General features: G+C 74.2%; 105 protein-coding genes, 5 tRNA genes and 2 pseudogenes (2 of these 112 running past the window's edge). 48 read left to right on the forward strand and 64 right to left on the reverse strand.

Annotated elements, in window-relative coordinates:
- On the reverse strand, window positions 1-2,662 hold the 5' portion of the coding sequence (gene smc, locus ACWCOM_RS04640) for a chromosome segregation protein SMC (RefSeq protein ID WP_454547570.1). Its footprint begins 959 nt before the window's first position; only the first 2,662 of its 3,621 coding nucleotides appear in the window; the start codon lies at window positions 2,660-2,662; the stop codon falls past the left edge of the window.
- Window positions 2,663-2,917: 255 nt separating this feature from the next.
- Between smc and ACWCOM_RS04645 the strand changes: the two genes are divergently transcribed.
- The 3 genes from ACWCOM_RS04645 (at window position 2,918) to ACWCOM_RS04655 (ending at window position 7,973) form a co-directional block, all read left to right on the forward strand.
- A complete protein-coding gene (locus tag ACWCOM_RS04645) occupies window positions 2,918-3,943 on the forward strand; it encodes a 3-oxoacyl-ACP synthase III (protein WP_454547571.1) in 1,026 nt (341 codons plus the stop codon).
- A 140-nt stretch (window positions 3,944-4,083) separates the two neighbouring features.
- Window positions 4,084-6,780: an alpha/beta fold hydrolase gene (locus ACWCOM_RS04650; RefSeq protein ID WP_454547707.1), complete on the forward strand. Its 2,697-nt coding sequence runs from the start codon at window positions 4,084-4,086 to the stop codon at window positions 6,778-6,780.
- Entirely contained in the window at window positions 6,777-7,973 is a 1,197-nt protein-coding gene (locus ACWCOM_RS04655; RefSeq protein WP_454547572.1) for an NAD-dependent epimerase/dehydratase family protein, read from the forward strand. The genes ACWCOM_RS04650 and ACWCOM_RS04655 overlap by 4 nt, the downstream gene beginning before the upstream one ends.
- 82 nt (window positions 7,974-8,055) lie before the next feature.
- On the opposite strand, the gene mutM is transcribed toward ACWCOM_RS04655, so the two are convergent.
- From mutM to coaD, 5 genes are all read right to left on the reverse strand, one after another.
- Entirely contained in the window at window positions 8,056-8,997 is a 942-nt protein-coding gene (gene mutM / locus ACWCOM_RS04660; protein ID WP_454547573.1) for a bifunctional DNA-formamidopyrimidine glycosylase/DNA-(apurinic or apyrimidinic site) lyase, read from the reverse strand.
- 20 nt (window positions 8,998-9,017) lie between these two features.
- Window positions 9,018-9,716, reverse strand: coding sequence for a ribonuclease III (gene rnc / locus ACWCOM_RS04665; protein WP_454547574.1), 699 nt, complete (start codon window positions 9,714-9,716; stop codon window positions 9,018-9,020).
- 5 nt (window positions 9,717-9,721) lie between these two features.
- Window positions 9,722-9,925: a 50S ribosomal protein L32 gene (gene rpmF / locus ACWCOM_RS04670; protein ID WP_031282896.1), complete on the reverse strand. Its 204-nt coding sequence runs from the start codon at window positions 9,923-9,925 to the stop codon at window positions 9,722-9,724.
- 2 nt (window positions 9,926-9,927) lie between these two features.
- Window positions 9,928-10,440 carry a YceD family protein gene (locus ACWCOM_RS04675; protein ID WP_454547575.1) on the reverse strand — a complete coding sequence of 171 codons (513 nt, stop codon included), beginning with the start codon at window positions 10,438-10,440 and terminating at the stop codon, window positions 9,928-9,930.
- Window positions 10,441-10,610: 170 nt separating this feature from the next.
- A complete protein-coding gene (gene coaD, locus ACWCOM_RS04680; protein ID WP_454547576.1) occupies window positions 10,611-11,078 on the reverse strand; it encodes a pantetheine-phosphate adenylyltransferase in 468 nt (155 codons plus the stop codon).
- 46 nt (window positions 11,079-11,124) lie between these two features.
- Here coaD and ACWCOM_RS04685 point away from each other — a divergent pair, with 46 nt between their 5' ends.
- Both ACWCOM_RS04685 and ACWCOM_RS04690 read left to right on the forward strand, forming a co-directional pair.
- On the forward strand, window positions 11,125-12,345 hold the full coding sequence (locus ACWCOM_RS04685; RefSeq protein WP_454547577.1) for an aminotransferase class I/II-fold pyridoxal phosphate-dependent enzyme: 1,221 nt from the start codon (window positions 11,125-11,127) through the stop codon (window positions 12,343-12,345).
- 199 nt (window positions 12,346-12,544) lie between these two features.
- Window positions 12,545-12,790 carry a hypothetical protein gene (locus ACWCOM_RS04690; RefSeq protein WP_454547578.1) on the forward strand — a complete coding sequence of 82 codons (246 nt, stop codon included), beginning with the start codon at window positions 12,545-12,547 and terminating at the stop codon, window positions 12,788-12,790.
- Between the two features lie 101 nt (window positions 12,791-12,891).
- Here ACWCOM_RS04690 and ACWCOM_RS04695 read toward each other — a convergent pair whose 3' ends face one another.
- The 5 genes from ACWCOM_RS04695 to thiL all read right to left on the reverse strand — a co-directional run bounded on the left by ACWCOM_RS04695 (window position 12,892) and on the right by thiL (window position 19,303).
- A complete protein-coding gene (locus ACWCOM_RS04695) occupies window positions 12,892-14,214 on the reverse strand; it encodes a UDP-glucose dehydrogenase family protein (RefSeq protein ID WP_454547579.1) in 1,323 nt (440 codons plus the stop codon).
- A gap of 107 nt (window positions 14,215-14,321) precedes the next feature.
- A complete protein-coding gene (rsmD, locus tag ACWCOM_RS04700; protein ID WP_454547580.1) occupies window positions 14,322-14,921 on the reverse strand; it encodes a 16S rRNA (guanine(966)-N(2))-methyltransferase RsmD in 600 nt (199 codons plus the stop codon).
- 34 nt (window positions 14,922-14,955) lie between these two features.
- Window positions 14,956-17,256: an ATP-dependent DNA helicase RecG gene (locus tag ACWCOM_RS04705; protein WP_454547581.1), complete on the reverse strand. Its 2,301-nt coding sequence runs from the start codon at window positions 17,254-17,256 to the stop codon at window positions 14,956-14,958.
- A 12-nt stretch (window positions 17,257-17,268) separates the two neighbouring features.
- On the reverse strand, window positions 17,269-18,228 hold the full coding sequence (locus tag ACWCOM_RS04710; protein ID WP_454547582.1) for a DAK2 domain-containing protein: 960 nt from the start codon (window positions 18,226-18,228) through the stop codon (window positions 17,269-17,271).
- Window positions 18,218-19,303, reverse strand: a complete 1,086-nt coding sequence (gene thiL / locus ACWCOM_RS04715; protein ID WP_454547583.1) for a thiamine-phosphate kinase — start codon at window positions 19,301-19,303, stop codon at window positions 18,218-18,220. The genes ACWCOM_RS04710 and thiL overlap by 11 nt, the downstream gene beginning before the upstream one ends.
- Window positions 19,304-19,367: 64 nt before the next feature.
- On the opposite strand from thiL, the gene ACWCOM_RS04720 reads away from it, so the two are divergent.
- Together ACWCOM_RS04720 and ACWCOM_RS04725 are read left to right on the forward strand one after the other, a co-directional pair.
- On the forward strand, window positions 19,368-19,871 hold the full coding sequence (locus tag ACWCOM_RS04720) for a DUF3515 family protein (RefSeq protein WP_454547584.1): 504 nt from the start codon (window positions 19,368-19,370) through the stop codon (window positions 19,869-19,871).
- Window positions 19,872-20,364: 493 nt separating this feature from the next.
- A complete protein-coding gene (locus ACWCOM_RS04725) occupies window positions 20,365-20,670 on the forward strand; it encodes a DUF4193 domain-containing protein (protein ID WP_454547585.1) in 306 nt (101 codons plus the stop codon).
- 24 nt (window positions 20,671-20,694) lie between these two features.
- Here ACWCOM_RS04725 and ACWCOM_RS04730 read toward each other — a convergent pair whose 3' ends face one another.
- Window positions 20,695-21,975 (reverse strand): ABC transporter permease, encoded by a 1,281-nt coding sequence (locus tag ACWCOM_RS04730; RefSeq protein WP_454547586.1) that lies wholly within the window; start codon window positions 21,973-21,975, stop codon window positions 20,695-20,697.
- A 563-nt stretch (window positions 21,976-22,538) separates the two neighbouring features.
- On the opposite strand from ACWCOM_RS04730, the gene ACWCOM_RS04735 reads away from it, so the two are divergent.
- The gene (locus ACWCOM_RS04735) at window positions 22,539-23,222 is read left to right on the forward strand and encodes a hypothetical protein (RefSeq protein WP_454547587.1); all 684 of its coding nucleotides are present in this window, start codon (window positions 22,539-22,541) and stop codon (window positions 23,220-23,222) included.
- A gap of 120 nt (window positions 23,223-23,342) precedes the next feature.
- Window positions 23,343-23,951 (forward strand): class F sortase, encoded by a 609-nt coding sequence (locus tag ACWCOM_RS04740; RefSeq protein WP_454547588.1) that lies wholly within the window; start codon window positions 23,343-23,345, stop codon window positions 23,949-23,951.
- Between the two features lie 33 nt (window positions 23,952-23,984).
- Here the strand turns inward: ACWCOM_RS04740 and ACWCOM_RS04745 are convergent, their stop codons facing one another.
- The 6 genes from ACWCOM_RS04745 to leuC all read right to left on the reverse strand — a co-directional run bounded on the left by ACWCOM_RS04745 (window position 23,985) and on the right by leuC (window position 30,639).
- Window positions 23,985-25,103 (reverse strand): D-alanine--D-alanine ligase family protein, encoded by a 1,119-nt coding sequence (locus tag ACWCOM_RS04745; protein ID WP_454547589.1) that lies wholly within the window; start codon window positions 25,101-25,103, stop codon window positions 23,985-23,987.
- Window positions 25,100-26,158 carry an NAD(P)H-dependent glycerol-3-phosphate dehydrogenase gene (locus ACWCOM_RS04750; protein ID WP_454547708.1) on the reverse strand — a complete coding sequence of 353 codons (1,059 nt, stop codon included), beginning with the start codon at window positions 26,156-26,158 and terminating at the stop codon, window positions 25,100-25,102. Before ACWCOM_RS04750 ends, ACWCOM_RS04745 begins: the two co-directional genes overlap by 4 nt.
- Window positions 26,159-26,253: 95 nt before the next feature.
- Window positions 26,254-27,003, reverse strand: coding sequence for a lysophospholipid acyltransferase family protein (locus ACWCOM_RS04755; protein ID WP_454547590.1), 750 nt, complete (start codon window positions 27,001-27,003; stop codon window positions 26,254-26,256).
- 13 nt (window positions 27,004-27,016) lie between these two features.
- Entirely contained in the window at window positions 27,017-28,333 is a 1,317-nt protein-coding gene (murA, locus tag ACWCOM_RS04760) for a UDP-N-acetylglucosamine 1-carboxyvinyltransferase (RefSeq protein WP_454547591.1), read from the reverse strand.
- Window positions 28,334-28,503: 170 nt separating this feature from the next.
- On the reverse strand, window positions 28,504-29,103 hold the full coding sequence (leuD, locus tag ACWCOM_RS04765; protein ID WP_454547592.1) for a 3-isopropylmalate dehydratase small subunit: 600 nt from the start codon (window positions 29,101-29,103) through the stop codon (window positions 28,504-28,506).
- A gap of 33 nt (window positions 29,104-29,136) precedes the next feature.
- Window positions 29,137-30,639, reverse strand: coding sequence for a 3-isopropylmalate dehydratase large subunit (gene leuC / locus ACWCOM_RS04770; RefSeq protein WP_454547593.1), 1,503 nt, complete (start codon window positions 30,637-30,639; stop codon window positions 29,137-29,139).
- A gap of 115 nt (window positions 30,640-30,754) precedes the next feature.
- Between leuC and ACWCOM_RS04775 the strand changes: the two genes are divergently transcribed.
- The 3 genes from ACWCOM_RS04775 to ACWCOM_RS04785 all read left to right on the forward strand — a co-directional run bounded on the left by ACWCOM_RS04775 (window position 30,755) and on the right by ACWCOM_RS04785 (window position 34,293).
- Window positions 30,755-31,567, forward strand: coding sequence for an IclR family transcriptional regulator (locus ACWCOM_RS04775; protein WP_454547594.1), 813 nt, complete (start codon window positions 30,755-30,757; stop codon window positions 31,565-31,567).
- 106 nt (window positions 31,568-31,673) lie between these two features.
- On the forward strand, window positions 31,674-33,458 hold the full coding sequence (locus ACWCOM_RS04780; protein WP_454547595.1) for an FAD-dependent oxidoreductase: 1,785 nt from the start codon (window positions 31,674-31,676) through the stop codon (window positions 33,456-33,458).
- The gene (locus tag ACWCOM_RS04785) at window positions 33,442-34,293 is read left to right on the forward strand and encodes a hypothetical protein (protein WP_454547596.1); all 852 of its coding nucleotides are present in this window, start codon (window positions 33,442-33,444) and stop codon (window positions 34,291-34,293) included. The genes ACWCOM_RS04780 and ACWCOM_RS04785 overlap by 17 nt, the downstream gene beginning before the upstream one ends.
- Before the next feature lie 55 nt (window positions 34,294-34,348).
- Here the strand turns inward: ACWCOM_RS04785 and ACWCOM_RS04790 are convergent, their stop codons facing one another.
- Genes ACWCOM_RS04790 through ACWCOM_RS04800 form a run of 3 tightly spaced genes read right to left on the reverse strand, consistent with a single transcriptional unit; the run spans window position 34,349 to window position 38,768 of the window.
- The gene (locus ACWCOM_RS04790; RefSeq protein ID WP_454547597.1) at window positions 34,349-36,037 is read right to left on the reverse strand and encodes a dynamin family protein; all 1,689 of its coding nucleotides are present in this window, start codon (window positions 36,035-36,037) and stop codon (window positions 34,349-34,351) included.
- Entirely contained in the window at window positions 36,034-37,797 is a 1,764-nt protein-coding gene (locus tag ACWCOM_RS04795) for a dynamin family protein (RefSeq protein ID WP_454547598.1), read from the reverse strand. Before ACWCOM_RS04795 ends, ACWCOM_RS04790 begins: the two co-directional genes overlap by 4 nt.
- A gap of 50 nt (window positions 37,798-37,847) precedes the next feature.
- The gene (locus tag ACWCOM_RS04800; RefSeq protein ID WP_454547599.1) at window positions 37,848-38,768 is read right to left on the reverse strand and encodes an NADP-dependent oxidoreductase; all 921 of its coding nucleotides are present in this window, start codon (window positions 38,766-38,768) and stop codon (window positions 37,848-37,850) included.
- Window positions 38,769-39,155: 387 nt separating this feature from the next.
- Between ACWCOM_RS04800 and ACWCOM_RS04805 the strand changes: the two genes are divergently transcribed.
- A complete protein-coding gene (locus tag ACWCOM_RS04805; protein ID WP_454547600.1) occupies window positions 39,156-41,645 on the forward strand; it encodes a molybdopterin oxidoreductase family protein in 2,490 nt (829 codons plus the stop codon).
- The gene (locus ACWCOM_RS04810) at window positions 41,642-42,103 is read left to right on the forward strand and encodes a hypothetical protein (protein ID WP_454547601.1); all 462 of its coding nucleotides are present in this window, start codon (window positions 41,642-41,644) and stop codon (window positions 42,101-42,103) included. The genes ACWCOM_RS04805 and ACWCOM_RS04810 overlap by 4 nt, the downstream gene beginning before the upstream one ends.
- 28 nt (window positions 42,104-42,131) lie before the next feature.
- On the opposite strand, the gene ACWCOM_RS04815 is transcribed toward ACWCOM_RS04810, so the two are convergent.
- From ACWCOM_RS04815 to ACWCOM_RS04850, 8 genes are all read right to left on the reverse strand, one after another.
- Window positions 42,132-42,656 (reverse strand): HPP family protein, encoded by a 525-nt coding sequence (locus tag ACWCOM_RS04815; protein ID WP_454547602.1) that lies wholly within the window; start codon window positions 42,654-42,656, stop codon window positions 42,132-42,134.
- A 157-nt stretch (window positions 42,657-42,813) separates the two neighbouring features.
- On the reverse strand, window positions 42,814-43,221 hold the full coding sequence (locus tag ACWCOM_RS04820) for a four-helix bundle copper-binding protein (RefSeq protein WP_454547603.1): 408 nt from the start codon (window positions 43,219-43,221) through the stop codon (window positions 42,814-42,816).
- 212 nt (window positions 43,222-43,433) lie between these two features.
- Entirely contained in the window at window positions 43,434-43,628 is a 195-nt protein-coding gene (locus ACWCOM_RS04825; protein WP_454547604.1) for a DUF2795 domain-containing protein, read from the reverse strand.
- Window positions 43,629-43,761: 133 nt separating this feature from the next.
- Window positions 43,762-44,028, reverse strand: a complete 267-nt coding sequence (locus ACWCOM_RS04830; RefSeq protein WP_454547605.1) for a hypothetical protein — start codon at window positions 44,026-44,028, stop codon at window positions 43,762-43,764.
- 121 nt (window positions 44,029-44,149) lie between these two features.
- Window positions 44,150-44,854: an esterase/lipase family protein gene (locus ACWCOM_RS04835; protein ID WP_454547606.1), complete on the reverse strand. Its 705-nt coding sequence runs from the start codon at window positions 44,852-44,854 to the stop codon at window positions 44,150-44,152.
- A complete protein-coding gene (locus ACWCOM_RS04840; protein WP_454547607.1) occupies window positions 44,851-45,735 on the reverse strand; it encodes an alpha/beta fold hydrolase in 885 nt (294 codons plus the stop codon). The genes ACWCOM_RS04835 and ACWCOM_RS04840 overlap by 4 nt, the downstream gene beginning before the upstream one ends.
- Complete coding sequence (locus ACWCOM_RS04845) at window positions 45,732-45,884, reverse strand: hypothetical protein (protein WP_454547608.1); 153 nt, start codon at window positions 45,882-45,884, stop codon at window positions 45,732-45,734. Before ACWCOM_RS04845 ends, ACWCOM_RS04840 begins: the two co-directional genes overlap by 4 nt.
- A gap of 53 nt (window positions 45,885-45,937) precedes the next feature.
- Window positions 45,938-48,277, reverse strand: a complete 2,340-nt coding sequence (locus ACWCOM_RS04850) for a heavy metal translocating P-type ATPase (RefSeq protein ID WP_454547609.1) — start codon at window positions 48,275-48,277, stop codon at window positions 45,938-45,940.
- Between the two features lie 289 nt (window positions 48,278-48,566).
- Between ACWCOM_RS04850 and ACWCOM_RS04855 the strand changes: the two genes are divergently transcribed.
- From ACWCOM_RS04855 to ACWCOM_RS04865, 3 genes are all read left to right on the forward strand, one after another.
- Complete coding sequence (locus tag ACWCOM_RS04855; RefSeq protein WP_454547610.1) at window positions 48,567-48,959, forward strand: hypothetical protein; 393 nt, start codon at window positions 48,567-48,569, stop codon at window positions 48,957-48,959.
- A gap of 149 nt (window positions 48,960-49,108) precedes the next feature.
- The gene (locus tag ACWCOM_RS04860) at window positions 49,109-50,365 is read left to right on the forward strand and encodes a heparan-alpha-glucosaminide N-acetyltransferase domain-containing protein (RefSeq protein ID WP_454547611.1); all 1,257 of its coding nucleotides are present in this window, start codon (window positions 49,109-49,111) and stop codon (window positions 50,363-50,365) included.
- Window positions 50,366-50,528: 163 nt separating this feature from the next.
- Window positions 50,529-50,960 carry an OsmC family peroxiredoxin gene (locus tag ACWCOM_RS04865; RefSeq protein ID WP_454547612.1) on the forward strand — a complete coding sequence of 144 codons (432 nt, stop codon included), beginning with the start codon at window positions 50,529-50,531 and terminating at the stop codon, window positions 50,958-50,960.
- 181 nt (window positions 50,961-51,141) lie between these two features.
- Here ACWCOM_RS04865 and ACWCOM_RS04870 read toward each other — a convergent pair whose 3' ends face one another.
- From ACWCOM_RS04870 to metG, 10 genes are all read right to left on the reverse strand, one after another.
- Complete coding sequence (locus tag ACWCOM_RS04870) at window positions 51,142-51,480, reverse strand: hypothetical protein (RefSeq protein ID WP_454547613.1); 339 nt, start codon at window positions 51,478-51,480, stop codon at window positions 51,142-51,144.
- A 183-nt stretch (window positions 51,481-51,663) separates the two neighbouring features.
- A tRNA-Glu gene (locus ACWCOM_RS04875) sits at window positions 51,664-51,739 on the reverse strand.
- Between the two features lie 164 nt (window positions 51,740-51,903).
- Window positions 51,904-51,976: transfer RNA gene (locus ACWCOM_RS04880), tRNA-Glu, on the reverse strand.
- A gap of 21 nt (window positions 51,977-51,997) precedes the next feature.
- A tRNA-Gln gene (locus ACWCOM_RS04885) sits at window positions 51,998-52,069 on the reverse strand.
- Between the two features lie 89 nt (window positions 52,070-52,158).
- Window positions 52,159-52,707, reverse strand: a complete 549-nt coding sequence (locus ACWCOM_RS04890; protein WP_454547614.1) for a cupin domain-containing protein — start codon at window positions 52,705-52,707, stop codon at window positions 52,159-52,161.
- 31 nt (window positions 52,708-52,738) lie between these two features.
- Entirely contained in the window at window positions 52,739-54,250 is a 1,512-nt protein-coding gene (gene gltX, locus ACWCOM_RS04895) for a glutamate--tRNA ligase (RefSeq protein WP_454547615.1), read from the reverse strand.
- A gap of 49 nt (window positions 54,251-54,299) precedes the next feature.
- The gene (locus ACWCOM_RS04900; RefSeq protein ID WP_454547616.1) at window positions 54,300-55,073 is read right to left on the reverse strand and encodes a fumarylacetoacetate hydrolase family protein; all 774 of its coding nucleotides are present in this window, start codon (window positions 55,071-55,073) and stop codon (window positions 54,300-54,302) included.
- A 41-nt stretch (window positions 55,074-55,114) separates the two neighbouring features.
- Entirely contained in the window at window positions 55,115-56,224 is a 1,110-nt protein-coding gene (locus ACWCOM_RS04905) for a branched-chain amino acid aminotransferase (RefSeq protein ID WP_454547617.1), read from the reverse strand.
- 100 nt (window positions 56,225-56,324) lie between these two features.
- Complete coding sequence (locus tag ACWCOM_RS04910) at window positions 56,325-57,401, reverse strand: 3-isopropylmalate dehydrogenase (RefSeq protein WP_454547618.1); 1,077 nt, start codon at window positions 57,399-57,401, stop codon at window positions 56,325-56,327.
- Between the two features lie 77 nt (window positions 57,402-57,478).
- Window positions 57,479-59,041 carry a methionine--tRNA ligase gene (gene metG / locus ACWCOM_RS04915; RefSeq protein ID WP_454547619.1) on the reverse strand — a complete coding sequence of 521 codons (1,563 nt, stop codon included), beginning with the start codon at window positions 59,039-59,041 and terminating at the stop codon, window positions 57,479-57,481.
- A 95-nt stretch (window positions 59,042-59,136) separates the two neighbouring features.
- Between metG and ACWCOM_RS04920 the strand changes: the two genes are divergently transcribed.
- Complete coding sequence (locus ACWCOM_RS04920) at window positions 59,137-59,805, forward strand: AIM24 family protein (protein ID WP_454547620.1); 669 nt, start codon at window positions 59,137-59,139, stop codon at window positions 59,803-59,805.
- Between the two features lie 127 nt (window positions 59,806-59,932).
- Here the strand turns inward: ACWCOM_RS04920 and ilvC are convergent, their stop codons facing one another.
- The 3 genes from ilvC to ACWCOM_RS04935 form a co-directional block, all read right to left on the reverse strand.
- A complete protein-coding gene (ilvC, locus tag ACWCOM_RS04925) occupies window positions 59,933-60,958 on the reverse strand; it encodes a ketol-acid reductoisomerase (RefSeq protein WP_454547621.1) in 1,026 nt (341 codons plus the stop codon).
- 100 nt (window positions 60,959-61,058) lie between these two features.
- Window positions 61,059-61,568, reverse strand: coding sequence for an acetolactate synthase small subunit (gene ilvN / locus ACWCOM_RS04930; protein ID WP_454547622.1), 510 nt, complete (start codon window positions 61,566-61,568; stop codon window positions 61,059-61,061).
- A 2-nt stretch (window positions 61,569-61,570) separates the two neighbouring features.
- Window positions 61,571-63,463: an acetolactate synthase large subunit gene (locus ACWCOM_RS04935; protein WP_454547623.1), complete on the reverse strand. Its 1,893-nt coding sequence runs from the start codon at window positions 63,461-63,463 to the stop codon at window positions 61,571-61,573.
- A gap of 516 nt (window positions 63,464-63,979) precedes the next feature.
- On the opposite strand from ACWCOM_RS04935, the gene ACWCOM_RS04940 reads away from it, so the two are divergent.
- Window positions 63,980-64,055: transfer RNA gene (locus ACWCOM_RS04940), tRNA-Lys, on the forward strand.
- 93 nt (window positions 64,056-64,148) lie between these two features.
- Here ACWCOM_RS04940 and ACWCOM_RS04945 read toward each other — a convergent pair.
- The 3 genes from ACWCOM_RS04945 to ACWCOM_RS04955 are packed head-to-tail and all read right to left on the reverse strand — an operon-like array spanning window position 64,149 to window position 66,979.
- On the reverse strand, window positions 64,149-65,021 hold the full coding sequence (locus ACWCOM_RS04945) for a hypothetical protein (protein WP_454547624.1): 873 nt from the start codon (window positions 65,019-65,021) through the stop codon (window positions 64,149-64,151).
- Window positions 65,018-66,187, reverse strand: a complete 1,170-nt coding sequence (locus ACWCOM_RS04950; protein WP_454547625.1) for a tyrosine-type recombinase/integrase — start codon at window positions 66,185-66,187, stop codon at window positions 65,018-65,020. Before ACWCOM_RS04950 ends, ACWCOM_RS04945 begins: the two co-directional genes overlap by 4 nt.
- Window positions 66,188-66,199: 12 nt before the next feature.
- Window positions 66,200-66,979, reverse strand: a complete 780-nt coding sequence (locus tag ACWCOM_RS04955; RefSeq protein WP_454547626.1) for a DUF6214 family protein — start codon at window positions 66,977-66,979, stop codon at window positions 66,200-66,202.
- Between the two features lie 32 nt (window positions 66,980-67,011).
- Here ACWCOM_RS04955 and ACWCOM_RS04960 point away from each other — a divergent pair, with 32 nt between their 5' ends.
- From ACWCOM_RS04960 to ACWCOM_RS05025, 14 genes and pseudogenes are all read left to right on the forward strand, one after another.
- Window positions 67,012-67,257, forward strand: coding sequence for a helix-turn-helix transcriptional regulator (locus ACWCOM_RS04960; protein ID WP_454547627.1), 246 nt, complete (start codon window positions 67,012-67,014; stop codon window positions 67,255-67,257).
- A gap of 41 nt (window positions 67,258-67,298) precedes the next feature.
- Window positions 67,299-67,787: a hypothetical protein gene (locus ACWCOM_RS04965; protein ID WP_454547628.1), complete on the forward strand. Its 489-nt coding sequence runs from the start codon at window positions 67,299-67,301 to the stop codon at window positions 67,785-67,787.
- Window positions 67,784-67,990: a hypothetical protein gene (locus ACWCOM_RS04970; protein ID WP_454547629.1), complete on the forward strand. Its 207-nt coding sequence runs from the start codon at window positions 67,784-67,786 to the stop codon at window positions 67,988-67,990. Before ACWCOM_RS04965 ends, ACWCOM_RS04970 begins: the two co-directional genes overlap by 4 nt.
- Before the next feature lie 20 nt (window positions 67,991-68,010).
- Window positions 68,011-68,301 carry a hypothetical protein gene (locus ACWCOM_RS04975; RefSeq protein ID WP_454547630.1) on the forward strand — a complete coding sequence of 97 codons (291 nt, stop codon included), beginning with the start codon at window positions 68,011-68,013 and terminating at the stop codon, window positions 68,299-68,301.
- Window positions 68,302-68,429: 128 nt separating this feature from the next.
- Window positions 68,430-68,531, forward strand: a pseudogene (locus tag ACWCOM_RS04980) (helix-turn-helix domain-containing protein); the annotation flags it as partial.
- Between the two features lie 438 nt (window positions 68,532-68,969).
- Window positions 68,970-69,194, forward strand: a complete 225-nt coding sequence (locus ACWCOM_RS04985) for a hypothetical protein (RefSeq protein ID WP_454547709.1) — start codon at window positions 68,970-68,972, stop codon at window positions 69,192-69,194.
- 41 nt (window positions 69,195-69,235) lie between these two features.
- Window positions 69,236-69,829, forward strand: a complete 594-nt coding sequence (locus ACWCOM_RS04990) for a hypothetical protein (RefSeq protein ID WP_454547631.1) — start codon at window positions 69,236-69,238, stop codon at window positions 69,827-69,829.
- Window positions 69,826-70,146: a WhiB family transcriptional regulator gene (locus ACWCOM_RS04995; protein ID WP_454547632.1), complete on the forward strand. Its 321-nt coding sequence runs from the start codon at window positions 69,826-69,828 to the stop codon at window positions 70,144-70,146. Before ACWCOM_RS04990 ends, ACWCOM_RS04995 begins: the two co-directional genes overlap by 4 nt.
- Window positions 70,143-70,403 (forward strand): hypothetical protein, encoded by a 261-nt coding sequence (locus ACWCOM_RS05000; protein ID WP_454547633.1) that lies wholly within the window; start codon window positions 70,143-70,145, stop codon window positions 70,401-70,403. Before ACWCOM_RS04995 ends, ACWCOM_RS05000 begins: the two co-directional genes overlap by 4 nt.
- 82 nt (window positions 70,404-70,485) lie before the next feature.
- Complete coding sequence (locus tag ACWCOM_RS05005) at window positions 70,486-70,920, forward strand: helix-turn-helix domain-containing protein (protein ID WP_454547634.1); 435 nt, start codon at window positions 70,486-70,488, stop codon at window positions 70,918-70,920.
- Window positions 70,920-71,165 (forward strand): hypothetical protein, encoded by a 246-nt coding sequence (locus ACWCOM_RS05010; protein ID WP_454547635.1) that lies wholly within the window; start codon window positions 70,920-70,922, stop codon window positions 71,163-71,165. Before ACWCOM_RS05005 ends, ACWCOM_RS05010 begins: the two co-directional genes overlap by 1 nt.
- Before the next feature lies 1 nt (window position 71,166).
- Window positions 71,167-71,808, forward strand: coding sequence for a hypothetical protein (locus tag ACWCOM_RS05015; protein WP_454547636.1), 642 nt, complete (start codon window positions 71,167-71,169; stop codon window positions 71,806-71,808).
- 119 nt (window positions 71,809-71,927) lie between these two features.
- Window positions 71,928-74,513: a phage tail tape measure protein gene (locus ACWCOM_RS05020; RefSeq protein WP_454547637.1), complete on the forward strand. Its 2,586-nt coding sequence runs from the start codon at window positions 71,928-71,930 to the stop codon at window positions 74,511-74,513.
- Window positions 74,514-75,497: 984 nt separating this feature from the next.
- A pseudogene (locus ACWCOM_RS05025) lies at window positions 75,498-75,603 on the forward strand.
- 250 nt (window positions 75,604-75,853) lie between these two features.
- On the opposite strand, the gene ACWCOM_RS05030 reads toward ACWCOM_RS05025, so the two are convergent.
- Window positions 75,854-76,405 (reverse strand): MarR family winged helix-turn-helix transcriptional regulator, encoded by a 552-nt coding sequence (locus ACWCOM_RS05030; RefSeq protein ID WP_454547638.1) that lies wholly within the window; start codon window positions 76,403-76,405, stop codon window positions 75,854-75,856.
- Between the two features lie 217 nt (window positions 76,406-76,622).
- Between ACWCOM_RS05030 and bcp the strand changes: the two genes are divergently transcribed.
- The 6 genes from bcp to ACWCOM_RS05060 all read left to right on the forward strand — a co-directional run bounded on the left by bcp (window position 76,623) and on the right by ACWCOM_RS05060 (window position 84,505).
- Window positions 76,623-77,096, forward strand: coding sequence for a thioredoxin-dependent thiol peroxidase (gene bcp, locus ACWCOM_RS05035; protein WP_454547639.1), 474 nt, complete (start codon window positions 76,623-76,625; stop codon window positions 77,094-77,096).
- Window positions 77,097-77,131: 35 nt separating this feature from the next.
- Window positions 77,132-77,215: transfer RNA gene (locus ACWCOM_RS05040), tRNA-Leu, on the forward strand.
- 105 nt (window positions 77,216-77,320) lie between these two features.
- Window positions 77,321-78,919 (forward strand): ABC transporter substrate-binding protein, encoded by a 1,599-nt coding sequence (locus ACWCOM_RS05045; RefSeq protein ID WP_454547640.1) that lies wholly within the window; start codon window positions 77,321-77,323, stop codon window positions 78,917-78,919.
- A 118-nt stretch (window positions 78,920-79,037) separates the two neighbouring features.
- Window positions 79,038-80,522 carry a malate:quinone oxidoreductase gene (locus tag ACWCOM_RS05050; RefSeq protein WP_454547641.1) on the forward strand — a complete coding sequence of 495 codons (1,485 nt, stop codon included), beginning with the start codon at window positions 79,038-79,040 and terminating at the stop codon, window positions 80,520-80,522.
- 163 nt (window positions 80,523-80,685) lie between these two features.
- Window positions 80,686-83,829: an efflux RND transporter permease subunit gene (locus ACWCOM_RS05055; RefSeq protein WP_454547642.1), complete on the forward strand. Its 3,144-nt coding sequence runs from the start codon at window positions 80,686-80,688 to the stop codon at window positions 83,827-83,829.
- A gap of 241 nt (window positions 83,830-84,070) precedes the next feature.
- Window positions 84,071-84,505: a MarR family winged helix-turn-helix transcriptional regulator gene (locus tag ACWCOM_RS05060; RefSeq protein ID WP_454547643.1), complete on the forward strand. Its 435-nt coding sequence runs from the start codon at window positions 84,071-84,073 to the stop codon at window positions 84,503-84,505.
- Between the two features lie 14 nt (window positions 84,506-84,519).
- Here ACWCOM_RS05060 and ACWCOM_RS05065 read toward each other — a convergent pair whose 3' ends face one another.
- Entirely contained in the window at window positions 84,520-85,350 is an 831-nt protein-coding gene (locus ACWCOM_RS05065) for a transglutaminase-like domain-containing protein (RefSeq protein WP_454547644.1), read from the reverse strand.
- Window positions 85,351-85,522: 172 nt separating this feature from the next.
- Here ACWCOM_RS05065 and ACWCOM_RS05070 point away from each other — a divergent pair, with 172 nt between their 5' ends.
- The 3 genes from ACWCOM_RS05070 to ACWCOM_RS05080 all read left to right on the forward strand — a co-directional run bounded on the left by ACWCOM_RS05070 (window position 85,523) and on the right by ACWCOM_RS05080 (window position 88,744).
- Window positions 85,523-86,638 (forward strand): YihY/virulence factor BrkB family protein, encoded by a 1,116-nt coding sequence (locus ACWCOM_RS05070; protein WP_454547645.1) that lies wholly within the window; start codon window positions 85,523-85,525, stop codon window positions 86,636-86,638.
- Window positions 86,639-86,840: 202 nt separating this feature from the next.
- Window positions 86,841-87,962 (forward strand): S-(hydroxymethyl)mycothiol dehydrogenase, encoded by a 1,122-nt coding sequence (locus ACWCOM_RS05075; RefSeq protein ID WP_454547646.1) that lies wholly within the window; start codon window positions 86,841-86,843, stop codon window positions 87,960-87,962.
- The gene (locus ACWCOM_RS05080) at window positions 87,959-88,744 is read left to right on the forward strand and encodes an MBL fold metallo-hydrolase (protein ID WP_454547647.1); all 786 of its coding nucleotides are present in this window, start codon (window positions 87,959-87,961) and stop codon (window positions 88,742-88,744) included. The genes ACWCOM_RS05075 and ACWCOM_RS05080 overlap by 4 nt, the downstream gene beginning before the upstream one ends.
- A 42-nt stretch (window positions 88,745-88,786) precedes the next feature.
- Here the strand turns inward: ACWCOM_RS05080 and ACWCOM_RS05085 are convergent, their stop codons facing one another.
- The gene (locus ACWCOM_RS05085) at window positions 88,787-90,094 is read right to left on the reverse strand and encodes a hypothetical protein (RefSeq protein ID WP_454547648.1); all 1,308 of its coding nucleotides are present in this window, start codon (window positions 90,092-90,094) and stop codon (window positions 88,787-88,789) included.
- 157 nt (window positions 90,095-90,251) lie between these two features.
- A complete protein-coding gene (locus ACWCOM_RS05090; RefSeq protein WP_454547649.1) occupies window positions 90,252-91,313 on the reverse strand; it encodes an MIP/aquaporin family protein in 1,062 nt (353 codons plus the stop codon).
- Window positions 91,314-91,502: 189 nt separating this feature from the next.
- Here ACWCOM_RS05090 and ACWCOM_RS05095 point away from each other — a divergent pair, with 189 nt between their 5' ends.
- Window positions 91,503-92,609: an ADP-ribosylglycohydrolase family protein gene (locus ACWCOM_RS05095; protein WP_454547650.1), complete on the forward strand. Its 1,107-nt coding sequence runs from the start codon at window positions 91,503-91,505 to the stop codon at window positions 92,607-92,609.
- On the opposite strand, the gene ACWCOM_RS05100 is transcribed toward ACWCOM_RS05095, so the two are convergent.
- The 8 genes from ACWCOM_RS05100 to clpS form a co-directional block, all read right to left on the reverse strand.
- A complete protein-coding gene (locus ACWCOM_RS05100) occupies window positions 92,575-93,255 on the reverse strand; it encodes an exonuclease domain-containing protein (RefSeq protein ID WP_454547651.1) in 681 nt (226 codons plus the stop codon). The genes ACWCOM_RS05095 and ACWCOM_RS05100 overlap by 35 nt on opposite strands.
- A gap of 22 nt (window positions 93,256-93,277) precedes the next feature.
- Complete coding sequence (locus tag ACWCOM_RS05105) at window positions 93,278-94,144, reverse strand: phosphotransferase family protein (RefSeq protein ID WP_454547652.1); 867 nt, start codon at window positions 94,142-94,144, stop codon at window positions 93,278-93,280.
- Between the two features lie 23 nt (window positions 94,145-94,167).
- Window positions 94,168-94,818, reverse strand: coding sequence for an RdgB/HAM1 family non-canonical purine NTP pyrophosphatase (gene rdgB, locus ACWCOM_RS05110; protein WP_454547653.1), 651 nt, complete (start codon window positions 94,816-94,818; stop codon window positions 94,168-94,170).
- A complete protein-coding gene (gene rph / locus ACWCOM_RS05115) occupies window positions 94,811-95,596 on the reverse strand; it encodes a ribonuclease PH (RefSeq protein WP_454547654.1) in 786 nt (261 codons plus the stop codon). Before rph ends, rdgB begins: the two co-directional genes overlap by 8 nt.
- 56 nt (window positions 95,597-95,652) lie before the next feature.
- The gene (locus ACWCOM_RS05120; protein ID WP_454547655.1) at window positions 95,653-96,480 is read right to left on the reverse strand and encodes an MBL fold metallo-hydrolase; all 828 of its coding nucleotides are present in this window, start codon (window positions 96,478-96,480) and stop codon (window positions 95,653-95,655) included.
- A gap of 58 nt (window positions 96,481-96,538) precedes the next feature.
- The gene (gene murI, locus ACWCOM_RS05125; protein WP_454547656.1) at window positions 96,539-97,483 is read right to left on the reverse strand and encodes a glutamate racemase; all 945 of its coding nucleotides are present in this window, start codon (window positions 97,481-97,483) and stop codon (window positions 96,539-96,541) included.
- A gap of 128 nt (window positions 97,484-97,611) precedes the next feature.
- Window positions 97,612-98,172, reverse strand: coding sequence for a DUF2017 domain-containing protein (locus ACWCOM_RS05130; RefSeq protein ID WP_454547657.1), 561 nt, complete (start codon window positions 98,170-98,172; stop codon window positions 97,612-97,614).
- A complete protein-coding gene (gene clpS, locus ACWCOM_RS05135) occupies window positions 98,173-98,511 on the reverse strand; it encodes an ATP-dependent Clp protease adapter ClpS (protein WP_454547658.1) in 339 nt (112 codons plus the stop codon).
- 55 nt (window positions 98,512-98,566) lie between these two features.
- On the opposite strand from clpS, the gene ACWCOM_RS05140 reads away from it, so the two are divergent.
- Window positions 98,567-99,916: a nicotinate phosphoribosyltransferase gene (locus tag ACWCOM_RS05140; RefSeq protein ID WP_454547659.1), complete on the forward strand. Its 1,350-nt coding sequence runs from the start codon at window positions 98,567-98,569 to the stop codon at window positions 99,914-99,916.
- A gap of 76 nt (window positions 99,917-99,992) precedes the next feature.
- Entirely contained in the window at window positions 99,993-100,604 is a 612-nt protein-coding gene (locus tag ACWCOM_RS05145) for an isochorismatase family protein (protein WP_454547660.1), read from the forward strand.
- Window positions 100,605-100,676: 72 nt separating this feature from the next.
- Here the strand turns inward: ACWCOM_RS05145 and ACWCOM_RS05150 are convergent, their stop codons facing one another.
- The 5 genes from ACWCOM_RS05150 to ACWCOM_RS05170 all read right to left on the reverse strand — a co-directional run bounded on the left by ACWCOM_RS05150 (window position 100,677) and on the right by ACWCOM_RS05170 (window position 106,608).
- Complete coding sequence (locus tag ACWCOM_RS05150) at window positions 100,677-102,479, reverse strand: DEAD/DEAH box helicase (protein WP_454547661.1); 1,803 nt, start codon at window positions 102,477-102,479, stop codon at window positions 100,677-100,679.
- Between the two features lie 124 nt (window positions 102,480-102,603).
- Window positions 102,604-102,942 (reverse strand): DUF3039 domain-containing protein, encoded by a 339-nt coding sequence (locus tag ACWCOM_RS05155; RefSeq protein WP_454547662.1) that lies wholly within the window; start codon window positions 102,940-102,942, stop codon window positions 102,604-102,606.
- 51 nt (window positions 102,943-102,993) lie between these two features.
- On the reverse strand, window positions 102,994-104,646 hold the full coding sequence (locus tag ACWCOM_RS05160) for a hypothetical protein (protein ID WP_454547663.1): 1,653 nt from the start codon (window positions 104,644-104,646) through the stop codon (window positions 102,994-102,996).
- Window positions 104,628-105,479: an ABC transporter ATP-binding protein gene (locus tag ACWCOM_RS05165; RefSeq protein ID WP_454547664.1), complete on the reverse strand. Its 852-nt coding sequence runs from the start codon at window positions 105,477-105,479 to the stop codon at window positions 104,628-104,630. The genes ACWCOM_RS05160 and ACWCOM_RS05165 overlap by 19 nt, the downstream gene beginning before the upstream one ends.
- A gap of 172 nt (window positions 105,480-105,651) precedes the next feature.
- Window positions 105,652-106,608, reverse strand: a complete 957-nt coding sequence (locus ACWCOM_RS05170) for a tetratricopeptide repeat protein (RefSeq protein ID WP_454547665.1) — start codon at window positions 106,606-106,608, stop codon at window positions 105,652-105,654.
- Window positions 106,609-106,844: 236 nt separating this feature from the next.
- Between ACWCOM_RS05170 and ACWCOM_RS05175 the strand changes: the two genes are divergently transcribed.
- Window positions 106,845-108,074, forward strand: coding sequence for an AI-2E family transporter (locus tag ACWCOM_RS05175; protein WP_454547666.1), 1,230 nt, complete (start codon window positions 106,845-106,847; stop codon window positions 108,072-108,074).
- A 32-nt stretch (window positions 108,075-108,106) separates the two neighbouring features.
- Here the strand turns inward: ACWCOM_RS05175 and ACWCOM_RS05180 are convergent, their stop codons facing one another.
- Entirely contained in the window at window positions 108,107-108,445 is a 339-nt protein-coding gene (locus ACWCOM_RS05180; RefSeq protein WP_454547667.1) for an ATP/GTP-binding protein, read from the reverse strand.
- A gap of 63 nt (window positions 108,446-108,508) precedes the next feature.
- On the opposite strand from ACWCOM_RS05180, the gene nucS reads away from it, so the two are divergent.
- The gene (gene nucS, locus ACWCOM_RS05185) at window positions 108,509-109,204 is read left to right on the forward strand and encodes an endonuclease NucS (RefSeq protein WP_454547668.1); all 696 of its coding nucleotides are present in this window, start codon (window positions 108,509-108,511) and stop codon (window positions 109,202-109,204) included.
- Window positions 109,205-109,483: 279 nt separating this feature from the next.
- The gene (locus ACWCOM_RS05190; protein ID WP_058859157.1) at window positions 109,484-109,687 is read left to right on the forward strand and encodes a cold-shock protein; all 204 of its coding nucleotides are present in this window, start codon (window positions 109,484-109,486) and stop codon (window positions 109,685-109,687) included.
- Between the two features lie 78 nt (window positions 109,688-109,765).
- Here ACWCOM_RS05190 and murA (ACWCOM_RS05195) read toward each other — a convergent pair whose 3' ends face one another.
- Window positions 109,766-110,367: the 3' end of a UDP-N-acetylglucosamine 1-carboxyvinyltransferase gene (murA, locus tag ACWCOM_RS05195; protein WP_454547669.1), read on the reverse strand. Its footprint extends 676 nt past the window's final position; 602 of the gene's 1,278 nt are visible here — the last part of the coding sequence; the start codon falls outside the window, past its right edge; the stop codon is at window positions 109,766-109,768.

Raw genomic sequence — 110,367 nt, forward strand, 5'->3', positions numbered from 1 at the left:
CGCGCACGGCCTCCGCCCGGTCCCGGTCCGCGGCGGCGGCGGCCACGGACGCCTCGACGCGGGCCAGCAGCTGCTCGGCCGCGGCCAGCACGGCCTCGGCGTTGCGGGCCTGCAGCCGGCGGCGGTGCGCCCGGCGCTCGGCCTCCTCCCGGGCCCGGCGCTCGGTGGCGGCGGCCCGCTCCTGGGAGGCGGCCCGGTTGCCCAGCGCGCGGGCCTGCTCCTCGAGGGAGCGCAGGGCCAGCCGCCCCTCGGTCTCGGCGGCGCGGGCGGCGGCGGTGGCGCGGTGCAGCTCGTCGCGGCGGGCGGCGGCCTCCAGCTGGGCGTCCTCGGTGTCGTCCTCGCCGAGCTCCTCCGCCGCCTGCAGGCGGTCGGCGACCTCGTGCAGGCGCTGCTGCTGCGCGGCCAGGTGCCGGTCCGCGGCGGCGACCTGCTCCTCGAAGCGGCCGGTCTCCGCCGCGGCCGAGTCCAGCACGGCCCGGACCCGGGCCAGCTCGGAGGCGGCGAGCTCGGCGCCGCGCTCGGCCGCGCGCAGCGCCGCCGCGGCCTCCTGGGCCCGCCGGCGGCCGGCGTCGCGCTCCTCGCCCGCCGTCCGCGCCGCGGCGCGGGCACGGTCCAGGGCGGCGGCGAGCCGGGCCTGCTCCCGCTCGGCGCGCTCGGCCGCGGCGCGGGTCTCGAGCGTGCCGGCGGCCTCCGCGGCCCCGCCCCAGGCGGTGGTCGCGGTGAACACGTCGCCGTCGCGGCTCACCGCGGTCAGCCCGGGGCGGCCGGCCACCGCGCGGGCCGCCGTGGCCGCGTCCTCCGTGAGCACGGTGCCGGTCAGCAGGGCGCGGACCGCGGCCGCGCCGCGCGGGTCGTCGTCCGCCGTCCCGGCCCCGAGGACGGCGTCCGCGGGCCGGACCCCCGGCAGGGCGAGGACCTCCGGCGCGACGGGGGCCCCCGCCGGGACGGCGCCGTCGGCGACGAGCAGGTGGACCCGGCCCACCCCGTCGCCGCGCAGGCCCTCGAGGACCGCGACGGCGGCGCCGTGGGAGCGCACGGCGAGCGCCTCCGCGAACGGGCCCAGGGCGGCGGCCACGGCCCGCTCCCACCCGGGCTCGACGCCCACGAGGTCGGCGACGGCGCCCAGCACGGCGTCCGCGTGGCGCTCGCGGACCGCCGTCGAGCCGTCGGGCTGGCGCAGGGCGGCGCGCAGGGTCTCGGCGCGGGCCCGCTGGGCGTCGTGGGCGCGCAGCAGCTCCTGCGCCGCGGTCTCCGCCTCCCGGGCGGCCCCGCGGGCCGTCCCGGCCTCCGCGTCCGCCGCGTCGTGCTCGGCACGGGCACGGTCGGCGGCGGACGCGGCCTCGCGGGCGGCCAGGGCGAGGCTGTCGGCCTCCGCGGCGGCCCGGGCCCGGCGCTCCCCGGCCCCGGCGCGGGTGGTGTGCAGGCGGGCGAGCTCGTTCTCGGCCGCCTCCACCCGGGAGCGGGCGGCCGCCACGGCGCCCGTCAGCCGGGCCAGGCCCTCCCGCCGGTCGGCGGCCGCCCGCAGGAGCCCGGTGACCACGGCGTCCTGGGCCCGGGCGGCGGCCTCCGCGGCCTCCCGGTCCTCGATGGCCGCCGCGAGCCCGTCCGTGGCGTCCTCGACCTGCTCGAGCAGCCGCGCCTGGTCCTCCCGGGTGCGGGCGGCCTGGGCGGCGAGCCGGTCCGGGTCCCGGGCCGGCTCGGCGGGCTCGGCGGCCGGGCCCAGCAGCCGGCGCCGCTCGGCGGCCAGCGAGGCCAGCGACCGGTAGCGCTCCTGCACCGCGGTGAGCCGGTACCAGGTGTCCCGGGCCGCGTTGAGCGCGGGCGTCGCGCGCGCGGCGCGGGCCTCGGCGTCGGCCTGCCGGGCGCGCCCGGCGTCGAGGTCCTGCTCGGCCTGCGCGCGCTCGGCCCGCAGCCGGCGCTCCAGGTCCTCGTCCACCGCGAGCGTGGTGCGGGCCCGGACGAGGTCGTCGGCCAGCAGCCGGGACCGGGCGTCGCGGACGTCGTGCTGGATCCGCTGGGCGCGGCGGGCCACCCGGGCCTGCCGCCCCAGCGGCGTCAGCCGGCGGCGCAGCTCGGCGGTGAGGTCCTCGAGCCGGTCGAGGTTCGCCTGCATGGCCTCCAGCTTGCGCAGCGTGCGCTCCTTGCGGCGGCGGTGCTTGAGGATCCCGGAGGCCTCCTCGACGAAGCCGCGGCGCTCCTCGGGCGTGGCGTGCAGGATCCGGTCGAGCTGGCCCTGGCCCACGATGACGTGCATCTCGCGGCCGAGCCCGGAGTCCGAGAGCAGCTCCTGGATGTCGAGCAGCCGGCAGGACCGCCCGTTGATCGCGTACTCGGAGCCCCCCGAGCGGAAGAGCGTGCGCGAGATCGTGACCTCGGCGTACTCGATCGGCAGGGCGCCGTCGGCGTTGTCGATGGTCAGGGCCACGTGGGCGCGGCCCAGCGGGGCCCGCCCGGCCGTGCCCGCGAAGATGACGTCCTCCATCTTCCCGCCGCGCAGCGACTTGGCGCCCTGCTCCCCCATGACCCACGAGAGGGCGTCCACCACGTTGGACTTCCCCGAGCCGTTGGGCCCGACGACGGCGGTGACCCCGGGCTCGAACTCGAAGGTGGTGGCCGAGGCGAAGGACTTGAACCCCCGCACGGTCAGGGTCTTCAGGTGCACGGGCGGCCGGTCTCCTGGGCTGGGGGGCGGGGGTCGCCCCCACTGTACTCGGGCGCGTCCCGGCGCCGCGGCCCGGTGCGGGCCGGAGCCGGGCCGGACGCGAAGCTAAGCCTGCAGAGAAACGGCGGTCCTCGGCCAGCGCGCCGACGACCGGCCGGTAGACTGACCGCGACCAGCACGACCTGCCGACCCGTGACCGCGCCTGTCGGGCGCTGGAGCGGGGCGTCGGCGAGCCCCTAACGAAAGCCAGAGACCTTGACCGGTAATTCCTCGATCCGCCACCAGAACGCCGCACTCCTGGCCATCACCAAGGTCGAGGCCGACGAGGTGGTGCCCTCGTCCCACGCCGACGAGGTCCTGGAGGAGACGTTCGCGCGGCTGAAGATGCCGAAGGGACTGCTGCAGCGCCTCGCGGGCGTCAACGAGCGGCGCGTGTGGTCGCCGGGGCGGCACTTCACCGACGGCGCCGTGGAGGCGGGCGAGGCGGCGCTGGCCCGGGCGGGGGTCCGCCCCGAGCAGGTGGGGCTGCTGATCAACGCCTCGGTGACCCGCGACGGCTACGAGCCGGCGGTCTCGGTGTCCGTGCACCACCGGCTCGGGCTGGCGCCTTCGGCGCTAAACTTCGACGTCACCAACGCCTGCCTGGGCTTCGTCAACGGGCTCACCATCGCCTCCACGATGATCGACTCGGGCGCGATCGACTACGCCGTCGTCGTCGCCGGCGAGGACCCGACCCCGTGGCACCGCGAGACGTACGAGCGGCTGCAGGGCCCGGACGTGACCCGGGCGGACGTGGTGCGCGAGTTCGCCACGCTGACCCTCGGCTGCGGGGCCGCCGCCGCCGTGGTCGGCCCGGCCGACCGGCACCCGGAGGGCCACCGCATCGCGGGGTCCGTGACCCGCTCGGCGACCGAGCACCACGGGCTGTGCATCGGCGGCTTCGACGGCATGTACACCGACGCCACGGGCCTGCTCAAGCACGGCGTGGGGCTGCTCGCGGACGCCTGGCGCGACGCGCACCAGGACGGCTGGGAGTGGTCGGCGATGGACCGCTACATCGGCCACCAGGTCTCCATGTCCCACACCAACAAGCTGTTCCAGGACGTCGGGATCGACCCGGAGCGGTTCCCGCTGACCTTCCCCTTCTGGGGCAACGTCGCGGCCGCGGCCCTGCCCATGACCCTCGCCCTCGAGGCCGAGCGGCTCGAGCGCGAGGACCGGGTCCTGCTGCTGGGCGTGGGCTCCGGGCTCAACGCCACGTACATGGAGATCGACTGGTGATCCCCCGGCGCTGAGCGCCGCCCCACCGCACCCGCACGCCCGCACCCGCCCGCACCCGACGAGGAGCCCTCCCGCCCATGGCACGCAGACGACCGTCCACGACCCCCCAGCACGAAGGGCCGGACGCGGCGCGGCTGCCCATGACGGAGGTGCCGCTGCCCGGGGTCGACCCGGCCTGGTCCCGCACGGTCACCGTCGCCTCCACCGCGCCCGTGGAGCCCGTGCCCGGCCGCCGCCGCCGATGGCACCTCCTGGACAACGCGGCGTCCCTGGAGGCGGCCGGGCTGACCCCGCGCGGCACGGTGCTCGCCGTGCACGGCAACCCGACCTGGTCCTACCTGTGGCGCGACGTGCTGGCCGCCGGCCTCGACCCCGCCAACCCGTGGCGGGTCGTGGCCGTGGACCAGCTCGACATGGGCTTCTCCGAGCGCACCGGACTCGTCCGCCGCCTGGACGACAGGGTCCGCGACCTGGCCGACCTCACCGCCGAGCTGGGCCTCGACGAGGCCAGCACGCCCGTGGTGACGCTCGCCCACGACTGGGGCGGGCTGATCTCCTCCGGCTGGGCGCTGGAGCACCCGGACGTGCACCGCGGCGTGGTCCTCACCAACACCGCCGTCCACCACGACGGCGCCGAGGAGATCCCCGCCTCCCTGCGCCTGGCCCTGGCCCCGGCCGCCCACGGCCTGCTGACCGAGCGCACCACGGCCTTCCTGGACGTCGCGCTGGCGCTGGCGCAGCCGTCCCTGCCCGCGGACGTGCGGGCGGCCTACCGGGCCCCGTACGCCACGCGCGCCCGGCGCGAGGCGATCCGCCACTTCGTGGCCGACATCCCCGTGCCCGCCGACCACCCCTCCCACGCGCGCTTCGAGCAGATCGCCGCCGGCGTGGCCGGGATGGACGTCCCTGCCCTGCTCCTGTGGGGCATCGGGGACCCCGTGTTCCAGGAGCGCTACCTGCAGGACCTGATGCGGCGGCTGCCGCACGCCGACGTGCACCGCTACGAGGGCGCCCAGCACCTGCTGCCCGAGGCCCGGGACATCGCCGGCCCGGTGATGGCCTGGCTCGCCGACCGCTTCGGCCCCGGTCCCACCCGGCGGGAGCTGCACGTGCAGCGCCGCGCCACGGCGCGGGGCGCCCACGTGCCCTTCCACGCGGAGCTCGAGCAGCGCCGCACCGACCCGGGCCTCGCCGTGGTCGACATGGCCCCCGGCGCCGAGTCCGCGGGGCCGCGGGCGACGACGGCCCCGGTGCGGGCGAGCCTGAGCTGGGCGGAGCTGGCCGACCGGGTCGAGCGCCTCGCCGCCGGCCTGGCCGGCATCGGGGTGCGCCCCGGGGACCGGGTGAACCTCATGGTCCCGCCGGGCTCGGACCTCACCGCGCTGCTCTACGCGTGCCTGCGCGTCGGCGCCGTCGTCGTCGTGGCGGACACCGGGCTGGGCCCCAAGGGGCTGACCCGGGCGCTCAAGGGCGCCGCGCCGGACTGGCTGGTGGGCGTGCGCAGGGCCCTGACCGCCGGGCGGGCGCTGGGCTGGCCGGGCACCCGGATCTCCCTGGAGCGCCTCGACCCGGTCTCCCGGCGCGCCCTCGGCGTGGCCCACGACGTCCCCGGCCTGCTGGGCTCCGCCCCGCGGGCGGAGCTGCCCGCGCCGGATCCCGACGCGGACGCCGTGGTGCTGTTCACCTCCGGGTCCACCGGCCCGGCCAAGGGCGTGGTCTACACCCACCGCCAGCTCGGCGCGATGCGGGACGCCGTGCGCGACACCTACGGCCTCTCCGCCGGCACCGGCCTCGTGGCCGGCTTCGCGCCGTTCGCCCTGCTCGGCCCGGCCATGGGCACGACCTCGGTGACCCCGGACATGGACGTCACCGCCCCGAAGACCCTCACGGCGCGGGCCCTGGCCGACGCCGCCTCCGCGATCCGGGCGACCGCGGTGTTCCTGTCCCCGGCCGCCATCGCCAACGTCCTGGCCACCGCCCCCGAGCTCGACGAGGCCCGGTGCCTGGCCCTGGGCCGCGTGGAGCTGGTGCTCTCGGCCGGGGCGCCGCTGCCGGAGGCGCTGCTGGAGCGGTTCCAGGAGCTGGTGCCGGCCGCGACGCTGCACACGCCCTACGGCATGACGGAGGGGCTGCCCCTCACCGACGTCACGCTCGGCACGATCCGGCAGGCGCGCCGGGACGGCACCGCGGCGGGGGGCTCCCCCGTGGCCGGGGCCGGCAACGGGGTGTGCGTGGGCACCGCCGTGCACGGGGCCGAGCTCGGCGTCACCGCCCTCGGCCCGGACGGGGTGCCCGGCGACGAGATCACCACCGCGGCCGGGACCACCGGCGAGATCGTCGCCCGTGCCCCGCACGTGAAGGACCGCTACGACCGCCTGTGGGCCACGGAGCACGCGAGCACGCAGCTGCCCGGCTGGCACCGCACCGGGGACGTGGGGCACGTCGACGCCGCCGGCCGGCTGTGGGTGGAGGGCCGCCTGGCCCACGTGATCGTGACCGCCGACGGCGTGCGCACCCCGGTCGCCGCCGAGCACGCCGCCCAGACGGTGCCGGGCGTGGCCCGCGTCGCCGTGGTCGGCGTGGGCCCGGCCGGCGCCCAGGTGCCCGTGGCCGTCGCGGAGACCGTTCCGCCGGCCCCGCGCCCCGGGCCCGCCGATCCCCTGCTGACCGGCGCCGTGCGCGAGGCCGTGCGGGCGGCGACCGGCATGGACCTCGCGGCGGTCCTGGTGCTGCCCGAGCACCCCACCGACATCCGGCACAACTCCAAGATCGACCGAGCCCTGCTGGCCGGGTGGGCGGACGCCGCCCTGGCCGGAGGAAGGATCAGGAACCCGTGAACGGCAAGCACCGCAAGGACGGCCCGCACGACGCGAAGGTCCCCGCCTACGACGCCGCCGTGACGGAGGGCGCCCCGCCGGCCGGCACCGGCAGCCACGAGGTGGACCGCGGGCCCCGCGAGCTGGAGGGGCGCGGCCGCACGGTGCTCGTCACCGGCGCCTCCGGGATGCTCGGGGAGCACGTGGCCCGGCTGCTGCGCGGCCGGAACTGGACGGTGCGGCTGCTGCAGCGCCGGCACGCCGCCCTGGCCGAGCATCCCGGTGTGCAGGAGGTGCTGGGCTCCGTGACCGACCCCGACGCCGTGGCCCGCGCGCTGGAGGGCGTCGACGACGTCGTCCACCTCGCCGCGAAGGTCTCCTTCGCCGGGGACTGGGACGAGTTCGTGGCGACCAACGTCACGGGCACCCGCGTGCTGCTGGAGACCGCCCGGCGCGCGGGCGTGGACAACGTCGTGTTCGTCTCCTCCCCCTCGGTCGCCCACACGGGCGTGTCCATCGTGGGCGAGCCGGCCCGCCCGGCCGACCCCGTGCACGCCCGCGGCGACTACGCCCGGTCCAAGGCCGCCGCGGAGCTGCTCGCGCTGGAGGCGGACGGCCGGGGACTGCGGGTCACGGCCGTGCGCCCCCACATCGTGTGGGGCCCCGGGGACACCCAGCTGGTCGAGCGCGTGGTGGACCGCGCCGCCCGGGGCCGGATGCCGCTGCTGGACCACGGCGCGGCGCTGATCGACACCACGTACATCGACAACGCCGCCGAGGCGATCGTGCGGGCGCTGGAGCGGATCGAGTGGTCGCACGGGCAGGCGCTCGTGGTGACGAACGGCCAGCCGCGCACCGTGGGCGAGCTGATCTCCGGCTTCTGCCGGGCGGCGGGCGTGCAGCCGCCGACCCGCCGCGTCCCGGGCACGGTGGCCCGTGCCGCCGGCGCGCTCATCGAGCGGCTCTGGGCGCTGCGGCCGGGGGCCGACGAGCCGCCCATGACGGCGTTCCTGGCCGAGCAGCTGTCCACGGCGCACTGGTTCGACCAGCAGACCACCCGGGAGGTGCTCGACTGGACGCCGGCCGTGACGGTCGAGGAGGGCATGCGGCGGCTCACCGAGTACTACCGCACGCACCCGCTGGGCGCCCACGACGCCCCGCAGCCGGCCACCGGCTCCACCGCGGCCGACACCGCCCCGGCCGACACCCGCTGACCGGACGTCCGCCGGACCGACATCTGCCGGACCGGCATCCGCGGAACCGGCACCGCGGGTGCCGGCGCCCCGCCGCGGCCGGTCAGAACCGGGCGTTGCGGGGCGCGCGCTGGCAGACCGGGCAGCGGTAGGACGAGCGGTTCATGAACTGCTCGCGCACGATCAGCGCCGCCCGGCCCTCCTCCGCGCACCGGGAGCAGGGCCGGCCGGCGCGGCCGTAGGCGTGGAGGTCGCGGGCGAAGTAGCCCGACTCCCCGTTGACGTTGACGTACAGGGAGTCGAAGCTCGTCCCGCCGGCCGCGAGGGCCCGTTCCATCACCGCCCGGACCGCCTCGAGCACCCGGTGCGTCTCGGGGCGGCGGAGCGTGTCGGTGGGGCGGGCCCAGTGCAGGCGTGCCTGCCACAGCGCCTCGTCGGCGTAGATGTTGCCGATCCCGGAGACGAGGCCCTGGTCCAGCAGGGCCCGCTTGAGCCCGGTGCGCCGCCGGCGCAGCCGGTCGTGCAGGAGGTCGGTGTCGAAGGCCGGGTCCAGGGGGTCGCGGGCGATGTGGGCCGCGCGGGTGGGCACGGCCGGCAGGCCCGTGGCCGAGCGTCCGCCCGGGGCGCCGTCGCCGGTGGGCACGAGCGCGTCCAGGACCATGCCGCCGAAGATCCGCTGGTCCACGAAGCGCAGCTCGGCCGGGGTGCCGGGGCGCTCGGACAGGCGAAGCCGCACCTTGAGGTGCTTCTCCGCGGGCAGCCCGGCGTCCTTGACGAGCAGCTGCCCGCTCATCCCCAGGTGCACCAGCAGGGCCTCCTGGGGCGCGTCCCCGTCCGGCCCGGTCAGCGGCAGCCAGAGGAACTTGCCGCGGCGCACGGCGTCGCCGACCACCGCGCCCTCGAGCTCGCGGGCGAAGGCGACCGGGCCGGCCTCGTGCCGGCGCACCGAGCGCGGGTCGAGGACCTGCACGGACTCGATCCGGCGGCCCACGACCCAGCGCTCCACGCCGCGGCGGACGACCTCGACCTCGGGCAGCTCAGGCACGGGCGCCCCGCGTTCCCGACTCAGGCACCGCTGCGGGCCACCAGGGCCGCGTAGGCCTGCGCGGCGGCGGAGCGCTCGGCCTCCTTCTTGGTGGTGCCGGCGCCCGTGCCGTGGTCCTTGCCGCCGATGAGCAGGTGCGCCTCGTAGCGGCGGTCGTGGTCGGGTCCGGTGCCCTCCACGGCGTAGCGGACGGGGCCCAGCCCCCGGGCCGCGGCGAGCTCCTGGATCTCGGTCTTCCAGTCGCGCCCCTCGGTCATCACGAAGCCGTCCTCGAGCAGCGGCACGACCAGGCGCAGCACGAAGTCGCGGGCGGCCTCCAGCCCCGAGCACACGTAGACGGCGCCGATCAGCGCCTCCATGGTGTCGGCGAGGATCGAGGCCTTCTCGTGGCCGCGGGTCCGCACCTCGCCCTTGCCCAACCGGATGTGCGCGCCCACGTCGAGGGAGCGCGCGAGGTCGGCGAGGGTGCGGGTGCTCACCACGGCCGCGCGGATCTTCGCGAGGTTGCCCTCGGAGTCGTCGGGGTAGCGGTGGAAGATCTCGTCGGTGACCGCCAGGCCCAGCACGGAGTCCCCGAGGAACTCGAGCCGTTCGTTGTGGCCCTGTCCCTCGTGCTCATAGGCGTAGGAGCGGTGGGTCAGCGCAAGACGGAGCGTCTCGGCGTCGATGTCGACGCCGAGACGCTCCAGCAGGACCTGAGGGTCGGCGGTGGTGCTCACCGTGGTCAGGCGTCGGCCACCTTGCGGCCCTTGTACTCCAGGAACAGCGCGGTCCCCGCGGAGTCGGTCACGACCTTGGCCTGGTGCGGCAGGCTGTAGGTGACCTTGCCGTTCTCGACGGTCTTGACCAGCTTCGGCGCGGTCGCCTTCCACTGGGAACGGCGTGCACGGGTGTTGGCACGGGACATCTTCCGCTTGGGAACAGCCACGGCTATCTCTCTTCTCTCGTATCGGTCGTCTTCTCCGAGGTGTCCTGCTCGAGCAGGCCCGACAGGGCGCTCCAGCGAGGATCGAGCACCTCGTGGTGGTGTCCCGGGTCGTCCTCCAGGCGCGCGCCGCACTGGGCGCACAACCCCTGGCAGTCCTCCCGGCACACCGGTTGGAACGGCAGCTGAGTGATCACTGCGTCCCGAAGCATGGGTTCGAGGTCGATCGTCTCGTCCCGAACGTCATACATCTGGTCGTCCTCGACGTCCTCCCCACCGGTGGTGGCGGCGTCGAAGAGGTACAGCTCCTGCACGTCGACGTCCAGATCGTAGTCGATCGGGTCGAGGCAGCGGCTGCACTCGCCGTGGATGTCCACGGCGGCCGTGCCGGACACCAGGATCCCGTCGTGGACGGACTCCAGCCGGAGGTCCAGCTCGATGTCCGAGCCCTCCGGGGCGCCGATCAGTGCGTTGCCGAAGTCCTTCGGCGCGGGCACCGTCTTCTCCAGTCGTCGCATCGTCCCCGGGCGGTGCTCGAGGTCCCTGACATCGATGATGAGGGGCGAACTGTTCTCGCGACTGATGACGATCTCCTGGTGAAATTCTGGCCGACAGGCCATGGTAGCGTGCCCCGCCGCCGGTTCTCAAACGGGACGCGCCCCGCCGGTCCCGGAGGAGCGCGGCGGGCTCAGGCCTGCAGGGCGCGCAGCACGGGCGCGGGCACGAAGCCGGAGACGTCCCCGCCGAGGCCCTGGACCTCCTTGACGAGGGTCGAGGACAGGTGCAGGAACCGCGGGTCCCCCGGCAGGAACACCGTCTCGACCCGCGTGAGGTCGCGGTTCATCGTGGCCATCGGCACCTCGTACGCGTAGTCCTCCCCGGAGCGCAGCCCCTTGACCAGCGCCACCGCGCCCCGCTGCGCCGCGTAGTCCGCGAGCAGGCCCGCGCCCATGGGCTCGACGACGACGCCGGCGATCCCCGCGAGGCTCTCCTCCGCCAGCGCCAGCCGCTGCTCGGGACCGAAGCGGTGGCGCTTGTGCGGGTTCGTGGACACCGCGACCACCACCTCGTCGAAGAGCGCCGCGGCGCGCGCCACGACCTCCACGTGGCCGTTGTGGATGGGGTCGAAGGAGCCGGGGCAGATCGCTCGGTGCATGGGCCCCATCCTAGGCACCCTGCCCCGGGACCCTAGACTGGCGGCCATGGATGCCACCGCCGCCGCCCGCACGTCCCGCGCCCCCTGGGAGCGCATGGCCCACGGAGGGGGACTGCTGACCGGCGCCGGGGAGCTCACCGGGACGGTGTTCGAGGAGATGTCCCGGCTGGCCGCCCGCACGGGGGCGATCAACCTGGGCCAGGGCTTCCCGGACGTCGACGGGCCGCCGGAGATGCTCGACGCCGCCGCCGCCGCCCTGCGCGGCGGCGGCAACCAGTACTCCCCGGTGGCGGGGGTGCCGCAGCTGCGGGAGGCCGTCGCCGAGCACCAGCGCCGCTTCTACGGGCTCGAGCCGGACCCGGCCTCCGGCGTCGTCGTGACCGTCGGCGCCTCCGAGGGGCTGGCCGCGAGCCTGCTCGCGTTCCTGCGCCCCGGCGACGAGGTCGTCACCTTCGAGCCGCACTACGACCTCTACGGCGCGGTGGTGGAGTTCGCGGGCGCGCGGCTGGTCACGGTCCCGCTGGAGCCCCCGCGCTTCTCCCCCGACCTGGACCGGCTCGCCGCGGCCTTCGGGCCCCGCACCCGCATGGTGGTCCTCAACGACCCGCACAACCCCACGGGCACCGTGTTCGACGACGCCGCCCTGTCCCGGGTGGTCGAGCTGGCCCAGGAGCACGACTGCGTGGTGGTGACCGACGAGGTCTACGAGCACCTGCGCTACGGCGGCGCCCACCGCCCCCTGGCGGCCCTGCCGGGGGCCTTCGAGCGGACCCTCACCGTCTCCTCGGTGGGCAAGACGTTCTCCGCCACGGGCTGGCGCGTGGGCTGGGTGAGCGGGCCCGAGCACCTCGTCGGGGCGGTGCGGGCCACCAAGGCGTACTTCACGCACAGCGCGGCCACCCCCCTGCAGCTCGGGGCCGCGGCGGCCCTGCGCCTGCCGGACGCCTTCTACGCGGGTCTGGCCGAGGACTTCCGGCTCCGCCGCGACGTGCTCGTGCAGGGGCTGGCCGCCGCGGGCGCCGCACCCTGCGAGCCGCAGGGCACGTTCTTCGTCGTGGCCGACGTGGGCGTACTGTGCGAGCGCCACGGCGTCGGGGACGCCACCGCCCTGGCGCCCGTGCTGGCCGAGCGCTCCGGCGTGGTGGGCGTGCCGGTGCCGGCCCTCGCCTCGGCGGCGCACCGGGACCGGTACGCCGCCTGGATGCGCTTCTCCTTCGGCAAGCGCCGGGACGTCCTGGAGCAGGCGGCGCGGCGGCTGGCCGGCTGACCCGCGCGGCGCCCGTCACACACGGGCGGCACCCTTGGCGCGGCCGTGCCGGGTGGCTACCGTGGTGGGCACCCGCGAGCCCGGTGGAGCGGTCCGGGCCCGGGCCGGCGGCCCGCCGACGGCCGCCGTCGTCAGGGGGACCGGCACGCGCGGCCGCGGCGACCGGCCCTCCCCGCACAGTGTGTCCGAAGGGGGAACCATGCCATCAGGCCAGGGCAAGAACATCCGGCGCGTCACCAGCGTCGACGTGATCCGCAGCAGGCAGGGGGACGGCGACGCCGGCTCCTACACGTTCGAGCTGACCCTCGACGACGGGGTGGAGGAGTACCTGCTCGTCGTCCCCGAGAGCGAGGCCAGCACCGTGGCGCGGCTCATCCAGCACAGCAGCTCCATGCAGCTGGACAAGAACACGGACGACCTGATCTTCGAGAAGTACGGGGACTGAGTCCCGTCCGCGCCGACGGCCGCCGCTGCCCCGGCAGCGGCGGCCGTCGCCGCGGCGGGCGCCCCCGGTGCGCTCGGACCGGTGCGCTCGGACCGGTGCGCTCAGACCGTGGCCCGGCGGCCCAGCGCCCGGTAGGTGAAGCCGGCGGCGGACCAGCGCTCGGGGTCGAGCACGTTGCGCCCGTCCAGGATCTGCGGCACGGCCACGAGCGGGGCCAGCTGCTCCGGGGTCATCGCCTTGAACTCGGCCCACTCGGTCAGCAGCAGCACGACCTCCGCGCCGGTGACGGCGGCCTCGAGGGAGTCCACGTAGTCCAGGCGCGGATAGCGCTGGGCGGCGTTGGCGTTGGCCTCGGGGTCGTAGACGGCGACCTCGGCGCCGATCGAGTGCAGCCGGGCGGCGATGTCCAGGGCCGGGGAGTCGCGCACGTCGTCGGAGTCGGGCTTGAAGGCCGCCCCGAGCACGGCCACCTGCTTGCCCACCACGGAGCCGCCGAGCATCTGGGTGACGGTGTCCACGGTGTGCCCGCGGCGGCGGACGTTGATGTCGTCGACCTCCGCCAGGAAGCGCACCGACTGCTCCACGCCCAGCTCCGCGGCCCGCGCCCGCAGGGCCCGGATGTCCTTGGGCAGGCAGCCGCCGCCGAAGCCCACCCCGGCGTTGAGGAACTTCCGCCCGATCCGCTCGTCGAGCCCGATCGCGTCCGCGAGGGTGCGGATGTCCCCGCCGACCGCCTCGGTGAGCTCGGAGAGGGCGTTGATGAAGGAGATCTTGGTGGCCAGGAACGCGTTGGCGGCGACCTTCACCAGCTCCGCCGTCTCGAAGTCGGTGACGATCAGCGGCACGCCCGCCTCCAGCTGGCGGGCGTAGACCCGGCGCAGCACGGCCTCCGCGGCCGCGTCCTCCGCGCCCAGCACCATCCGGTCCGGGGTCAGGGTGTCCTCCACGGCGTAGCCCTCGCGCAGGAACTCCGGGTTCCAGACCAGGGACACGTCCACCCCGTCGCGGGCCGAGGCGCGGGCGAGGTCGGCCAGCCGCCGGGCCGAGCCGACGGGGACCGTGGACTTGCCCGCGATCACGCAGTCCTTCGTGGCGGCCGCGGCGATCGAGCCGACGGCGGCGTCCACGTAGCGCATGTCCGCCGCGAAGGACCCGGCGCGCTGGGGCGTGCCGACGCCCACGAAGTGCACGTCGCCGAAGGCCCCGGCCTCCTCGTAGCTGGTGGTGAAGCGCAGGCGCCCGGTGTCCACGTGCTTGCGCAGCAGCTCCCCCAGGCCTGGTTCGTGGAAGGGCAGCTCCCCGCGGGACAGGGCGTCGACCTTCGCGGGGTCCACGTCCACGCCCAGGACCTCGAAGCCCATCTCCGCCATCGACGCGGCGTGCGTGGCCCCCAGGTAGCCCGTGCCCAGAACCGTGATCTTCATGGACGTCCTCCGTCTCTCCCGGGCCGCCGGGCCCGTGCTCGTTGTTGCCTGTCGCATCGCTGCCTGTCGCATCTTGTCAGGGCCGGGGCGCGCAGCGGCGCACCCGCTCAGCGCGGCGCGCCGGGCGGCGGCGCGGATGTGAGCGCCGTCTCGGCGAACCACATGGTGGTCTCCCCGTGCCGGGCCTGCTCGAAGCGGCGCAGCCCGGACGGCCACTGCGGCTCGGGCGAGCGCGCGGAGCGCTCGACCACGACCACCCCGCCCTCGCCCAGCCGGCCCACCAGCGCCGCCAGCACGGCGGTCAGCTCGCGCTCCCCCAGCGGATAGGGCGGGTCGGCCAGCACCAGGTCCCAGGGGCCTTCCGCGGGATCGGCCAGGTAGGCGGCGACGGCGCTCTGGCGGACCGCGACCACGTCCTCGCGGCCCAGCGCCCGGTGCACCACCGCCGCGTTGCCCCGGCACACGCGCACGGCGGGCGGGTGGCGCTCCACCAGGGTGACCGCCGCCGCGCCCCGGCTCGCGGCCTCGCAGCCCAGCGCCCCGGACCCGGCGAACAGGTCCAGGACCCGGGCCTCGTGCAGCATGCCCCAGGCCTCGAGGCGGGCGAAGAGCGACTCCTTGACCCGGTCGGTCGTGGGGCGGGTGCCCTGGCCCGGCACGGAGCGCAGGCGCAGCCCCCCGGCGGCGCCGGCGATGATCCTGCTCATGGTCGGACTCCTCCCGTCCTCGGCCGCACCGGGCTCAGCCCCGGTCCAGGAACGCCTCGGCGTCCGGGTCGAGGTAGCGTTCGATGGCCTCGGCGAGCTCGGGGTGCCCGGCGAGCCCGGGGTCCTCGCCGAGGAGGGCGACGGCGTCCCGGCGGGCGCGCTCGATCAGCTCGGCGTCGTCGAGCGCACGCAGCAGCCGCAGCGTGGACCGCCCGCCGGACTGCGCCGCGCCCAGGATGTCCCCCTCGCGGCGCAGCTCCAGGTCGGCACGGGCCAGCGCGAAGCCGTCAGTGGAGCCGGCCACGACCTCGATGCGCTCCCGGGAGGGGTGCTCGGCCGGGCGCCGGGTGACCAGCAGGCAGGTCCCGGCGTGCCCGCCGCGCCCGATCCGGCCGCGCAGCTGGTGCAGCTGGGAGATGCCGAACCGGTCGGCGTCCACGATGATCATCAGCGTGGCGTTCGGGACGTCCACCCCGACCTCCACCACGGTGGTGCACACCAGCAGCTGCACCGCCCCGGAGGAGAAGTCCTCCATGAGCCGGGCCTTGCGCACGGGGTCGAGCCGGCCGTGCAGCACCTCGGCGCGCACGCCGGCCAGGACGGGCTGGCGGGCGATCAGCTCGGCCAGCCAGGCCACGGAGGCCATCGGCGCCTCGGCCTCCTCGTCCTCGGCGGCGGCGGCGCGGGCGGACTCGGCCAGGGAGCCGGCCGGCGGGGCCTCGTCGTCGTCCCCGATCTTGGGCGCGACCACGTAGACCTGCCGGCCCGCGTCGACCTCCTCGCGAGCGCGGCGCCACAGGCGCTGCTCCCAGGCGGGGTGCTCCAGGAGCCCCACCGTGTGGGTCGCGATGGGCTGCCGCCCGGCCGGCAGCTGGTCCAGCACGGAGACGTCGAGGTCGCCGAAGACGGTCATGGCCACGGTCCGCGGGATGGGGGTCGCGGTCATCACGAGCAGGTGCGGGGGGCGGCCGGCCTTGTCCCGCAGCCGGTCGCGCTGCTCCACGCCGAAGCGGTGCTGCTCGTCCACCACGACGAGCCCGAGGTCGGCGAACTGCACGACCTCGGAGAGCAGGGCGTGGGTGCCGATGACGATCCCGGCCTCCCCGGAGGCGATCTGCAGCAAGGCGCGCTTGCGCGCCGCCGCGCCCATGGACCCGGTGAGCAGCACGACCTGGGTGCCGTCGGGGTCCCCGCCCAGCTGCCCGCCCTGGGCGAGGGGGCCGAGGGAGCGCAGCACGGAGCCGTGGTGCTGCCCGGCGAGGACCTCGGTGGGCGCGAGGAGCGCGGCCTGGGCGCCCGAGTCGACGACCTGGAGCATCGCGCGCAGCGCCACGAGCGTCTTGCCGGCGCCCACGTCGCCCTGCAGCAGCCGGTTCATGGGGTGGGTCCCGGCGAGCTCCGCCGCGAGCTCCTCCCCCACGGCCCGCTGGCCGGCGGTGAGCTCGAAGGGCAGGGCCGCGTCGAACCTCGCCAGCAGGCCGCCGGGGGTGCCGGGGCGGGCGGTGGTCGGGTGGGCCGCGAGCTCGGCCCGGCGGCGGGCGAGCGCGCACTGGAGCAGGAAGGCCTCCTGGTAGCGGAAGCGGCGGCGGGCCTCGCCGTGGGCCCGCGTGTCCCGGGGCCGGTGCACCTGCCAGTACGCCTCCTCCAGGCCCATGAGCCGCTCCCGCTCGCGGATGTCCTCCGGCAGGGGGTCCGGGACCGCCGCGAAGTCGACGACCGGCAGCAGGGAGTGCACGGTGCGGGCGATCTTGTCCGTGGTCAGCTTGGCGGTGGCCGGGTAGATGGGGATGGGCCGCCCGGCCCGCTCCTCCGCGCTCTCCCCCGCCTCCGGGGCGTCCGGGTCGAGGATCGCGTAGTGCGGGTTGGTCATGGTCACGGCGCCGTTGTACAGCCCGACCTTCCCGGAGAACAGGGCGTGCGTGCCCGGGGGGAGGTCCCGGGCCGCGGTCCAGGCGTTGAAGAAGCTCAGCCGCATGGTCCGGCCCGGGGCGGGGTCCTCCCCGTCCTCGAACAGCAGCCGGGGGTCCGAGGAGACGCGGTCGGTGATCACCACGTCCGTGATCGACCCGCGGCGCGAGCGCATCTGGCGGGTGGAGGCGGAGACGACCTCGGCCACGATGGTGACCTGCTGGTCGATGCGCAGCTCCGAGAAGGGGGTGAGCTCGCCCCGGGGCATGTACCGGCGGGGGAAGTGGTCGAGCAGCTGCCCGATCGTGCTCACGGAGAGCTGGCGCGTCAGCTGGTCGGCGGTGGCGCGGCCCAGCAGGCGCGCGAGCGGCTGGTCGAGCTCGGGGACCGGGGCGGGGAACGCCCCGCCGGGACGGGAGCGGGCCATCTCAGGCGCGCCTCATCCGTCCGCCTCCGAGAGCGAGGTGACCGTGAGGTTGACGGCCTCGCCCCGGGCGCCGATCACCGCGAGCGCCTCTTCGGTGCGCCCGACGTGCACGTGCACGCGCCACCGGTAGCCGTCCCCGGTCTCGGAGACCGCGCTCATGATCACGCTGCTGCCCACCTCGCTGAGCTCGTGCCGCAGCTCCGCGGCGTCCAGCGGGGACAGCTCCACGGTGCACATGACCTCCACGCCGCCGTGCACGGCGTGCGGGGCGGCGTGGACGCCCGCGGCCCGGGCGGCGGCGTCGTCGATCAGCCGGTCGAGGGCGGCCTCGCGCCCGGCGTCGTCACCGCCCACCGTGCGGGCCAGCGCGTCGAGGATGACGAGCATGCCCAGCGCCCCGGCGTCCACCGTGCCGGTCTCGCGTAGGATCTCGAGCTGGTCGGGGGTGGCCAGGACGGCGGCGCGGGCGGCCTCGCTCACCCGGCCCAGGAAGTCCTTCAGCTGCTGGTTCGACCCGTCCCCCACGTCCTGCGGGACCGGGACGGCCGCGGCCGCCTCCAGCACCGAGAGCATGGTGCCGCCGACCGGGTCCGAGAGCACGCTCCAGGCCCGCACGTGGCCCGCGTGCAGGGCCACGCGCACGGACTCGGCGCTCATCCGGGTCTGCCCCTCGAGGGACTGGCCGACCGCCGTGAGGAACACGGAGAAGAGGGTGCCGGAGTTGCCGCGGGCCTCCTCCAGGGCGGCCTGCCCGGCCAGGGCGAGCAGCTCCCCCACGTCCCCGGTCTCCAGCACGCCGGCGGCCTCGGCCGCGGCGCGCACGGTGGCGGCCAGGTTGGTCCCGGTGTCCGAGTCGGCGACCGGGAAGACGTTGAGGGCGTTGAGCACGGGGCTGTGCCGCACGAGGTCGCGGTGGGCCAGGTCGAGCCACCGCCGCATCACGGCCGCGTTCGATCCGATCCTATGGTTCAAAGTGATCCCATCCTTCACCGACCGGGTGCCCGAGGGCGAGGAGCGGCGCTCGTCCGTCGAGCAGCACCCGGGGGCGGGTGCCGTCGTGCCCCGGGGGCGCGGGCGCACACGAGCCTATCGCACGGAAGTCCCCGGGCAGGGGGGCGCCCTGTGGAAAGACCGCCAGCAGCCCGTGGTCCTCCCCGCCGGTGAGGACCCAGTCGCGGGGGTCCGCCCCGAGCAGCCGGGCGGCCGGCTCGAGGGGTCCGGCGAGGGCGGCCACGGCCGCGCCGTCGAGGTCGACCACCACGGCGCTGGCGGCCGCGACCCGCCCGGCGTCACGGAGCAGGCCGTCGGAGAGGTCGATCATCGCCGTGGCGCCGGCGCGGGCGGCGGCCGGACCGGCGGGCACCGGGGCGCACGGGCGCAGCTGCGCCGCCGCGAGCTCGTCCAGGACCTCGTCCTGCCCGGGGCGGTACCGGGGGTCCTCCAGCAGGGCCACCCCGGCGGCCGCGCGGCCGGTCGTGCCCGCCAGGGCCAGCACCCCGCCCTCCCGGGCCCCGGCCCGGCGCACCGGCTCCCGGCCCTCGAGGTCGCCGGTCACGGTCGCCGTGACGGACAGCTCCCGCCCGGCCCCGAGGTCCCCGCCGACCACGGCGCAGCGCTGCGCCCCCATGGCCTCGCACCCGGCGGCGAGGCCGCGGGCGAAGTCCTCGGGCCAGGACACGGGGGTCTGCGGGGGCAGGGTGAGCGAGACGACGAGGGCCGAGGGCACGGCGCCCATCGCGGCCACGTCCGCGAGGTTCTGCGCGGCGCACTTGACCCCGGTGTCGTAGCCGCTGGTGCGCACGCCGCTGGGCCAGGCCAGGCGGAAGTCCTGGTCCTGGACCTGGGTGTCCGTGGTGATCACGTACCGGCCGTCCGGGGCAGCGACCACGGCGCAGTCGTCCCCGGGGCCGAGCAGCACCTGCGCGGCGGGCCGGGAGAGCAGCGGCAGCACCCGCGCCAGCAGCTCCGCCTCCGAGAGCTCCCCCACCGTCGGCTCCGGTGCGGCGGGCGCGAGGGGGGCAGGGGGGTCCGCTGGGGGTCGGCTCATGGCGCTCATCCTAACGAGGGGCCCGGACGCGGGACCGGCACCGGCCACGGATTACGCTGGGGGCATGCCCCAGCTCCCCCCGTCCCGTCCCGTCCGCGCCCTGCTGGCGGCGGGCGCCCTGGCCGCGGTCCTCACCGGCTGCACCCCGGCCGTGACCGTGGACCCCGCCGAGAACGCCGCCGACCCCGGGTGCGCCCCGGCGATGCTCGCCATGCCGGAGACCATCGGCGAGCACGCGCAGCGGGAGACCACCAGCCAGGCCACCACGGCCTACGGCGAGCCCACGGCGGTGGTCGTCCGCTGCGGGGTGACGCCCCCCGGCCCCACCACGGACCCGTGCTCCTCCGTGAACGACGTCGACTGGCTGATCCGTCAGGGCGCCGGGGACGGGGAGGACGCGGACGCGTGGACCGCCACCACGTACGGCCGGGACCCCGCGGTGGAGGTGGTCTTCGACGGCAGCGCCGTGGCCTCCTCCACGCTGCTCGTGGAGCTGGGCTCCGCGGTCGAGCAGATCCCCGCCGACCGCCGGTGCCTCGACCTCCAGGACGCCGCCGACGGCCTGTGACCCCGCCGGCACCCGGCGCGCCGGTCCCGGCGATGCGTGGCCCCGGCGGACGCCGGGGCCACGCGGCGGGGTGTGACGGGCGGGCCGGGGCGACGGTTCCCCCGGGTGGCCGGGCCCACGGTCGTGGGTGCCCCGGCACCGCCGGGAACCGTCCGCACGGACCGCAGCGCTGCCCGCCCGCGGGGAGGACGACCGGCTCCGGGGCGTGCTGACCGACCGCGACACCGTGGTGCGGTGCCCGGCGGTCGGCACCGGCCCCCGCGCGGTGCAGACCGGGCAGCCGGCCCGGGGGAAGCCGGTGACGATCGGCGCCGACGACAGCGGGGAGGCGGCCGTACCGGCCGCGCCGGGCGGTTTGCGCCCGGGGCCCCCGGGCGGGCTACCATCGGGGCCTTCCCCGGCACCGGCCGCGGCGGAGCGGGAATAGGCCCGTTCCCCGCCGGGTTGTGGCGTGGACACCCACCGACCCCACCACCCCAGGAGGAGATCCCCCGTGGCCACCGATTACGACGAGCCCCGCGTCAAGCCCGAGGACGAACCCGCCAACGAGTCGCTCGAGGTGATCCAGGCCCAGCGCAGCGCCACGAGCCAGAGCCCGGCGATCGACATCGACGACGCGGACACGGCGGAGGGCATCGACCTGCCCGGCGCGGACCTCTCCCAGGAGGAGCTGCTGATCCAGGTGGTGCCCGAGCAGGAGGACGAGTTCACCTGCATGTCCTGCTTCCTGGTCCGCCACCGCAGCCAGCTCGCCCGGGAGCAGGACGGCGCGAAGTACTGCCTGGAGTGCGAGAGCTGATCCCCCGGGGACGCCCGCTGCCGCTCACTCGTGGCGCAGGGACGCGATGGGGTCCTTGCGCGCGGCCCGCACGGCCGGGATCGTGCCGGCGAGGAACGCGATCCCCATGACGGACAGCACGATCAGCGCGACCCTCCCCGCCTCGAAGGCGAACAGGGACAGGCCGGGCAGCCCGGAGAGATAGCCCCCGGCCAGCGCGCCGCTCACGGCGGAGCCGCCGGCCACGCCCGCGGCGGCGCCGAGCACCGCGCCGAGGAGTCCGATGAGGACGGCCTCCAGGGAGAAGAGGCCGAAGACGGTGCGCCCGCTCATCCCCATGGCCTTCATCAGCCCGATCTCCCGGGTGCGCTCCTGGACCGACATCAGCAGTGTGTTGACGATCCCGAGCCCCGCGGCCAGCAGGGCGATCACGGCGCACGCGTTGAGGATCCACACGACGGCGTCGATGACCGTGCGGAACATCCCCAGCTGGTCCTCCACCGTCAGGCCCAGCATCTCCCGCTCCTCCAGCCGGGACTGGATCTCGGCGGCCCGCCCCATGTCCTCGACCGTGACCGTGGCCATCGCGAAGCTCTCGGGCACCTCCTGCGGCCCGCCGCCCACCTGGTACGCGTAGAGCCGCTCGTTGAACGAGTCGGAGGGGATCGGGTTCAGCGAGGTCCCCGCCAGGCTCGCCTGGGTCACCCCGGAGATGCGCGCCGGGAACGCCCCGTCCCGTCCCGCGAGGTCGGTCATGACCACGGTCACCTCGCCGCCGACCGCGTCCGCGGCGGAGGCGTAGCCGAGGTCGGCCACCCAGCTGTCCGGGACCGCCATCTCGTCGCGGCCCGCGGCCGGGGGCCCGCCGGCCACCATCTGCAGGCCCACGGCGTCGACCGGGATGCCCGGCGAGAGCTGGAAGCGGCTGCCGTCCGCCGCCTCCAGGTAGGTGGGCGAGACCGCGTACATCGGCTTGACCGACGCCACGCCGTCGAGCGCCTCGAGGAAGTCGACGTCCTCCCGGGCGAGCCCTTCGAAGGACACGCCGAAGCCCGTGCGGATCCGCGTGGTGTCCGGGTCGTACGCTCGCGGGCCGGCTCCGGCCGAGAGCTCGACGAGGGGCTGGGACTTCTGGACGTAGAGCGCGTCGGCGTCGCCGAACGCGGCCACGGTGTCGTCGATGTAGCGGTTCACGCCGGTGCCCATCCCGGAGGTCAGTGTCAGGGCGCAGGCGCCGATGAACACCGCGCCCACGGTCAGGGCGGTGCGGATCCTGGCGCGCCGCGTGTTGGCCGCCGCGGACCCGAGCAGGTCGGGCCACCTCACCGGGGGCCTCCCCCGCCGGAGGGCGCGCGGCCGTGCCCGCGCACCGGGCCTCCCGCCCCCGGCACTCCTGCGCTCATCGGCTGCCTCTCACTCGCGGACGTACCCGGACGGCCTCCGGGTGCGTCCGGCGGAGGGCGTGGGCGGCCCCCGTGGAGCTCATCATGTGCGTCCGCGAACGCCGGTGCGGAGCGGACACGCGTCCCCACTAGTGCGGGGTTGCATCGGAGGAAAGGCACGGAACCGGCCCCGGTGCCCCCGTAACCACGAGGGCGGCGAGACGCGGGCCGCGGCCCGGGCCCTGCCGCCTCATGCCGTCACGTAGCCGTTCGCCCTTGCTAACGATGTGCAGGAGTACATAGTTAAGGCACAGCGGTTCTTCGGTCGGGGGGTCCGGCGCCGTCGAACGGGCGGTCGTCCCGTCCGGGCCGAACGAGGAGCAGCACGACGGTTCCTGTCGTGTCCGCGCGGGGGTGCGGAGATGGCGTGGTCAGGGACTCGTGCTGCGCGCTGGCGGCCCCGGGGTGGGCCCGGGCCGACTACGGACTGTCAGGAGACGCATCGACATGATCGCTACGAGAAAACTGGTGGTCGCCGGGTCGTCGACGACCGTGCTGCTGGGGAGCCTGCTGCTCGGCGCCCCGTCGGCCGTCGCCGCCCCGGCGGACGCACCGGCCGCCGACGCCCCACCGGGCGTGGCCGAACCCGCGGCGCAGCAGGCCGTGGCGGCCGAGCTCCCGGCCGAGGCTCCCGCACCCGTCGACCCCGCACCCGTGGAGGCTCCGGCGGCCGCGGAGGCTCCGGCGGCGGTGGAGGCTCCGGCACCCGTGCAGGAGGCTCCGGCCGCGCCGGCGGCTCCCGTGGTGCAGGAGGCTCCCGTGGTGCAGGAGGCCGCACCGGTCGCACCGCCGGCCGCGGAGCCCGCGCCCGCGGAAGCCCCGGCCGCCGCCCCGGAGGCCCCGGCCGCGCCCGAGCCCGCGGTGCAGGAGGCCGCGCCCGTGGCACCGCCGGCCGCGGAGCCCGGACCCGCGGACGCCCCGGCCGCCGCCCCGGAGGCCGCGCCCGCAGCCGGAGCGGCCGCTCCCGGCGGGGTCGAGAACACCGGTCTGAACGTGGACACCTTCCTCACGGCGGCGCCCCTGGAGCAGCCGGCCGGTGCCGGCGTGCTGACCGCGCTGCTGGCGGCGGCGGTGGCCCTGCCCGGGGCGCTGGCGCTCCGGGCCCGCCGGGTCGGGCGCACCCGCGGCTGAGCCGGCCGCCCCACCGGCGCCGCTCGCCGGCGGCGCCGGTGCGGCGGCGGCCGGACCGATCCCCGCGCGAGGACGAGCTGTCCGGGCCACCGCGGCCCGGACCACGCAGAACAGGACAGCATGGGCACGAACACCCTGCCGGCGCCGCCGCGCCCGGCCACGACGTCCCGCACGGACCCGTGGGCGCGCCGGGCGGCCGTGGTGACGCTCTGCGCCGCCGTGCTCTGGGTGGCGCTGATGAACCAGTGGTTCCTCGCCCAGGAGCTCTTCGGCCACACCCCGCGCGCGGCGTCGCCGCTGCGCCTGAGCATCGACGCCGTGGGCTTCGAGGCGGACGTCCTGCCCTACAACCCCACGGAGGACCAGCTCGCGGAGGCCTCCCTGGTGCCCCCGCAGACCTACAGCGGCTACTGGCTCACCCCCTACGGGATGCCCGGTGCGGGCTCGCAGAACACCACCTACATCGCCGGGCACAGCTACGACCGGATCGCGCTGCCGTTCAACAAGCTCAGCGACCCGGCCCTGGTCGGGGAGACGCTCGAGGTGGAGACGGTCGACGGGCGGCTCGACTACGTGGTCGACTCCGTCACGACCTACGAGAAGGACACCCTCCGGGACAGCGACATCTGGCGGGTCGTGCCCCACCGCATCGTGCTGATCAGCTGCTACACGCGCGACGCGGTCGGCAAGAACGTGGTGGTGACCGCCTCCCCGGCCCCGGAGGACTAGGCCGGCCCCGGGGGGACGGCCGGGTCCGGGAGGTCAGCGCAGGCCGACCGGACGCTCCATGGCCAGGCCGAGCAGCTCGTCGATCAGCCGGGCGTAGTCCAGCCCGGACGCCGCCCACATCCGCGGGTACATGGAGATCGGGGTGAACCCGGGCATGGTGTTGACCTCGTTGATGACGACCCGGCCGTCCGGGGTGTAGAAGAAGTCGGCGCGGCACAGGCCCTCGCCGTCGAGCGCCTCGAAGGCGGTGACGGCCCCGGAGCGGATCGCGTCGGTCGCCTCCTGTGGCAGGTCCGCGGGGCAGCTGAGCCTCGCGGACGCCTGGGAGACGTACTTGGCCTCGAAGTCGTAGAAGGCGTGCTCGTCGACGATCTCGATCTCCCCGGGCATCGAGGTGCGGGCCGGGTCCGTGCCGCGGCCCTGGAGCACGGCGCACTCGATCTCCCGCCCCACGATGCCGGCCTCGACCACGAGCTTGCGGTCGTGCTCGCGGGCGGTCTCGATCGCCGCGTCCAGCTGCTCGGGCCGGTCCACCTTGGTGATCCCGAAGGAGGAGCCCGCCCGGGCCGGCTTCACGAACACGGGGAAGCCCAGCCCGGCGATCCGCTCCCGCACGCCGGCCGGGTCGAGGGCCCACTGGCGGTCGGTGACCACGGTGTAGGGGCCCACCTCCATGCCGGCCGCCTCGAAGGCCAGCTTCATGAAGTGCTTGTCCATGCCCACCGCGGAGGCGGTCACCCCGCAGCCGACGTAGCGCAGGTCCGCGAGCTCGAGGAGCCCCTGCAGGGTGCCGTCCTCGCCGAAGGGCCCGTGCAGCAGCGGCAGGACCACGTCGATGTGGCGGTCGCGGGTCACCGTCTCGCCGCCGGACCCGGCCTGCCGGACGATCAGCTCGTTCTCCCCGACCTTCAGCGGCAGGCTCACGAGGTCCTCGCCCACCGGCAGCTCGGCGATGGGGTTCTCGTCCAGCAGCCGCTCCAGCTCCTCCTGCGGGCAGAGGAACCACTCGCCGGAGGTGGCGATCCCCACCGTCACCACGTCCCACTTCTCCCGGTCGATGGCGCGCAGCACGCCGCGGGCGGTGATGAGGGAGATGGAGTGCTCGCTGGAGCGTCCGCCGAAGAGCACGGCGACGCAGGGGCGGGGGGTCATGGGGTGGTCCCTTCGGATTTGATCTCGCGGCCCAGCAGCAGCGGGGCCAAGTCGTCGACGGTGAGGTCCTCGCGCAGGATGGCCACGACGGCCTCGGTGATGGGCATGTCCACGCCGTGCCGGCGGGCGAGGGCCAGCACGGCCGGGGCGGACTTGATCCCCTCGGCCGTCTGGGTCATCTCCTCCTGCACCTCGGCGAGGGTGGCGCCGAGTCCCAGGAGCCGGCCTGCCGTGCGGTTGCGGGACAGCGGCGACGAGCAGGTCGCCACGAGGTCGCCCATCCCGGCCAGGCCGGAGAGCGTCTCGAGCCGGCCACCCAGGGCGAGGGCGAGGCGGGTGGTCTCGGCCAGCCCGCGGGTGATGATGGACGCCTTCGAGTTCTCCCCGAAGTGCCGGCCGTCGGCGATGCCCACGGACAGGGCGATGACGTTCTTGACCACCCCGCCGATCTCGGTGCCCACCACGTCGGTGTTGGTGTAGGGGCGGAAGTAGCGGGTCCGGCAGGCGTGCGCCACCCAGGTGGCCAGCTCCGTGGTGGGGGCCGCGACGACGGAGGCGGTGGGCTGCTCCTCGGCGATCTCCATGGCCAGGTTCGGCCCGGAGAGCACGCAGGTGCGCTCCCGCCAGTGCTCGGCGTCCCGGTCCGTGTCCCGCCCGAGCTCCTCGGCGACGACCTCGCTCATCCGCAGCCCGGAGTCCCGCTCGAGTCCCTTGGCCAGGGACAGCAGCACCGCCTCCGGGTCGAGGTGCGGGGCCGCGGCGGCCAGCTGCGCGCGCAGCGCCTGGGCGGGCACCGCGAGCACCACGAGGTCGGCCCCGTGCACGGCGGCGGCGAGGTCGCCGGTGGCCTCGAGCAGCCCGGGCAGCCGGATGCCGGGCACGTAGCGGTCGTTCACGCGGGTGCGGGCCACGTGGCCCATGGCGTCCGCGTCGCGCCCCCAGAGCACGACGGTGCGGGCCGGGGGCTCGTGCCGGGCGTGCGCGGCGGCCCGGGCGCTGTCGGCGAGGACCTTGGCGAAGGTGGTGCCCCAGGACCCGGCGCCGAGCACTGCGATCTTCCGGGGCCCCGCGGGGGTGCCGGGCCGGGCGGTGCCGGACGGGGCGGGACCGGGCCGGGGCGGGCCGGCCGGGGCCGGGCCGGTGGACGGGGTCACAGGCGGCCTCCTCGGCGGCGGTCCCAGAGGGCGGGCGGGGCCTCGGTCCCGCGCAGCGCCGCGAGCTCGCGGGTCACGGCCCGCATGATCGCGTCGGTGGCGTCCTCCAGCCGGGCGGCGTCCCGCCCCACGGGGTGCGTCAGGTCCGGGACGTCGTCGCGCCACGGGGTGAGGTCCACGGGCGGGCCGATCCGCACCCGCACGTGCTTGCGCGGGACCAGGCTGACGGGGCGCCGTCCCCCGGCGGGCGCCCCGCCGAGGATCTCCTGGTCGCCCCAGTGCGCCAGCGGGATCACCGGGACGCCGGTGGCCAGCGCCAGCCGGGCGGCGCCCGTGTGCCCGCTCATCGGCCACTCCTCGGGGTCGCGGGTGAGGGTCCCCTCGGGGTAGATCACCACCGCACCGCCGGAGTCCAGCTCCGCGCGGGCGGCCGTGAGCGCGGCCGCGGCGTCCGGGGTGCCGCGCAGGACGGGGACCTGCCCGGTGGCCCGCAGCGCCGGGCCGACCACGGGGGCACGGAACAGCGACTCCTTGGCGAGGAACCGGGGCATGATCCCGTTGTCGTAGAGCGTGATCGCCACCGTGAGCGGGTCGAGCTCGGTGAGGTGGTTGGGCACCACGATGAACCCGCCCTCGGCGGGCAGGTGCTCCGCCCCGGTCCAGCGCAGCCGCGCCACCAGCCGGTAGGCCGGCTTGACGATTCCCGCCAGCACCCGGAAGAGGCGGCGGTTCGAGGTGCGGCTCATCGACGGGCCCGGCTCACTCGCCGTCGAGCTCGAAGGACGCGCCGAGCCCCGACAGCTTGTCGGTGAAGTGCTCATAGCCGCGCTTGATGAGCTCGACGCCCGTCACGTGGGAGACCCCGTCGGCGGCCATCGCGGCGATCAGGTGGGAGAAGCCCCCGCGCAGGTCGGGGATGTTGATCTCGGCGGCCCGCAGCGGGGTGGGCCCGGAGATCACGGCCGAGTGGACGAAGTTGCGCTGCCCGAACCGGCACGGCACGGAGCCCAGGCACTCGCGGTGCAGCTGGATCGTGGCCCCCATCCGGTTGAGGGCGCCGGTGAAGCCGAATCGGTTCTCGTAGACGGTCTCGTGGACGATGGACACGCCCTTGGCCTGGGTGAGTGCGACCACGAGCGGCTGCTGCCAGTCGGTCATGAAGCCGGGGTGGACGTCGGTCTCCACGATGAGCGGGTTGAGGTCCCCGCCGGGGTGGTAGAAGCGGATCCCGTCCTCGGTGATGTCGAGGCCGCCGCCGATCTTGCGGAAGGTGTTGAGGAAGGTCATCATGTCGGCCTGCCGGGCCCCGGCCACGAAGATGTCGCCGCCGGTGGCGAGCGCGGCCGAACCCCAGGAGGCGGCCTCGATCCGGTCGGGCATGGCCCGGTGGCGGTAGCCGGTGAGCTCGGGGACGCCCTCGATCCGGATCACCCGGTCGGTCTGCACCGTGATGATGGCGCCCATCTTCTGCAGGATCGCGATGAGGTCCATGATCTCGGGCTCGGTCGCCGCGCCGCGCAGCTCGGTGTGGCCGTCGGCGCGGGTCGCGGTGAGCAGCACCTGCTCGGTGGCGCCGACCGAGGGGTAGGGCAGCTCGACCTTGGCGCCGCGCAGCCCGTGGGGGGCGCTCATCCGGATCCCCGACTCGAGCTTCTCGACCCGGGCCCCGAAGTGGCGCAGCACGTCGAGGTGGTAGTTGATGGGCCGGTCGCCGATCTTGCAGCCGCCGAGGTCGGGGATGAACGCCTCCCCGATGGCGTGCAGGAGGGGCCCGCACAGCAGGATCGGGATGCGGGAGTCCCCCGCGTGCGCGTCGATGTCCGCGTGCCGGGCCGTGGTGACGTTGGACGGGTCCAGCGAGAGCCGGCCGTCCTCGCGCCCCACCTCGACCCCGTGCAGGGACAGCAGGTTGGTGACGACCTGGACGTCCTTGATCTCCGGCACGTTCGCCAGGACGGACGGCGTGGACCCCAGGAGGGCGGCCACCATGGCCTTGGGGACGAGATTCTTGGCACCTCGCACGGTGACCTGGCCGGACAGGGGAACTCCGCCCGTGATGTGCAGTGCGCTGCTCATGAACTTCCGATCTGCAGTTGGCGGGCCACCCCCCGAGCGGGAGCGGCACCCGTACAGTGTAGGTTCCCCGGAGAGGCGCCTCGCGCAGGGAGGGGTCGTGCGTGTCCGGGACAGCGCGCGGCCCGGCGGGCCGTGGAGGGCTCCGCCGGGCCGGGAACGGGGCGCGGTCTCTAGGTGCGGGCGGGCAGCGTGGTGGGCTTGAACGCGGGCCGGCGGGCCTCGTAGGCGGTGATCGACTCCTCGTCCTGGAGGGTCAGCCCGATGTCGTCCAGACCCTCCATGAGCCGCCAGCGGGTGTAGTCGTCGATGACGAAGGGCACGGTGACGGTGTCGCAGGTCACGGTGCGGGCCTCGAGGTCGACCTCGATCGGGGTGCCGGGGCGCTCCTCGACCAGCTTCCACAGCAGCTCGACGTCGGACTGGTCGACCTGGGCCGCGAGCAGCCCCTGCTTGCCGGAGTTGCCGCGGAAGATGTCGGCGAAGCGCGAGGAGATCACGACCCGGAAGCCGTAGTCGCGCAGCGCCCACACGGCGTGCTCGCGCGAGGAGCCGGTGCCGAAGTCGGGGCCAGCCACCAGCACGGAGCCGTGCCGGTAGGGCTCCCGGTTGAGCACGAAGTCCTCGTTCTTCCGCCAGGCGGCGAACAGGGCGTCCTCGAAGCCGGTCTTGGTGATCCGCTTGAGGTAGACGGCGGGGATGATCTGGTCGGTGTCCACGTTGGACTGCTTCAGCGGGACGCCGACGCCCCGGTGCGTGCTGAACTTCTCCATGGGAGGGCCTTCCTGGGGGTGCGGGTCGGGGGCTCAGGCGCCGGCCGACGCGAGGTCGGTCGGGGCGGCGGCGGGCTCGAGGTCGGACGGGGAGGACAGGGTGCCGCGCACCGCGGTGGCCGCGGCCACGACGGGCGAGACGAGGTGGGTGCGCCCGCCCTTGCCCTGGCGGCCCTCGAAGTTGCGGTTCGACGTCGAGGCGCACCGCTCGCCCGGGGCCAGCTGGTCCGGGTTCATGCCCAGGCACATCGAGCAGCCGGCGAAGCGCCAGTCCGCGCCGAACTGCTTGAACACCTGGTCCAGTCCCTCGGCCTCGGCCTGCAGCCGCACCTTGGCGGAGCCGGGCACCACCATCATCCGCACGTTCCCGGCCTTGGTCCGGCCCTTGACGATCTCCGCGGCGGCCCGCAGGTCCTCGATGCGGGAGTTGGTGCAGGAGCCCAGGAACACCGTGTCCACCGGGATCTCCTTCATGGGCGTGCCGGCGCTCAGGCCCATGTACTCCAGCGCCCGGCGCGCGTTGGCCTTGTCGTTCTCGTCCCCGATGTCCTCGGGGTCGGGCACGGCCGCCGAGAGCGGGACGCCCTGGCCGGGGTTGGTGCCCCAGGTGACGAAGGGTTCGAGCTCGTCCGCGTCGAGGAACACCTCGGCGTCGAAGACGGCGTCCTCGTCGGTGCGCAGGGTGCGCCAGTACTCCACCGCGGCGTCCCAGTCCGCGCCGGCGGGGGCGTGCGGACGGCCCTGGACGTAGTCGAAGGTCGTCTCGTCCGGGGCGATCATCCCGGCGCGCGCCCCGGCCTCGATGGACATGTTGCAGATCGTCATCCGCGCCTCCATGGACAGGGAGCGGATCGCGGAGCCGCGGTACTCCAGCACGTAGCCCTGGCCGCCGCCGGTGCCGATCTTGGCGATGACGGCCAGGATGATGTCCTTGGCCGAGACCCCGGGGCGCAGGGTCCCCTCGACGGTGATCGCCATCGTCCGGAACGGCGCCAGCGGGAGGGTCTGGGTCGCCATCACGTGCTCGACCTCGGAGGTGCCGATGCCGAAGGCCAGCGCGCCGAACGCGCCGTGGGTGGAGGTGTGGGAGTCGCCGCAGACCACGGTCATCCCGGGCTGGGTGAGCCCCAGCTGGGGGCCCACCACGTGCACGATCCCCTGCTCGGCGTCGCCGAGCGGGTGAAGGCGCACGCCGAACTCGGCGCAGTTGGCGCGCAGCGTCTCGATCTGCTTGCGCGAGGTGTCGTCGGCGATGCGGGAGAAGATGTCCTGCGTCGGCGTGTTGTGGTCCTCGGTGGCGATCGTCAGCTCCGGGCGGCGCAGCGGCCGGCCCGCCAGGCGCAGCCCCTCGAAGGCCTGCGGGGAGGTCACCTCGTGCAGCAGGTGCAGGTCGATGTAGAGAAGGTCCGGCCGGCCGTCCTCGCCCTGGCGCACGAGGTGGTCCGCCCAGACCTTCTCGGCCAGGGTGCGCCCGCCCGCGCGCCCGGAGGCCGGGGCGGAGGTCGTGGAGGGGGTCGAGGACTGGTAGTCCGGCATGGCGGATCCTTCCGTGCTGCCTGTGCGGGGTCGTTCCTCCATGGTCGCGGGCGGGCTTCCGGGGTGGCCAGCTTTCCGGCTTGCTTCTCACATTGTGAGACGTCAGTATCAGAGCATGGACACATCTGGACACATGGACCCGTCCGGCGCCCCCCTGGGGAGCCCGCTGGGCGGGCAGGGCACGGGTGAGGCCCTGCCGCCGGGCTCGGCCGCCTCTCCCAGCGGGGTGGGCGTCGTGGACAAGGCGTCCATGATCCTCGACGCCCTCGAGGCCGGGCCGGCGACCCTCGCGCAGCTGGTGGGCGCCACCGGCCTGGCGCGGCCCACCGTGCACCGGCTCGCCGTGGCCCTGGCCCACCACCGGTTCGTGGGCCGGGACATCCAGGGCCGCTTCGTGCTCGGCTCCCGGCTCGTGGAGCTGGCCTCCGCCGCCGGCGAGGACCGGCTGATCGCCGCCGCCGGCCCCGTGCTCGTCAACCTGCGGGACGCGACCGGGGAGTCGGCGCAGATCTTCCGCCGGCAGGGCGACTGGCGCGTGTGCGTGGCCTCGGCCGAGCGGCCGATCGGGCTGCGGGACACGATCCCCGTCGGCACGCAGCTGTCGATGAAGGCCGGGTCGGCCGCCCAGGTGCTCGTCGCGTGGGAGGACCACGACCGGCTGCTCGAGGGCCTGCGCCACGCACGGTTCTCCGCCACGGTGCTCGCCGGGGTGCGCCGCCGCGGCTGGGCCCAGTCGCTGGGCGAGCGCGAGCCGGGCATCGCCTCCGTGTCCGCGCCCGTGCGGGGGCCCTCCGGCCGGGTGATCGCGGCGGTGTCGATCTCCGGGCCGATCGAGCGGCTCACCCGCCAGCCCGGACGCCTGCACGCGGAGGTCGTGGTGCAGGCCGCCCGCCAGCTCACGGAGGCCGTGCGGGCCGCCGCGCACTAGACCCGCCGGACGTCCCGCGGCCGTCCGGCGGATCCCTTGCCCGGGCTCCCCGGCGCGAGTAGCCTGAGCGCCATCCGGCCAGGGGACCCACCAGGAGGTGGCGGCCATGGACGACCAGGTCCCGGTCCTGCTGCTCTCGACCAGCGACCCGGTCTCCCGGGACGTCCTGGGAGACGAGCTGCGCCGGCGCTACGGCGCCGACTACGAGGTCGTGGTCTGCGCCGACCACGGCCGTGCCCGGGCGGTCCTCGGCGGGCTGCGGCGCCGGGGCCGGGCGGTGGCCCTCGTGGTGGGGTGCTACGGGCCGGCGGACCGCGGCGGGCTGGACCTCCTGCGGCGCGCCTACGCCGACCACCCCGCCGCCAAGCGGGCCGTCGCGGTGACCTGGGGGGACTTCGCCAGCGGCCCCACCGTGTTCCGGGCGATCGCCCAGGGCCACGCCGACCTGCTCGTCCTGCGCCCCGAGCGCCCGCGCGACGAGGAGTTCCACGGCGCGATCACCGACGCCCTCGACGACTGGCACCTCGCCCAGGGCGGCGGGTTCGAGGCGGTGCGGATGATCGGGGACCAGCGCGACGAGCGGACCCACTCGCTGCGCGACACCCTGGTGCGCAACCACATCCCGGTGGGCTTCCACCCGGTCGGCTCCCCGGCCGGGCAGCGGATGCTGGAGAGCCTGGGCCGGCACGACCCGGCGCTGCCGGTGCTGGTCCTGCAGTTCACCTCGCCGCCGACGGTCCTGGAGAACCCCGGGGACCCGGAGATCGTGGAGGCGTTCGGGCTGAACCGCCCGCCGCCGACGGACAAGGTCTTCGACGTCGTCGTCGTCGGCGCCGGTCCCGCCGGTCTTGCCGCGGCGGTCTACGCCTCCTCCGAGGGACTCTCCACCATGGTCGTGGAGCAGCAGGCCGTGGGCGGCCAGGCCGGCACCAGCTCGCTGATCCGCAACTACCCCGGCTTCTCCCGCGGGGTGAGCGGCGCCCACCTCGCCTTCCGCTCCTTCCAGCAGGCGTGGGTCTTCGGCACGGACTTCCTGTTCATGCGGCGGGTGGAGAGCCTGGGGACCGACGGGCCCGTGCACACGGTGACCACGTCCGACGGCGGCCTGGTGCGGGCCCGCTCGGTGGTGGTGGCCACCGGCGTGGACTACCGGCGCCTCGGCGTCCCGCAGCTCGAGGCCCTGGTGGGCCGGGGCGTCTTCTACGGCGCCGCCGTCTCCGAGGCGCCGTCGCTGACCGGGCAGCGCGCCTGCGTGGTGGGCGGCGGCAACTCGGCGGGACAGGCCGCCCTGCACGTCGCGAAATACGCCGAGCACGTGACGCTGCTGGTCCGGGGGCCCTCGCTCGCGGCCAGCATGTCCAGCTACCTCATCACCCAGCTCGAAGCGACCCGCAACGTGACGGTCCGCTACGGGACCTCGGTGGTGGGCGCGCGCGAGCGGGACGGCTGCCTCACCGCCGTCCAGGTCACCGCCACGGGCAGCCCCGCGGCCGGGGAGGACATCCCGGCGTCCGCGCTGTTCGTGCTCATCGGTTCGGTGCCGCGCACGTCCTGGCTGCCCGGCTCGGTGCAGCGCGACCGCGCCGGGTTCCTGCGCACGGGCGCCGCGGGAGCTCCCGGTGCCCCGGGGGACGACGTCCCGTCCCGGTCGCCGCTGCCCCTGGAGACCAGTCTTCCGGGCGTCTTCGCGATCGGCGACGTCCGGGCCGGCTCGATCAAGCGCGTGGCGACCGCCGTCGGGGACGGCGCCACCGTGGTCTCGCTCCTGCACGGCTACCTGGCGGGGCACCCGCCGGCCGCCCCGGCGCCGCCCCCGGCCTCCCCCGCCGCCCCGGCCCCGGCGCGCACGGCCGGCCCCGGGAGCCCGGTCGGCGATGCGCCCCGCGGTTGAGACGGCGCCGCTGCTCCCGGCGATGCGGCGGCTGCTCCAGGTCGCCGCCGTCCTCGTGTTCCTCGCCGGGCTGGTGCTGTTCGTCTTCCCGCGGCGCACGGCCGACTGGTTCGCCTGGACGATCGAGCCGCCGACGACCGCCGTCTTCCTCGGGGCGGCGTACTGGTCCAGCGCGCTCCTCGAGGTGGCCGGGGCCCGTTCCGCGCGCTGGGACCGGGCCAGGCTGGCCGTCTGGCCCGTGTTCGTCTTCACGGCGCTCACCCTGGCGGTCACCCTGCTCCACCTCGACCGCTTCCACCTGTCCCCGGAGCACCCGCCCCTGGCCCGCTTCGCCGCGGGGGCGTGGCTGGTGATCTACGCCGCCGTGCCCGTGGCCATGCTCGTCCTCGGCCGGCGGCAGCTCCGCTCCCGCGGGCCCGCCGCACCGCCCGCGGCGGAGCGCGCACCGCTGCCGGGCGGGCTGCGGCTGCTCCTGGCGGCGGTCGCGGCCGTGCTGCTGGGGGCCGGGCTCGCGCTCCTGGTGCTGCCCGCGGCGGCGACGGCGCTGTGGCCGTGGCCGCTGACCGCGCTCACGGCGAGAGCGGTCGGGGCGTGGCTCGTCGGGCTCGGCTGGGCCGCCGCCTACGCCCGGCGCAGCGGCGACGCCCGGACCGTCCGTCCCCTCGGGGTGGGGGCGCTGGCCTTCGCCCTCCTGCAGGCCGTCGCCCTGCTCCGGTACGGCGACGCCGTGACGTGGGCGGGCGGGCCCGGGATCGTCCTCGTCGCCGTCCTGCTCGCCATCGGCGCCGCGGGCGGCTGGATCCTCGCGCTGCGCCCGCCGGCCCGTCGCCGCTGAGGCCCGCCCCGGGTCCGCCGGCGCGCCGTGCCCGGCCCCCCGGGCGGACCCGGGGTCAGGCGCGCAGCGCGGCGAGCGCCTCGCGGAAGGCCGCATGGGCCTCCAGCTCGGCCCGCACCGGCTCGACGACGGTGCGCCGGCCCGCCCCCGCCACCGAGGCGCGCAGCTTCCGCCGGACCGTGCGCTCCCGCAGCCGGGCGCCGAAGCCGGCGAGGATCCGTCCGGTCAGGGCCAGGAACAGCCCGGTCACGACCCCGGCGAGCACGAGCAGGGTGGGCACGGGCAGCGGGAAGCCCTCGACGGTGGGAGGCGGGGGCACGGGGATCTGGAAGTACTCCAGCAGGAACAGTCCCAGCAGCCACAGGAGGCCGGCCACCACGGCCAGCATCGCCGTCCACTGCAGCACGTCGAAGAGGAGCCACCACCAGACGTTCTTCCGGGCCCGGAAGTCGGTGCCGGCGATGGCCTGGTCGATGGCGTCGGGCAGCCGGTCCTCGTGGGTGCGGGCGGCCTGGCGCACCGACCGGGTCCACGGCTCGGCGGCCCCGGCCGCGGCGTCGTGGGCGAAGCCGCGCACCGCGGAGTCGGCGGCCGCCCGCTGGGCGGCGCCCATGGGCGGCAGCGAGGTTCGGTTGACCTCGGGGTTCACGGTGTCCCCCCGGTCCAGGTTGAGCCGCCGCATCGGGTCCTTGCGGAACCGCAGCAGCCACCGGGTGGCGATCCACCCGGTGTGCCCCGCGGCGTGCAGGGCGTAGGACTTCCCGGCCGCCCGCGCGATGCCCGGGACGTTGGCGGCCTGGGCGAGGCCGTCGGTGAGCCGGTCCTCCGACTCCTGCGTGATCCCGGCGGGCTCGCCCTCGCCGGAGGCCAGCGCGAGCCGCTCGGCGGCGTCGGTGACGTCGGCGTCGAGGCGGGCCCCGGCCGCGGCCTTCGTGTCCGCCACCTGCCGGATCCGGGAGCGCAGGGCCTCGACGCCCTCCCCCGTCACCGCGGAGACGGCCACGGGCTTCGACAGCCCCGTGGTGGGCAGCCCGTCCTGGGCCACGAGCTCCGCGAGCGAGGACATCACGGCGGGGACCTCGGCGGCGGGCAGGCGGTCGACCTGGTTCATGACGACCATGGTCACGGCCCCGTGGCGGGCCAGCGGGGCGATGAACTCCTGGTGGATGATCGCGTCCGCGTACTTCTGCGGGTCCACGACCCACACCACCACGTCGACCATCCCGACCAGCCGCTGCACGATCGTGCGGTGGTGCAGGCTCACCGAGTCGAAGTCCGGGAGGTCCAGCAGGATGAGCCCGCCGGGGCCCTCCGGGGCGGCTCCGCCCGTGATCCGTTCCTTCACGCGGGTCCACCGCCCGGCGTCCGCCTGCTCCGCCGGCAGCGGGGTGTCCACGTGGTGGCGCTGGGAGACGTCGAGCCAGTCCAGCAGGGCCTGGCTGCCCGGTTCCCCCCACACCGCGGCCAGCGGCTCCGAGGTGGTGGGGCGGCGGGCCGCGGCACGGGCGATCTCCCGGCCCACCACGGCGTTGAAGAGGGTCGACTTCCCCGAGCCGGTGGCCCCGAAGAAGCCCACCACGGTGTGGTCGGCGGACAGCGAGCGGCGTTCAGCGGCGCGCGCCAGGACCGTGCGCGCCGCCGCGACGGCCTCCTCGTCGAGCCGTCCCTCGGCGAGGTCGGTGGCGTGGGCTAGCGCGGGCAGGCGCTCGGCGAGGGTCGGGGCGGGCCGGCGGGCGGGGCTCACGCGGTCTCCCCCAGCGTGCGGGCGGCGGCGCGGATGCGCTCGGCGGCGGCCTTCAGCTCCTGGGCCTCCGGGTGTCCGTCGAGGACGTCGAGGCGGCGCAGGAAGACGGAGGCCTGCTCGTCCAGCAGCGCGGAGATGCGCGCCTCGAGGTTCCGGCGGGCGTCGTCGGCCATCCGCCGCACGGCGTCCTCGCCGAACACGGCCTCGAGCAGCTTGGTGCCGACCACCCCGGAGCCGCCGGCGATGCCGACCTCCAGACCGGTCAGCCCGCCCGTCATCGAGAACACCCCGATCATCAGGATCACGGTCAGCGCGTTGACGCCGAGCGACATGGCCCGCGCCTTCGTGCGCTTGTCGGCGCCCTCCCGCTGGATCAGCTCCATGAGGTCGCCCTGCCAGGCCCGGACCTGCTCGGCCGTGCGCTCCCGGAAGTCGGGGGGCAGGGAGCCGAGGTCGGAGCCGCCGAGCAGGACGCGGCCGGCGGGCTCGTCCTGCCAGCGGCGCTCGGCGGTCTCGGAGGCGCGCGCCGCCTCCTCGACGATGACGGTCTGCAGTCCGGTCTCGATGGCCTCCTCGACCTGGACCTCCGGCGCCGGCTTGCCGCTGAAGAAGGCGGTGAGCCGGTCGCGGAGGCGTCCGATGCCGGCCTCGAGGTTGCGGAAGAACTCTCCCGTGCCCACGAAGTCCTGCCAGCGGGCGAGGACCTCGCCGCGCAGCAGGGTGCCGTCCCGGGTGGAGTCGATCACGGAGGCCAGCGCCTCGTCGAAGGCGCGGTCCACGTCCTGGCGCAGCTGCGCCCCGGCCCGCTGCTGGGAAAGCACGGCGTCCCCGGCGGCGTCGGTGCGCTCGGCGATGGAGCGCACCGCGCCGCCGAGGGTGCGCCGGGCGATCTCCGAGCGCGAGGCCGCGTCCCGGCCGAGCTCGGCGAGGAAGTCCACGACGGGGGCGACGACGTGGGGCGGGAGCATGCCGGTCTCGTTGAGCGGTGACTCCGGGACCGTGAACACCGGGGCGTCGCCGAGTCCCTGGTCGGCGAGCATCCGCCGGAGGTCCTCCTCGATCTCGGCCTCGAGCCCCAGCGGGACGCGGTCGAGGACCACGGCCACGGTGATGTCCCGCCCGGCGGCCTCCACCAGCAGCCGCCACGGCACGGCGTCCGCGTAGCGGTTGGCGGTGGTGACGAACAGCCAGAGGTCGGCGGCGGCCAGCAGCTGGCCGGCGAGCCGGCGGTTCTCGTCGGAGATCGAGTCGACGTCGGGGGCGTCGAGCAGGGCGACGCCCTCGGGGATGCGCGGCTCGGCCAGCAGCACGAGGGCCTGGCCGTCCGCGGTGCCGGGCAGCGCGGACGGGGAGGCGGTGTCCGCGGCGGTCGCGCCCGGCGGGGTGACCTTCCGGGCGTGGATCCGGCTCAGGTGCGGGAGCACCCGCTGGGTGGCGAAGGCCTCGGCGTCGCGGGGGTGGTGGACCAGGATCGGCTGGCGGGTGGTCGGGCGGATCGCCCCCGAACGGGTCACGGGGTGACCCACCACCGCGTTGACGAGGGTGGACTTCCCCGCGCCCGTGGACCCGCCGACCACCGCGAGCAGCGGGGCGTCGAGGGAGCGCACGCGCGGCAGGACGTAGTCGTCCAGCTGCGCGACGGCGCGGTCGATGTCCCCCCGCTCGTGCAGCACGTTCGTGGTGGACAGCGGCAGGCTCGACGCCGCGAGCAGCTCGCGCGCGTGCTCGAGGGCCCTGAGGGTCTCTGTCTGATCGCTCACCCGCTCATTGTGCCAGTCAGCCTGCTGTGCACCTACGGGGGCGGTCCGGCTCAGCCCATGCGCACGGCGATCTTGCCGCGGACGTGACCCTCCTGGCTCAGCCGGTAGGCCTCGACGGCCTCGGCGAGCGGCACGCTGCGGGCGAGCTCGATCCGCAGCGCGCCCCGGTCCACGAGCCGGCTCAGCTCCGTGAGGTCCTCGGCGGAGGGCCGCACCCACATCCACGTCCCGCCGTGGGCCTCCACGGCGTCGTCGGCCACGGAGGCGTGCCGCCCCCCGTCCCGGAGGACCGCGAGGGTCTGCTCGACCACCCCGCCCACGAGGTCGACGACCACGTCCACGCCCTCGGGCGCCAGCTCGCGGACCCGCTCGGGCAGCCCCTCCCCGTAGACCACGGGCTCGGCGCCCAGGGCGCGCAGGTAGTCGTGGTTGGCCTCCGAGGCGGTGCCGATGACCCGGGCGCCCCGCGCCACGGCGAGCTGCACCGCGTAGCCGCCCACGCCGCCGGAGGCGTTGTGCACGAGCACGGTCTGGCCCGCGGCCACCTCGAGGCGGCCGAGGACCTGGTAGGCCGTGAGCCCGGCCAGCGGCAGGGACGCCGCCCGGTCCCAGTCCACCGAGGCGGGCTTCGGCGCGAGCAGCCGGGCGGGCAGGGCGACGTACTCGGCCATCGTGCCGCCGTGCACCCAGTCCGTGCGCGCGTAGGAGATCACCTCGTCCCCGGGGGCCCACTCCGGCACGTCGATGCCGACCGACTCGACGACCCCGGACACGTCCCAGCCGGGCACCACCGGGAACTGGACCTCCATGAGGGGGTCGAGCCCACCGGACATGATCTTCCAGTCGACGGGGTTGATCGCGGCGCTGCGGACCCGCACGAGCACCCAGCCCGGGGGCACCTTGGGCTCGGGGAGGTCGGTGAGCTCGAGGACTTCGGGGCCGCCGTAGCGGGCGTACGTCAATGCCTTCATGCTCCGCGCAACCGGAGGCCGCAGGGGCCTATTCCCGGGACCGGCCGGCGCCCCGGCTCCCGCCCGTGGTCCACGGCGGCGGCGAAGACCTCCTCGGGTCCGGCCCGTGCCGACGAACTCCTCGCGCAGCTTCTGCCCCGGCCGGCCGGGGGCCGGCCCCGGGCACTCGGGCGCTCCACGGGCGAGGCGGACCCGGGGGGGCACACAGAGGCGCACCGGCCCGGGGTCTCCCCGCGGCGTCCCTGCGCCTGCATCACGGCCGCAGGGAAGGAGCGCCCCCGGGTTCCCCGAGGTCGTCAGCAGGATTACTGTCGGAAGAACGGACCGCGCGGCCACCTCGCTCGCACGGCGCCGCGCCGCCACCGCCACCTGAGGAACGGGATCAGCATGGTCGATCGCATCGCGCAGATCTGGGGGACGCGCACCCCCTTCGCCCGAGGCCAGCGGTGGCCCGTGCGGGTGGACCAGGTTCTGGCGGAGGGCCTGGACGAGCAGGACGTGGACCGGTGGGTGCAGTCGGCGTGCGTGCTGTGCAGCAACGGCTGCGCCGTCGACATCGCCGTCAAGGACGGGGCGATGGTCGGGGTGCGGGGCCGGGCGGTGGACATCGTCAACCACGGCCGGCTCGGGCCCAAGGGCTTGTTCGCCTCCTGGCAGGGGGTGGCCCACCGGGACCGCCTGACCCGTCCGCTGGTGCGCGAGAACGGGGAGCTCGTGGAGGCCGACTGGGACACCGCGATGGAGCGGATCGTGGAGCGCAGCAGGGCCTTGCTGGCCGACAAGGGCCCGCTGTCCCACGGGTTCTACACCTCCGGGCAGCTGTTCCTGGAGGAGTACTACGCCCTCGGGATCCTGGGCAAGGCCGGGATCGGCACCCCGCACATGGACGGCAACACCCGGCTGTGCACCGCCACGGCCGCGGCGGCCATGAAGGAGTCCTTCGGCGCCGACGGGCAGCCGGGCAGCTACGTCGACATCGACGAGTGCGACGCGATGTTCCTGTACGGGCACAACATGGCCGAGACCCAGACCGTGCTGTGGGCCCGGGTCCTGGACCGGCTCGCCGGCCCGGACAAACCCTTGGTGGTGTGCGTGGACCCACGGGAGACCGAGGTCGCCCGGCACGCCGACGTGCACTTGGCGGTGCGCCCGGGGACGAACCTTGCGCTGATGCACGGGCTGGTCCGCGAGATCATCGCCCAGGGGTGGATCGACAAGGACTGGATTGCCGCCCACACGCTGCGCGTCGAGGACCTGGCCGAGCAGATCGAGCCCTGGACCCCCGAGGCGGTGGCCGCCGAGTGCGGGGTGGCCGCCGGCGATGTGCGGGAGGCCGCCCGGATCTTCGGGACGTCTCAGCGGGTGCTGTCCACGGTGCTGCAGGGCTTCTACCAGTCCGCCCAGGCCACCGCCTCGGCCTGCCAGGTCAACAACCTCCACCTGCTGCGCGGGCTGCTCGGGAAGCCGGGGTGCGGGATCCTGCAGATGAACGGCCAGCCCACCGCCCAGAACAACCGGGAGTGCGGGGCCGACGGGGACCTGCCCGGGTTCCGCAACTGGGAGAACCCCGCCCACGTGCAGGAGCTGGCCGATCTGTGGGACGTGGACCCGCTGGTGATCCCGCACTGGGCCCCGCCCACTCACGCGATGCAGATCTTCCGCTACGTCGAGCAGGGCTCCGTCGAGTTCCTGTGGATCTCGGCGACCAACCCGGCGGTGTCGATGCCGCAGCTGCCGCGCATCCGGGACATCCTGGACCGGCAGGGACTGTTCCTCGTCGTCCAGGACCTCTACCTCACCGAGACCGCCCGCTACGCCGACGTGGTGCTGCCGGCCGCGGCCTGGGGGGAGAAGACCGGGACCTTCACCAACGTCAACCGCACCGTGCACCTGTCGGAGAAGGCCGTGGACCCCCCGGGGGAGGCGCGCAGTGACCTGGACATCTTCCTGGACTACTCCCGGCGGATGGGCTTCCGCACCCGCTCGGGCCGCCCGCTGCTGGACTGGTCCGGGCCCGAGGACGGGTTCAACGCCTGGCGCGAATGCACCCGGGGCCGGCCCTGCGACTACACCGGCATCAGCTACGACCGGCTGCGCGGGGGCAGCGGGATCCCCTGGCCGGTCAACGACGAGCACCCCGACGGCACCGTGCGCCTCTACGGCGACGGGGTGTTCCCCTCCGACGCCGACTACTGCGAGACCTACGGCCACGACCTCACCACCGGCGCCACGGTCGGGCCGCAGGCCTACCGGGCGATGGCCCCGGGCGGGCGGGCGATCTTCAAGACCGCCCCCTACCAAGGCCCCCACGAGGGCCCGGATGAGCAGTATCCGTACCGGTACACCACCGGGCGGACCGCCTACCACTTCCACACCCGCACCAAGACCGGCCGGGCGCGGCAGCTGGACGGCGCGGCCCCGGACGCCTGGGTGGAGATCTCCGCCGCGGATGCCTCCGACCTGGGTGTGGCCGAGGGCGACGTCGTGCGGGTGGAATCCCGCCGCGGCCACCTCGAAGCCCCCGTCCGGGTCGGTGACGTGCGGGAGGGCACCGTGTTCGCACCCTTCCACTACGGCTACTGGGACCAGGAAGACCCCACCGGACGGAACCCCGGCCAACGCCACCGGGCGGCCAACGAGCTGACCCTCACGGAGTGGGACCCGGTCTCGAAGCAGCCGGTGTTCAAGACCGCCGCCGTGCGCGTCACCAAGGTCGCCGACGCCACGGGACCGGCACCCGCCCCCACCACCACCGCATCCCGGCCCGCCCGAAACGCCCGGGTCCCGTCCACCGTCGGCGGGGCCGCAGCCGAGGTCGAGGAGACCATCGCCCCGACCGACCCGCCCATGGTGGCCACCCAGGAGGAGCACTCATGAAACTGCCCGTCTACCTCGGCCTGCTCCACCACTCCGAACGCACCCTGGCGGAGTCTTTCCGCGAAGTCGCCGAAGGCCACGGGGATGAGCCCGACGTGTACCACCTCTGCCGGTCCCTGGCCGGCCAGTGCGAGGCCCATGTCCAGGCCCTGGCCCCGGTCGTCCACCGCTACGGCGAGGTCGACGACGACGACGAGCCCGAGCGCCTGCACGCCGACGGCCTGTCCGAGACGCGCTCCGGACCCGTGGGACTGCTGCGGGACCTGCAGGACCTCTACCTGCTGGCCAGCCTCGTGGACATCACCTGGACCGCGGTGAAACAAGCCGCCCAGGGCCTGCGCGACGCCGAGCTGATCGACGTCGTGGAACGCTGCGAGGGCGAGACCACCACCCAGCTGCACTGGCTGTCCACCCGGATGAAGCAGGCGGCCCCGCAGGCCCTGATCGTGGCGGACTGAGCGGCGGCCCGGGCGCGGCCCGCCGCGCCTACTCCTCCTCCGCGCCCGGGCGGGTGCCGAGCAGGATGTTGAGGCCCCACCCCAGGGCCGTGATCAGCACGATCGCCGCGGCCATCGCGACCAGCTCCGCCGGCCCGGTGAGAATGCCGAGGCTGACGATCAAGGTGGTGGCTCCGGCCGGCGGGTGAGGGGTCCTGACCGCGGTGAGCACCAGAGTGGTCACCGCGACCGACAGGGCCCCGGCCAGCAGATGGACCGGGGTGAGCCCACCGGACGGGACGGGTGGGTCGTCCTGCAGCCCGAGGCCGTAGAGGACGGCGATCCCGGCGAGCAGGCCGACCCCGTGGCCGACCAGGGCGTTGCGCGGCCGCGAGGCCCGTTGCCGGGGGGACTCGAAGAACAGCATGACCGTGGGCCCCAGGCTGGGGAACAGCCACGGCTGATGCAGGAGGAGGCCCACTCCGCCGGAGGCCGCCAGGACCACCAGGGACAGCGCGGCGGCGTAGAGGCCGGCGCCCACCGCGCCGGCCCTATCCGTCAGTCTCTGCAGCATCCCGCGGTTCCTCGACATCTCGTGCCGCCTCGGCCGGGCCGCAGGTCGGCCGCCGGCTGCGGACCGGGCGTCCGCTGGGCCCGCCCACGGGCGGCGCAGCGCAAGCGCGAGCGAGGAGCCCGCCCATGGGACGGGCTCCGCGCTCGCCGTGGCGGGATCAGCCCAGAGAGCTGATCAGGTCGGCGCAGGCCTGCTCGCAGCGGCGGCACGCCTCCGCGCAGATCCTGCAGTGCTCGTGCATGTCCGCGTGCCGGGCGCACTCGTCCCCGCAGGCCTTGCAGGCCGTCTGACAGGCCTGGAGCACCGTGCGGGTGAGGTTGGCGTCGTAGCCGGTGTGCCGGGAGAGCACGTTGCCGGTGGTGGCGCAGATGTCGGCGCAGTCCAGGTTGGTCCGGATGCACGTGGTCAACTCCGCGACCATGTCCTCGGACAGGCACGCGTCGGCGCAGGCGGTGCAGGTCTGGGCGCACTCGAAGCACGCCGCGATGCACTCGGCCAGCTTCTGCCGGTCCACCCCGCCGAGGTCCTTCGGGTAGGTCTCGAGCATCGATGTCACATGGGTCATGGTCTCGCTCCTTCGTCCGATCGGCGGCCGCGCCGGCCGCCCGTCCTGCGGTGCCGGGCGGGGTCCGGCGCCCGCCACACCCCACATGATCGACAGTAGACTGTTCGTTCCGGTGGGTGAACCCCGGAACCCTGAAGATTCGATGAAGTTCCGCAGCGCGGCAGGCCCCGCGGCGCGCGCCGCGGGGCCTGCCGGAATCGGGGCCGGGGCGGCTACTCGCCGAAGACCGCCTCGGTCACGTGCGTGGGCTTCTCGTAGTGCTGATCCGGCAGGTTGCGCAGCGCCTCGAGGATCGAGTCGTCCGCGCCGGAGTCCTGGGCCTTCTGCACGACCTCGTCCTTGCTGACCGGGTAGTCCAGGCCGCTGAGGTGCTTCTGCAACTCGATGGGGTTGGGCTTGTCGGACATGGGGATCTCCTTGTCGTCGCGAGGTCTCGTCCCGCCGGCTCGACGGGACACGAACATGCCCAGTCTGTCAGCCTGCTTGTCGTTCGTCAGCCCCCGGGCCTACGTCCGCGCGCCGCCCCGGCGCGCCGGGCGCTCACGGACCGGCCCGGCCCTCCTGCTCGAGGATCCGCACCCGCTCCAGGTACTCCTCCTCGGTGATCTCCCCGCGGGCGTGGCGCTCCAGCAGGTCGTCGCGGGCCCGGCGCAGCCCCATGCGGGTGCGCGTCCGGCGGCCCCACCGGGTGTTGCTCCCGTAGCGCAGCACGAGCCGGCGCACGAGCCGGGCCAGCCCCCACCCGGCCGTGAGCAGCAGGAGCACCCAGGACACCACCTCCCAGCCCTGGAAGGGCGTCAGTCCCATCACGACCACGGTGCCACCGATCCCTCCGACCTCGTCCCCGCTCGCCGGCCCGAGCGGCCGGCGGCCAATGATGGCCGCACCGTACCAGCCGCCCCCGACGCCGCGGGGACGGGGTGGCCGGTCAGCGGGTCAGCGTGCGGATCCCGTCGAGGATCGCCCGGTGCACCCGGGGGTCGTTGAGGGGCAGGAAGTGCCCGCGGGTCCCGAGCTGGACGTTGCGCGCGCCCTCCAGGTGGCTGCCGCCGGGGATGTGCGGGTCGAAACGGCCGTAGATCGAGACGATGTCCCGGTTCACCCCCTGCTGCGTGGTCAGCGCGGTGAGCTCCGGGGAGTGCGGCAGGAAGACCCGGATGGTGGAGAGCGGCAGCAGCCGGGCCAGCTCGGACCCGGAGAACGGGGTGTTGACCGCCACGAGCCCGTGGATCCCGGCGTCCTGGTTGTGGTGGGCCAGGAGGTGTTTGCCGATGAGCCCGCCCTTGCTGTGCGCCACGAGCACGCACCGTTCCACGCCGGCCGCGCGCAGGTGCGCCGCCACCAGCCCGGCCATCTCTTCGATGGTGCCGGTGTTGAACTTCAGGTCCTCGACCACGTGCACGTCGTGCCCGTGCTCCCGCAGCAGCCCGGCCACGGGCAGCAGGAAGGTCCAGGACTCGTAGATGCCGGGGATGAGCACGACCGGCGTCCGGTCCGGATCCGCCGGGGCCCGGTAGTGCGCCGGGTCCCACCGGCCGAGGACGCCGGCCGCCTGCCACCGCACCGCGTAGGCGTAGTCCTGGGCCCAGGCCGCGAGGTTGGCCCCCGCCTCGGCCGCCCGGCGCGCGATCATGCCGGGGCGTCCGGACGGCGGGCGGGTCGGCAGGAGTCGAGAAAGGGGGCGCATGCTGCGGCGAGCTCCTTCGGGTCGGTGTGCTGGACGTTGTGCGGGGCCCCGGGGATCTCGAGCACCCGGGCGTCGGGGGCGGCCCGGGCCAGTCGCCGCACCCAGGCCCGCGGGGCGATGGGGTCCCGTCCCCCCCGCACGAGCAGTCCCGGGAGCGCGCAGCCCCGGATGTCCTCCTCGATCCGGTCGCGGACCATGGAGCGGCTGGTGCGCAGATAGCGGAGCGGGCCCATGCGCAGGTAGTCCCGCAGGACGACGGCGTTGGTCCGCGGCGGCTCGCGCAGCGTGTCCCGCAGCAGCCGCCACGCCTGGCCGGGCCGGCTGGGCGCGTCCGGGTCCACGGTCGGTCCGATCAGGACGTAGCCCGAGCACCGCCCGGGGTGCTGCCGGACGGCGTCCACGACGATCTGGCAGCCCATGGAGTGCCCGACCAGGACGGGCTCCGACAGCCCCAGCGCCGCGACCGCCCCCGCGACGGCCTCCCCGAGCTCGGCCACCGAGAGGGGCTGCCGCGGATCCGGCGCGGTGCCGTAGCCCGGCAGGTCGAGGGCGTACACGTCACGGGTCGCGGCGAGCTCGTCCGCCAGGCGCAGGAAGTACGCCCCCGACATCCCGATCCCGTGCACGAGGACCACCGGCGGCAGCGCGGGGTCGAACGTCCCGCGCACGTCCACCGCGTGGGGCCCCACGACGACGCGGCGCCGCTCGAGCCGGGGATGCCGGCGCACCCGGCCGGCGCCCGTCGCCGGGGGCGCGGCGTGCTCCCCCGCCCGGGCCCGGCGGGGGCCCGGGCGCAGGGAGTCCCTGCCCTCGGTCAGCCGGCTCACCGGTGGGTCGCCTCGAGGGCCGCGCGGACCACGTGGCGGCCCACCGCCGCGGACTGGAGGGTCTCGGCGTCCACGAGGAGCAGCTCCTCCTCCACGCCAGACGTGCGGCCCCGGCTCTCGGGGCCGGCCGTGCCGGGGTGCGGGGCCACGGTGATCGCCTCCCTCCGGGTCGGCAGGCCGGGCGCGGGTGCGCCGGGGCCCGTCACGGGGTGTCGTCGAGCTCATCGGAGCGTAGCACCCGGGTCCCCGCCCGGCGCGGGCCCCGGGGCGTCGAACCCGGCCGGGCCCCGTCGCCCCGCGCGGCGTCCCGCGCCTCCGCCGGTGCCGGCGGCGGCCCGCCCGGGCGGTGCGCGGCGCCACGAGCACGGACGCCGGCGCCGTCGTGGTCACCGGTGCGGGTGCCGGCCGCGGCCCGGTGGGCCGGGGTCAGGTCCAGCCGGCGCAGCAGCTGTGCATTGAGGGCGACGACGATGGTGGAGACCGACATCAGCACCGCGCCGACGGCCGGGGACAGCACGATCCCGGCGGGGGCGAGGACGCCGGCGGCCAGGGGAACGGCGACGACGTTGTAGCCCGCCGCCCACACCAGGTTCTGGATCATCTTGGTGTAGCTGGCGCGGGAGAGGTCGATCATCGACAGCACCGCGCGGGGGTCGTCGCCGGCCAGGACCACCCCGGCGGACTCCATGGCCACGTCGGTGCCGGCGCCGATCGCGATGCCGACCTCGGCGCGGGCCAGGGCCGGGGCGTCGTTGACGCCGTCGCCGACCATCGCCACGGTCAGGCCGCGGTCCTGCAGCGCGCGCACCCTGCCGTCCTTGTCCTGCGGGAGCACCTCGGCGAAGACCTCGTCGATGCCCAGGTCGGCGCCCACGGCCTCGGCGACCTGGCGGGCGTCGCCGGTGATCATGGCGACCCGCACCCCGCGGTCCTGCAGGGCGGCCACCGCCGCGCGGGACTCCGCGCGGACCGTGTCCTCCACGGCCAGGGCGCCGATGACCTGCCCGTCACGCAGCACGTGGAGCACCCCGGCCCCGCGGGCGGTCCACGCACGGACGGCCGGCTCCAGGGCGGCGGGGGTCCCACGGTGGAGCTCGCGCAGCAGGTTCGGCCCGCCGACCGTGATCCGGGCGCCCCCGACGGTGGCGCTCACGCCCCGGCCGGTGGCCGCCCGGAAGTCGGTGCCGCGCCGGTGCAGCCGCCGCGCCTCGGCGTGGTGCGCGGCGGCGGTGACGACGGCCCGGCCCACCGGGTGCTCGCTGTCGGCCTCGGCCGCGGCGGCCAGGGCCAGGAGCTCGCCCTCGGAGGTGCCGGGGGCGGGAGCGGCTCCCGTCACGGCGTGGGCGCCCTCGGTGAGCGTGCCGGTCTTGTCGAACAGGACCACGTCGATGGTGCGCATCCGCTCCAGGGCCAGCCGGTCCTTGACCAGCACCCCGGCGCGGGCGGCGCGCTCGGTGGAGATGGCGATGACCAGGGGGATAGCCAGCCCCAGGGCGTGGGGGCAGGCGATGACCAGGACGGTGACGGTCCGGACCACCGCGTCGCCGGGGCTACCCAGGAGGGTCCAGGCGACGGCGGTGAGGAGGCCGGCCACGAGGGCGAACCAGAACAGCAGCGCGGCGGCGCGGTCGGCCAGGGCCTGGGCGCGGGACGAGGACTCCTGGGCGTCGGCGACCATCCGCTGGATGCCGGCCAGGGCGGTGTCGGCCCCGACCGCCTCGACCCGCACCCGCACGGTGCTGTCGACGGCGACCGTCCCCGCGACGACCGTGTCACCGGGCGAGCGGGGCACGGCCCGGGACTCGCCCGTGATCATGGACTCGTCGAACTCGGCGGTCCCGTCGAGCACCGTCCCGTCGGCGGGCACGCGGGCCCCGGGGCGGACCAGCACCACGTCGCCCACGGCGAGCGCACCGGTCCGGACGGTCACGGTCCCGTCCGCCACGACCTTCTCGGCATCGTCGGGCAGCAGGGCCGCCAGGGCGTCCAGGGCGCTCGAGGCCGCCCCCAGGGCGCGCATCTCCATCCAGTGGCCCAGCAGCATGATCACCACCAGCAGGGCCAGCTCCCACCAGAAGTCCAGCTCGAAGCCGCCGAGGCCGAGCGTGGTGACCCACGAGGCGAGGAAGGCCACGGAGATCGCCATGGCGATCAGCAGCATCATCCCGGGCTGCCGGGCCCTCAGCTCGGTGAGCCCGCCCCGGAGGAAGGGCAGGCCGCCGTAGCCGAAGACCACCGTGCCCAGCACCGGCGGCAGCCACACCGAGCCCGGGAACGCGGGGACGTGATAGCCCAGCAGGTGGCCGGCCATCGGGCTGAGGACCACCACCGGGACCGCGAGCACCAGGCAGAGCCAGAACCGGCTCCTGAACATCGCGGTGGAGTGCCCGGCGTGCTCGCCGTGGGTGTGCACCGTGTGCTCCTCGTCCACGGCCGAGCGGGCAGGACCGTGCGGCATGGCCTGCCCGTGCGTGGTGGCGCTCCCGGGGCGGCGTCCGTGGCCGCCCGGGTGCGGGTCCGGGTGGGCGTCCGGGGTGTTCATGGCGGGCTCCTTCCGCGGCGGGGAGACGGGGCCGGCGGCGCCGGTGCGGCTGCCCGGCGCGCCGTCCGTGCCTCGGACACTATACCCCCTAGGGGTATCCGACAAGGGGGCGGAACGGGTCGTCCGCGCCGATCCCCGCCCTGTCCTCGGCAGGGCCGGCCACCGCGCCCCGCGTCCGGGCTTGCACCATGACCGACAGCCGACTTAGCATTCCAGGGCACCCCGACGGACAGCAGGCTGACGAGTCGTCCGGGTGTCCGCCCGGTCGTCCCGTGAAGGAGTGAACCCCGTGCAGCGCAAGCTCCCCGTCCTCGTGGAGGTGGACCCGGACGGCCGGCACGTCCGCGTCCACGTGAGCGGAGCCGTGACCGCGGTCAACCAGCAGGGCCTGCACCCCGTGCTGCGGCGGGCCCGCACGATGCTCCCCGCGGCCACCGTGGGCCTGGACCTCAGCTGCGTGCGCGATCTGGACCCGCACGCCCTGGACCTGCTCCGCGCGGCGGTGGAGCAGGATCCGGCCCTCGGCGACGCCGTGGAGATCCTCCTCCCGGAGCAGGCGTCCTCCGGCGCCGCGGTCACCGCCCTGGCCGCGCGGCGCCGGCTGCGGCACGGGATCCTGCAGCGCCGCGCCGGCGGGCGCCCGGCGCTCCTGCCCGGCCCCGCGCTGAGCGCCGCCTCCTGACCGGGCCCGGCCACCGGGGCCGGACCGGCGCCGGGTCGCCGAGCGCAACGTTGCCGCGTCCACGACGAGGGGGTGCAAAGATTGGCGGCAGTGCACGCACCATCCCGAGCGCTGCCGCAGCGGGGACGAGACACAGAACGGCGGGACGCATGAACGACCACTCCACGCGGGACCGGGCCACGGAGGCCACCGGCGGGCTCGACCCCCGCCGTTCGGCCGGGCGGGTGGTCGCCGTCGACGCAGCCCGCGGTCTGGCGCTCGTGGGGATGACCGCCGTCCACTTCCTGCCGGACGCCTATCCGGACAACGACCGCCCCACACTGTCGTGGCTGCTCTTCGCCGGGGACTCCGCGGCGCTGTTCGCCCTGCTCGCGGGCGTGGGACTCGCCTTCGCCTCCGGCGGCCGCCGGCCCCGCCGGGGCCGGGACCTCACGGCCGTGCGGGCCGGGACGGCCGTGCGGGCCCTGCTCATCATGCTGGTCGGCCTGACGATCGGCTACCTGATGCCCGCCGAGCCTCCGGCCGTCGGCATCCTCGTGTACTACGGCGCCTTCTTCCTGCTCGCGCTGCCGTTCCTGGGCCTGCGGGTCCGGACGCTGCTGGCGTGCTCGGCCGCCCTCCTGGTGCTGGGGCCGCTGGCCATCCACGGGCTCGTCGACCGGGTGCCGGAGCACACGGACGCGAACCCGACGTTCGCGAGCCTGTTCACGGAGCCCGTGGCGTTCTTCTGGCAGCTGCTCGTCACGGGCGCGTACCCGGCGGTGACCTACCTGGCCTATCTGCTGGCGGGCGTGGCCGTCGGCCGGCTCAACCTCAAGAACCTGCACGTCCAGCTCCGGCTCCTGGCGGCCGGGCTCGGCCTCGCGGCCCTGTCGAAGCTCCTCTCCTGGCTGCTCCTCTACGCCGCGGACGGCTACAACGTGCTGCTGTACAGCATCGAGTCCCTGACCCGGGCCGACCTCGAGCACATCATCGTCTTCGGCGCCGAGGGCGAGCTGCCCACGAACACCCTGTGGTGGCAGGTGATCGCCGCCCCGCACGTCAACACGCCGCTCTCCGTCGCGTGGAGCCTGGGCGTGAGCCTGGCGGCGCTCGCCGCCTTCCTGCTCCTGGAGCGGCAGGTCCCCGCGTGGCTGCTGCCGCTGACCGCCATGGGTGCCATGGCCCTCACGCTGTACGCCGCGCAGCTGGTCCTGCTCTCCACCGAGGTGCACTACGGCAGCCCCCTGCTGTGGTTCCTCGCCTGCCTCGTGGTCTCCGCCCTCGTGGCCCTCGCGTGGCGGCACGCCTTCGGCCGGGGTCCCCTGGAGCGGGTCGTGAGCGGTGCCGCCCACGCCACCGCCCGTGCCGTCGCGGAGCGGGCGAAGCCCCGCGACCCCGGTCCGCCGCGCACGCCCCTCGGCTAGCGCATCCGCTCCCCCACCGGTCCGCGCGCCGCCGGGCATCACGCCGGGCGCGGAACCGGTGTCCGCGGGGGGTCACGCGCCCGCCAGATCCGCTACCGTGACAGCAGCGCCGCCCGGCGCCGGCAGGCGGATCGCCCGCGTGCCGTGGACCTCAGGAGGAACCATGCCGAAACCCGTCGTCAGCAAGGCCAGCACCGTCTGGAACGGCGATCTCTTCAGCGGCTCGGGGAGCACCCGCCTGTCCGGCTCGGGCCTGGGCCCGTTCGACGTCGACTGGAAGGCCCGCGCGGAGGAGGGCCCGGGCCCGCGGACGAGCCCCGAGGAGCTCATCGCCTCCGCCCACGCCACCTGCTTCGCCATGGCCCTGTCCAACGGCCTGGCGCAGAACGACACCCCGCCCACGCGCCTGGACACCAGCGCGGAGGTGACCTTCGTCGCGGGCGAGGGCATCACGGGCATCGCGCTCACTGTGCAGGCCGAGGTCGAGAACCTCTCGGCAGAGGACTTCGCGCGCCTGGCCGACGAGGCCAAGGCCAACTGCCCCGTCTCCCAGGCCCTGTCCGTGGACATCACCCTGGACGCCTCCCTGGCCTGAGCGCGCGGGACCCGCCGGGCCGCCTACCGGCCCGGCGGGTCCTCGCTCCCGGTGCCGCAGGCGGACACCCAGAATCCCCGTCACGGGCGTCCGCGCCGCCGGCGACGGACCGGGGCGCGGGCCCCCACGGCACCCCCGGCCGGCGTGCCCCCGACCCGCGCGGCGTGCGGCGCCCCAGCGGTCAGCGCGGCTGGGCGGGGTTGAACGGCGTGCCCTGGGAAGGCGGGTTGATCGGCGGGCCGGACGTCTCCGGCGAGACCGGGGACCCCTGGCTCGACGAGGAGACCTCGGGGGCCTCGGTGGGCACCGACCCACTCGGCCGGGCGCCCTGGCGCAGCGCCTCGAGCCGGTGCTCGAGGACCTGGACGACGGGCAGCCGGTCCCCGTGCGCGCGTTCGTAGGCGAGCAGCTGCTCCAGGCCGGACTCGTCGAGGCCGGTGATCTTCGACCCCAGCACCCCCACGGGCAGGTGGTCGTAGTCGGGCAGCGGGAGGTCGTCGTGCTGAGGGATGTCGTTCACGTCTGCTCCTTCGGCGGTGGGCGCCGGTGACCCGGCGCCGGTCCTGCAATGTCCTGCCACGGTAGCAGTCGCAGCCCGGACTGTCAGGGTGCTTAGTGGTCGAGGGGCCCGGGCCGCCGACGGTGCAGGTGCCTCCCGGGCACGGAAAAGCCCCCCGGACCGTCCGGTCCGGGGGGCTTTCGCTGGTGACCCCAGCGGGATTCGAACCCGCGTTACCGCCGTGAGAGGGCGGCGTACTAGGCCGCTATACGATGGGGCCGCGGCGGTCCGGTCGGCGAGTTCCCCGCCACCGGACTCGTACACTGTACCAGGTTCCGGAGGCGTTCCCGGACGAGCCGGCGCCCGACCGCACGGCGCCATCCGCACCCGGCTGCGGACACGGAAGAACCCCCGGACCATGCAGTCCGGGGGTTCTCCTCGATGTGACCCCAGCGGGATTCGAACCCGCGTTACCGCCGTGAGAGGGCGGCGTACTAGGCCGCTATACGATGGGGCCCTACTAGTCGAGCGACCAGCGCTGGGATACCAGGACTCGAACCTAGAATGACGGTACCAGAAACCGTAGTGTTGCCAATTACACCATATCCCACTGTCGTCCCCGGTCCCTGCGGTTTCCCGCACCGACCGGCGCAACGCAAGAAAACTATACCGGCCTTCGGCCGAGGCGGCAAATCCGGGTCACCGGCAGTAGCGCTCCTCGAGCTCCCGGTCGATCCCCCGCCGGCAGGCCACCGCGGCGAGCCCCCGCAGCAGCGGTCCCAGCCACCGGTACACCCCCGGCAGGCCGATGCCGGTCCACTGCATCAGCAGCGCCGTGCGGAGCAGGCTCCGCGGCCTGCCGTCGCGGCGGGTGCGCCCGTCCCGGGCGAGCCCGTACAGCGCCACCAGGCCCTTCTCCAGGCACGCCGGGGCCGGGCGCACCTCGACGACGAAGCGGGCCGGCGCGGAGGCCGGGTTCCTCCACCGGAACAGGTGCTCCGCCGGGACCTCCACCTCGCGGCCGGGCCCGAGGTCGCGCACCACGTGGCCCACCTGGACCCGCAGGGTACCCTCGAGGACCCGCAGGCGCAGCGCGGTCCGGCGGTGGTAGTGGGCGGGCACCTCGCCCCCGGGGTCCACCTCGACGTGGAGCAGGGCGTGCCCCCCGCCCGTCCCGGCACCGGTGCGCAGCCAGGTGACGGTGTCCCGCTGCACCGGGTTGCGGTGCTGGGGACGGCCCGTGCGCATCCGGGTGATCTCGTCGTCGTGGGTCCCGGGCTCAGCCGAGCTGCTCGGCGAGCGCGCGGATCCGGGCGAGGGTGGAGTCCCTGCCGAGGATCTCCAGGGACTCGAACAGCGGCGGGGAGATCCGCCGCCCGGACACGGCGGTGCGGACGGGGCCGAACGCGAGGCGGGGCTTGATGCCCAGCCCGTCGACGATCGCCTCGCGCAGGGCGGTCTCCAGGGCCGGGGCGCGCCAGTCCTCCAGGGGCTCCAGCGCCGCGAGGGCGGCCCGGAGGACGTCGCCGGCGGAGTCCTTGAGCTGCTTGCGGGCGTCGTCGGCGAGCTCGATCTCGTCGTCGGCGGCGAACAGGAAGGACAGCAGCTCGGGGGCCTCCCCGAGCAGGTTCATCCGCTCCTGCACCAGCGGGGCGGCCTGGTCGAGGACGGCGGCCTCGCGCTCGGTCAGGGACTCCCCCAGCACGCCGGCGGCCTGCAGGTAGGGGACGAGGCGGTCGCGGAAGTCGCCGGGCTCCAGCAGGCGCACGTGCGTGCCGTTGATGGCGGTGGCCTTCTTGAGGTCGAAGCGGGCGGGGTTCGCCAGGACGTCGTGGACGTCGAAGTGCGCCACCAGCTGCTCCACGGTGAACACGTCCTCGTCCGCGGACAGGGACCAGCCGAGCAGGGCCAGGTAGTTGAGCAGGCCCTCGGGGACGAAGCCGCTGTCCTTGAGGTGGAAGAGGCTGGACTCGGGGTCGCGCTTGGAGAGCTTCTTGTTGCCCTCCCCCATGACGTAGGGCAGGTGGCCGTACTCGGGCACGTACTGGGCGACGCCGATCTCCACGAGCACGCGGAACAGGGCGATCTGGCGCGGGGTCGAGGAGAGCAGGTCCTCCCCGCGCAGCACGTGGGTGATCTCCATCAGGGCGTCGTCCACGGGGTTGGTGAGGGTGTACAGCGGCTGGCCGTTGGCGCGCACCACCACGTAGTCCGGGATGGACCCGGCCCGGAACACGATCTCGCCGCGGATCATGTCGTGGACCACGATGTCCTCGTCCGGCATCCGCAGCCGCAGCACCGGTTCGCGGCCCTCGGCCCGGTAGGCCGCGACCTGCTCCTCGGTGAGGTCACGGTCGTAGTTGTCGTAGCCCAGCTTGGGGTCCCGGCCGGCGGCGCGGTGCCGGGCCTCGACCTCCTCCGGGGTCGAGTAGGCCTCGTAGACGGCCCCGTGCGCCAGCAGCTTCGCGGCGACGTCGCGGTAGACGTCCAGGCGCTGGGACTGCCGGTAGGGAGCGTGCGGGCCGCCGGTCTCCACGCCCTCGTCCCAGTCGATGCCGAGCCAGGCCAGGGCCTCGAGCAGCTGCTGGTAGCTCTCCTCGGAGTCCCGCTGGGTGTCGGTGTCCTCGACGCGGAACACCATGGTCCCGCCGGTGTGGCGGGCGTGGGCCCAGTTGAACAGCGCGGTGCGGATCAGCCCCACGTGCGGGGTGCCGGTCGGGGACGGGCAGAAGCGCACCCGGACGGGCGAGGAGGCGGAGGCGGTGGCCGGGGTGGCGGTCTTGTCGGTCATGGCTCTTTCGGGACGTCGGTCGGTGCGGGGGTGAGGGCGGGGGCGGGGGTCAGCGGCGCAGGACGGTGGGCAGGACGCCGACGCCCTCGACCTCGACCTCGATGCGGTCCCCCTCGTCGACGATGCCGACGCCGGCAGGCGTGCCCGTGAGGATCACGTCGCCGGGCAGGAGGGTGAACGCCTGGGAGACGTAGGAGACGAGGAACGGGACGTCGAAGACCATGTCCCGGGTGCTGCCGTCCTGCTTGGTCTGCCCGTTGACGCGGCTGCGCACGGCCAGGGCGGAGGTGTCGAGGTCGGTCTCGATCCAGGGCCCCAGCGGGCAGGCGCCGTCGAAGCCCTTGGCGCGGGCCCACTGGTTCTCGGAGCGCTGCACGTCGCGGCCGGTGAGGTCGTTGGCGGCGGTGTAGCCGAAGACCACCTCGGGCACGCGCTCCACGGGCACGTCCTTGCACATCCGCCCGATCACCACGGCGAGCTCGGCCTCGTAGGAGACCTCCTCGGTCCACGGGGGCAGGGTCACCGGGTCGCCGGGGCCGGCCACGGAGGTGTTGGGCTTGAAGAACAGCAGCGGCGAGGTGGGCAGCTCGTTGCCCAGCTCCGCGGCGTGGTCGGCGTAGTTGCGCCCGACGCAGACGATCTTGGAGCGCGGGATCACCGGGGCCAGGAGGCGGACGTCGGCGAGCTCGTGGCGCTGCTGCGTGGGCTGGATCCCGGTGTAGAACGGGTCGCCCGCGAGGACGGTGACCGTCTCCGCGCCGGGCGCGCCCTCGACCGCGCCGAAGTGGATCTCGTTGTCGACGGTGAACCTGGCAATTCGCATGGCCCCAGGCTATCCCACGGCCCGCGGGGCCGCGGCGGGTCTCAGACCAGGCGGGTGAGCCAGCCGTGGGGATCCTCCGCGCGCCCGGTCTGGATCTCCAGCAGCTGCCTGCGGATGTCCATGGTCACGGCCCCGGGCTCGGCGCCCTCGTCCCCGATGGTCCCCTCCGCGGAGAGGAGCCGACCGATGGGCGTGATCACGGCCGCGGTCCCGCAGGCGAACGCCTCGGTGACGGTGCCCGAGCGCCAGCCCTCGCGCCACTCCTCGAGGGTGAAGGGGCGCTCCTCGACGGTCATCCCCCGGTCGCGCGCGAGCTGGATGATCGAGGTGCGGGTGACCCCCTCGAGGATGGTGCCGGTGAGCTCGGGGGTGACCAGGGTGTCCTCCCCGAGGACGAAGAACACGTTCATCCCGCCCAGCTCCTCGACGGCGTCCCCGCGGTCGTGGTCCAGGAACATCACCTGCTGGCAGCCGTGGGCCTCGCCCTCGATCTGGGCGACCAGCGAGGCCGCGTAGTTGCCGCCGCACTTGGCCGCCCCGGTGCCGCCGCGCCCGGCGCGGGCGTAGTCGCGGGAGAGCCAGATGTCCACCGGCTTCACGGGGCCGCCGAAGTAGTTGCCGGCCGGGGAGGCGATCACCGAGTACAGCACCTGCCGGGACGGGCGCACGCCCAGGAACGCCTCGGTGGCGATCATGAACGGGCGCAGGTACAGGGACTCGCCCTCCCCGTCCGGCACCCACTGCTCGTCCACGGAGACGAGCTCCCGCAGCGAGTCCAGGAACATTCCCTCGGGCAGCTCCGGCAGCGCCAGCCGGCGGGCCGAGCGGTTGAGCCGGGCCGCGTTGGCCTCGGGCCGGAACGTCCACACGGAGCCGTCCGCGTGCCGGTACGCCTTCAGCCCCTCGAAGATCTCCTGGCCGTAGTGGAACACCGCCGCGGCGGGGTCGAGCACCAGCGGCCCGTACGGCTCGACCCGCGGGTCGCTCCAGCGCCCCGTGCCCGCGACGACGTCGCCGGACCAGTCGATCTTCACCATGTGGTCGGAGAAGTTCGTGCCGAAGCCCGGGTCGGCGAGGATCGCCGCGCGCACCTCCTCCGGGACCGGGTCCTGGGTGAGGTGGTGGGCGAAGGTGGTGGGCTGAGTGGTCACTGCGTCTCCCTGCGGGGTCGACCCCGTGGCGACCGGCACGCGGGGCGGGCGGATGGTTCGTGCCCCCAGCCTAGCGCCGGAGCACGCGGGCACGAGCGGCTCAGGCCAGCGCGGCGAGCACGCCGTCGCCCACCTGGGCGGTGCTGCGGGTCTCGGTGCCGTGCGCGGCGAGGTCCTGCTGCACGGCCGCCTCGATCCGGGCGGCCTGCTCCGGGAGGCCGAGGTGCTCGAGCATCATGGCGCTCGCCAGGATCGCCGCGACCGGGTTCGCCAGCTGCCGCCCGGCGATGTCCGGCGCGGAGCCGTGCACGGGCTCGAACATGGACGGCGCGGTGCGGTCCGCATTGATGTTGCCGGCCGGGGCCAGGCCGATGCCGCCGGTGACCGCGCCCGCGAGGTCGGTGAGGATGTCGCCGAAGAGGTTGTCGGTGACGATCACGTCGAAGCGCGCCGGGTCGGTGGTGAGGAAGATCGTCGCGGCGTCCACGTGCAGGTAGTCCACCGCGACCTGCGGGAACTCGGCGCCGATCTCCTCGACCAGCCGGGAGTAGAGCCGCCCCGCGTTGACCAGGACGTTGTGCTTGTGCACCAGGGTGAGCTTCCGGCGCTCGCGCCGGGCGGCCAGCTCGAAGGCGTAGCGCACCAGCCGGCGCACGCCGTGGGCGGTGTTGAGCGAGACCTCGGTGGCGATCTCGGCGTCCGTGCCGGGGCGCAGCACCCCGCCGTTGCCGGCGTAGGGGCCCTCGGTGCCCTCGCGGACCACCACGAAGTCGATGTCCCCGGGGCGTGCGAGCGGGCTCGTGGTGCCCGGGTAGAGGCGGGAGGGGCGCAGGTTCACGTAGTGGTCCAGGGCGAAGCGCATCCGCAGCAGCACGTCCCGCTCGATGATCCCCGAGGGCACCCGGCGGTCGCCGGGGGCGGCGCCCACCGCGCCGAAGAGGATGGCGTCGTGGGCGCGCAGCTCCGCGAGCGTCTGCTCGGTGAGGGTCTCCCCCGTCGCCAGCCAGTGCTCGGCGCCGAGGCCGAACCGCCGCTTCTCCACGCGCACGCCGGCGGCGGCGGTCACGGCGTCGAGGACCCTCTCCGCCTCGGCCACCACCTCCGGGCCGATGCCGTCGCCGGGCACGACGGCGATCTTCAGGGGGGCGGGGGCTGCTGCGGGAGTCGGCTCGCTCATGCCCTCACCATAGGAGCGCCGGCCCGCGGGCATCCACAGCTCGGACGGACGTCTCACATGTCGGACGCCGCACCGGATCAGGCCTGCAGCGCCGCCGGCTCCTCGTAGCGGGGGAACACCGGGGCCGGGGCGGGCAGCGCGGTGCCGGGGACCAGCGGCGTGCCCAGGGCGGTGAAGAGCCGGGCGTCGCCCTCGGCCTGGCCGAGGACGTCGAGCAGCCGGGCGGCCGACCCGGGCATCACCGGCTGCACGAGCAGCCCCACCGTCCGCACGACCTCGAGGGTCACCCACAGCACCGTGGCCATCCGCCCGGGGTCGGTCCTGCGCAGCTTCCACGGCTCCTGCGCCGTGAAGTAGCGGTTGGTCTCGGCGACCACCCGCCAGATGATCTCCAGGGCCCGGTGGAACTGCTGCTCGTCGAACTCCGCGCGCACCGGCTCGTGGAGCCCGGCCGCGGCGTCGAGCATCGCCCGGTCCTCGGCGGTCAGCTCCCCCGGGTCCGGGACCCGGCCCGCGCAGTTCTTCGCGACCATCGACAGCGAGCGCTGGGCGAGGTTGCCGAGGTCGTTGGCGAGGTCGGAGTTGATGCGGTTGCGGATCGCGTCGTGCGAGTAGCTGCCGTCCTGGCCGAAGGGCACCTCGCGCAGCAGGAAGAAGCGCAGCTGGTCCAGCCCGTACTCCGCGACCAGGGCGTGCGGGTCGATCACGTTGCCCACCGACTTGGACATCTTCTCGCCCTGGTTGAACAGGAAGCCGTGGGCGAAGACCCGTTCGGGCAGGGGCAGCCCGGCGGACATGAGGAACGCCGGCCAGTACACCGCGTGGAAGCGGGCGATGTCCTTGCCGATCACGTGGGCGTCGGCCGGCCAGTAGCGCCGGAACAGCTCCGAGTCGGTGTCCGGGAAGCCGACCCCCGTCAGATAGTTGGTCAGCGCGTCCACCCACACGTACATCACGTGGTCCGGGTCGCCGGGCACGGGCACGCCCCAGTCGAAGGTGGTCCGGGAGATCGAGAGGTCCTCCAGGCCCGAGCGCACGAAGGAGGCGACCTCGTTGCGGCGGGTCTCGGGGAACACGAAGCCCTGCTGCTCGTAGAGGGCCAGGAGTCGGTCCTGGTAGGCGGAGAGCCGGAAGAAGTAGGACTCCTCCTCGGTCCAGGTGACCTCCGTGCCGGTGCCGAGCGAGTAGCGCAGCCCGTCCTCGCGCCGCTCGGTCTCGTCCTCGGCGTAGAACGCCTCGTCGCGCACCGAGTACCAGCCGGCGTACTTGCCGAGGTAAATGTCCCCGGCCTCCTCCATGCGCCGCCAGATGGCCGCCGAGGCCGCGTAGTGGTCGGGGTCCGTGGTGCGGATGAAGCGGTCGTAGGAGATGTTCAGCGCGTCGTCCATCTCGCGGAAGCGCGCCGCGTTGCGGTCCGCGAGCTCCCGGGCCGTCAGCCCCTCCTTCTCCGCGGTCTGCTGCATCTTCTGCCCGTGCTCGTCGGTCCCGGTCAGGAAGCGGACGTCGTAGCCGTCCAGCCGCTTGAACCGGGCCATGACGTCGGTCGCGATCACCTCGTAGGCGTGCCCGATGTGCGGGGTGCCGTTGGGGTACGCGATGGCCGTGGTGATGTAGTACGGGGTGCGGTCGGAGGAAGTCACGGTTTCCACTCTACCGACCGCGCGGGAGCTGCGGCGCCCGCCCGCGGGTGCCACGATGGGCGGGACAGCAGGCACCGATCCCTCAGGAGGCCACCGTGCGCAGCGAGCTCTTCGCCCAGGACCACTTCGAACGCCAGAGCCAGGAGCGCTGGACCCTGCAGTCCCCCCGGATGCTGCGGGTGGGCCTGGGCCCGGACGTCGTCGCCACGAAGGGCGCCATGGTCGCCTACCAGGGGCGGATGGGCTTCCGGCACGAGGGCTCCGGCTCGATCGGCAAGCTCATGAAGAAGGTGCTGACCAGCGAGGACGCGCCCATGATGCGCGTCTCGGGCGAGGGCGAGGTGTTCTTCGCCCGGCAGGCGCGCAACGTGTTCACCGTGCTGCTGGAGGGCGAGGGGATGACCGTCAGCAGCTCGTCCCTGCTGGCCTTCGACGACACCCTCTCCTGGGACATCCGGCGCGTGGGCGGGGCCGGGCTGATGGCGGGCGGGCTGTTCAACCTGGAGCTCTCGGGCCACGGGGTGCTCGCCCTGTGCTCGGACGGGGAGCCCATGATCCTGGACTGCGCGGCCCAGCCCACCTACGTGGACCCGCAGGCCGCCGTGGCGTGGTCGGCCAATCTCGTCCCGGGGATCCAGAACGACCTGTCGATGGGCTCGCTGCTGCGCGGGGGCTCCGGCGAGTCCTTCCAGCTGGCCTTCTCCGGCCCCGGCTTCGTCATCGTCCAGCCCTCCGAGGGCGCCCCGGTGGTGCGGCAGGGCTGAGCGGGCGTCACCGCGGGCGGGGCGTCCCGGCTCGCGGTCGGAGGCCGGACGGATGGAAGGGGCCGCGGCCGCCCCGGAGCGCGACGAGCACTCCGGGGCGGACACGGCCCCTTCCGGGTAGCGCGGATCAGCGGGCCGCGGTGCCCTCCACGTAGTCGGCGTCCGGGGAGGTCCAGGCGAAGAGCTTGCGCAGCTCGCGGCCGGTGACCTCGATCGGGTGGGACTCCTCCTTCTCGCGCAGCTTCGTGAACTCGGGGCCGCCCTGGTCCTGGTCCTCGATGAAGCGCTTGGCGAAGGTGCCGTCCTGGATGTCGGCCAGGACGGCCTTCATGTTCTCCTTGACCGCGGGGTTGATCACGCGGGGCCCGGAGACGTAGTCGCCGTACTCGGCGGTGTCGGAGATGGACCAGCGCTGCTTGGCGATGCCGCCCTCGACCATGAGGTCCACGATGAGCTTGAGCTCGTGCAGGACCTCGAAGTAGGCGATCTCCGGCTGGTAGCCGGCCTCGGTGAGGGTCTCGAAGCCGTACTGGACCAGGTGGGACATGCCGCCGCACAGCACGGCCTGCTCGCCGAAGAGGTCGGACTCGGTCTCCTCGGTGAAGGTGGTCTTGATGACGCCGGCGCGGGTGCCGCCGATGCCCTTGGCGTAGGACAGGCCCAGCTCGAGGGCCTTGCCGGAGGCGTCCTTCTCCACGGCCACGAGGGCGGGGACGGCGCGGCCGGCCTCGAACTCGCGGCGCACGGTGTGGCCGGGGCCCTTGGGGGCGACCATCACGACGTCGACGCCCTCGGGGGCCTCGATGTAGCCGTAGCGGATGTTGAAGCCGTGGGCGAAGAAGAGCGCGTCGCCGTCCTTGAGGTTCGGGGCGATCGACTCGGCGTAGACGTGGCGCTGGACCTGGTCCGGGGTGAGGATCATGATGACGTCGGCCTCCTCGACGGCGTCCGCCACGGTGAGGACGCGCAGCCCCTCGGCCTCCGCCTTCGCACGGGACTTCGAGCCCTCGGCGAGGCCGATCCGGACGTCCACGCCGGAGTCGCGCAGGTTCAGCGCGTGGGCGTGGCCCTGGGAGCCGTAGCCGATGACGGCGACGGAGCGGTCCTGGATGATCGACAGGTCGGCGTCGTCGTCGTAGAAGATCTCTGCCATGGGGGTGTCTCCTTGAAGCATGGATGGGCGCGGCGGAGCCCGCCGCGAGGTGGTTGGGGTGTCTGTGGGCCGGCGCCCGGGGCACCGCCGCCCGGGGGCGTCAGTGGCGCAGGGCGCGGTCGCTCATCGACTTGGGACCACGTCCGAGGGCCAGCGTACCGGCCCGGACGATCTCCCGGACGCCGAACGGCTCCAGGATGTCGAGCAGCGCCCGGAGCTTGTCCGGGGCGCCGGTGGCCTCGATGACGAGCGACTCGGTGGAGACGTCGACAACGGTGGCCCGGAACAGGTCTGCGGCTTGGGTGACCTGCAGACGGGTCGCGGCGTCGGCGCGCACCTTGACCATGATGTGGTCACGCTGCACCGACGAGTCGGTGGTGAGCTCGACGATCTTGATGACGTTGATCAGCTTGTTGAGCTGCTTCGTCACCTGCTCGAGCAGCTCACCCTCGGCGTCCACCACCACGGTGATGCGGGAGACGCCCTCGAGCTCCGTGGGTCCCACGGCGAGCGAGTCGATGTTGAAGGCGCGGCGGGCGAACAGTCCCGCCACGCGGGTGAGCACGCCGGGCTTGTCCTCGACCAGCACGGAGAGGGTGTGTCGGCTCATGGTCAGTCCTCCTCGTCCCAGTCGGGGGTCATGTTGCGGGCGATCTGGATCTGGTCGTTGGACACGCCGGCGGGCACCATCGGCCACACCATCGCGTCCGCGGAGACCACGAAGTCGATCACCACGGGGCGGTCGTTGATCTCGAGGGCCTGGCGGATGACGTCGTCCACGTCCTCGTCCCGGGTGCAGCGCAGGGCGGCGCACCCGTAGGCCTCGGCGAGCTTCACGAAGTCGGGCACCATGATGCTGTCGTGGCCGGTGTTCAGGTCGGTGTTGGAGTACCGGCCGTCGTAGAACAGGGTCTGCCACTGGCGCACCATGCCCAGCGAGGAGTTGTTGATCACCGCCACCTTGATCGGGATGTTGTTGATCGTGCAGGTGGCGAGCTCCTGGTTGGTCATCTGGAAGCAGCCGTCGCCGTCGATCGCCCACACCACGCGCTCCGGCTGGGAGACCTTGGCGCCCATCGCGGCGGGCACGGCGAAGCCCATGGTGCCCAGACCGGCGGAGTTCAGCCACTGGCGGGGGCGCTCGTAGCGCACGAAGTGCGAGCTCCACATCTGGTGCTGGCCCACGCCCGCCACGTAGACGGCCTCCGGGCCGGTGAGAGCGGAGATCCGCTCGATGACGTGCTGCGGGGAGCCCAGGCCGTCGGCGGGCTTCGGGTAGCCGAGCGGATAGGTGGCCTGCAGCCCGCTCAGCGTGGTCCACCACGCGGAGAGGTCCGGCGCGCCGGTGCGCTCGAACTCCTGGCGCACGGCGGCGACCAGGTCCGGGAGGATCTCCTTGACGTCGCCCACGATCGGGACGTCGGCGGTGCGGTTCTTGGAGATCTCGGCGGGGTCGATGTCGGCGTGGATGATCCGGGCCGTGGGGGCGAAGGTCTCCAGGTGGCCGGTGACCCGGTCGTCGAAGCGCGCGCCCAGCGTCACCAGCAGGTCGGCCTGCTGCATGGCGTACACGGCCGGGACCGTGCCGTGCATCCCGGGCATCCCGAGGTTCTGCTCGTGGGAGTCGGGGAACACCCCGCGCGCGGTCAGCGTGGTCACCACCGGGGCCCCGGTCAGCTCCGCCAGCTCGGCGAGCTCGGCCGCCGCGTCGGCGCGCATCGTCCCCCCGCCCACGTAGAGCACGGGGCGCTGGGCCGCGGCGACGAGCTTGGCGGCCTCCCGCACCTGCTTGGCGTGCCCGCGGGTCACGGGCCGGTAGCCGGGCAGGTCCATCCGCGGCGGCCAGGAGAACGTCATGGTGTCCTGCTGCGCGTCCTTGGCGATGTCCACGAGCACGGGGCCGGGCCGGCCGGTGGAGGCCAGGTGGAAGGCCTCGGCGAGCACGCGCGGGATGTCCTCGGCCTGTGTGACCAGGTAGGAGTGCTTGGTGATCGGCATCGTCATCCCCACGATGTCGGCCTCCTGGAAGGCGTCCGAGCCGATGACCTTCGAGGACACCTGCCCGGTGATGGCGACCATGGGGATGGAGTCCATGTGCGCGTCCGCGATCGCCGTGACGAGGTTCGTCGCCCCGGGGCCGGAGGTCGCGATGCATACGCCCACCCGGCCGGAGGCCAGAGCGTAGCCCTCCGCGGCGTGGCCGGCGCCCTGCTCGTGCCGGACCAGGATGTGGTTGATCCTGTCGGTGTCCATCAGCGGGTCGTAGGTCGGCAGGATGGCGCCGCCCGGCAGGCCGAACACGTCGGTCACCCCGAGCTCCTCCAGGGACCGGATGACGGCCTGGGAGCCGGTCATCTGCAGGGGCGGCACGGTGTTGCCGGGCCCGTGGACGGCCGGGGCGGCCGGGACGACGTGCTCGCGGGCCCCCGGAGGCCGGTGGTCGGCGGCGGTGTCCACCCGCTTGGTGGCCATCAGCGCCGGGCTGATCGGCTGTCCCTTGCTCATGTCACTGTCCTTCTGGTGTCGGTGGTTCTGTTCCGGCCCCTGCGTTCGCGTCCCCGACGGCGCCGGGCAAGAAAAAGGGCCCTCGCTGCACCGGGTGGTGCGACAGGGCCCGTGCGCTCGACCGGTCGTCGGCTCAGGCCCCGCGTCCGACGAGGACGCGTACCGTGAGCTTGACGACACCGTGGCTGAGTTGCATGGCTCCATGCTCTGCCGCCCGCCCGGGTGTGTCAATCTTCGGACGGCGCGTCCCACCATGTGAGACAGCGCACGCTGCGGCCGCCTTCGCCCGGAACGGGCGCCGCCCGGGCCGACCCGCACCCCGCACCCTCGACCGGCACTCGAGGGGCGCGGACCGAGCGGGCGGACCCGGGGCCGGCCGGGCCCGGCCCGGGCGAAATGGACAAGCCGCGGTGAAGTGGTAGAGTACTTTCTCGTTGCGAGGCGGACACAGCGCAAGCCGGCCGGTCCGATTCGGCCCACCGGCCGGGTCGTGCTACTGTTTCTGCCGCAGCACCCGCGCCCCTAGCTCAATTGGCAGAGCAATTGACTCTTAATCAATGGGTTCTCGGTTCGAGTCCGAGGGGGCGCACCAACAAAAGACGGCCCGACTAGGCATGACGCCTGGTCGGGCCGCTTTCGTATCCGGTTCACAGGGGCTGAATCCCACGGTTACCCCACGGATTGGTCACAGCGGACGGCGGTGGCGCCCGGCTGCCACCTCCGCGTCCGAGTGTCGGGAACGCATCTCCCAGAAGTTCAGTGCTGCGCTGGCCATGGAGACGCACAGGACCGAATCGGCCAGGACCAAGCCCACATTGACTTCCCGCCGGATCACACCGCGCCCCGCGCCCATATCGTCTACCTGCACTTCCCGGTCACGGAACCGGTACTGCCAGGACCACCCGTGGGCGTCCGCTGAGTACACCGTCCACATGCGGCGCACTGCATCCCGGACGAACGCCCCGTCCGTGCCGGCCTCTCCAAACAAGTCACCGACCATGGCAGCCGCTTCCCCGAGCACCCGTGACTCTTTGGGTGGCGCCCCTCCCACCAGCCCGCACAGCCGCTTCCTCTCCGCTTCCACCAGGTCCATGTCCTCATCCGGGAACCATGCGCGGCCAGACTCCGAGCCGAATACGGCGTCCAAGCTCCGCAGGTTCCCCAGGGAGCGGGCGTGGTCCTCAGCCTCCATGGCAGCCGACCGCAGGGCGTTCTTGACGCGCGTATCCCGGTCGTCAGGACACAAAACTGACAGGGCACGCATGGCCGGCAGCAGGGTGGCCCGCAGGGGCGGGCCGAAGCTGGCAGACGCGTAGCCGGTCGAGTTGGTCAGGATGCCTCGTACGGCCAGGACCCCGGCAGCGGACGCCACCAGAGACTGGTAGCTGACCCTGCTTACGCATTCCGAGTGACCTGCCGCCCGCGAATCGTCCACATCGGCCTGGGACCCCGGCTCTATGTACTCCATGGCTGCACGTGCGTCCAAGAACCGGTCCGCGACAGCGTTGATGAATTCACCTGCCCGCTGGTCGTCCCAGTCCTTCCCCGGGATGCTCACGACGCGTCCCCCTGCCCCAGGCTCTGCAGCACCCCGGACACGTCCGGCGCCACCGCTGCCCGTTCGATGTAGTGGCGGTGCGTCACAGCAGTGGACGCGTGCCCCAGCACCGCCGCCGCGTGCTCATCGTCCATGGCCCGTGTGATGGTCGTGGCCACCGTCTTTCGCAGCACACGCATGGTGACCCATTCGAAACCCCGCAGGTACTCCGAGGATCGGGCATCCCGCCACATGCGGTGGAAGTTGTTGGGCCACCGCAGGGTTCCCACATCTGAGGGGAACACGAGGTCCGACCAGGAATCCACGGACCGGCGCAGCAATACCTCTGCAGTGAACGCCGGCACGGCCACGGACCGGTACCCGCTAGAAGTTTTGGGCGCAGGCTGACGCACCACTCCACCCTGCAAGGGCACGACCGTACCGCTGATGGTGACCCGAACCGGGGAGGCGGCTAGATCCACGTCCTCCCAGCGCAAGGCTAGGGCCTCGCTAATGCGCGCGCCCGTGCCCAGCAGGACGTCCACAACGTCCGGGAGGTCCCGGGACCGCTTCTGCCCGTTCTGCTGCGGGTCGGTCACGTACTGCCACACGCCCGTTCGTAAGCGCGCCACCTGCTCCGGCGTGAGGGCCTGCGGGGCCGTGGTCTTGGTGGCCGGCAGCCGAGTGTCCGCTACGGGGTTCTGCCCCACAGCGTCGTGCCTTGCTGCGAGCGCGAACATCATGCCCAGGACCACGCGGGCGCGCTTGGCGGCAGACTGGTTGACCTTGGCAGTGGCCTTGAGCCACCGGTCCAGTCTGCCGGTAGTGCATTCCCACAGGACCAGCTCCCCTAGCCCGGGCACAATCATGGCGTTTATGTTCTGGCGGTACGCCTCCACTGTCTGCGGGCGGCGCTCGCTGTCATGGACTTCCTGCAGCCACGCGGTGGCTAGGTCTTGCACCGTTGAGTCCGGAGTCAGCCCCTCCCCTGTCGCTGCGGACATCTTCGCGTCCAGGCGTTCCTGCAGCGCTTGGCGGGCGGCGGACTGGGACGTGCCGGTGGCTTCCAGGTAGCGGGTGCGCCCGGCGGTGTCCCGGTAGCGGGCGCGGGCGCGGACTTTCCTGTGCGCCAGTGGCGTGTAGCTGATTTCTCCGAGAGTGCCGACTTGCAAGCGTGGGCGTGGCATGGTGGGTCCTTTCTAGTTGCGGGTGGCGCGGGTGCCGCCGGTCCATCTGCGTTCTGCGGGGTCCAGAAGTCCGTCCCTGCGTGCCCGGGCGATCATGCGTCCGGCGGTGGCCCGCGACACCGTGAATAGGTCAGCCACGTGTTGCGTGGGGGGCGTTCCAGTGGCCACGGCTAACCGATAGGCATGGGCGACGACGGCCACGGCCACGTGTGATTCTGGGCCGGAGGGCCATTGTTGCCGCAGGTGCTCCCACCTCTCAGCACCGGGGTCAGCCAAATACGGGGCAACCTCTGCCGGCAGGTCTAAGAGCAGGACGCGCCAGCACTCCTGGAGCATGGACGCCACGGGGACCTGGCGCAGCAGCTCCCCCGTCACCTCTGCATCATCCATAGCGTCCACGCGCACCCCGCGCGCTGTGAATCCATGCGGTGAGGGAGCAGCCGTGATAGCCACCCGGGCGCGCTCCACTCCATCGGCCACGAGGCCCGCAGTCAGCACTACATGCCGGGGCGCATGCACGCCCGGGCCAACCTCCACAAGGTTGTCCCACACGGGCGAACCGTCTTCCCTGCGAACTGTGGGAATTACCAGCATGTATTGGGCGCCCTCGTCCGTGGTCACGGTTAGGTGCTGATGCTGGCCGTCCGGCGTTGATGCCAGCCCTTGGGGTCCGGTGAATTCGGGAGTCATGCAGTGCATTGTGCTGTATTTGAGCTGGCTATGCAAACATGTCTTGACACGTCTAGGACATCCACCTAGAGTGAATGCATACGCAATGAGCGCGCTGGGCATTTCAAGCTCAGCCTGGAGAAAGGAAGGTCCCAGTGGTTACCAAAGCACCCGCCGCCCAGGCTGAGCAGACCCATGTGGGCAATGACCGCATCCCTCAGAACAGCCGCCCGATCCTCGGTATGCAGGACCTGGCGGACCGCTACGGCGTCAGTCTGCAAGCCGTCCGCCGGTGGCGCGTAGACGACTACGGACCCACAGGCTTCCGCGTGGGTCGGTTCGTCAAGTACCGACTTGAGGACGTGCTGGCCTGGGAACAGGCTCAGGCCCACGCCGCCTGACCCCCCGCAGTACCCGACGAAAGGCCTCCCTCCCCCAGGAAATGAAGAAGCCCCGCCCGGTGGACGCCGGACGGGGCGGACAACAACAGGAGGCCGTTGAAGTGAACACCCCAATTCTACCCCCCACCACCGCTACCGGGCATGACGTCCTGGACGGTATCTACAGGCTGGACACCGTGACCGCCGGTCTGCCGGACGGAATCGCCGCCGCGCACACCTACAGCCCCGAGGAATGGCGGGCCACCGCCTGGCAGGCCCTCCGGGAGTTCGCCCAGGGTGGCGAGACATTCACCGTTGACGCCCTGCGCCGACACGGCGTCCCGGACCCCGAGGTGCACCAGCACATGGGCGCCATGTTCGCTGTGGCTCGCAACCTCGGTCTGCTGGAGCTGGTGGGCTTCACCTCCCACGCCCAGCCCAACCGGGCCGTCGCACCCCTCCGCGTCTGGAAGGGCACCCCCAAGGCCCTGGAGGCGAGCGCGTGGGCGGAAACCCCCGCCCCCGGCCCCGGCGCTGGAGACACCAAGTGACCCCGGCGCAGGCGCTGCTGCTCCTGCCCATGGACCCGCACGAGGCGGCCGACCTGCTGGGCATCAGCGTGGACGAGGCGCGGCGGGGGCTGCTGGCCCTGCGCGCCGCCGGCTGGGACGAGGTGGTGCACGCAGCCCACGCCCAGGTGGCCGCGGCGCAGCCCCAGCATGACCCGCAGGAGGTGACCTTGTGGGCAGCCTGACGCCCCGAGAGGACACCCCCGTGAACGATGCCGCCCATGCACTGCTGACGCAGCCCCTGACCCCGGAGCGGCTGGCCGCCGATCTGGGCATCCCTGTGGAAGATGTGCAGGGGTCCCTGGAGTGGCTGGAGGATCAAGGGTGGGTGACCCCTTACGCCGCTGCCGTCGCACCGGACGGGTCCACTGTCGCCACGTCCTGGCAGTTGCAGGTCCCTAGTCAGGTGCGGCAGGAAATGGCACGCCGGGACCGCGCGCAACCGGGCGGAAACCGGGCGGCACGCCGCGCTCGCAGGAAGGGGTGGGGCCGGTGACCACCTCCGCAGACTGGTGGGGCTTCTTCAACACTTTGAGCCGGACGGGGAAGGACCTCCTGCCGCCGACCCACCACAGAGTCCTGTCTGCCCTGCTCACGTACGCAGACGGACCCGGGGCCGGTGGTGTGCCCCTGAGCAATTCCCGGCCCGGTGTAGCACGGCTGGCGGAGGCTACGGGCTACAGCCGTAGCACCGTGTTTGATGCGCTGGCACAGCTGGTGGAAGCCGGATGGATCAGCGTGCAGACACCGGGCGGAAATCAGCACAGGTTCGGGAGTGCCACCACCTACCGGCTCCACCTCCCGGCTGTTGTCGAACAGCAGGACGCTACGACAAATCAGGACCCCGACGACACGAAGGGTCCGGGTGGCCGGACCCTAAGGGTCCGGGGTGCCGGACAGAAGGGTCCGGGTGGCCGGACCCCACCTACTCAGGTACCTACTCATGAACCTACGCATGGAAGGTTCCCGTCCGGCGCTGCCGCGCGGACCGGCGCGACAGCTCCAGGGAACGACGGACCTGTGGCCCGTTCCACCAAGTTCGGGACCTCACCCGAGCGCGCAGCCCTGCTGGGCACGGTCCGAGCTATCGCCAGGGCACGGCAGCACAAGGACCCGGTACAAGCGGACCACCTGTGGGGGCACTTATGGCAGCTCCTAGAGGACATGTTTGGGCTGACCGAGGCGCAGCTTATGGGCTGGTCCATGCCCCCGCTCAAGACCCTGGACCGCTACGAGGCTGGGAAGTGGCTTAACCGCCTGCTCAACACCGCCGAGTCCCAAGCCGGCCCCCTGGAATGGGTCCGCACCCCGGGCGCCGTGAACCCCTGGCCCACCCCAAGGGAGCGCGACACCACCGGACTACCAGCCGTGGCCGGCTCCGCACCCTGATGACATCTATGCAAACTCATCAACCCTCGAAAGGAACGACCATGACCCCCAACAAGTCCCAGGCCCTCCTGGCGTTCGCATGGGAGCACGTGCAGTACACCTCCCAGTACTCCATGGGCGTGCTGGCCCTGCTCGTCACCTCGCAGCAGGCCCTGACCCGCGACGAGCTAGCAGCGCTCGCGGAACTGCCCAGGGCAACCGTGGACCTGGCCGTGCACGAGCTGGCCGACATCGGGGTGGACCACCTCATGGAGCAGCAGTACCCGGACCTGGTAGCCCTGTTCCACGAGGACGACGTGCACCCCACAGTGGACGAGTCCAGGGCCGCGTCCGAAGTCGTCGTGCGCCACGTGTACCCCTCCGGGGCCGTCCAAGCCATGGACCCCCAGCACACCCCCACCGGCGCCCCCATCGTGTGGGGCACCCCGGACGGTGCCCTGCACCAGGGCGTGTACACCGGAGGCCACGCTCCCACCCTCTCCGGCCCCCTCGCCCTGATGCAGGTGGACGGCAGCACACGCGCATGGGTCACCGGCGGGTACACCGTAGGCCCACAGGCGCACCCCCACCCCGCCCGCTACCGGCAGGCCCGCGCCCAGGCGCAGCACCACACCCTCACCAGGAGCGCCGAATGACCGGCACCCCCGTGCTGTCCCAGCGCCGCGCCACCGCCCACCAGGACCTGCTGGCCTCCATCCGTAGCGCCCTGGACGCCGGGGCCACCGTGCCCTGCCTTGGACCCCACTGGGACCGCTGGACCTCAGACGACCACCAGGACACCCAGGACGCCGCAGCAGCCTGCGCCGACTGCCCCGTGCTCACCCGCTGCGCCGCCTACGCCACCACAGCCAAGGAACGGGGAGCCGTATGGGGCGGACGGGTCCGCCGCCCAGCCCCACACCGGCGCAGGGAAACCACCACCGAAACCACGACCACCAGGAGCACCCCGTGAACGACCACGACCCTGAACTTGCAGGCTTCGACCCGGCTCTCGTCACCGCCGGAAGCCGCGCCCAAGCCCTGATCGGCTCATACCAGCACACCGCCGCACCAGGAGAGCCCGATTTCCTGAACCTCACAGTCGCCGCCGTCCTGGCAGAAGTGGCCGACGACCCGAACCCCCGGGCAATGGCCTACCTCGTCAACGCCTTGGCCGTGGCCGCCGCCGAGGCCCGCCGCGAACGGGACGAACTGGGCGGGACCCCGTGAACCGCCCGCAGCATCCTGGACCCGGGCCGCCCCGCCCGGCAACACCAAGCACCGAAGAACATTCCGAAGCAAGGAGTCGAAGATGAGCACCAAGCACGAGAGGCTGGCCCGCCGGGCACAGGCCGTGCAACTGCGCTCCCAGGGTTGGACGTACACCGAGATTGGCGAGGCCCTTGGGGTGGCGGAGTCCACCGCATACGCGGACGTGACAGCCGCGCTCACGGCCCGGAAGGACGAGGGCGTACGGATCATGCGGGCCGTCGAAGGAGGCCGGCTGGAGGGCCTGGAGCGGCAGCTGCAGAAGGCCCTGGACGAGGCGGACGCAACGGACGCGGACACCGTGACCAAGCTGGCCGGCGCGCTGGTGAGGGTCGCGGAGCGCCGGGCCAAGCTGTACGGCCTGGACATGCCCCAGCGGATCGAGACGACCTCCAGCGCCCCCCTGACCGTGGTCCTGGACGCCGGAATCGCAGCCAAGGGCGGGGAGCTTTCCCTGCCGGTCTTGGACGTGGACTGATGGGCGCGGAACGGATCGTCCGGAGGGTCACCGTCGTTGTCCCGGCGACGGCGGCGGAGCGAGACGCGTACGCCGGGCGGGTCCCACAACGGGCGCACCTGGCCCGTGGGGCCACGGACACCACCCCGGAGCGGGACGAGCAGGACGAGGACCAGCGGCGCAAGGAGCGCCTCATAGCGGAGGCTGTGGCTTTCGTCACCGGGCGTCCCATCAAGAACACCAACAACAGCAACGAGAGGAACTGACATGACCGAGAACATCACCACCCAGACCGAGCAGGACCGTCTGCGAGCGCAGGCGCAGGAGCTGCGCGACCAGGCGTCCGAGCTGTCCGCTGAGGCAGCCGCCGCCCGCGGCCAGCTGGGCGCCCTGGAGGCCGCAGCCGACCGTGGAGAGCGCCCGGACGCCTCCGAGTACCAGGCGGCGCGGGACACCATGAACCTGCGTTCCCGGGCTGCTGCCGGGCTGAGCGGTAAGGCGCAGGCGCTGGACTCCCAGGCGGACGCCCTGGACCACCAGGAGCGGGTGCTGGAGGCCGGCAGAAGGGCCGCAGCGCTCGTGGACGAGCGGGACCAGGCCAAAGCGGCGTTCAAGGCAGCTGAGGCGGCGTTCCAGGCGTTCCAGCAGTCTTTCCCCGCACAGTGGCTGGAGCTGCGGAGTGAGGTCGAGTCATTGGGTCTGCGGCCCGTGGACATGAACGGGGACGAGGACGGGCTGCTGTCCCGCGTGATCGAGTACCCGGGTGGCGTGAGCGACTACACCGGGGCCGTGCGGAACAGCGAGTTCCGGCCCATCGACAATCACGTGCGGATCGGTGGGGTGCCGCTGGTGTGGACGGACCCGGAGGGCCAGCGAGACGTGCGGCACTGGGACCGGCGCGAGCGCTGACCAGCAGTTCCAGCGGGGCGGGCGCTCCACCCGGAGCGCCCGCCCTAGGCTGATAACGAGGCGCTGACAACCTGCGGGGACCCGACGAAAGGTCACACGACCAACACGCAGGAGGCATCATGTCAGACCAAATGATCGGTATCCGGGTGGGTGTGGACGATGACGCGTCCGGCCCCCTGGCGAACCTCACACAGGCGGCGGGACAGGCGCAGGAGGCGCTGGCCCTGCTGACCCGGCACGAGAAAGAGGGGGCCAAGGCCGCCCAGGACGCGGCCAAGGGCACCAAGCAGGCCACGGACGCCACGAGGGACCAGGGCCGTGCGCTGACGGAGACGGACAAGGCCATGGGCCGGTACCTGGACAAGGCGGGCCGGCTGCGGGAGGCCAACGGCAAGTACGCCAAGACGGGCAAGCAGGCGGAGCGGGCCACCCGGGACCAGGGGGACGCGCACGAGCGGGCCGGACGGCAGGCGGAGCAGCAGGCGCGGGCGGTGCTGCTGGCGGACCGCACCATTGGCGCGGCCATGGGGCACATGGCCAAGGTGGCCGACGATCTGGAGCGGGACTGGCGGGTGGCGTTCGGGCGCATGGACCGTGAGACGGGGGTGGTGGCGGAGGCACTGGAGCGTGCCCGCCCCCGGGTAGTGGCCACTGCTGACCGGATGGGACGGGAGGCTGGACGGGCGTTCGCTCAGCAGGTGGAGCGTGCCGTGTCCGGGCTGGACTCCACCCTGGGAAACCTTGGTGTGGCCGGCGGAGCGGCAGGCACCGGCCTTGCGTGGCTGGGACAGGACAACGCCGCCACCACCGCCGCTGCGTCCCTGCCGCCCGGGGTGGACGCGGACGACCTCAAGTCCTCCGCCCGGCAGCTCTACGGGGACGGGTACGGCACGTCTTTCGACCTGGTGACGCAGGCGCAGGTGTCCATCCTCTCCACGTTCGACGGGGTGCAGGTGGGATCACGGGACATGCAGGACCTCACCCGGGACGTCATCAACGTGCAGGACGCGTTCGGTATCGACCCCATGCAGCTGTCCACGTCCGCCGGTGTCATGGTCAACGCGGGTCTGGCCGGCGACCCCCGGGAGGCCATGGACCTGACCGTGGCAGCCCTGCAGAACACGCCCATGGGGTCCCGGGACGAGCTGCTGGAGGCCATGGCCGAGTACAGCCCGTTCTTCAAGTCCATCGGCCTGGACGGCAGAGAGGCGCTGGGCATCCTCGCGGAGTTCGGGCGGCAGGGTCCCATGGCTGTGGACAAGGCGGGCGACGCGCTCAAGGAGTTCGACGTGCGCGCCGGGTCCGCGGACGCCGCCCAGCTCAAGGCCCTGGGGTCCCTGGGTATCGACCAGGCGGACGTGTCCCGCCGCCTCCAGGCCGGGGACGCCACCGCTCTGCAGGACACGGTGGCCGCGCTGCAGGGCATCCCGGACGAGGCCCTGCGAGCGCAACGGGCCATGGAGGTGTTCGGCACCCCGCTGGAGGACCTGTCCACAGCTGAGGTGGGCACGTTCCTGAACACGGTAGCCACCGCCCCAGGCATCCTGGGTGACACCGCTGGCGCGGCGTACGGGCTGGACAGGGCGCTGGACGGAGACGGGCGGTCCTGGCAGGCGCTGCAGAACAGTGCCGTGACCGCGCTGGCGAAGCTGGGGGATGCCGCCGCGCCGGTGCTCGTGCCGATCATCGACATGCTGGGCAGCATGGCATGGCTGCTGGGGCCGGTAGCCGGGGCGCTCATGCTGCTGTGGGCGGGCGTCAAGGGGTACCGCGCCGTGACCGGGGTGCTGGGGTTCCTCTCCAGGATGGGTATTGGCCTGGGCGGGGTGGGCACCTCCGCCGGCGGGGCCAAGTGGGGGCTGCGCGGGCTGTGGGGCGTGCTCCGCGCCAACCCCTTGGGGCTGGCGGCGCTGGGCGTCTACGGGCTGGCCAAGGGGTTCGCATGGTTGTACGAGAACGTGGAGCCGGTGCGTACGGTCGTGGACGGCCTAGTGGACGTGTTCGGACGGGTGGACGAGAAGCTGCGGGACGTGGGCCAGTCCATTGAGGACCTGGTGCGTGACAAGTTCCCCCAGCTCCAGGGACCCATGGACAACATGGAGACCAACCTGGCCGGCATTGACGGTGGGTCCTGGCAGAAAGCCATTGACGGCACGTCCGTGGGCGGCAACCCCCTGTTCTCGTACGTGCAGGACAAGACGGGCCTGGGCGAGTTTGTGGAGGGCATCACGCCGTGGCGCACCAAGGGGGAGGCGCGGGCCATGGGCGGCACCGTGGGCACCACGTGGGGCGCGCTCCCCGGGTACTCCCCGGGCGTGGACAACCTCATGTTCACCACCTCCGTGCCCGGGGTGCCGTACCTGGCGCTGGGCGGCGGGGAGCACATCATGCGCCCGGAGGTGGACCGGGTGGCCGGCGGGTTCCTGGGCACGCTCAACCACGCAGCGGCCACGCACGGCACCTCCGGCGTCCGGCAGGTCCTGGCCCAGCCGGTGCTGCACCGGGCGACTGGCGGCCCCGTGGGTGCGCGCACCAGTGGCGGCGGAGCGGTAGGCGTCGCGGCAGCTCCGGTAGTCAACAACACGTGGCACCACCACATCACCATTGCCGGGGACATTCCCAACGCCCGGCAAAAGGCACAGGCACTGCGGCGGGAACTGGAGCGCGTGGAGGCGGAGCGAGCGCGGCGCAACTACGGGAGCTGACGGCCTCCCCTGGTGCGACAGGAACGACCCCCGGTGGGGAAACCTGCCGGGGGTCGCTCCATGGCTACTGACGCATTTCTCATAGCCTGAGTGCATGGAAATTCAACAGGCAGAACGGCGTGCGGTGGTCGTCGTCAGAAGAGTTCTGCTAGCCCTGCTTTTCATAGCCGTGCTCGTGGGCCTGTGCCTCTTCGCAGGAACGCTGGGAGGTGATGACTTGGACCGGGCGGGGGTTGTCACCGCTGCAGTCGCTGCAGGTGCTGGGGCATTGGCCGCGGGGGCCGCCTGGCGTACTGCCAAGTTGAGTGAACAGGCAGCCAAATACAGCGCCCTTACGGCTGAGAACGCTACCCAAGCGCTTGCCTTGGCTACACGGCCTGACCCTGGGTTCAACATTTCCATGTTCAGTCCGGGGAGTGTCTCCGATGGGACGGCGGCAATCACTTTGGAGAACCGGGCACAGTGGCCGCTAGTTGATCCCGTAGTCAGGTGGTCTTGTCGGGGTGGCGTTGAGGGGTCCCTGCACTTGTCCACGCGCCCGGGACGAAGCACCCCTTACGGGGGTTCGCTCGTGCATGCGGAGACTCCGATAGTCCACGAAATCACTGGTATCGACATAACACAGCCGGGGATCGATAAGGTCACGGTCGAGTTCGGGACTCAGTACGGGCCTCAACGCTGGACCGTCACTAAAGGTTTCATCTATGGGGCCCCGAAGTCAGACGGCCTGGGACCCGAATTGGTGGGCCAGATAGAACCGGTTGTTCGCGTCCTTGACGGTCCGTCGATTGCCCGCTGACCTCCGGGAGGCCTGTATCGATTCGGAGTCCGCAGCGGGGCACTGCTGGGCGCTCGTGGGGGCTGTGGACAACTAGTTGGACGGCCCGCTGTGAATCCGTGGGGTCCCACGAGCGCCCCACGCTTATCCCTCGAAAACGTTGATACGCGCCAACATGCCTGGCGCTAATGACGGCCTATTATTCCGCGCCCCACTAGGCCTAATGGCTATACCATGCAACGGGCCAACACCCCACGGAATGCGTCACTACTGTCCAATGGGTTCTCGGTTCGAGTCCGAGGGGGCGCACCACAGCAGAGGCCCTGCCGCGTCACAACGCGGCAGGGCCTCTTGTCGTTGCCGGCGCGGCGCCCCGGCCGCTTCCCGCCGGCCCGGGTCCGGTCACGGCCGGAGCGGTCCGGACACGACAGCACCCGGGGCGGCGGCTGCGCCCCGGGTGTTCCCGGCCGGGCCACGCCCTCGTGGCCCCGCCGGCGCGGCAGTGCGGACACGGCGGCGTCCGCGGGGCGCCCTCCCCCGGCCGAGGGCGGCGCCGACCGGCTCAGGGCGTGGTGTCGCCCTGGGGCACGGTCTCGCGCTCCGCCACGCCCTCCACCTCGACGTCCTGGTCGGCCGCGGGCGCGCCGGCCGAACCGGCGTCGGTGACGGTCCCGTCGGGCTCGACCCGCAGCTTCCAGCGGGCGCCGCCGAGGGTCGTGATGATGTCGGCCAGGGTGCGGCGCAGGCTCTCGTCGGTGAGCAGCCCGTCCCCGACGAGGTCGTCCTCGAGCTGCGTGGCGGCCTCGAGGATGCGCTGCCCCTCCGGGGTGATCGACACGAGGTGGCTGCGGCGGTCCCGCACGTTCTTCGAACGGGTGACGTGCCCGTGCAGCTCCAGCCGGTGCAGCGTCTTGCCCATGGTCTGCGCCTGCACCCGCACGCGGTGCGCCAGCTGGGCCTGGGTCATGCTCCCCGCGGTCTGCAGCACGTCGAGGGCCATGACACCCGCGTGGGTGACGCCGAGCGTGGCCAGGCGCTCGTTCCAGGCGTGCTCCACAAGACGTGCCGCCGTGGAGAGCAGTCTGTTGGTGGGCCATTGAGTCGTGAAAGGCATGAAAAGCAGTCTACCGACCCGGAACCCCGATTACAGCATCATGCTAAGCAAACTTATGAGCATTTCGCCGTGCGGGGACGCAGGGCCCGCCCGGGCAGCTCCGGGCGAGCCCTCGGCCACCGCCGGTAGTCTTCGGGGTCCGGGCACCGCCCGGACCGGCAGCACCGCACCGAACGACAATGCCCCGCACGACAACGCACGCACGGAGGAACTACTCATGGCAGCACGTCTCGAACCCGGCCGGAAGGCCCCCGACTTCACCCTGCCGGACGCGCAGGGCCGGCCCGTCTCGCTCGCCGACCTCCGCGGGCGCCGCGTGGTCGTCTACTTCTACCCGAAGGCCTCCACCCCCGGGTGCACCACCCAGGCGTGCGACTTCCGCGACAGCCTGGAGCGCTTCGCCGCGGACGGCTTCGCCGTCGTCGGCGTCTCCCCCGACACCCCGGAGGCGCTGGCCCGGTTCGCCGACGCCGAGTCCCTGACCTTCCCCCTGCTCTCCGACGCCGACCACCGGGTCGCCGAGGCGTACGGGGCCTGGGGCGAGAAGAAGAACTACGGCAGGACCTACGAGGGTCTCGTGCGCTCGACCGTGGTGGTCGGCCCCGAGGGGGACGTGGAGCTGGCGCAGTACAACGTCCGGGCGACGGGACACGTGGCGAAGCTGCGCCGCGACCTCGGGCTCGACGCCTGAGGCTAGGATGGGCGGGGGCCCGGAGGGGTCCCTCGGCGCGAGTGGTGGAACTGGCAGACACGCAGGATTTAGGTTCCTGTGCCCTGACCGGCGTGCGGGTTCGAGTCCCGCCTCGCGCACCCCACGGCCCCACCCGGGGCCCGAGCACGACCCGGCCGGCGTCGACCCGCACGGCGGCCTCCACGACCATCCCGCCGGCCGGACCGGCCGGCCACGAAGGACCCATGGCGCCCAGGCGAGTCCCCCGCACCGCGGCCGCCCTCGCGCTCTGCGCGGGGCTGCTCGCCGTGAGCGCGTGCGCGCCCGACGACGGCTCGCCCGACGCGACGGCCTCCCGCCCGGTGCCGCAGGCCACGTTCGTCTTCGCGAACGCTGCGGCGGCGCCCACCCTCGACCCGGCGGCGGTCAGCACCGTGGAGACCTCCCGGATCGCCGCGCAGATGCTGGAGGGCCTGGTGCGGGCGGACCCGTCCACGGGCGAGCCCGTGCCGGCGCTGGCCACGTCCTGGGAGCGCTCGGCGGACGGCCGGTCCTACGCGTTCGAGCTGCGCGACGGGGTGCGCTTCCACGACGGCACCGCGCTCGACGCGGACGCGGTCTGCGCGAACTTCGAGCGCTGGAAGTCCCTGGCCGACACCGGGCAGCGGACTCCCTTCGCCACGGTCTTCCGCGCGCCCGGCGGCGGGACCTCCTACGAGGACTGCACCGTGGAGTCCCCCTCCGCCCTGGTGCTGACCCTGAGCGCCGCGCGCACGCCCGTGCTGCGGGCCCTGACGCAGCCGGCGTTCGGCATCGCCTCTCCGGCGGCCCTGGCGGCCGGCACCCAGGAGACCCACCCCGTGGGGACCGGCCCGTTCCGCTACGAGTCCGGGGACGGCACGGGCGTGGTGCTCCGCGCCAATCCCGACTACTGGGGGGAGCTCGGGGACATCGGCACCCTCGAGTTCCGCACGGTCGCCGAGCCCGAGCTGCGCTACGTCGCCCTGCGCCTGGGCCAGGTGGACGGCTACGACCAGGTGGGCCTGGACTCCTTCGCCCCGCTGGCCCGGGAGGGCGTCCAGGTCTTCCAGCGGGACCCGTACTCGGTCTCCTACCTGGGCATCAACCAGAACGTGCCCCCGCTCGACGACCCGGACGTGCGGGAGGCGATCGCCGCGGCGGTGGACCGGGGCGCGATCGTGCGCGAGCACTATCCCGACGGCACCCGGGTCGCCGACCAGTTCCTCCCGGCGCGCTTCGCGATGGACGGGACGGACCTGCAGGTGCCCTCCTACGACCCGCAGCGGGCGCGGGAGCTGCTCGCGGAGTCCTCCTACGACGGGCAGCCGCTGCGCTTCTACTACCCGCGCCACACCTCCCGCACGTACATGCAGGAGCCCGAGAAGGTCTACGCCGACATCGCGGCGCAGCTGGTGCGGGCGGGGTTCGTGATCGAGCCCGTGCCGGTGGACTGGACGGACGGGTACGCGCAGCAGGTCCAGGACCCGGACGGCGACCACGCCCTGCACCTGCTGGGCTGGAACGGCGGCTACCGGGACCCCGACTACTTCATGGGGGCGCTCTTCGGCGGCCCGAGCGGCGAGTTCGGGATCGACAACGCCTCGCTGTTCCGGGCGGTCGACCGGGCCGCGGCGCTGCCCGACGGCGAGGAGCGCACCCGCGCCTACGCCTCGATCAACGACCGGCTCTCCCGTCTGCTGCCGGCCGTCCCCCTGGCCCACCCGATCTCCGCCGTGGCCGTCGACGACTCCGTCACGGCCTTCCCGCTGACCTCCACCGGCTACGAGGAGTTCAACCGGGTCCGCCTCGACCCCGCGCGCTGAGCCCGGCCGCCGTGCGCGCCCGGTGCCATTCGGGAATCGTCCGGGCGTGGCGTTAGTCTGAGTCCCGACCACTCACCGGCGCAGCGCCAGCGCCGGGCGTTCTACGGGAGCATCGACTGTGACATCACCTCAGGCAACGGAATCGACCGACGTCCTCCTGATCGGGGGCGGCATCATGAGTGCCACCCTCGGCGTGTTCCTCAAGGAGCTCGAGCCGCAGTGGGACATCACGCTGCTGGAGCGCCTGGACCAGGTCGGCGCGGAGAGCTCCAACGTCTGGAACAACGCCGGGACGGGCCACTCCGCGCTGTGCGAGCTCAACTACGCCCCGCAGGCCGCCGACGGCTCGGTGAACCCGGCAAAGGCGCTGAGCATCAACGAGCAGTTCCAGCTCTCCCGCCAGTTCTGGGCCTCCCTCGTGTCCGAGGGCAAGCTGCAGGACCCCCGCACCTTCATCAACCCCGTGCCGCACATGTCGCTGGTCTTCGGCGACGCGCACAGCGACTACCTGCGGCGCCGGTACGAGGCCCTCAAGCCGCACAAGCTCTTCGAGCGCATGGAGTACACCGAGGACCGCGACCGGATCGCCGGGTGGGCCCCCCTGACCATGCACGGCCGGGGCGCCGGGCGGGTGGCCGCCTCCTGGTCCCCGGAGGGCACCGACGTCGACTTCGGCGAGCTGACCCGGCAGCAGGTCGCGCACCTGCAGGCCCGCGGCGGCGAGGTCCGCTACGGCCAGCAGGTCGTGAACCTCGACCGGCAGAGCGACGGCACGTGGGTGGCCGAGGTCAAGAACCGGCTCAACGCCGAGGGCCACCGCCTGGTCCGGGCCAAGTTCGTGTTCGTGGGCGCCGGCGGCGGCGCCCTGCCCCTGCTGCAGAAGTCCGGCATCCGCGAGGCCAAGGGCTACGGGGGGTTCCCGGTCTCGGGCCTGTGGCTGCGCAACACCGACCAGGGCGTGGCCGCCCAGCACGACGCCAAGGTCTACGGCCAGGCCTCCGTGGGGGCCCCGCCCATGTCCGTGCCGCACCTGGACACCCGGTACGAGCACGGCCGGCGCGCCCTGATGTTCGGCCCCTACGGCGGGTTCAAGCCCAATTTCCTCAAGCAGGGCTCCTTCCTCGACCTGCCGCTGTCCGTGCGCCCGCACAACCTCTACCCCATGACCCGCGCCGGCCTGGCGAACCTGGACCTGGTGAAGTACCTGCTGAGCGAGCTGGCCAAGACGAAGGGTCAGCGCGTCGAGGCCCTGCAGCAGTTCTACCCGACCGCCGACGGCTCCCAGTGGGAGCTCGTCGAGGCCGGCCAGCGCGTGCAGGTGATGAAGCGGGACCCGAAGAAGGGCGGCGTGCTGCAGTTCGGCACCGAGCTCATCACCGCCGCCGACGGCTCCATCGCCGGTCTGCTGGGGGCCTCCCCGGGCGCCTCCACGGCCGTGCCCATCATGCTCAACCTGCTGGCCAAGTCCTTCCCGGGGCGGATCTCCGGGTGGGAGGCCCGCCTGAAGGAGCTCATCCCCTCCTACGGCGTCACCCTCAACGACCACCCGCAGCTCGCGGACGAGGTCATGGGCCGCACCGCCGAGGTGCTCGGCATCCGCTGACCCCCCGCCGCGCGGGCCACGGGCCCCGGACCGGTCGGTCCGGGGCTCGTGGCGTGCCCGGGGCCGGGCCCGGTCGGCCTGTCGGATTCCGGCGGTACGCTGAGGAGCGCCCGCTCCCGGCCTCCCCGGAGCGCCCTCGACCGCCCCTCTCCTAGGAGCACGCGTGTTTCTCCTCGCCCGCGCCTCAATGGCCAACCGCGCCCTGATCGTGCTCATCACGGTCTTCGTGGCCGTCTTCGGCGTGCTCAGCATGCGCTCCATGAAGCAGGAGCTCATCCCCTCCCTGGAAATCCCCGTGATCAGCGTGGTCTCGGTGATGCCCGGGGCCTCCGCCGAGGTGGTCGACGAGCAGGTGGGCCGGCCGCTGGAGCGGGCCCTGAACATCGTGGAGGGCCTGGAGGAGTCCACGTCCACCTCGCGCGGCGGGCTGTCCGAGATCCGGCTCGGCTTCGAGTACGGCACCGACCTGGACCGGGCCCGCAACCAGGTGGAGCGGGCCGTGTCCAACGTCGAGGCGCAGCTGCCGGAGGACGTCGAGCCCACCTCCTTCGCCGGGTCCGTCGCGGACTTCCCCATCGTCTTCCTCGCCGTGTCCTCCGACGAGGAGCTCAGCCGCCTGGCCGCGGACCTGGAGCGGCTCACGGTGCCGGACCTGCAGAAGATCGAGGGCGTGCGCTCGGCGGAGGTCAGCGGCGCCCCGGAGCAGGTCGTGTCCGTCCTGCCGGACCCGGCGGAGCTCGCCCGCGCCGGGGCCACCCCCGCCGACCTCCGCACCGCGCTGGAGGAGAGCGGCGGGCTCGTGCCGGTGGGCACGGTCGAGGACGGCGCCACGAGCGTCCCCGTCCAGGCCGGCTCCCCGCTGGACTCCCTCGACGCCGTGCGCGACGTCCCCCTCCCCCGCTCGGAGGAGGCGCCCGCGGGCGCCGGGACGACCACCATCGGCGAGGTGGCCACCGTGCAGCTCGCCGACCAGGAGCAGACCTCGATCACGCGCACCAACGGTGAGCCGACCCTCGCCGTGTCCGTCACGAAGACCCCGGACGGGGACACCGTGGGGATCTCCCGGGCCGTGGAGGAGATGCTCCCCGCCCTCGAGGAGGACCTGGGCGGCGGCGCCCGGATCACCACCGTCTTCGACCAGGCGCCCTACATCGAGCAGTCCATCGAGGACCTCACCGTGGAGGGCCTGCTGGGCCTGGCCTTCGCCGTCCTGGTCATCCTCGTGTTCCTGGCGTCCCTGCGCTCGACCCTGGTCACGGCGATCTCCATCCCGCTGTCCCTGCTGGCCACGTTCATCGGCATCAGCGCCCTGGGCTACTCGCTCAACCTCCTGACGCTCGCCGCGATCACGCTGTCCGTGGGGCGCGTGGTGGACGACTCCATCGTGGTGATCGAGAACATCAAGCGCCACTACGGGACGGTGGACCTGCGCACCGACCCCGCCAACGCGAAGCGCCGGGCCATCCTCACCGCCGTGCGCGAGGTCGCCGGGGCGATCACCGCCTCGACCCTGATCACCGTGGCGGTGTTCGTGCCGATCGCCTTCGTGGGCGACGTGACCGGGGAGCTGTTCCGGCCGTTCGCGCTCACCACGACCATCGCCCTGCTGTCCTCCCTGGTGGTGTCCCTGACGATCGTGCCGGTCCTGGCGTACTGGTTCCTGCGCGACCCGCGCCTGGCCCGGCGCCGCTCCCGCCCGGCCCGGACGGCGCCCTGGTCCTCCGCCGGCCCCGCGGCGCCGACCCGGATGGCCCGGGGCTACCTGCCGGTGCTGCGCGGCACCCAGCGGCACCCGTGGGCGACGCTCGGGGTGAGCGTGCTGGTGCTCGCCGGCACGGCCGCCCTGCTGCCCGTGCTGCCCACGAACCTGCTCGGGGACACGGGACAGAACACGATGACGATCGAGCAGGACCTCCCGGCCGGGACCGCCCTGGCCGTGACCTCCGAGCAGGCGTCCCGCGCCGAGGAGGTGCTGGCCGCGACCGAGGGCATCGAGGACGTCCAGGTCACCATGGGCACCGGCGGCGGCTTCTCCGCGTTCATGCCCGGCAGCGGCAGCAACAGCGCCACCTTCTCCGTCACGACGGACGCCGAGGTCGACCAGCAGCAGCTGCGCCGCACCGTGGGCGAGGAGCTGGACGCGCTGGACGGTGCCGGCGACTTCTCCGTGCAGGGCGCCCAGGGCTTCACCAGCAGCGATGTGGAGATCACCGTCAGCGCCCCGGATCAGGACACGCTGGTGGCGGCCGACAGCGCCGTGGTGGAGGCCGTGGGCGGGCTCGACTCCGCCGGGCAGGTGACGAGCAACCTGGCCGCGACCCAGCCCACCGTGGTCGTGACGGTCGACCGGGCCGCCGCCGCCGAGCGCGGGCTGACCGAGGAGCAGGTCACCGGGGCGCTGGCCGGAACGGTCAACCCCGTCCCGGCCGGATCCATCGACCTGGACGCCGACGCCGTGGCCGTGACCATCGGCGAGGGCCGCGCCGTGGAGGACGTCCGGGCCCTGCGCGCCCTGCCGGTGCCCACGGCCGACGGGACGGTACGCCTGGACGACCTGGCCGAGGTCGAGGAGACCCTCACGGTCGAGACCATCACCTCGAGCCGTGACCAGCGCACCGCCACGGTGGCCGTCACCCCCGCGGGCGACGACCTCGGCGCCACGAGCGCCGCGGTCCAGGAGGCCCTGGCCGGACTCGACCTCCCGCAGGGCGCGGCGGCCGAGCTCGGCGGGGCCGCCACCGAGCAGCAGACGACCTTCCGCCAGCTGGGCCTCGCGGTGCTCGCGGCCATCGCCATCGTCTACGTGGTCCTCGTGGCGACGTTCAAGTCCCTGGTCCAGCCCCTGATCCTGCTGGTCTCGATCCCCTTCGCGGCCACGGGCGCGGTGCTCGCGCTGCTCGTCTCCGGGGTGCCCCTGGGCCTGGCCTCGCTGGTGGGCGTGCTCATGCTGGTGGGCATCGTGGTGACCAACGCGGTCGTGCTGATCGACCTCATCAACCAGTACCGGGGGCGGGAGCACGGCATGGCGCTGGAGGACGCCATCGAGCGGGGCGCGACCCGCCGCCTGCGGCCCATCGTGATGACCGCGCTGGCCACCATCCTGGCCATGACGCCCATGGCGCTCGGGGTCACGGGACAGGGCAGCTTCATCTCCCAGCCCCTGGCCGTGGTGGTCATCGGCGGGCTGATCTCCTCGACCCTGCTGACCCTGGTGCTGGTCCCGGTGCTCTACCGCCTCGTGGAGGCCCGCAAGGAGGAGCGCCACCGGCGCCGGGAGGAGCGGATCACGGCGCTGGCCGGCGCGTGACACCCGCGCTCTTTCGTGGACATTCACGATAGGAAATACGGGTGTCCGCACACGTCCCGCGCGGCCGGCCGCGCCGACCGCCGGTCCATCGTGCCTGGTCACCGGGCAGGAAGGGGGCAGCCCCTCGGTGGGCCCCCACCGGCCTCGGCGGGGGGACCCCCGAAAGGGGGACACTCGGGCCCGGCGCGGCCATGTAACCGAGTCGTAGCATTAACGTGTGCCCCGCAGAGAAACAGACCGTGTGCAGAACAGCGCCGACGCCTGGGAGGCCCTCTTCAGGGCCCAGGTGACGGTCATGCGGCGCCTCCAGCGCCAACCCGAGTTCGCGGAGCTCTCGGCCCGCGAGTACGACGTCCTCTTCAACCTCTCGCGCTCCGACGAGTCGGGGATGCGGCTCAACGAGCTCAACGAGTACGTGCTGCTCACCCAGTCCAGCCTCAGCCGGATGCTCGAACGCCTGGAGCTCAAGGGGATGGTGCACCGGTGGCAGGACCCGCAGGACCTGCGGGGCCTGCGGATCCGGCTGACCGACACGGGCCGGGCGATGCAGGCGCAGATCGCCGAGCAGTTCCGGGTGCACGTGCACGAGCTGATGTCCGCCGGGCTCGACCCGGAGGAGCTGCGCATCCTCACCCGGCTGGCCGACCGCCTGCGGGAGGCCGTCACCTCCCTCTGACCGGCCCTGTCCACTCAGGCGGGCAGCGGAAGGACGATCCGGGCCCCGGGGTCCTCGGACGTGCCGGCGGTGGACTCCGCCGCGACCCGCATCTCCCCCAGCGAGATCCGGCCCTGCAGGGTGGTCAGGAACGCGGTCTCCGAGGCGTCGGCGCCGGTGGCGATCCGCACGAACTCCGACCGCGGGGCCAGTCCGGTGGCATCCAGGGTGTACCATGCGCCGTCGTGCCACGCCTCGACCACGGCGTGGAAGTCCATGGGGGACAGCCCGGGGGCGTAGACGGACACCAGACGGGCCGGCACGCCGAGGGACCGCAGCAGGGTGATGAGCAGGTGGGCGTAGTCGCGGCAGACGCCCTGGCGGGTCAGGTACGTGTGCACGGCGGTGTCCGTGGCCGCCGACGAGCCCGCCACGTAGTCCAGGTTCTCGTGCACCCAGTCCCGCACCCGCTGCAGCGTCGCGTAGCCCCCGCCGCGGGCCCCCGGGAACAGGGCGTCGGCGGTGCCGGCCATCTCGTCGGACGGGCAGAAGCGGCTCGGGCGGGTGTAGCGGACCACGTCCACGGACTCCGCCGCCGGCGCCGGGCCGCCCGCGCCGTCCAGGACCAGCTCGTAGGAGACGGTGCACTGCGTCCCGCCCGGCACGCGGGCCAGGTGCAGCCGGGTGCCGTGCAGGTCCTCGGCCGGCTCCAGCGGCAGCGGCTCCCCGTCGACGCGCAGCCGCAGGCGCTCGCCGGGGTGCGGGCCGCCGCCCAGGCGGGCGGCGGCGAGGGAGAACACCGCCAGGTGGTCGGTCTCGGACGCGAAGTCGACCTCCGCGGAGACGGTGCGCCGGGTGGTGGGCACGATGGGCCTCCTGATCAGGTGGGATGTCGGCCGGGCCCGCGGCCCGCCCGCACCATTGTCGCCCACGACACCGATGATCAGTACACTGATGCACGAGACCTCCCCCACACGCCCCCGCCGCCGGCCGGAGCCCAGGCGCTCCACCCGGCGGCCAGACCGAAGGACGTCCACGATGGCACAGGACACGACCCAGGACAGCCGGTCCAAGGAGCGGACGGCACCCGACCCCGAGGACCCCCGCAAGCCGGACAGCCCCACCGAGATCACCAAGCCCGCCTGGGGCTACGTCTTCAAGCGCGCTTTCTCCGAGTTCTCCAAGGACGACTGCACCGACCTCGCCGCGTCGCTGACGTACTTCGCGGTGCTCTCCCTCTTCCCCGCCCTGCTCGCACTCGTCTCCCTGCTCGGCGTGTTCGGCCAGGGCGAGGCGACCACGAACGCCATCACCACCTGGCTCCGCCAGTACGCCCCGGCAGACGTCACCAATCTGCTCGCCGGGCCGATCAACAACCTGACCACGCAGACCGGCGCCGGGCTGGCCCTGGTCACCGGTATCCTCGGCGCCCTGTGGACCGCCTCCGGCTACACCGGGGCCTTCGGCCGGGCGCTGAACCGGATCTACGAGGTGGAGGAGGGCCGCCCCGTCTGGAAGCTGCGGCCGATGAACATCATCGTCACCCTGACCCTGGTGATCATCGTGGCCGTCATCCTCGTGGCGCTGATCGTCTCCGGCGACATCGCCCGGGCCGTCGGCGACCTCATCGGGCTCGGCGAGACCGCCGTCACGGTGTGGAACATCGCCAAGTGGCCGGCCGTCATCGCCCTGGCCGTGCTGCTGCTGGCCGTGCTCTACTACTTCACGCCGAACGTGGAGCAGCCGAAGTTCCGCTGGATCAGCGTCGGCTCGCTGGTGGCGCTGATCGTCGCCGCCGTCGCCGTCGCCGCGTTCTCCTTCTACGTCAGCAACTTCTCCTCCTACAACGCCACCTACGGGATCATCGGCTCGGTCATCGCCCTGCTGCTGGGGCTGTGGATCGTCAACAACGTGCTGCTGCTCGGCGCGGAGGTCGATGCCGAGGTGGAGCGCGGGCGCCAGCTCCAGGGCGGGATCAAGGCCGAGGAGACCATCCAGCTCCCGCCGCGGGACACCCGCCAGGTCGAGAAGAAGGAGAAGAAGGAGGAGAAGCTCGTGGAGGCGGGGCGCAAGCTGCGCCTGGAGCACGAGCACCTGGACTACTCGTCCGACGACTCCGGGACCTCGGACCGGGGCGGCTCCTCCGCGTCCTGATCCGCGACACCGCACCGCAGGGCTCCGGAGGCCCCGCGCACGCCGCAGCGGCGGCCCCGTGGCTCGACCAGCACGGGGCCGCCGCTGCGGCGTTCCCGGGCCTCGCGCCCGGCCCCGGTGCGCCCGGCGCGTCCTTCCCTAGACTGGGGCGCAGGGTTCCGGTCCGGAACCGCCACGCCGTCCGCAGAAAGGACCATCCCCCATGCACGAGGTCAGAGGAGTCGTCGTCAAGGCGAAGAACGAACCGGCCACCCTGGAGACGATCCTGGTGCCGGACCCGGGGCCCGGCGAGGCCCTGGTGGACGTGCTCACCTGCGGGGTGTGCCAGACGGACCTGCATTACAAGGTGGGCGCGGTGGGCGAGGACTTCCCCTACCTGCTGGGCCACGAGGCCTCCGGGATCGTCTCGGCCGTCGGGGAGGGGGTGACGGAGGTCGCCGTGGGCGACCACGTGATCCTGAACTGGCGGGCCGTGTGCGGCGAGTGCCGGGCCTGCCGCAAGGGCGAGCCCTGGTACTGCTTCGCGACCCACAACGCCACCCAGAAGATGACGCTCGCCGACGGCACCCCGCTGACCCCGGCCCTGGGCATCGGCTCGTTCGCGGAGAAGACCCTGGTGGCGGCGGGGCAGTGCACCAAGATCGAGGGCGAGCTCGAACCCCACCAGTACGCGGCCGTGGGGCTGCTCGGCTGCGGGGTGATGGCCGGGATCGGGGCGGTGCTCAACACCGGCGCCGTCCAGCGCGGGGAGTCCGTGGCCGTGATCGGCTGCGGGGGCGTCGGCACCGCGGCCGTCGCCGGGGCCGCCCTGGCCGGGGCGACCACGATCATCGCCGTGGACCTCGACGACGACAAGCTCGCCCAGGCCCGGTCCTTCGGGGCCACCCACACCGTGAACTCACGGGAGCAGGACGCCGTCGAGGCGATCCGGGAGCTCACCGGCGGCTTCGGCGCCGACCTGGTGATCGACGCCGTGGGCATCGCCCCGACCTTCAAGCAGGCCTTCGAGGCCCGCGACCTGGCCGGGCGGATGGTGCTGGTGGGGGTCCCGGCCCCGGGGACGACCTGGGAGATCCCGCTGGACGAGGTCTTCGGGCGCGGCGGGTCCATCAAGTCCGCCTGGTACGGCGACACGCTGCCGTCGCGGGACTTCCCGATGCTGGTGGACCAGTACCGGCTGGGCCGGCTGGACCTGGACGGCTTCGTCACCGAGCGCATCGGCATCGAGGACGTGGAGCCCGCGTTCGAGAAGATGACGGCCGGCACGGTGCTGCGCTCCGTCGTCGAGATCGCCCCGGTGCCGGGCACGGAGGCCACCCGATGAGCGCCCCCGGACCCACGCCCGGCTCCGCGTCCGGAGCGTCCGCGCCCGATCCGGCCGCCCCGGACGTCGACGGCGACGCCCTGCCCGACACCGTGCGCGCGCACCCCGACGACTCCGGGGCCGTGCCCGCACGCCCCGGCGCCGGGCGGACGCGGATCGAGCGGCTGGTCACCGCCGGCACGTTCTCCCTGGACGGGGGCACCTGGGAGGTCGAGAACAACGTGTGGATCGTCGGCGACGACGACGCGTGCGTGGTGATCGACCCCGCCCACGACCCGCAGAAGGTCGTGGAGGCCGTGGCGGGGCGGCGAGTCGTCGCGATCCTGCTCACGCACGCCCACGACGACCACATCCGCGCCGTGAAGGAGGTCGCCGGGCAGGTGGGCGCGGACATCCACCTGCACCCGGACGACACCGTGCTGTGGGAGCAGGTCTACCCGCACACCGCCTTCGACGCCGAGCTCGCCGACGGACAGGAGTTCACCGTCGGCGGCACGACCCTCACGGTGTTGCACACCCCCGGGCACTCCCCGGGCTCGGTGTGCTTCTCCGCCCCCGGCCTCGGGGAGCACGGGGTCGTGTTCTCCGGCGACACCCTGTTCCAGGGCGGGCCCGGGGCCACCGGGCGCTCCTACAGCGACTTCGCCACGATCATCGACTCGATCCGTGATCGGCTGCTGAGCCTGCCCGAGGGCACCGAGGTGCTCACCGGGCACGGGGACCCCACCACGGTCGGGGCCGAGGCCCCGCACCTGCAGGAGTGGATCGACCGCGGCCACTGAGCCGACCCGTCCCGCCGGGCCCGGTGCCGGGCCCGGCGGGACTCACCCCTCGTCGAGGAGGGTGCGCCGCCACCGGTGGACGAAGCCCAGGGCCCCGGCGAGCAGCAGGGCCGCGGAGCCCACGGGCACCAGCGCCGCGGTGCGGTAGCCCCACGTCTCCCCGAACCACCCGGAGAGCACGAGACCCACGGTGAGCCCCACGCTCATCGCCGCCGTCATCACCGTGGTGAGGGCCGTGACCCGCGAGCTCGGCGCGACGAGCCGCGCGAGCTCGTAGACGGCCACCAGGCAGGGACCCGTGGTCAGCCCGGCCAGCGCCAGGGCGAGCACCATCCCCACCGAGCCGTCCGGGACGGTCAGCAGCATCGAGGCCAGCACGGCCCCCGACGCCGCCCCCACCCAGCGGTTCCACAGCCGCAGCTCCTCCGTGCGGGCGGAGGCGAACACCGCCGCGACCGCCGAGGTCAGGCCCGTGACCGCGTACAGCCAGGCGACCGAGACCACCGCGTCCACGGAGATCGCGAAGACCACCACGGAGCCCAGGATCGACCCCAGCAGGGCGCCCAGCGCCCCCATGCCCAGCACCGGGAGCATGCGCAGCTGCGCGGTCCGGCGGCGCCGGAGCCGGGCCGCCCGGGTGAGCCCGGCGGGGACCGGGGCGCGGAAGCGGATGAGCCGGCGCGGCAGCCGCGCCGAGCAGTGCAGGAGGAACACGGTGGTGCCCGCCAGGGTGAGGGCCGCCGAGAGCGCCAGCACGGCGGCCGGCCCGAGCGTCACGGCCACGAGCCCGGTGACCGCGGCCGCCAGGACCGTCGCCAGGGAGTCCATGACGCTCTCGTGGCGCAGCGCCGTGTCGAAGAGGTCGTGCCGGTCGTCCCGGCCGAGCAGCGACCACCAGCGCAGCCGGCAGACCACGCCCATCTGCGGCAGGACGAGCCCGGCGAGCAGGCACGGCAGGACCAGCCGGGCGGGATCGGGCTCCGGAGCGGCGGAGGCCCCCGGCAGCAGCCGGACCAGCCACCAGACCGCCACCGGGTTCGCCAGCGTGAGCAGGACGAGACCGAGCTGGCGCCCCCGCCAGGAGGCGGCCGCCCCCATGGCCAGTCCGCACACGGCCGAGCCGAGGGTCACGGCCCCGGCGCACAGCGTGCCCAGGGCCGGCGACCCGGAGATCAGGGCCACCGTGGTCAGCACGCCCAGCGGCACCATGGTCTGGGGCAGGCGCACCAGCAGCGTCAGCACCGGGTAGAGGGCGCCGCTGACGGCGGCGAGCTCACGGGAGTCGGCCAGCGGGGACCTGCTGGCCATGCTGATCCCACCGAGCGGTTCGGGGGCGCGCGTGCTGCTCACGGGGGTGGTCCGGTTCCTTCCGGTGGGGGCCGGGACACGCCTCAGCCTAGCCACGGCCCCGGTCGATGACGGAAAGCGTCGGCCCCGCGGGCCGCCCCGGCGCGGGCCGGGGACGCCGGGAGCCGCCCGCGCCGGGGCGGGCGGCCGCGTCCGCCGCTCAGGCCGACGGGCCCCGGTGCTCCCCGCCGCGGGCGGACCCCGCGACGGACCCCTCGGCGGCGGTGCCGTCGTGGCCGGTGCCGTCGTGGCCGGTGCCGTCGTGGCCGGTGCCGTCGTGGGCGGTGCCGTCCGTCGCGGTGCCGGCCCGCGGGCGCCGGAGGTCGGCCACGCGGTGGGCCAGCCCGGCCACGAGGCCGCCGAGCAGCGGGGCCACCCAGAAGAGCCACAGCTGCCCGAGGTGGGACGAGCCCGCGACCACGGCGGCACCGGTGGAGCGGGCCGGGTTCAGCGAGCCGCCGTCGAACGGGGCGGTGACCGTCAGCAGGAAGGCGAGCGCCGCGGCCATCGCGACCGGGGCCAGCACGGCGTTGGCCCGGGGCGCGGTCGAGCCGAGCACCACGAGGGCGAGCAGGGCGGTGGCGACGAACTCGACCAGCAGGACCGTGGTCCACCCCGCCTGCGAGGCGGAGTTCGATCCGAAGCCGTTGGAGATCCCGCCGATCACCTGGGCGGTGGTGGCGGCGTCCAGCAGGGTCATCAGCACGGCCCACAGCACGCCGGCGGCGCTCAGGGCGCCCAGCACCTGGGCCACCACGTAGCCGACCGCGGGGCCCGGGGCGGTCCGGCCCGCGACCACGGCGGCCAGCGTCACGGCCGGGTTGAAGTGGCCGCCGGAGACGTGCCCGAAGGCCACGACCGCCGCGAGCAGGCCGAGGCCGAAGCCGAGCGCGGAGTCGATGACCTCGGTGGCGAACATGCCGGTGCCCAGTCCGGCGAAGACGAGCAGCGCCGTGCCCGCGAACTCCGCGGCCCACCGCGCCGGGGCGGAGTGCTCCCCCGGCCCGGGTCCCGGTGCCGGGTCCTTGCGCGCGGCCGCGGGCACGGGGGCCGCGAGACCCGGGGGCTCGGGGGCGCGCCGGCCGGCGCGGACCGCGGTGCCGGGGCGGTCCTCGGGCCCGGTGCCGGGGCGGGCGGAGGTGGCCGTGGACGTGCGGGTGCTGCCGTGGGCGGGGTCCTCGGCGCCGGGGCGCACGGAGGTCGTGCGGGAGTGCTCGGTCATCGGGTTCTCCTGGGGGTCGGGTCGACACGGACGGGGTGCCGTGACGGTGCGGGCGGCGGACGCCCGTGCCATGGAAGCACAGTCCACCTGAGAGCGCGGTGAGACACCGGGGCGCGGACCCGGACCGCACCGCCGGGCCGCACCGCGGGACCGCGCGGACGGGCCGTCCGGCCCGACTACACTGACCGCATGCCTGGACCCCTCCTCCGCCCCGACGCCGGCCACGATCCCGCCCGGCCCGAGTACGCCGACTCCGTGCGCGCCGCCCTGCTGGGCGGGGCCCTGGGGGACGCGACGGGCCGCCGGGCCGGCGCGGAGGCCGAGCCGCCGGGCGCCGAGGGCGGCACCGGGCGGCTGCAGGTCTCCGCCGACACGCAGCTGACCCTCTACACGCTGGACGCCCTCCTGGAGGTCGTGGAGTGGGCCAACGACGGTCAGCCCGCCGACGAGACCGCCTGCCTGTGGCTGGCGTACCTGCGCTGGCTGCGCACCCAGGGGGTCCCCCATCCGGCGGAGGCGCCGCGGCCCCTGCCGCGCCGGCTCGACGAGCTCGAGGTCCTGCACGCCGTCCGGCACCCGGCGGACACGGTGCTGGAGGCCCTGCGGAGCGGGCGGATGGGCGAGGTCGAGCGGCCGCTGCTGCCGGACGCCGAGGACGCCGCGGCCGTGCTGCGCTCCGCCCCCTTCGGCCTGCTGCCCCACGTGGGGTGGCGCACCCTCGCGCCGCTGGCCATCAACGGCGCGGCGCTGACGCACGGGCACCCCGAGGCGCAGACCGCCGCGGCGGTCTACGGCTTCACCGTCCACGCCGCCGTCCGGGCCCGCCGGGAGGGGGCGGCACGCCCGGTCGCCGCCGCCGTGGCCGCCGCCCGCGAGACCGCCGCGCACCTCACCCGTCCGGTCGCCGAGACCCTCGCCCGGCTCGACGACGCCGTGCGCGCCGCCGGCGATCCCGGGCCGCTGCCCGACGGGCACCCGGAGGTCCTCGGCGCGGCGCCCACGGCGCCCGTGGTCCTGGCCGCCGGGCTGTGGGCGGCCCTGCGCGCCGAGGCGGAGCCCGAAGACTCGGCGGCCGGGAACCCGGAGTCCGTGTTCCGCCGCGCGGTGGAGCTGGGCACGGCCGCCGGCGCCGTCCCGGGCGGTGCGGGATCGATCGCCGGCGCCGTCACGGGGGCCGCGCGCGGCACCGCCGCCCTGCCCCCGGAGTGGCTGGCCTCGCTGGACGCCCGGGACGCGGTGGCCGAGTCCGCCGAGCGCTGGCTCAGGGAAGTCGGGGCGCCAGGCGCCGGACGCTGAGACCGCAGCCGGCGAGCAGCGCCCCGACCGTGCCCGCCCCGGAGCGCCGGACGAGGTCCACCACGATCCCGGCGCAGGCCCGGGCGTCCTCGAGGGCGTCGTGGTGGCGCTCCAGGGGGACGCCGGCGGCCTCCGCCGCCCGCGGCAGCGCGTAGGACGGCAGGTCGTAGCCGCGCCGGGCCAGCGCCAGGCTGCACGCGTACGCCAGCGGGGCGTGCCGGGTGCCCGTCTCCGCGCAGGCCGCGCGGATCACGCCCATGTCGAAGGCCGCGTTGTGCGCCACCACCAGCTCGTCGGCGTCCTCGGCGAGGATCCAGTCCTCGATCCGGGGCCACAGCTCGTCGAAGACGGGGTGCTCGGCGACGGTGCGCTCGGTGATGCCGTGGATGCGCACGTTGCCGGGGTCGAAGGCCGCGCGTGTGCGCGGGGGCCGCATGTACGCGGAGCGCTCCTCCACCACCACCCCGCCGCGGACCCGCACCAGTCCCACCGCGCACGGCGAGCCGATGAAGCGGTTGGCGGTCTCGAAGTCGATCGCGGTGAAGTCGAGGGAGGACGGGGCCGCCGCGCCGGTCGTCCCCGGCCCGGAGGCCGCGGCGGGGAACGGTGGGCGGAGGTCGGTGTCGGGGGAAGCGGGGAACGGCACCGGAACAGCCTACTGCCCCGGCTCAGGCGTGGACGCCGCGCAGGTGGGTCTCGATCCACTCGTCCGCCCGGGCGATGGCCTGGTTGACCTGGGCGGTGTCGAGCTCGTGGTGCATGGCGTACGCGACCGCCTGCAGCGGGAAGGTGCGCGCGTGCAGCCGGGCCCGCTCGTAGACGGGCTCGGACACGGCGCCGCGCAGGGCGTCCCAGCCGTACCACAGCCCGAGGGAGGCGGCGTCGTGCGCGGGGTCGTAGAGGCAGGCGTGGTCCCAGTCGATGATGCCGGTGAGCTCCTCCCCGTCCCAGAGCATGTTGTGCCCCATCAGGTCCCCGTGCACCAGGGAGGGCGTGACGGTGGGCAGCGCCGCGAGCTCGGCCACGCACCGCAGGGCCGCGCCCTGGTTGCGGGGCAGCAGCCGCGGGATGACCTCGTCCAGGAGCACGTGCCGGCGGCGGTGCCCGCCCCAGTGCTGGCCGGGCCGGTCCAGGTAGGGGGCGAAGCCGGAGGCGTCGACCTCCGCGAGCTCGGTCAGCACCCGGTGGAGCACGGCCGGGTCACCGTGCCCGGGCGGGTGCGGCACGCCGGGGAGCCAGGTTAGCCCCACGCCGGTGTAGCCGTTGGCGGCCACCACGCCCGTCACCGGCCGCGGGGTCGCGAAGGAGAAGCGGGGCAGCCGGCGCAGCACCTCGGTGCGCCGCTCCACCTGCTCGCAGACGGTGGCGTTCTTGGCGATCCGCACGGAGATGATGTGCCCCACGTTCACCACCACGTGCGCGGAGCCGCCGGCGTGGACCTCCCAGTCGCTGCACGCCACGCTGATCCCCGCCTCGGCCAGGACGGCCTCGACGGCGCCGGCGAAGGGGAGGTGCTGGAGCGACGACCAGGGCATGGGGTGTCTTCTCGGTCCGGGCGTCAGTGGGGGACGGCGCCGGTGTCCGCGCCGAGCGCGGCCAGGAGGTGCGGGAGCAGGGCGGTCATGGCCCGCCCCCGGTGGCTGACGGCGTTCTTCTCCGCGCGGGTGAGCTGGGCGACGGAGCGGTCGGAGCCCTCGGGCAGCAGGACGGGGTCGTAGCCGAAGCCGCCCTCCCCCACGGGCTCCCGCAGCAGGGTGCCGCGCAGCGTCCCGGTCTCCACGTGCTCCTGCCCGCCGGGGGTGACGAGGGCCGCGGCGCACACGAACTCGGCGCCGCGGTGGGCGTCGGGGATGTCGGCGAGCTGGTCGAGCAGCAGCCGCAGGTTCGCGGCGTCGTCGCCGTGCCGGCCGGACCACCGCGCCGAGAAGATCCCGGGGGCGCCGTGCAGGACGTCCACGGCCAGCCCGGAGTCGTCGGCCACGGCGATCAGCCCGGTCGCGGCGGCCGCGGAGCGGGCCTTGAGCAGGGCGTTGGCCTCGAAGGTGGTGCCGTCCTCGACGACGTCGGGGGCCCCGGCGGCGGCGGCGTCCACCACGAGCCGCTGCACGTCCGTCCCGGGCAGCGCGGCCGCGATCATCTCCCGCAGCTCGGTCAGCTTGCCGGCGTTGTGGGTGGCGAGCACCACGCGGGCGCCGTCGTGCTCAGGCACCGTCGCCCTCCCGCAGCGTCTCCACCTGGATCTGGGTCAGCTGGGCGCAGCCGGCGAGCGCCAGGTCCAGCAGGGCGTCGAGCTCGGCGCGGTCGAACGGGGCGCCCTCGGCGGTGCCCTGCACCTCCACGAAGTCGCCGGAGCCGGTGACCACCACGTTCATGTCGGTCTCGGCGCGCACGTCCTCCACGTAGGGGAGGTCGAGCATCGGCACCCCGTCGATGATCCCCACGGAGACGGCGGCGACGGTGTCGGTCAGCGGCTGGGCGCGCCGGGCGATCAGCCCCTCGGCGCGCGCCCAGCTCACCGCCTCGGCCAGCGCCACGTAGGCGCCGGTGATCGCGGCGGTGCGGGTCCCGCCGTCGGCCTGGAGGACGTCGCAGTCGAGGACCACGGTGTTCTCCCCCAGGGCGGAGAGGTCGATGACCGAGCGCAGGGACCGGCCGATCAGCCGGGAGATCTCGTGGGTGCGCCCGCCGATCTTGCCCTTGACGGACTCCCGGGCGGAGCGGGTGGAGGTGGCGCGCGGGAGCATCGCGTACTCGGCGGTCACCCAGCCGCGCCCCTCCCCCTTCAGCCAGCGCGGGACCCCCTCCGTCACGGAGGCGGTGCACAGCACGCGGGTGCTGCCGAACTCCACGAGCGCGGAGCCCTCCGCCTGCTGGGACCAGCCGCGGGTGATGGTGATGGGCCGCAGCTCGTCGGGCGAGCGGCCGTCCGCCCGGGTCGCCCCCGGGGTCGAGGAGGCCGGTGCGGTCGTGTCGACGGGGGTTTCCATGGGCCCCACCTTACTCCTCGGTCCGGACCGGGGAGGCCCCTCCGCGGCGCCGGGGCTCACGGGCCGACGGCGGCCGCGGGGCGGCCGCTGCTGTGCCGGACGATGCGGTAGGTGTAGGCCGGCTCGGCCAGGCCGATGGGCCCGTCGAAGACCTCCTCGGCCTCCTCCACGGCCCGCGTGGGCGAGTTCCAGACGGGCAGGTGGGTCAGCAGCAGCTTGCGCGCCCCCGCGTCCCGGGCCGCCTCGCCGGCGCGCCGCCCGGTGAGGTGGATGCCGCGCAGGGCGTCGTCGCGGCCCTCGTGGTAGGCGGCCTCGCAGAGGAACACGTCGGCGTCGTGCGCGGCGCGCACGAGGCCCGCGCAGGCGTCGGTGTCCCCGGAGTAGGCCAGCGTGCTGGGCCCCATCACCCCGTCGTAGTCCAGGCGCAGGGCGTAGGGCTCGGCGATGGGGTGCTCCACCAGGTAGGGCGTGACCGTGAACGGCCCGATCCGCACGGGCTGCTCGGGCACCCAGGAGTGGAACTCGAACTCCCCGTGCATGCCCGGGTCCAGCGGCAGGCCGTGGGTGCCGCTGAGGTAGTCGTGGATCCCGGTGGGCCCCCACAGCGGGATCCGGGCCCCGCCCCAGCCGCGCGGGTCCCACTTGACGGCCACGTGCAGCCCGGCGAGGTCGATGCAGTGGTCCGGGTGGAGGTGGCTGACCAGCACGGCGTCGATGTCGTGCAGGTCCAGGTGCCGCTGGAGCACGCCCAGGGCGCCGTTGCCCATGTCCAGCAGGATCCGCCAGACCCGCCCGGCGGCGTCCTCGCCGCTGACCAGGTAGCAGGAGGCCGGGGAGTCCGGACCCGCGAAGGATCCGGTGCATCCGATGATGGTGAGTTTCATGGGCGAGGGCCTTCCAGGGGAACCGGTGGGACGGCGGCCGCACCGGCCGCGGGGCTGCTCAGGGAGCCGAGGAGCCGGCGCCCCCGATCATCTCCGGGGTGATCCGGGCGAGCGAGCCCGTGGGGAACTGCTCCGCCACGGAGCTGGTGTGCCGCACGCGCGCCACCTCCGGGCCCAGGAAGCGCCGGGCGAGGACCTCGAAGGACGCCGCGTCCCCGGTGGCGAGGAACTCGTGCCGGGCGGTCCCGCCCGGCGTCCCCGGCTCGCGCTCGAGCCCGTGGCTCACGAGCGCCCGGTAGACGTCCTGGGCGGTCTCCTCCGCGCTGGAGACCAGGGTGACGGTGTCGCCCATGACGTAGGAGATCACGCCGGTGAGCAGCGGGTAGTGGGTGCAGCCCAGCACGAGGGTGTCCACGCCGGCGTCCTTGAGCGGGCCGAGGTAGCCCTGCGCCGTCGCGAGCAGACCGGGGCCGGTGGTGACCCCCGCCTCCACGTAGTCGACGAACGCCGGGCAGGCCACCGAGTCGATCCGCAGGTGCGGGGCGGCGGCGAAGGTGTCGTCGTAGGCGCGCGAGCCCACCGTGGCCTCGGTGCCGATCACGCCGATCCGGCCGTTGCGGGTCGAGGCCACCGCGCGGCGCACCGCCGGCTGGATCACCTCGACCACCGGGATGCCGTAGACCCGGGTGTAGCGCTCCCGGGCGTCGCGCAGCACCGCGGCCGAGGCCGTGTTGCAGGCGATCACCAGCAGCTTCACCCCGGAGTCGACGAGCTCGTCCATGATCCGCAGGGCGTGCGCCCGCACCTCGGCGATCGGCAGGGGCCCGTAGGGCCCGTGCGCGGTGTCGCCCACGTAGACGATCTCCTCGTGCGGGAGCTGGTCGATGATGGCGCGGGCCACGGTGAGCCCGCCCACCCCGGAGTCGAACACGCCGATGGGTGAACCGGGATTGGGGCCGCGCGCGGCCCGGCCGCCGGGCCCGAAGGCGTCGTCATCCTGCATATCGTCAAGAGCGTAGTCCCGGGCGTGCCGCCGTCCCAAACCCCACGGCGGGGGCGGCGGTGTGATCACGGTCACCCATCCCTGCTGCCGGGCCGCCCCTGCCGGCTCCGCCGCCGGTCAGCCCGGGGTCAGGGGCGGGGCAGCTCGTGCAGCAGCGCCTCCATGAGGGTCTCCTGCAGCCACGAGACGAAGTTGTACAGCAGCGACATGTACGCCTCGACGTCCTCGATCGTGGACCAGTCGTCGTAGCGGCCGACCCGTTCGGCGTCCTCCGGGCTGCGGATCTCCAGCCGGTCGGCCAGCACCAGGCGGACGTCGTTGAGCGCCTGCCCGAAGGCCTGGGCCTGCTCGGGGTCCAGGCGCACGGGCTGGGCCTCCAGGGCCAGGGCGGCCTGCTTGAGCGCGCCCATCTTGGCCTCCCGCAGCCCCCGCTCCGTGTACCGGCGGAACTCCGCGGCCCGCTCCGGGTCCGTGCTGGCGTCGGGCAGCAGCCGCCGCAGCGCGGAGTCCGCCGGGGCGGAGGCGTCCGCGAACACCCCGAGCATCCGTTCCAGCGGGTCCTGCGCGGCCGGCTCCTCGGGGGCCAGGGTCTGCGCCACGTCCGCGAAGAGCTTCTGCAGCAGCTCCTTCTCCGCGTCCTCGAACCGGGCGGTGATGCCCTTGCGCGTCGATCGGAATCCCTGTGCCACTCAGCGTCCCCCCGCCTGCTCGAAGGTGGCCCACAGCCCGAAGCCGTGCATGGCCGCCGTGTGCGTCTCGGCCTCCTCCAGGGAGCCGCTGGCCACCACGGAGCGCCCCTGGTGGTGGACCTCCAGCATCAGGGCCCGGGCCTTGTCCTCCGGGTAGCCGAAGTAGGAGCGGAACACGTACGTCACGTAGCTCATGAGGTTGACCGGGTCGTCCCAGACGACCACGTTCCAGGGGCGCTGGGTCGCCGAGGACACCGACGTCTCCTCGGTGGTCCGGGTGCCGGTCTCCGGGGACACGGTGGCCGCGGCGCGGACGGCGGCGGGGAGGGTGCAGTGCATGGTCCGTCCATCGTAGCGAGTCCCGGAGGCGGGGCGCACCGGCGGCGTCGCTAGAGTGGTGCCCGTGAACCAGCGCAGCCACCCGTGGACCCCGCCGCCCACGTCCCTCATGACCGACCACTACGAGCTGACCATGCTGCAGGCGGCCCTGCACTCGGGCACCGCGCACCGGCGCAGCGTGTTCGAGGTGTTCGCCCGGCGCCTGCCGGCCGGGCGCCGCTACGGCGTGGTGGCCGGCACCGGCCGCCTGCTGGAGGGCCTCGAGAGCTTCTGCTTCGACGACGAGCAGCTGAGCTTCCTCGCCGGCACCGGCGTGGTGAACCGCTCCACCCTGGACTACCTGGCCGGCTTCCGGTTCACCGGCTCCGTCTCCGGCTACGCCGAGGGAGAGGCGTACTTCCCGTCCTCGCCGCTGCTCGTGGTGGAGGCGACGTTCGCGGAGGCGTGCGTGCTGGAGACGTACTTCCTGTCCGTGCTCAACTACGACAGCGCCGTGGCCTCGGCCGCCTCCCGCATGGTCGGCGCCGCGGCGGGGCGCCCGTGCATCGAGATGGGCTCGCGCCGGGCCCACGAGGAGGCGGCCGTCGCGGCGGCGCGCGCCGCGGTGATCGGCGGCTTCGACTCGACGTCCAACCTCGAGGCCGGCCACCGCTACGGGCTGCGGACCGTGGGCACGGCCGCGCACTCCTTCACCCTCCTGCACGACAGCGAGGAGGACGCCTTCCGCGCCCAGCTGGAGTCGATGGGCCGCGGCACCACGCTGCTCGTGGACACCTACGACGTGGAGGCGGCCGTGCGCACGGCCGTGCGGCTCGCCGGGCCCGAGCTGGGCGGGGTGCGCCTGGACTCCGGGGACCTCGTCACCCAGGCCTCGTGGGTCCGCGGCCTGCTCGACGAGCTCGGCAACCCGGACACCCGGATCACCGTGACCTCCGACCTCGACGAGTACGCCATCGCCGCCCTCAACGCCGCCCCGGTCGACGCGTTCGGCGTGGGCACCCGCGTGGTCACCGGCTCGGGCGCCCCGACCTCCTCGATGGTCTACAAGCTCGTGGCCCGGGAGGACTCCTCCGGGACGCTGCAGCCCGTGGCCAAGGCCGCCGTGGGCAAGGCCTCCATCGGCGGGCGCAAGTACGCGCTGCGCCGCCGCGACGAGCGCGGCACCGCCACCCACGAGCTGGTCGGGATCGGCCGGTCCCCGCTCGACGACGGCGACGACCGGCCCCTGCTCGAGGACTTCGTCCGCGACGGCCAGCTGCTCGACGGCTGGACCGGCCCGGCCGGGGTGGAGCGGGCGCGGGCCCGGCACACCGCCTCGATCGCCGAGCTCCCCCGCTCCGCCCGGCGGCTCAGCGAGGGCGACCCCGTGATCCCCACCGTCGTCGAGCCCGACGCCGCCGTCTGAACCCCGTCCCCACCGATCCGCACCCCACCGGCCCGAGCCCGTCCCACCGGAGCCGGCCGACCAGAGAAGGAGCACCATGAGGACCGCACTGATCGTCGTCGACGTGCAGAACGACTTCTGCGAGGGCGGGGCGCTCCCCGTGACCGGCGGCGCCGAGGTGGCCGCCGCCGTGTCGGAGCACCTCGAGAACCACCACGGGGAGTACGCCGCGGTCGCCGCGACCCAGGACTGGCACGTCGACCCGGGGGCGCACTTCTCCGACGAGCCCGACTACGTGCACTCCTGGCCCGTGCACTGCGTGGCCGAGTCGACCGGCGCGCACTCGCACCCGGACCTGGACACCGACTGGATCCAGGCGTGGTTCCGCAAGGGCGAGCACGACGCCGCCTACTCCGGCTTCGAGGGCCTGCTCGCCCCGGACGCGGACGTGCCGATGGGCGACGACGAGGACGTGGACGACGAGCCCGACGTCAGCCTCGACGACTGGCTGCGCGAGCACGAGATCGAGGCCGTGGACATCGTGGGCCTGGCCACCGACCACTGCGTGCGGGCCACCGCCCTGGACGCCGTGGAGGCCGGCTACGACACCCGGGTGCTGGTCGGGCTCACCGCCGGGGTCGCCGAGGCGTCCACCGCCCGCGCCCTGCAGGAGATGGCCGACGCGGGCGTGGAGCTCGTCCACCCCTGAGTCCTGCCGCGCGGTCGCGGCCGGCGGCGCCCCGGCGCTGCCCCGCCGCGGCCTCGCGCGGCGGGGGCGGGGTCATTTGCGGCCGATGAACCAGTCCTGGAGCTTCTGCACGCGGGCCTGCAGCTGCTCCTCGTTGGCCTGCGCCACCGGCGGGCCCCCGCAGACCCGGCGCAGCTCGTTGTGCACCATCCCGTGCGGGGTGCCCGTGCGCGAGGCCCAGGCCGAGACGTTCTTGGACAGCGTGGAGCGCAGCTCCTTGAGCCGCCGGTGGTCGGGCACCGTCGGCGCCTCCGGGGCCCGGGCCGTGCCCGAGCGCCGGCGGGCGTGCTGGGACTGCCGCTCCCGCAGCAGCGCCGAGACCTGGTCAGCCTCGAGCAGCCCGGGGATGCCCAGGAAGTCGGCCTCCTCCTCGGAGCCCACGGCCACGCCGCCGCCGAACGCTCCGCCGTCGAAGAGCACGCCGTGGAAGGACGCGTCGGAGCCGATGGCCTCGAAGCGGCCCTGCGCGAGGGTCGAGGACGCCTTCTCCTCGCGGTTGGCCTCCTCGAGCAGGTCGTCGTCCCAGCCCTCCTCCATCGGGTCCGCGGGCAGGCCGGTCTCCGCGGCCGCCGGCTTGTCGAGGGCGTGGTCCCGCTCGGCCTCCATCTCGTTGGCCAGCTGCATCAGGGCGGGCACGGACGGCAGGAACACGGACGCGGTCTCCCCGCGCTTGCGGGCGCGCACGAAGCGGCCGACGGCCTGGGCGAAGAACAGCGGGGTGGAGGTGGACGTCGCGTAGACGCCCACGGCCAGGCGCGGGACGTCCACGCCCTCCGAGACCATGCGCACGGCCACCATCCAGCGGCCGTCCCCGGTGGAGAAGTCGTCGATCCGGTCCGAGGCGCCCTTGTCGTCGGAGAGGACCACGGTGGGGTTCTCCCCGGTGATCCGGCGCAGCTGCGCGGCGTAGGCCTTGGCGTCCTGGTGGTCGGTCGCGATGACCAGCGCCCCGGCGTCGGGCACGGTGCGCCGCACCTCGGTGAGCCGCTGGTCGGCGGCCTGCAGCACCGAGGGGATCCACTGCCCCTGGGGGTCCAGCGCGGTGCGCCAGGCCTGCGAGGTGATGTCCTTGGTGAACCCCTCGCCGAGCTCCGCGGCCATCTCCTCGCCCGCGCTCGTGCGCCAGCGCATCTGCCCCGAGTACGCGAGGAAGATCACCGGGCGCACCACGTGGTCCTTCAGGGCGTCCCCGTAGCCGTAGGTGTAGTCGGCGCTGGAGCGGCGGATGCCGTCCCCGTCCTCCACGTAGCGCACGAAGGGGATCGGGGCGGTGTCCGAGCGGAACGGGGTGCCGGTCAGCGCCAGCCGGCGCACGGCCGGGTCGAACGCCTCCTGCAGGCCGTCGCCCCAGGTCAGGGAGTCCCCGGCGTGGTGGATCTCGTCCATGATCACCAGGGTGCGCCCGGCCTCGGTGCGGGCGCGGTGGAGCAGCGGCTTCATGGCCACCTGCGCGTACGTCACCGCGGCGCCGAGGTAGTCCCGGCCGTGGGAGCCGTCCGCGTTCTTGAAGTTCGGGTCGATCGCCAGCCCCACGCGGGCGGCGGCGTCCGCCCACTGCCGCTTGAGGTGGTCGGTGGGGGTCACCACCGTGATGCGGTTGACCGTGCCGCGGTCGAAGAGCTCCTTGGCCACCCGCAGCGCGAAGGTCGTCTTGCCGGCCCCGGGCGTCGCCACGGCCATGAAGTCCTGGGGCTGGGCCTCGAAGTAGCGCTGCAGCGCCTCCGCCTGCCAGGCGCGCAGCTTGGGGGCCGTCCCCCACGCGGCGCGGTCCGGATAGGCCGGGGGGAGATCGGCGGCAGCGTTGCCGAACAAGGACAGCTGGTCGTCCTGGGACACGGGGGCGACGTCCTTTCGCTCGTGGTGCCGCGGCCCGGCACGGGCGCGGCGGGTGGGGAGGGCGCGGCGGCGGGCCACGCAAAAGCGCCCGCCGGGGGCGGGCGCTTCGCCGGGAGGGCCGTGCTCAGCCCTGGTCGTCGCCGCTGTCGTTGCTCGGGCGCAGGCCCTCGTAGATCTCCTTGCAGGTGGGGCACACGGGGAACCGCTGCGGGTCCCGCCCCGGCACCCAGACCTTGCCGCACAGCGCGATCACGGGCTCGCCGGAGAGGGCGGACTCCATGATCTTCTCCTTGCGCACGTAGTGCGCGAAGCGCTCGTGGTCACCGGGCTCCTGGAGCTCCCGGGTCTCCTCCCGCTCGATGGTCGTGGTGCCGCCCGCCGGCTGCGCCGGATCGGTGCCGTAGGGGCTGTCGTCCGGCCCGCTGGTCGGGGTGCCGGTGGTGGGAGCGGGGAAGGGCTGCATGGGCGCCAGTTTACCCCGTCGCCGTGGCCGGGCGTGCGAGCCGGTGCCGGCTCAGCGGAACCGGGCGACCTCCTGCAGCAGCTCCGGGGCCCGCCGGTCGTACCAGCGCCCGCCCACGACCACGCCGAGCCCGCACAGCAGCGGGCCCAGCACCAGGCCGGCGGCCAGCGCCGCCCAGCCCCACCCGGCGCTCCCGCCGGCCGCGTGCACGAGCAGGGGCACGGCCGCGGGCAGCGTGAGGACGAGCATCAGGCCCAGGGCCACGAACTGCACGAGCACGTTGAGCACCGTGAACCCCTCCGGCGTCTTCAGCGGGGAGGAGCCCGGCGGGGCCACCGGATAGGTGTAGCGGGCCGACATCACCGAGGCCAGGCCGCACCCGCCGAGCAGCGCCAGCACCGTGGTGCCCAGCAGCCCCGGCAGCAGGTGCCAGCGGCCCTCCGCCGCCAGGGGCACCAGCACCCCGAGCACCGCCAGCGGCGCGGCGACCACCAGCAGCGCGAGCACCCGCCCCGCGCGGTCGTGCACGCCCCGCAGCCCCGTGAGCAGGTGCAGGTGGACGGCGGTGTTGTCCGAGGAGACGTCGGCGGAGATCGTGTACGCCATCAGCACGGCCACCATGGGCCCCAGGGCGTGGAACAGGACGTTGGCCCCGCCCGGCTCCCGGATCAGCCACAGCAGCACGGCGATCGCGGGGATCACGAGCAGGCCCGCCGAGTAGCGCGGGTCCCGGACCCAGTAGATCAGGCAGCGGGCCGCGACGGCGGCCCAGGGGCGGGGCGGCAGCCGGTCGAGGAGACCGGCGCCCTCGCTGCCGGCGGCCGTGGCGGTCCGCTCCCCGGCGGTGCTGGTGAGGGCGCGCTGCTGGGCGACCCGCCAGACCAGCACCAGGGCGAGCACGGTCAGCACGGCCACGGCGAGCCGCCCGGCGGCCGCGGCCCACCGGCCGGCGGCGACGTCGGCCGGCAGGGCCCAGACGGCGCCCAGCGGCGTCCACGCCACGACCGCGGCGTACTCCGGGAGCCGCTCCCACACGAGCTCGAGCCCGCTCATCACCCCCGCGAACAGGGGCCCGAGGAAGATCAGGCCCACGAGCGCGAGCACCGACAGCAGCTCGGTGAGCCGGCGCCGGCGGCTCAGCCCGATCGCGAGCGCCGTGACGCAGCGGGAGCCGGTGAACAGCAGCGCGAGGGCCAGGGGCAGGCAGACGATCGCGGTGAGCACGGCCGCCGCCGAGGACCGCCAGGCGAGCACCGACCCGGCCACCGCGAGCGCCGTGAGCGCCCCGGGGACCCCGACGAGTGCGCCGAGGGCCTGCCCCCACTGGACCTGGCCGACCGTCAGCGGGAACAGGGCCAGCCGGGCGGGGTCCAGGGTCGCGTCGGCGCGGGAGGCGAGGACGGGCACCAGCCACCAGGCCAGGGTCGCCGCGGCCCCGGCCAGGACCAGCACGGTCCGCACGAGGGAGAGCTCCTCGCGGCCGAGCAGGTGCAGCCCCACGAGGGAGGTGACCAGCAGGAACAGGAAGTAGGCCGCGCCCACGACGGTGCCCACGAGCACCCAGGTGCTGCGGGTGAGGGTGTTGAGCAGGATCCTGGCCTTGAGACCCACGAGGTGGCGGACCGGCAGCAGCGCACCGGTGCGGCCGGGCAGGGACCCGTGCGGGGCCGGCGCGAGGCCGGGGCTCACTCCGGGCGCAGCCACGAGAGCTCCTCCCCGGTCTCCCGGCGACCGCCGACGAGCTCCACGAACCGGTCCTCGAGGGACGCCCCCGCCCGCACCGCGTCGACCGTGCCGGCGGCGAGCACCCGGCCGCGGTCCATGACCGCCACGTGGTCGCACATCCGCTGCACCAGGTCCATGACGTGGCTGGAGACCACCACGGTGCCGCCCGCGGCCACGAAGCCGTGCAGGATCTGGCGGATGTTGGCCGCCGAGACGGGGTCCACCGACTCGAACGGCTCGTCGAGCACGAGCAGGCTCGGGGCGTGGACGAGGGCGCCCGCCAGGGCGATCTTCTTGGTCATGCCCGCGGAGTAGTCCTGCACCTGGGTGCCGGCGTCGCCGAGCAGGTCCATGGCCCGCAGGAGGTCCTCGGCGCGCTCGGCCACGACCTCGCGGTCCATCCCGCGCAGCAGCCCCGAGTAGGTCACCAGCTGCCGGCCCGTGAGCCGGTCGAACAGGTGCACGCCGTCGGGCAGCACGCCCATCAGCTGCTTCGCCCGCCGCGGCTCGGCCCACACGTCCACCCCGGCGACCCGGACCGCCCCCGCCGTGGGGCGCAGCAGGCCGGTGGCCATGGACAGCATGGTGGTCTTGCCGGCGCCGTTGCGGCCGACGAGCCCGTAGAAGGAACCGCGCGGCACGTCGAGGTCGACCCGGTCCACGGCGACCTTGGCGTCCGGGGTGCCCGGCCGGCCGAAGACCCGGACGAGGCCGCGCACGCTCAGGGCGGGCTGCGCGGCGGGCGGCGGGGCGGAGGGGTCCGGTGCCGCGGACGGGACCGGGGCCTGGTGCAGGGGCGGCTGGTGGCTCATGCCACCAGCGTAGGCAGGCGGGGCCCGGGCCGCCTCCGGCGCACGACGGATCCCGCCGCACCGCTGCGGGGCCGGGCTCCCCCGGACGGCGGAGCCCCGCCCCGCGCGTCGGCCGCGGTGCCCGGTCCCGCACGTCGGCCGCGGAGCCGGGCACCGGGTGGTGGACCCGGCCTCAGAAGAGGGCGCGCATGAGGGCGCCCCGGGCCGTGACCACCCGGGGGTCCTCGGCGCCCACCACGTCGAAGAGCTCCAGCAGGCGCCGGCGGACGGTGTCGCGCTCCTCCCCGGCGGTGCGGCGCACGAGGCCCAGCAGCCGCCGGAACGCGTCCTCGACGTGCCCGCCCGAGACGTCGAGGTCGGCGACCGCCAGCTGCGCCGCGACGTCGTCCGGGGCGGCGGCGGCGTCGGCGCGCACCGTGGCGGCGTCCAGCGGCAGCACCCGCTGGAGCAGGTGGACCTGGGCGAGGGCGAGCTTGGCGTCCCGGTCCCCCGGGTTCTCGGCGATGGCCCTGCGGTAGGCGGCCTCGGCGGCGTCGAGGTCGCCCGCCTCGAGGGCGTCGGCGGCCTCCTGGTGCAGCGGGGGCAGCGGCTCGGGCTCGTCGGTGCGCGCGGGCTCCACGGTGCCCGCGATGCCGTTCTGCTCGGCCAGGCCCAGCAGCTCGTCCAGGAGCTGGGCCGCCTGCTCCGCCGGGACGGTGGAGTTGAACAGCGGGACGGGGCGCCCGCCCAGCAGGGCCACGACGGTCGGCACGGACTGCGCCTGGAACATCTGCGCGATCTCCGGGTTCGCCTCGGCGTCCACGGAGGCCAGCAGCATCCGGCCCTGATAGCGGTCGACGACCTGCTCGAGGGTGTCGGCGAAGGCCACCGACTGCTGGCTGAAGCGGGCCCACAGGGCGAAGACCACCGGGACCTGCGTGGAGAGCTGGGCGACCTCCTGGAAGTCTGCCGCGCCCACCTCGCGGCGGTATCCCCCGCCGGTGGCCTCCCCCGCCTGCCCCGCGGGGGCCGGTGCGGACGCGGCGGCCCCCAGGTCCACGGCCCCCCGCACGGAGGCCGGCAGGGCGGGCTCGGGCTGCGGGGCGGGTGCTGCGCCGCTGCGCGGCTGCTGGTGCGGGAACTCGTTCACAAGCGTCTCCTGGGGAACTCGGCGGTGGACCCGGCCGGGCCGGTGGGGGCCGGGCGGGTCCGGGACGGCGGCGCGGCGGGCGCCGCGGGTCTACGGTCGATTATCGACGGCGGACCGCGGCTCGGCCACCGGCGCGGGCCGGTGTACGCTTCCGGCGTGACCGGGGCCCGGCCGGCCGCGTGCGCGGACCAGCGCGCGGACGGGCCCGCGGCGCCCCCGACCGCACTGGAGCAGCCATGACGCCACCCGAGCCCGGGCCCGCGCAGGAGACCGGGCCGCCCCGCCCGGAGCCGGTCCGCGCGCGCCGCGCCGCGGCCGTCGACCGCTTCCTGCGCCCCCTGCCCGGGGCGCGGCCGCGCCGCCGCTTCGAGGTGCCGCCCGAGCGCGAGGAGCGCCCGTCGCGGCCGCCGCAGCCGCCGGGGCTGCCGCGTCCCGTGCAGACCGGGTTCCTGCTGGCGGTCGGGGTCGGCCTGGCGCTGCTCTGCTGGTGGGTGCTGGCCAACGTCGGGCCGCTGGTCGGCTGGGTCGTCACGGCCACGTTCCTCGCCCTCGGGCTCGAGCCCCTCGTGCGGTGGCTCGAGGCGCGGTCGGTGCCGCGCCCGGGGGCGGTGGCGCTCGTGGTGCTGGGCCTGGCCGGGGCGCTGGCCGCGCTGATCGCCCTCGTGGTCCCGCGGATCGTGGCCGAGGCCGCCCAGCTCGCGGAGCGGGTCCCCCGGCTCGTCGACGGGCTCCTCGCCTCGCGCAGCTTCGCGGAGCTGGACGCCCGGTTCCGGATCCGCGACTCCACCGAGCAGTGGCTGCAGGGCCTGGGCGGGCGGATCGGGGCCGACAGCGACCTGCTGGGCGGGCTGTTCGGCGGGGTGCTGGGCCTGGGCTCGGTGGTGCTCAACGCCGTGGCGGGGACCCTCATCGTGCTCGCCCTGACGCTCTACTTCCTGGCGTCCCTGCCGCTGATGACGCAGTGGGCCTACCGCCTGGCCCCGGCCTCCCGCCGCGGCCGGGTCCAGGAGCTCGGCGACCGGATGCTGCGCGGGGTCGGCAACTACGTGGTGGGCCAGGCGTGCGTGGCCCTGCTCAACGCCGCGGTGGCCCTGGCCCTCATGCTGCTCACCGGGGTGCCGTTCGCGGCGCTGCTGTCCCTGGTCGTGGCGCTGCTCGCCTTCGTGCCCCTGGTGGGCGGGGTGCTGGCCGGGGTCCTCGTCTCGCTCGTGGCCGTGACCGCGGGCTGGGGAACGGCCGTGCCGTACGCGATCGGCTACTTCGCCTACCTGCAGGTGGAGGCCTACTTCGTCTCGCCGCGGATCATGCGCCGGGCCGTGGCCGTGCCGGGGGCCATCGCGGTCATCGCCGTGGCGGCCGGCGGGGCGCTGTGGGGCGTGCTCGGCGCGCTCATCGCCATCCCCACGGCCGCGGCGGCGCTCATCCTCGTGCGGGAGGTCTTCGTCCCCCGCCAGGACGACCGCTGAAGGCCCGTGGCCGGCGCTCGGCCGGTCGGGGCTCAGCGGCGGGTGCGCCAGCAGCGCTCGTGCCAGTGCCGCCGGTCCTCGAAGGCGCTGCGCGCCCCCAGCAGGGAGTCCTGCTGCCAGACGACGAGGTGGGCGATCCCCGGGGGGATGGACCGGCCGCACCCGGGGCAGACGTAGGTCTTCACGGCGTTGGCGGGACGCACGTGGCGGACCGTCCAGTCGCCGTCGGGGGCGCGCTCCACCGCGGGCGCCGGCTCCAGGACCCGCTCCACCGACCAGGGCTCCCGCGCCGCGGCGCGCTGCCACTTGCTGGCGCGGGCGGCCGGGCCGCCGGCCCGGCGGCCTCGCGAGGAGTGGTTCGAGCGGGGCACGGCGACATCCTCTCACACGGCCCCCGGCGCGGGGCGCCCCCGCGGTTGGTTAGGCTGGTCCCCGTGCGTCTCGTCATTGCCGATTGCTCCGTCGACTACGAAGGGCGCCTGCGCGCCCATCTGCCCGCCGCCCGCCGCCTGCTCCTCGTGAAGGCGGACGGCTCCGTGCTCGTGCACTCGGACGGCGGCAGCTACAAGCCCCTGAACTGGATGAGCCCCCCGGCCCGGCTGCACGTCGGCGAGCCCGGGGCGGAGCTCGCCGCCGAGGGCGTCGTGCAGACGTGGACGGTGCAGGCGGCCAAGAGCGACGACCGCCTGGTCATCCAGCTCTTCGAGATCCACGAGGACGTCTCGCACGAGCTGGGCGTGGACCCCGGCCTGGTGAAGGACGGGGTCGAGGCCGACCTGCAGCGCCTGCTCGCCGAGCAGATCCACCTGCTGGGGGCCGGGCACACGCTCGTGCGGCGGGAGTACCCGACCGCGATCGGGCCCGTGGACATCCTCGCCCGCGACGCGGCGGGGGCGACCGTGGCGGTGGAGCTCAAGCGCCGCGGGGACATCGACGGCGTGGAGCAGCTCACCCGCTACCTGGAGCTGCTCAACCGGGACCCCCTGCTGGCGCCCGTGCGCGGGGTGTACGCCGCGCAGCTGATCAGGCCGCAGGCGCGGGTGCTGGCCGAGGACCGGGGCATCGTGTGCCTGACCCTGGACTACGACGGCATGCGCGGCGTGGACGACAGCGACGCACGGCTGTTTTGAGCCGGGCGCCGCGTCACGCGGTGAGCGAACACCCGGGCGGCGCGGATGATCAGCAGGCGAACAACGTTGACCGCCCCCGGGGGATGTGTGAAGCTGAACGTGTTCTTCGTTCCATGTTTTGCATGCTCGCAGAACGGGTAAGCGAGCGTGACGTTCGACCCGGATCCTGAGCTCCGGCCCCGCGGGGCCGGCACGACGGTCCTCGGCTCATCTCGTCCTACCGCCCTCCCGTGCACGACCTGTGCACACGTTTCGCACCATCTCGCAAGGAGAGATTTCATGGCCCAGGGCACCGTCAAGTGGTTCAACGCCGAGAAGGGCTTCGGCTTCATCACCCCCGACGACTCCGACTCGGACGTCTTCGTCCACTACTCCGAGATCCAGTCGGGCGGCTTCCGCACCCTCGAGGAGAACCAGCGCGTCGAGTTCGAGATCGGCCAGGGCCAGAAGGGCCCGCAGGCCACCGGCGTCACGGTCATCTGATCCGTTCCGCTCGCACCGGCTGAGCAGGAGCCCCGCACCCGTCCCGGGTGCGGGGCTCCTCCGTTGCCGGCCGGCGGCTCAGTACGCGGCGCCGGCCAGGTGCCGCTCGACGGCGGCCCCGGCCGCCGCCAGCTGCTCCACGAAGTGCTCGTAGCCGCGGTCCACGTGCTCCACGCCGTGCACGTCGGTGGTGCCCACCGCGGCCATCCCGGCGATCACCAGGGCCGCGCCCGCCCGGATGTCCTTCGCCTCCACGGGCGCCCCGGAGAGCACGGGCATCCCGGCCACGAGGGCGTGGTGGCCGTCGAGGCGCACGCTGGCCCCCAGCCGCTCCAGCTCCGCGGTGAAGCCCCAGCGGGCCTCGAAGACGTTCTCGGTGACCATGCCCGAGCCCTCGGCGACCGCGTTGAGCGCGACCACGAAGGGCTGCAGGTCGGTGGGGAAGCCGGGGTACGGCAGGGTGGAGACGTTGATCGCCCGGGGCCGCTGCGGCCCGGCCACCACCAGGGCGCCGTCGTGGGTGTCCACCCGGCACCCGGCCGCGCGCAGCTTGTCCAGCACCACGGCCAGGTGGCCCGGCTCCGCGCCCTCGATCCGCACGGTCCCCCCGGTCACGGCGGCGGCGAAGGCCCAGGTGCCGGCGACGATGCGGTCCGGCACCGTCCGGTGCTCGACCGGGC

It is taken from the genome of Kocuria sp. KH4 (assembly GCF_053711175.1).

What these genes read in the sequence shown, in the direction of transcription:
- ACWCOM_RS04650 (WP_454547707.1), top strand. Translation starts at nt 4,084, where the DNA reads ATGACGGAGGTGCCGCTGCCCGGGGTCGACCCGGCCTGGTCCCGCACG.
- ACWCOM_RS04675 (WP_454547575.1), bottom strand. Translation starts at nt 10,440, where the DNA reads ATGCGACGACTGGAGAAGACGGTGCCCGCGCCGAAGGACTTCGGCAAC.
- coaD (WP_454547576.1), bottom strand. Translation starts at nt 11,078, where the DNA reads ATGCACCGAGCGATCTGCCCCGGCTCCTTCGACCCCATCCACAACGGC.
- ACWCOM_RS04685 (WP_454547577.1), top strand. Translation starts at nt 11,125, where the DNA reads ATGGATGCCACCGCCGCCGCCCGCACGTCCCGCGCCCCCTGGGAGCGC.
- ACWCOM_RS04690 (WP_454547578.1), top strand. Translation starts at nt 12,545, where the DNA reads ATGCCATCAGGCCAGGGCAAGAACATCCGGCGCGTCACCAGCGTCGAC.
- ACWCOM_RS04695 (WP_454547579.1), bottom strand. Translation starts at nt 14,214, where the DNA reads ATGAAGATCACGGTTCTGGGCACGGGCTACCTGGGGGCCACGCACGCC.
- rsmD (WP_454547580.1), bottom strand. Translation starts at nt 14,921, where the DNA reads ATGAGCAGGATCATCGCCGGCGCCGCCGGGGGGCTGCGCCTGCGCTCC.
- ACWCOM_RS04705 (WP_454547581.1), bottom strand. Translation starts at nt 17,256, where the DNA reads ATGGCCCGCTCCCGTCCCGGCGGGGCGTTCCCCGCCCCGGTCCCCGAG.
- thiL (WP_454547583.1), bottom strand. Translation starts at nt 19,303, where the DNA reads ATGAGCCGACCCCCAGCGGACCCCCCTGCCCCCCTCGCGCCCGCCGCA.
- ACWCOM_RS04720 (WP_454547584.1), top strand. Translation starts at nt 19,368, where the DNA reads ATGCCCCAGCTCCCCCCGTCCCGTCCCGTCCGCGCCCTGCTGGCGGCG.
- ACWCOM_RS04735 (WP_454547587.1), top strand. Translation starts at nt 22,539, where the DNA reads ATGATCGCTACGAGAAAACTGGTGGTCGCCGGGTCGTCGACGACCGTG.
- ACWCOM_RS04740 (WP_454547588.1), top strand. Translation starts at nt 23,343, where the DNA reads ATGGGCACGAACACCCTGCCGGCGCCGCCGCGCCCGGCCACGACGTCC.
- ACWCOM_RS04745 (WP_454547589.1), bottom strand. Translation starts at nt 25,103, where the DNA reads ATGACCCCCCGCCCCTGCGTCGCCGTGCTCTTCGGCGGACGCTCCAGC.
- ACWCOM_RS04755 (WP_454547590.1), bottom strand. Translation starts at nt 27,003, where the DNA reads ATGAGCCGCACCTCGAACCGCCGCCTCTTCCGGGTGCTGGCGGGAATC.
- murA (WP_454547591.1), bottom strand. Translation starts at nt 28,333, where the DNA reads ATGAGCAGCGCACTGCACATCACGGGCGGAGTTCCCCTGTCCGGCCAG.
- leuD (WP_454547592.1), bottom strand. Translation starts at nt 29,103, where the DNA reads ATGGAGAAGTTCAGCACGCACCGGGGCGTCGGCGTCCCGCTGAAGCAG.
- leuC (WP_454547593.1), bottom strand. Translation starts at nt 30,639, where the DNA reads ATGCCGGACTACCAGTCCTCGACCCCCTCCACGACCTCCGCCCCGGCC.
- ACWCOM_RS04775 (WP_454547594.1), top strand. Translation starts at nt 30,755, where the DNA reads ATGGACACATCTGGACACATGGACCCGTCCGGCGCCCCCCTGGGGAGC.
- ACWCOM_RS04780 (WP_454547595.1), top strand. Translation starts at nt 31,674, where the DNA reads ATGGACGACCAGGTCCCGGTCCTGCTGCTCTCGACCAGCGACCCGGTC.
- ACWCOM_RS04785 (WP_454547596.1), top strand. Translation starts at nt 33,442, where the DNA reads ATGCGCCCCGCGGTTGAGACGGCGCCGCTGCTCCCGGCGATGCGGCGG.
- ACWCOM_RS04800 (WP_454547599.1), bottom strand. Translation starts at nt 38,768, where the DNA reads ATGAAGGCATTGACGTACGCCCGCTACGGCGGCCCCGAAGTCCTCGAG.
- ACWCOM_RS04805 (WP_454547600.1), top strand. Translation starts at nt 39,156, where the DNA reads ATGGTCGATCGCATCGCGCAGATCTGGGGGACGCGCACCCCCTTCGCC.
- ACWCOM_RS04810 (WP_454547601.1), top strand. Translation starts at nt 41,642, where the DNA reads ATGAAACTGCCCGTCTACCTCGGCCTGCTCCACCACTCCGAACGCACC.
- ACWCOM_RS04815 (WP_454547602.1), bottom strand. Translation starts at nt 42,656, where the DNA reads ATGCTGCAGAGACTGACGGATAGGGCCGGCGCGGTGGGCGCCGGCCTC.
- ACWCOM_RS04820 (WP_454547603.1), bottom strand. Translation starts at nt 43,221, where the DNA reads ATGACCCATGTGACATCGATGCTCGAGACCTACCCGAAGGACCTCGGC.
- ACWCOM_RS04825 (WP_454547604.1), bottom strand. Translation starts at nt 43,628, where the DNA reads ATGTCCGACAAGCCCAACCCCATCGAGTTGCAGAAGCACCTCAGCGGC.
- ACWCOM_RS04830 (WP_454547605.1), bottom strand. Translation starts at nt 44,028, where the DNA reads ATGGGACTGACGCCCTTCCAGGGCTGGGAGGTGGTGTCCTGGGTGCTC.
- ACWCOM_RS04835 (WP_454547606.1), bottom strand. Translation starts at nt 44,854, where the DNA reads ATGATCGCGCGCCGGGCGGCCGAGGCGGGGGCCAACCTCGCGGCCTGG.
- ACWCOM_RS04850 (WP_454547609.1), bottom strand. Translation starts at nt 48,277, where the DNA reads ATGAACACCCCGGACGCCCACCCGGACCCGCACCCGGGCGGCCACGGA.
- ACWCOM_RS04860 (WP_454547611.1), top strand. Translation starts at nt 49,109, where the DNA reads ATGAACGACCACTCCACGCGGGACCGGGCCACGGAGGCCACCGGCGGG.
- ACWCOM_RS04865 (WP_454547612.1), top strand. Translation starts at nt 50,529, where the DNA reads ATGCCGAAACCCGTCGTCAGCAAGGCCAGCACCGTCTGGAACGGCGAT.
- ACWCOM_RS04890 (WP_454547614.1), bottom strand. Translation starts at nt 52,707, where the DNA reads ATGCGCACGGGCCGTCCCCAGCACCGCAACCCGGTGCAGCGGGACACC.
- gltX (WP_454547615.1), bottom strand. Translation starts at nt 54,250, where the DNA reads ATGACCGACAAGACCGCCACCCCGGCCACCGCCTCCGCCTCCTCGCCC.
- ACWCOM_RS04900 (WP_454547616.1), bottom strand. Translation starts at nt 55,073, where the DNA reads ATGCGAATTGCCAGGTTCACCGTCGACAACGAGATCCACTTCGGCGCG.
- ACWCOM_RS04910 (WP_454547618.1), bottom strand. Translation starts at nt 57,401, where the DNA reads ATGAGCGAGCCGACTCCCGCAGCAGCCCCCGCCCCCCTGAAGATCGCC.
- ilvC (WP_454547621.1), bottom strand. Translation starts at nt 60,958, where the DNA reads ATGGCAGAGATCTTCTACGACGACGACGCCGACCTGTCGATCATCCAG.
- ilvN (WP_454547622.1), bottom strand. Translation starts at nt 61,568, where the DNA reads ATGAGCCGACACACCCTCTCCGTGCTGGTCGAGGACAAGCCCGGCGTG.
- ACWCOM_RS04935 (WP_454547623.1), bottom strand. Translation starts at nt 63,463, where the DNA reads ATGAGCAAGGGACAGCCGATCAGCCCGGCGCTGATGGCCACCAAGCGG.
- ACWCOM_RS04950 (WP_454547625.1), bottom strand. Translation starts at nt 66,187, where the DNA reads ATGCCACGCCCACGCTTGCAAGTCGGCACTCTCGGAGAAATCAGCTAC.
- ACWCOM_RS04955 (WP_454547626.1), bottom strand. Translation starts at nt 66,979, where the DNA reads ATGCCCAGCGCGCTCATTGCGTATGCATTCACTCTAGGTGGATGTCCT.
- ACWCOM_RS04965 (WP_454547628.1), top strand. Translation starts at nt 67,299, where the DNA reads ATGAAGAAGCCCCGCCCGGTGGACGCCGGACGGGGCGGACAACAACAG.
- ACWCOM_RS04985 (WP_454547709.1), top strand. Translation starts at nt 68,970, where the DNA reads ATGTTTGGGCTGACCGAGGCGCAGCTTATGGGCTGGTCCATGCCCCCG.
- ACWCOM_RS04990 (WP_454547631.1), top strand. Translation starts at nt 69,236, where the DNA reads ATGACCCCCAACAAGTCCCAGGCCCTCCTGGCGTTCGCATGGGAGCAC.
- ACWCOM_RS04995 (WP_454547632.1), top strand. Translation starts at nt 69,826, where the DNA reads ATGACCGGCACCCCCGTGCTGTCCCAGCGCCGCGCCACCGCCCACCAG.
- ACWCOM_RS05005 (WP_454547634.1), top strand. Translation starts at nt 70,486, where the DNA reads ATGAGCACCAAGCACGAGAGGCTGGCCCGCCGGGCACAGGCCGTGCAA.
- ACWCOM_RS05010 (WP_454547635.1), top strand. Translation starts at nt 70,920, where the DNA reads ATGGGCGCGGAACGGATCGTCCGGAGGGTCACCGTCGTTGTCCCGGCG.
- ACWCOM_RS05015 (WP_454547636.1), top strand. Translation starts at nt 71,167, where the DNA reads ATGACCGAGAACATCACCACCCAGACCGAGCAGGACCGTCTGCGAGCG.
- ACWCOM_RS05020 (WP_454547637.1), top strand. Translation starts at nt 71,928, where the DNA reads ATGTCAGACCAAATGATCGGTATCCGGGTGGGTGTGGACGATGACGCG.
- ACWCOM_RS05030 (WP_454547638.1), bottom strand. Translation starts at nt 76,405, where the DNA reads ATGCCTTTCACGACTCAATGGCCCACCAACAGACTGCTCTCCACGGCG.
- bcp (WP_454547639.1), top strand. Translation starts at nt 76,623, where the DNA reads ATGGCAGCACGTCTCGAACCCGGCCGGAAGGCCCCCGACTTCACCCTG.
- ACWCOM_RS05045 (WP_454547640.1), top strand. Translation starts at nt 77,321, where the DNA reads ATGGCGCCCAGGCGAGTCCCCCGCACCGCGGCCGCCCTCGCGCTCTGC.
- ACWCOM_RS05070 (WP_454547645.1), top strand. Translation starts at nt 85,523, where the DNA reads ATGGCACAGGACACGACCCAGGACAGCCGGTCCAAGGAGCGGACGGCA.
- ACWCOM_RS05075 (WP_454547646.1), top strand. Translation starts at nt 86,841, where the DNA reads ATGCACGAGGTCAGAGGAGTCGTCGTCAAGGCGAAGAACGAACCGGCC.
- ACWCOM_RS05080 (WP_454547647.1), top strand. Translation starts at nt 87,959, where the DNA reads ATGAGCGCCCCCGGACCCACGCCCGGCTCCGCGTCCGGAGCGTCCGCG.
- ACWCOM_RS05090 (WP_454547649.1), bottom strand. Translation starts at nt 91,313, where the DNA reads ATGACCGAGCACTCCCGCACGACCTCCGTGCGCCCCGGCGCCGAGGAC.
- ACWCOM_RS05095 (WP_454547650.1), top strand. Translation starts at nt 91,503, where the DNA reads ATGCCTGGACCCCTCCTCCGCCCCGACGCCGGCCACGATCCCGCCCGG.
- ACWCOM_RS05105 (WP_454547652.1), bottom strand. Translation starts at nt 94,144, where the DNA reads ATGCCCTGGTCGTCGCTCCAGCACCTCCCCTTCGCCGGCGCCGTCGAG.
- rph (WP_454547654.1), bottom strand. Translation starts at nt 95,596, where the DNA reads ATGGAAACCCCCGTCGACACGACCGCACCGGCCTCCTCGACCCCGGGG.
- ACWCOM_RS05120 (WP_454547655.1), bottom strand. Translation starts at nt 96,480, where the DNA reads ATGAAACTCACCATCATCGGATGCACCGGATCCTTCGCGGGTCCGGAC.
- murI (WP_454547656.1), bottom strand. Translation starts at nt 97,483, where the DNA reads ATGCAGGATGACGACGCCTTCGGGCCCGGCGGCCGGGCCGCGCGCGGC.
- clpS (WP_454547658.1), bottom strand. Translation starts at nt 98,511, where the DNA reads ATGCACTGCACCCTCCCCGCCGCCGTCCGCGCCGCGGCCACCGTGTCC.
- ACWCOM_RS05145 (WP_454547660.1), top strand. Translation starts at nt 99,993, where the DNA reads ATGAGGACCGCACTGATCGTCGTCGACGTGCAGAACGACTTCTGCGAG.
- ACWCOM_RS05155 (WP_454547662.1), bottom strand. Translation starts at nt 102,942, where the DNA reads ATGCAGCCCTTCCCCGCTCCCACCACCGGCACCCCGACCAGCGGGCCG.
- ACWCOM_RS05165 (WP_454547664.1), bottom strand. Translation starts at nt 105,479, where the DNA reads ATGAGCCACCAGCCGCCCCTGCACCAGGCCCCGGTCCCGTCCGCGGCA.
- ACWCOM_RS05175 (WP_454547666.1), top strand. Translation starts at nt 106,845, where the DNA reads ATGACGCCACCCGAGCCCGGGCCCGCGCAGGAGACCGGGCCGCCCCGC.
- ACWCOM_RS05190 (WP_058859157.1), top strand. Translation starts at nt 109,484, where the DNA reads ATGGCCCAGGGCACCGTCAAGTGGTTCAACGCCGAGAAGGGCTTCGGC.